Source organism: Amycolatopsis sp. cmx-4-61, from assembly GCF_046548775.1.
In the GTDB taxonomy this organism is placed as follows: Bacteria; Actinomycetota; Actinomycetes; order Mycobacteriales; family Pseudonocardiaceae; genus Amycolatopsis.
Genome location: NZ_JAEBEI010000005.1, coordinates 167970 through 280780, shown reverse-complemented (window position 1 = coordinate 280780; position 112811 = coordinate 167970). Strand labels below are relative to the sequence as shown.

Annotated in this window: 100 protein-coding genes and 1 pseudogene (2 of these 101 cut by a window edge); 56 read left to right on the top strand and 45 right to left on the bottom strand. The window is 72.1% G+C overall.

Features of this window, described 5'->3' with window-relative positions:
- Positions 1–610, top strand: partial view of a peptidoglycan recognition family protein gene (locus ACLJOU_RS18240; protein WP_410568825.1) — the 3' portion only. The gene continues 50 nt to the left of window position 1, outside the view; the window shows 610 of its 660 coding nt (coding positions 51–660); its start codon lies off the left edge, out of view; it ends in the stop codon at positions 608–610.
- An 80-nt stretch (positions 611–690) separates the two neighbouring features.
- Here ACLJOU_RS18240 and ACLJOU_RS18235 read toward each other — a convergent pair whose 3' ends face one another.
- Positions 691–1962 carry a hypothetical protein gene (locus tag ACLJOU_RS18235; RefSeq protein WP_410568823.1) on the bottom strand — a complete coding sequence of 424 codons (1272 nt, stop codon included), beginning with the start codon at positions 1960–1962 and terminating at the stop codon, positions 691–693.
- 127 nt (positions 1963–2089) lie between these two features.
- Positions 2090–3448, bottom strand: a complete 1359-nt coding sequence (locus ACLJOU_RS18230) for a glutamine synthetase (RefSeq protein WP_410568821.1) — start codon at positions 3446–3448, stop codon at positions 2090–2092.
- Between the two features lie 57 nt (positions 3449–3505).
- Between ACLJOU_RS18230 and ACLJOU_RS18225 the strand changes: the two genes are divergently transcribed.
- From ACLJOU_RS18225 to lgt, 4 genes are read left to right on the top strand one after another with little or no spacing between them, the layout of a single operon-like run.
- The gene (locus ACLJOU_RS18225; protein WP_410568819.1) at positions 3506–4939 is read left to right on the top strand and encodes an APC family permease; all 1434 of its coding nucleotides are present in this window, start codon (positions 3506–3508) and stop codon (positions 4937–4939) included.
- Positions 4936–6060 (top strand): amidohydrolase family protein, encoded by a 1125-nt coding sequence (locus tag ACLJOU_RS18220; protein ID WP_410568817.1) that lies wholly within the window; start codon positions 4936–4938, stop codon positions 6058–6060. The genes ACLJOU_RS18225 and ACLJOU_RS18220 overlap by 4 nt, the downstream gene beginning before the upstream one ends.
- Entirely contained in the window at positions 6057–7226 is a 1170-nt protein-coding gene (locus ACLJOU_RS18215) for a M20 metallopeptidase family protein (RefSeq protein ID WP_410568815.1), read from the top strand. Before ACLJOU_RS18220 ends, ACLJOU_RS18215 begins: the two co-directional genes overlap by 4 nt.
- An 18-nt stretch (positions 7227–7244) precedes the next feature.
- Entirely contained in the window at positions 7245–8252 is a 1008-nt protein-coding gene (gene lgt / locus ACLJOU_RS18210; RefSeq protein ID WP_410568813.1) for a prolipoprotein diacylglyceryl transferase, read from the top strand.
- Between the two features lie 187 nt (positions 8253–8439).
- Here the strand turns inward: lgt and ACLJOU_RS18205 are convergent, their stop codons facing one another.
- Positions 8440–9225 carry an SDR family oxidoreductase gene (locus ACLJOU_RS18205; protein WP_410568812.1) on the bottom strand — a complete coding sequence of 262 codons (786 nt, stop codon included), beginning with the start codon at positions 9223–9225 and terminating at the stop codon, positions 8440–8442.
- Positions 9226–9525: 300 nt separating this feature from the next.
- Here ACLJOU_RS18205 and gltB point away from each other — a divergent pair, with 300 nt between their 5' ends.
- The 4 genes from gltB to ACLJOU_RS18185 all read left to right on the top strand — a co-directional run bounded on the left by gltB (position 9526) and on the right by ACLJOU_RS18185 (position 16958).
- Complete coding sequence (gltB, locus tag ACLJOU_RS18200; protein ID WP_410568811.1) at positions 9526–14079, top strand: glutamate synthase large subunit; 4554 nt, start codon at positions 9526–9528, stop codon at positions 14077–14079.
- Complete coding sequence (locus ACLJOU_RS18195; RefSeq protein WP_410568810.1) at positions 14072–15580, top strand: glutamate synthase subunit beta; 1509 nt, start codon at positions 14072–14074, stop codon at positions 15578–15580. The genes gltB and ACLJOU_RS18195 overlap by 8 nt, the downstream gene beginning before the upstream one ends.
- Positions 15581–15729: 149 nt before the next feature.
- A complete protein-coding gene (locus ACLJOU_RS18190; RefSeq protein WP_410568808.1) occupies positions 15730–16617 on the top strand; it encodes a trypsin-like serine peptidase in 888 nt (295 codons plus the stop codon).
- 29 nt (positions 16618–16646) lie between these two features.
- Positions 16647–16958: a hypothetical protein gene (locus tag ACLJOU_RS18185; protein ID WP_410568806.1), complete on the top strand. Its 312-nt coding sequence runs from the start codon at positions 16647–16649 to the stop codon at positions 16956–16958.
- A gap of 10 nt (positions 16959–16968) precedes the next feature.
- On the opposite strand, the gene ACLJOU_RS18180 is transcribed toward ACLJOU_RS18185, so the two are convergent.
- Entirely contained in the window at positions 16969–17565 is a 597-nt protein-coding gene (locus ACLJOU_RS18180) for a phosphatase PAP2 family protein (protein WP_410568804.1), read from the bottom strand.
- 24 nt (positions 17566–17589) lie between these two features.
- On the opposite strand from ACLJOU_RS18180, the gene ACLJOU_RS18175 reads away from it, so the two are divergent.
- Positions 17590–18981 carry a class II 3-deoxy-7-phosphoheptulonate synthase gene (locus tag ACLJOU_RS18175; protein WP_410568802.1) on the top strand — a complete coding sequence of 464 codons (1392 nt, stop codon included), beginning with the start codon at positions 17590–17592 and terminating at the stop codon, positions 18979–18981.
- A gap of 188 nt (positions 18982–19169) precedes the next feature.
- Here the strand turns inward: ACLJOU_RS18175 and ACLJOU_RS18170 are convergent, their stop codons facing one another.
- The 5 genes from ACLJOU_RS18170 to pknB form a co-directional block, all read right to left on the bottom strand.
- Positions 19170–20486, bottom strand: coding sequence for a wax ester/triacylglycerol synthase family O-acyltransferase (locus tag ACLJOU_RS18170; protein WP_410568800.1), 1317 nt, complete (start codon positions 20484–20486; stop codon positions 19170–19172).
- A gap of 186 nt (positions 20487–20672) precedes the next feature.
- Positions 20673–21377: a hypothetical protein gene (locus ACLJOU_RS18165; RefSeq protein WP_410568798.1), complete on the bottom strand. Its 705-nt coding sequence runs from the start codon at positions 21375–21377 to the stop codon at positions 20673–20675.
- Positions 21378–21511: 134 nt separating this feature from the next.
- Positions 21512–23020 (bottom strand): SPFH domain-containing protein, encoded by a 1509-nt coding sequence (locus ACLJOU_RS18160; RefSeq protein ID WP_410568796.1) that lies wholly within the window; start codon positions 23018–23020, stop codon positions 21512–21514.
- Between the two features lie 113 nt (positions 23021–23133).
- Complete coding sequence (locus ACLJOU_RS18155) at positions 23134–23343, bottom strand: hypothetical protein (protein WP_410568794.1); 210 nt, start codon at positions 23341–23343, stop codon at positions 23134–23136.
- The gene (gene pknB / locus ACLJOU_RS18150) at positions 23340–25379 is read right to left on the bottom strand and encodes a Stk1 family PASTA domain-containing Ser/Thr kinase (protein ID WP_410568792.1); all 2040 of its coding nucleotides are present in this window, start codon (positions 25377–25379) and stop codon (positions 23340–23342) included. Before pknB ends, ACLJOU_RS18155 begins: the two co-directional genes overlap by 4 nt.
- Before the next feature lie 103 nt (positions 25380–25482).
- Here pknB and ACLJOU_RS18145 point away from each other — a divergent pair, with 103 nt between their 5' ends.
- The 4 genes and pseudogenes from ACLJOU_RS18145 to ACLJOU_RS18130 all read left to right on the top strand — a co-directional run bounded on the left by ACLJOU_RS18145 (position 25483) and on the right by ACLJOU_RS18130 (position 27932).
- Positions 25483–25851 (top strand): Rv2175c family DNA-binding protein, encoded by a 369-nt coding sequence (locus tag ACLJOU_RS18145; RefSeq protein WP_410568791.1) that lies wholly within the window; start codon positions 25483–25485, stop codon positions 25849–25851.
- Positions 25852–26320: 469 nt separating this feature from the next.
- Positions 26321–26731: a hypothetical protein gene (locus ACLJOU_RS18140; RefSeq protein WP_410568789.1), complete on the top strand. Its 411-nt coding sequence runs from the start codon at positions 26321–26323 to the stop codon at positions 26729–26731.
- A gap of 238 nt (positions 26732–26969) precedes the next feature.
- A pseudogene (locus tag ACLJOU_RS18135) lies at positions 26970–27493 on the top strand (CGNR zinc finger domain-containing protein).
- 25 nt (positions 27494–27518) lie between these two features.
- Entirely contained in the window at positions 27519–27932 is a 414-nt protein-coding gene (locus ACLJOU_RS18130) for a hypothetical protein (RefSeq protein WP_410568788.1), read from the top strand.
- Positions 27933–27978: 46 nt separating this feature from the next.
- Here the strand turns inward: ACLJOU_RS18130 and ACLJOU_RS18125 are convergent, their stop codons facing one another.
- Genes ACLJOU_RS18125 through merB form a run of 5 tightly spaced genes read right to left on the bottom strand, consistent with a single transcriptional unit; the run spans position 27979 to position 33002 of the window.
- Positions 27979–28758: an LLM class F420-dependent oxidoreductase gene (locus ACLJOU_RS18125; RefSeq protein ID WP_410568786.1), complete on the bottom strand. Its 780-nt coding sequence runs from the start codon at positions 28756–28758 to the stop codon at positions 27979–27981.
- Positions 28755–29681, bottom strand: coding sequence for a phytoene/squalene synthase family protein (locus ACLJOU_RS18120; RefSeq protein WP_410568784.1), 927 nt, complete (start codon positions 29679–29681; stop codon positions 28755–28757). The genes ACLJOU_RS18125 and ACLJOU_RS18120 overlap by 4 nt, the downstream gene beginning before the upstream one ends.
- On the bottom strand, positions 29678–31159 hold the full coding sequence (gene crtI / locus ACLJOU_RS18115; protein WP_410568782.1) for a phytoene desaturase family protein: 1482 nt from the start codon (positions 31157–31159) through the stop codon (positions 29678–29680). The genes ACLJOU_RS18120 and crtI overlap by 4 nt, the downstream gene beginning before the upstream one ends.
- A 1-nt stretch (position 31160) precedes the next feature.
- Positions 31161–32252, bottom strand: coding sequence for a polyprenyl synthetase family protein (locus ACLJOU_RS18110; RefSeq protein ID WP_410568780.1), 1092 nt, complete (start codon positions 32250–32252; stop codon positions 31161–31163).
- Between the two features lie 60 nt (positions 32253–32312).
- Entirely contained in the window at positions 32313–33002 is a 690-nt protein-coding gene (merB, locus tag ACLJOU_RS18105; protein ID WP_410568778.1) for an organomercurial lyase, read from the bottom strand.
- A 95-nt stretch (positions 33003–33097) separates the two neighbouring features.
- Here merB and ACLJOU_RS18100 point away from each other — a divergent pair, with 95 nt between their 5' ends.
- Entirely contained in the window at positions 33098–33982 is an 885-nt protein-coding gene (locus tag ACLJOU_RS18100) for a methylenetetrahydrofolate reductase (protein WP_410568776.1), read from the top strand.
- 105 nt (positions 33983–34087) lie between these two features.
- The gene (locus tag ACLJOU_RS18095) at positions 34088–35770 is read left to right on the top strand and encodes a DUF885 domain-containing protein (RefSeq protein ID WP_410568774.1); all 1683 of its coding nucleotides are present in this window, start codon (positions 34088–34090) and stop codon (positions 35768–35770) included.
- A gap of 39 nt (positions 35771–35809) precedes the next feature.
- Here the strand turns inward: ACLJOU_RS18095 and ACLJOU_RS18090 are convergent, their stop codons facing one another.
- Positions 35810–36472, bottom strand: a complete 663-nt coding sequence (locus ACLJOU_RS18090) for a M15 family metallopeptidase (protein ID WP_410568772.1) — start codon at positions 36470–36472, stop codon at positions 35810–35812.
- Between the two features lie 227 nt (positions 36473–36699).
- Here ACLJOU_RS18090 and ACLJOU_RS18085 point away from each other — a divergent pair, with 227 nt between their 5' ends.
- Complete coding sequence (locus tag ACLJOU_RS18085) at positions 36700–37563, top strand: DMT family transporter (protein WP_410568770.1); 864 nt, start codon at positions 36700–36702, stop codon at positions 37561–37563.
- Between the two features lie 18 nt (positions 37564–37581).
- Here ACLJOU_RS18085 and ACLJOU_RS18080 read toward each other — a convergent pair whose 3' ends face one another.
- Positions 37582–38154: a GNAT family N-acetyltransferase gene (locus ACLJOU_RS18080; RefSeq protein WP_043783214.1), complete on the bottom strand. Its 573-nt coding sequence runs from the start codon at positions 38152–38154 to the stop codon at positions 37582–37584.
- Positions 38151–38663 carry a YbaK/EbsC family protein gene (locus tag ACLJOU_RS18075; RefSeq protein WP_410568768.1) on the bottom strand — a complete coding sequence of 171 codons (513 nt, stop codon included), beginning with the start codon at positions 38661–38663 and terminating at the stop codon, positions 38151–38153. Before ACLJOU_RS18075 ends, ACLJOU_RS18080 begins: the two co-directional genes overlap by 4 nt.
- Before the next feature lie 213 nt (positions 38664–38876).
- Here ACLJOU_RS18075 and ACLJOU_RS18070 point away from each other — a divergent pair, with 213 nt between their 5' ends.
- From ACLJOU_RS18070 to ACLJOU_RS18055, 4 genes are all read left to right on the top strand, one after another.
- Complete coding sequence (locus tag ACLJOU_RS18070) at positions 38877–39953, top strand: SAV_6107 family HEPN domain-containing protein (RefSeq protein WP_410568766.1); 1077 nt, start codon at positions 38877–38879, stop codon at positions 39951–39953.
- Positions 39943–40710 carry a maleylpyruvate isomerase family mycothiol-dependent enzyme gene (locus tag ACLJOU_RS18065; RefSeq protein WP_410568765.1) on the top strand — a complete coding sequence of 256 codons (768 nt, stop codon included), beginning with the start codon at positions 39943–39945 and terminating at the stop codon, positions 40708–40710. Before ACLJOU_RS18070 ends, ACLJOU_RS18065 begins: the two co-directional genes overlap by 11 nt.
- Positions 40711–40768: 58 nt before the next feature.
- Positions 40769–41500, top strand: a complete 732-nt coding sequence (locus tag ACLJOU_RS18060; RefSeq protein ID WP_410568763.1) for a VOC family protein — start codon at positions 40769–40771, stop codon at positions 41498–41500.
- Between the two features lie 148 nt (positions 41501–41648).
- Positions 41649–42710, top strand: a complete 1062-nt coding sequence (locus ACLJOU_RS18055; RefSeq protein WP_410568961.1) for a GNAT family N-acetyltransferase — start codon at positions 41649–41651, stop codon at positions 42708–42710.
- 3 nt (positions 42711–42713) lie between these two features.
- On the opposite strand, the gene def is transcribed toward ACLJOU_RS18055, so the two are convergent.
- From def to pdxA, 5 genes are all read right to left on the bottom strand, one after another.
- Positions 42714–43214 (bottom strand): peptide deformylase, encoded by a 501-nt coding sequence (def, locus tag ACLJOU_RS18050; protein WP_410568762.1) that lies wholly within the window; start codon positions 43212–43214, stop codon positions 42714–42716.
- 274 nt (positions 43215–43488) lie between these two features.
- On the bottom strand, positions 43489–48186 hold the full coding sequence (locus ACLJOU_RS18045) for a DEAD/DEAH box helicase (RefSeq protein WP_410568760.1): 4698 nt from the start codon (positions 48184–48186) through the stop codon (positions 43489–43491).
- Positions 48179–48967, bottom strand: coding sequence for a DeoR/GlpR family DNA-binding transcription regulator (locus tag ACLJOU_RS18040; RefSeq protein ID WP_410568759.1), 789 nt, complete (start codon positions 48965–48967; stop codon positions 48179–48181). The genes ACLJOU_RS18045 and ACLJOU_RS18040 overlap by 8 nt, the downstream gene beginning before the upstream one ends.
- Positions 48939–50216 (bottom strand): MFS transporter, encoded by a 1278-nt coding sequence (locus tag ACLJOU_RS18035; protein ID WP_410568757.1) that lies wholly within the window; start codon positions 50214–50216, stop codon positions 48939–48941. Before ACLJOU_RS18035 ends, ACLJOU_RS18040 begins: the two co-directional genes overlap by 29 nt.
- Positions 50213–51241, bottom strand: coding sequence for a 4-hydroxythreonine-4-phosphate dehydrogenase PdxA (gene pdxA, locus ACLJOU_RS18030; protein WP_410568755.1), 1029 nt, complete (start codon positions 51239–51241; stop codon positions 50213–50215). The genes ACLJOU_RS18035 and pdxA overlap by 4 nt, the downstream gene beginning before the upstream one ends.
- A 338-nt stretch (positions 51242–51579) precedes the next feature.
- Between pdxA and ACLJOU_RS18025 the strand changes: the two genes are divergently transcribed.
- The 4 genes from ACLJOU_RS18025 (at position 51580) to ACLJOU_RS18010 (ending at position 55681) form a co-directional block, all read left to right on the top strand.
- Positions 51580–53412 carry an Hsp70 family protein gene (locus ACLJOU_RS18025; protein ID WP_410568753.1) on the top strand — a complete coding sequence of 611 codons (1833 nt, stop codon included), beginning with the start codon at positions 51580–51582 and terminating at the stop codon, positions 53410–53412.
- A 45-nt stretch (positions 53413–53457) separates the two neighbouring features.
- Positions 53458–53652, top strand: coding sequence for a DUF3046 domain-containing protein (locus tag ACLJOU_RS18020; RefSeq protein WP_247062976.1), 195 nt, complete (start codon positions 53458–53460; stop codon positions 53650–53652).
- A gap of 237 nt (positions 53653–53889) precedes the next feature.
- Positions 53890–54936, top strand: coding sequence for a recombinase RecA (gene recA, locus ACLJOU_RS18015; RefSeq protein WP_410568750.1), 1047 nt, complete (start codon positions 53890–53892; stop codon positions 54934–54936).
- A gap of 217 nt (positions 54937–55153) precedes the next feature.
- Positions 55154–55681, top strand: a complete 528-nt coding sequence (locus tag ACLJOU_RS18010) for a regulatory protein RecX (RefSeq protein WP_206792461.1) — start codon at positions 55154–55156, stop codon at positions 55679–55681.
- A 197-nt stretch (positions 55682–55878) separates the two neighbouring features.
- Here ACLJOU_RS18010 and eda read toward each other — a convergent pair whose 3' ends face one another.
- Both eda and edd read right to left on the bottom strand, forming a co-directional pair.
- Positions 55879–56484: a bifunctional 4-hydroxy-2-oxoglutarate aldolase/2-dehydro-3-deoxy-phosphogluconate aldolase gene (eda, locus tag ACLJOU_RS18005; RefSeq protein WP_410568748.1), complete on the bottom strand. Its 606-nt coding sequence runs from the start codon at positions 56482–56484 to the stop codon at positions 55879–55881.
- Positions 56481–58370: a phosphogluconate dehydratase gene (gene edd, locus ACLJOU_RS18000; RefSeq protein WP_410568746.1), complete on the bottom strand. Its 1890-nt coding sequence runs from the start codon at positions 58368–58370 to the stop codon at positions 56481–56483. Before edd ends, eda begins: the two co-directional genes overlap by 4 nt.
- A gap of 246 nt (positions 58371–58616) precedes the next feature.
- On the opposite strand from edd, the gene ACLJOU_RS17995 reads away from it, so the two are divergent.
- The 4 genes from ACLJOU_RS17995 (at position 58617) to ACLJOU_RS17980 (ending at position 62456) form a co-directional block, all read left to right on the top strand.
- Positions 58617–58904 (top strand): hypothetical protein, encoded by a 288-nt coding sequence (locus ACLJOU_RS17995; RefSeq protein WP_043783673.1) that lies wholly within the window; start codon positions 58617–58619, stop codon positions 58902–58904.
- The gene (locus tag ACLJOU_RS17990; protein ID WP_410568744.1) at positions 58901–59725 is read left to right on the top strand and encodes a hypothetical protein; all 825 of its coding nucleotides are present in this window, start codon (positions 58901–58903) and stop codon (positions 59723–59725) included. Before ACLJOU_RS17995 ends, ACLJOU_RS17990 begins: the two co-directional genes overlap by 4 nt.
- Before the next feature lie 65 nt (positions 59726–59790).
- Positions 59791–61707, top strand: coding sequence for a fumarate reductase/succinate dehydrogenase flavoprotein subunit (locus ACLJOU_RS17985; protein WP_410568742.1), 1917 nt, complete (start codon positions 59791–59793; stop codon positions 61705–61707).
- Positions 61704–62456 carry a succinate dehydrogenase/fumarate reductase iron-sulfur subunit gene (locus tag ACLJOU_RS17980; protein WP_410568740.1) on the top strand — a complete coding sequence of 251 codons (753 nt, stop codon included), beginning with the start codon at positions 61704–61706 and terminating at the stop codon, positions 62454–62456. The genes ACLJOU_RS17985 and ACLJOU_RS17980 overlap by 4 nt, the downstream gene beginning before the upstream one ends.
- 59 nt (positions 62457–62515) lie before the next feature.
- On the opposite strand, the gene ACLJOU_RS17975 is transcribed toward ACLJOU_RS17980, so the two are convergent.
- Entirely contained in the window at positions 62516–64225 is a 1710-nt protein-coding gene (locus tag ACLJOU_RS17975) for a restriction endonuclease (RefSeq protein WP_410568738.1), read from the bottom strand.
- Positions 64226–64450: 225 nt separating this feature from the next.
- Here ACLJOU_RS17975 and ACLJOU_RS17970 point away from each other — a divergent pair, with 225 nt between their 5' ends.
- Positions 64451–64975, top strand: coding sequence for a GNAT family N-acetyltransferase (locus tag ACLJOU_RS17970; protein ID WP_410568736.1), 525 nt, complete (start codon positions 64451–64453; stop codon positions 64973–64975).
- Entirely contained in the window at positions 64972–66087 is a 1116-nt protein-coding gene (locus ACLJOU_RS17965) for an amidohydrolase family protein (protein WP_410568734.1), read from the top strand. The genes ACLJOU_RS17970 and ACLJOU_RS17965 overlap by 4 nt, the downstream gene beginning before the upstream one ends.
- On the opposite strand, the gene ACLJOU_RS17960 is transcribed toward ACLJOU_RS17965, so the two are convergent.
- Together ACLJOU_RS17960 and ACLJOU_RS17955 are read right to left on the bottom strand one after the other, a co-directional pair.
- Positions 66071–66187: a DUF397 domain-containing protein gene (locus tag ACLJOU_RS17960; RefSeq protein WP_410568732.1), complete on the bottom strand. Its 117-nt coding sequence runs from the start codon at positions 66185–66187 to the stop codon at positions 66071–66073. The genes ACLJOU_RS17965 and ACLJOU_RS17960 overlap by 17 nt on opposite strands.
- Before the next feature lie 69 nt (positions 66188–66256).
- Positions 66257–67108, bottom strand: a complete 852-nt coding sequence (locus ACLJOU_RS17955) for a helix-turn-helix domain-containing protein (RefSeq protein ID WP_410568730.1) — start codon at positions 67106–67108, stop codon at positions 66257–66259.
- Between the two features lie 170 nt (positions 67109–67278).
- Here ACLJOU_RS17955 and ACLJOU_RS17950 point away from each other — a divergent pair, with 170 nt between their 5' ends.
- Together ACLJOU_RS17950 and ACLJOU_RS17945 are read left to right on the top strand one after the other, a co-directional pair.
- Entirely contained in the window at positions 67279–68322 is a 1044-nt protein-coding gene (locus ACLJOU_RS17950) for a DUF4037 domain-containing protein (RefSeq protein ID WP_410568729.1), read from the top strand.
- Positions 68315–68989 (top strand): YoaK family protein, encoded by a 675-nt coding sequence (locus ACLJOU_RS17945; RefSeq protein ID WP_410568727.1) that lies wholly within the window; start codon positions 68315–68317, stop codon positions 68987–68989. Before ACLJOU_RS17950 ends, ACLJOU_RS17945 begins: the two co-directional genes overlap by 8 nt.
- Here ACLJOU_RS17945 and ACLJOU_RS17940 read toward each other — a convergent pair.
- The 6 genes from ACLJOU_RS17940 to ACLJOU_RS17915 all read right to left on the bottom strand — a co-directional run bounded on the left by ACLJOU_RS17940 (position 68976) and on the right by ACLJOU_RS17915 (position 73591).
- Positions 68976–69329, bottom strand: coding sequence for a DUF6204 family protein (locus ACLJOU_RS17940; protein ID WP_410568725.1), 354 nt, complete (start codon positions 69327–69329; stop codon positions 68976–68978). The genes ACLJOU_RS17945 and ACLJOU_RS17940 overlap by 14 nt on opposite strands.
- Before the next feature lie 63 nt (positions 69330–69392).
- Positions 69393–70130 carry an SDR family NAD(P)-dependent oxidoreductase gene (locus ACLJOU_RS17935; protein WP_410568723.1) on the bottom strand — a complete coding sequence of 246 codons (738 nt, stop codon included), beginning with the start codon at positions 70128–70130 and terminating at the stop codon, positions 69393–69395.
- Between the two features lie 75 nt (positions 70131–70205).
- On the bottom strand, positions 70206–71066 hold the full coding sequence (locus tag ACLJOU_RS17930; RefSeq protein WP_410568721.1) for an amino acid ABC transporter permease: 861 nt from the start codon (positions 71064–71066) through the stop codon (positions 70206–70208).
- A gap of 73 nt (positions 71067–71139) precedes the next feature.
- A complete protein-coding gene (locus ACLJOU_RS17925; protein ID WP_410568719.1) occupies positions 71140–71787 on the bottom strand; it encodes an amino acid ABC transporter permease in 648 nt (215 codons plus the stop codon).
- 92 nt (positions 71788–71879) lie between these two features.
- Positions 71880–72806, bottom strand: a complete 927-nt coding sequence (locus ACLJOU_RS17920) for a glutamate ABC transporter substrate-binding protein (protein ID WP_410568718.1) — start codon at positions 72804–72806, stop codon at positions 71880–71882.
- Positions 72807–72862: 56 nt separating this feature from the next.
- Positions 72863–73591, bottom strand: a complete 729-nt coding sequence (locus ACLJOU_RS17915) for an amino acid ABC transporter ATP-binding protein (protein ID WP_003054447.1) — start codon at positions 73589–73591, stop codon at positions 72863–72865.
- A gap of 280 nt (positions 73592–73871) precedes the next feature.
- On the opposite strand from ACLJOU_RS17915, the gene ACLJOU_RS17910 reads away from it, so the two are divergent.
- Positions 73872–74546, top strand: a complete 675-nt coding sequence (locus ACLJOU_RS17910) for a response regulator transcription factor (RefSeq protein WP_410568960.1) — start codon at positions 73872–73874, stop codon at positions 74544–74546.
- Between the two features lie 5 nt (positions 74547–74551).
- Positions 74552–75949, top strand: a complete 1398-nt coding sequence (locus ACLJOU_RS17905) for a sensor histidine kinase (RefSeq protein WP_410568716.1) — start codon at positions 74552–74554, stop codon at positions 75947–75949.
- A 17-nt stretch (positions 75950–75966) separates the two neighbouring features.
- Here the strand turns inward: ACLJOU_RS17905 and ACLJOU_RS17900 are convergent, their stop codons facing one another.
- The 3 genes from ACLJOU_RS17900 to ACLJOU_RS17890 are packed head-to-tail and all read right to left on the bottom strand — an operon-like array spanning position 75967 to position 77853.
- Complete coding sequence (locus tag ACLJOU_RS17900; RefSeq protein ID WP_410568714.1) at positions 75967–76893, bottom strand: TAXI family TRAP transporter solute-binding subunit; 927 nt, start codon at positions 76891–76893, stop codon at positions 75967–75969.
- A 37-nt stretch (positions 76894–76930) separates the two neighbouring features.
- The gene (locus ACLJOU_RS17895; protein ID WP_410568713.1) at positions 76931–77329 is read right to left on the bottom strand and encodes a hypothetical protein; all 399 of its coding nucleotides are present in this window, start codon (positions 77327–77329) and stop codon (positions 76931–76933) included.
- Between the two features lie 17 nt (positions 77330–77346).
- Positions 77347–77853: a DUF2231 domain-containing protein gene (locus ACLJOU_RS17890; protein WP_410568711.1), complete on the bottom strand. Its 507-nt coding sequence runs from the start codon at positions 77851–77853 to the stop codon at positions 77347–77349.
- 117 nt (positions 77854–77970) lie between these two features.
- On the opposite strand from ACLJOU_RS17890, the gene ACLJOU_RS17885 reads away from it, so the two are divergent.
- Positions 77971–78657: a helix-turn-helix transcriptional regulator gene (locus tag ACLJOU_RS17885; RefSeq protein WP_410568709.1), complete on the top strand. Its 687-nt coding sequence runs from the start codon at positions 77971–77973 to the stop codon at positions 78655–78657.
- Between the two features lies 1 nt (position 78658).
- Here ACLJOU_RS17885 and ACLJOU_RS17880 read toward each other — a convergent pair whose 3' ends face one another.
- Positions 78659–79564, bottom strand: a complete 906-nt coding sequence (locus ACLJOU_RS17880) for a 2-dehydropantoate 2-reductase (protein ID WP_410568707.1) — start codon at positions 79562–79564, stop codon at positions 78659–78661.
- A gap of 47 nt (positions 79565–79611) precedes the next feature.
- Between ACLJOU_RS17880 and ACLJOU_RS17875 the strand changes: the two genes are divergently transcribed.
- The 3 genes from ACLJOU_RS17875 to ACLJOU_RS17865 all read left to right on the top strand — a co-directional run bounded on the left by ACLJOU_RS17875 (position 79612) and on the right by ACLJOU_RS17865 (position 83567).
- Entirely contained in the window at positions 79612–80175 is a 564-nt protein-coding gene (locus ACLJOU_RS17875; protein ID WP_410568705.1) for a CGNR zinc finger domain-containing protein, read from the top strand.
- A 225-nt stretch (positions 80176–80400) separates the two neighbouring features.
- Positions 80401–82248, top strand: coding sequence for a phosphatase PAP2 family protein (locus ACLJOU_RS17870; protein ID WP_410568703.1), 1848 nt, complete (start codon positions 80401–80403; stop codon positions 82246–82248).
- The gene (locus ACLJOU_RS17865) at positions 82245–83567 is read left to right on the top strand and encodes a jacalin-like lectin (RefSeq protein WP_410568701.1); all 1323 of its coding nucleotides are present in this window, start codon (positions 82245–82247) and stop codon (positions 83565–83567) included. Before ACLJOU_RS17870 ends, ACLJOU_RS17865 begins: the two co-directional genes overlap by 4 nt.
- On the opposite strand, the gene ACLJOU_RS17860 is transcribed toward ACLJOU_RS17865, so the two are convergent.
- The gene (locus ACLJOU_RS17860; RefSeq protein ID WP_410568699.1) at positions 83552–84238 is read right to left on the bottom strand and encodes a protein kinase domain-containing protein; all 687 of its coding nucleotides are present in this window, start codon (positions 84236–84238) and stop codon (positions 83552–83554) included. The genes ACLJOU_RS17865 and ACLJOU_RS17860 overlap by 16 nt on opposite strands.
- A 203-nt stretch (positions 84239–84441) precedes the next feature.
- Here ACLJOU_RS17860 and ACLJOU_RS17855 point away from each other — a divergent pair, with 203 nt between their 5' ends.
- Both ACLJOU_RS17855 and ACLJOU_RS17850 read left to right on the top strand, forming a co-directional pair.
- Positions 84442–85878 carry an RICIN domain-containing protein gene (locus tag ACLJOU_RS17855; protein ID WP_410568697.1) on the top strand — a complete coding sequence of 479 codons (1437 nt, stop codon included), beginning with the start codon at positions 84442–84444 and terminating at the stop codon, positions 85876–85878.
- An 80-nt stretch (positions 85879–85958) separates the two neighbouring features.
- Positions 85959–87710: a cellulase family glycosylhydrolase gene (locus ACLJOU_RS17850; protein ID WP_410568695.1), complete on the top strand. Its 1752-nt coding sequence runs from the start codon at positions 85959–85961 to the stop codon at positions 87708–87710.
- Here ACLJOU_RS17850 and ACLJOU_RS17845 read toward each other — a convergent pair.
- Positions 87707–88381, bottom strand: a complete 675-nt coding sequence (locus tag ACLJOU_RS17845) for a TetR/AcrR family transcriptional regulator (protein WP_410568693.1) — start codon at positions 88379–88381, stop codon at positions 87707–87709. The genes ACLJOU_RS17850 and ACLJOU_RS17845 overlap by 4 nt on opposite strands.
- Before the next feature lie 83 nt (positions 88382–88464).
- Here ACLJOU_RS17845 and ACLJOU_RS17840 point away from each other — a divergent pair, with 83 nt between their 5' ends.
- Entirely contained in the window at positions 88465–89568 is a 1104-nt protein-coding gene (locus ACLJOU_RS17840; protein WP_410568692.1) for an FAD-dependent oxidoreductase, read from the top strand.
- On the opposite strand, the gene ACLJOU_RS17835 is transcribed toward ACLJOU_RS17840, so the two are convergent.
- Positions 89569–90270: a TetR/AcrR family transcriptional regulator gene (locus ACLJOU_RS17835; protein WP_410568690.1), complete on the bottom strand. Its 702-nt coding sequence runs from the start codon at positions 90268–90270 to the stop codon at positions 89569–89571. It abuts the gene before it with no gap.
- Positions 90271–90355: 85 nt separating this feature from the next.
- Between ACLJOU_RS17835 and ACLJOU_RS17830 the strand changes: the two genes are divergently transcribed.
- The 4 genes from ACLJOU_RS17830 to ACLJOU_RS17815 all read left to right on the top strand — a co-directional run bounded on the left by ACLJOU_RS17830 (position 90356) and on the right by ACLJOU_RS17815 (position 93955).
- Entirely contained in the window at positions 90356–91465 is a 1110-nt protein-coding gene (locus ACLJOU_RS17830; RefSeq protein WP_410568959.1) for an FAD-dependent oxidoreductase, read from the top strand.
- Positions 91466–91584: 119 nt separating this feature from the next.
- The gene (locus ACLJOU_RS17825) at positions 91585–91902 is read left to right on the top strand and encodes a hypothetical protein (RefSeq protein WP_410568688.1); all 318 of its coding nucleotides are present in this window, start codon (positions 91585–91587) and stop codon (positions 91900–91902) included.
- Positions 91903–91991: 89 nt separating this feature from the next.
- Positions 91992–93485, top strand: a complete 1494-nt coding sequence (gene miaB / locus ACLJOU_RS17820) for a tRNA (N6-isopentenyl adenosine(37)-C2)-methylthiotransferase MiaB (protein ID WP_410568686.1) — start codon at positions 91992–91994, stop codon at positions 93483–93485.
- Positions 93482–93955 carry a hypothetical protein gene (locus ACLJOU_RS17815; protein ID WP_410568684.1) on the top strand — a complete coding sequence of 158 codons (474 nt, stop codon included), beginning with the start codon at positions 93482–93484 and terminating at the stop codon, positions 93953–93955. The genes miaB and ACLJOU_RS17815 overlap by 4 nt, the downstream gene beginning before the upstream one ends.
- Positions 93956–93973: 18 nt before the next feature.
- Here the strand turns inward: ACLJOU_RS17815 and ACLJOU_RS17810 are convergent, their stop codons facing one another.
- Both ACLJOU_RS17810 and ACLJOU_RS17805 read right to left on the bottom strand, forming a co-directional pair.
- On the bottom strand, positions 93974–94420 hold the full coding sequence (locus ACLJOU_RS17810) for a hypothetical protein (RefSeq protein ID WP_410568682.1): 447 nt from the start codon (positions 94418–94420) through the stop codon (positions 93974–93976).
- A gap of 635 nt (positions 94421–95055) precedes the next feature.
- Entirely contained in the window at positions 95056–96369 is a 1314-nt protein-coding gene (locus ACLJOU_RS17805; RefSeq protein ID WP_410568681.1) for a DUF349 domain-containing protein, read from the bottom strand.
- Positions 96370–96587: 218 nt separating this feature from the next.
- Between ACLJOU_RS17805 and miaA the strand changes: the two genes are divergently transcribed.
- Together miaA and dapF are read left to right on the top strand one after the other, a co-directional pair.
- Complete coding sequence (gene miaA / locus ACLJOU_RS17800) at positions 96588–97499, top strand: tRNA (adenosine(37)-N6)-dimethylallyltransferase MiaA (protein ID WP_410568679.1); 912 nt, start codon at positions 96588–96590, stop codon at positions 97497–97499.
- Between the two features lie 10 nt (positions 97500–97509).
- The gene (gene dapF / locus ACLJOU_RS17795; RefSeq protein ID WP_410568677.1) at positions 97510–98337 is read left to right on the top strand and encodes a diaminopimelate epimerase; all 828 of its coding nucleotides are present in this window, start codon (positions 97510–97512) and stop codon (positions 98335–98337) included.
- Positions 98338–98356: 19 nt separating this feature from the next.
- On the opposite strand, the gene valS is transcribed toward dapF, so the two are convergent.
- The gene (valS, locus tag ACLJOU_RS17790; protein WP_410568675.1) at positions 98357–100870 is read right to left on the bottom strand and encodes a valine--tRNA ligase; all 2514 of its coding nucleotides are present in this window, start codon (positions 100868–100870) and stop codon (positions 98357–98359) included.
- Positions 100871–100879: 9 nt separating this feature from the next.
- The gene (locus tag ACLJOU_RS17785; RefSeq protein WP_410568674.1) at positions 100880–102133 is read right to left on the bottom strand and encodes an MFS transporter; all 1254 of its coding nucleotides are present in this window, start codon (positions 102131–102133) and stop codon (positions 100880–100882) included.
- A gap of 63 nt (positions 102134–102196) precedes the next feature.
- On the opposite strand from ACLJOU_RS17785, the gene ACLJOU_RS17780 reads away from it, so the two are divergent.
- Genes ACLJOU_RS17780 through ACLJOU_RS17770 form a run of 3 tightly spaced genes read left to right on the top strand, consistent with a single transcriptional unit; the run spans position 102197 to position 105252 of the window.
- A complete protein-coding gene (locus tag ACLJOU_RS17780; protein ID WP_410568672.1) occupies positions 102197–102700 on the top strand; it encodes an ArsR/SmtB family transcription factor in 504 nt (167 codons plus the stop codon).
- Between the two features lie 42 nt (positions 102701–102742).
- Positions 102743–104185, top strand: a complete 1443-nt coding sequence (hflX, locus tag ACLJOU_RS17775) for a GTPase HflX (RefSeq protein ID WP_410568670.1) — start codon at positions 102743–102745, stop codon at positions 104183–104185.
- Between the two features lie 53 nt (positions 104186–104238).
- Positions 104239–105252, top strand: a complete 1014-nt coding sequence (locus ACLJOU_RS17770) for a hypothetical protein (RefSeq protein WP_410568668.1) — start codon at positions 104239–104241, stop codon at positions 105250–105252.
- A 73-nt stretch (positions 105253–105325) separates the two neighbouring features.
- On the opposite strand, the gene lexA is transcribed toward ACLJOU_RS17770, so the two are convergent.
- The gene (lexA, locus tag ACLJOU_RS17765) at positions 105326–105985 is read right to left on the bottom strand and encodes a transcriptional repressor LexA (RefSeq protein ID WP_410568667.1); all 660 of its coding nucleotides are present in this window, start codon (positions 105983–105985) and stop codon (positions 105326–105328) included.
- Positions 105986–106344: 359 nt separating this feature from the next.
- On the opposite strand from lexA, the gene ACLJOU_RS17760 reads away from it, so the two are divergent.
- From ACLJOU_RS17760 to ACLJOU_RS17740, 5 genes are all read left to right on the top strand, one after another.
- Positions 106345–106818: a LysM peptidoglycan-binding domain-containing protein gene (locus ACLJOU_RS17760; protein ID WP_410568665.1), complete on the top strand. Its 474-nt coding sequence runs from the start codon at positions 106345–106347 to the stop codon at positions 106816–106818.
- A 279-nt stretch (positions 106819–107097) separates the two neighbouring features.
- Entirely contained in the window at positions 107098–107589 is a 492-nt protein-coding gene (gene nrdR, locus ACLJOU_RS17755) for a transcriptional regulator NrdR (RefSeq protein ID WP_410568663.1), read from the top strand.
- Between the two features lie 30 nt (positions 107590–107619).
- Complete coding sequence (locus ACLJOU_RS17750) at positions 107620–111507, top strand: vitamin B12-dependent ribonucleotide reductase (RefSeq protein WP_410568661.1); 3888 nt, start codon at positions 107620–107622, stop codon at positions 111505–111507.
- A 107-nt stretch (positions 111508–111614) separates the two neighbouring features.
- Positions 111615–112274 (top strand): hypothetical protein, encoded by a 660-nt coding sequence (locus ACLJOU_RS17745; protein WP_410568659.1) that lies wholly within the window; start codon positions 111615–111617, stop codon positions 112272–112274.
- A 64-nt stretch (positions 112275–112338) separates the two neighbouring features.
- Positions 112339–112811, top strand: the 5' portion of a protein-coding gene (locus ACLJOU_RS17740) for a ferritin-like domain-containing protein (protein WP_410568657.1). It continues 268 nt past the right edge of the window; 473 of the gene's 741 nt are visible here — the first part of the coding sequence; its start codon is at positions 112339–112341; the stop codon falls past the right edge of the window.

The following is a 112811-nucleotide window of genomic DNA, read 5'->3' as shown; positions in this document are numbered from 1 at the left end:
GCTCGCCGCCGCCGGGGCCGCCGGGCTCCTCCTCCCGCAAGCCGCCCGGGCTGCCGGGACCGCGCCGCGGATCTACAGCTGCGCCGAATGGGGGGCGCGGCCGCCCGCCGATGCGCTCACCACGCTCGACCACCCCGCGAACCGGGTGCTCATCCACCACATCGCGTGCCCCAACAGCACCGACTACTCCCTCGCGCACGCCTTCCAGGTCGCCCGCGACGACCAGCACGACCACATCGACAACAACGGCTGGTCCGACACCGGCCAGCACTTCACGGTCAGCCGCGGCGGCTACCGCCTCGAAGGCCGCCACGGCAGCCTCGACGCCCTCCGCGGCGGCACCACCATGATCCAGGGCGCCCACTGCCCGGGCCAGAACACCAACGCCATCGGCATCGAGAACGAAGGCACGTACACGAGCGTCGAGCCGCCGCAGGCGCAGTGGGCGTCGCTCGTCGTGTTCTGCGCCTACATCTGCCGCCAGTACGGCATCGGTGTCGAGGAGATCAAGGGCCACCGCGACTTCTACAACACCGAATGCCCCGGCGACCGCCTGTACGCGAAGCTGCCGCAGCTGCGCACGGAGGTCGCCAGGGCACTGGCGGGCTGAACGCGGCCGGCGGGGCGGGAAGTCCGGCGGAGTCGGTCGGCTGCCACCCAGCAGCGGCCACCGCCCCCTCCGCCGCGGCCTCAGCCGAGCGTGTCCAGCGTCCGCACGGCGTCCGAAGCCGCGGCCTGGTCCGCCGGGTCCGGCTCGGCCGCCGCGGCCGGGTGCCGGGAGGCCGCCGGGTGCGTGCACCCCAGCTGCTGCAACGATCCCTTCAGCCGATCCGTCAGGAACTTCAGCAAGCCCACCCCGTCATCCGGCGACGCCGCCGCCCGCAGCAACCGGCGGTCCGACGTCAGGCGGTCGAGCCCGGACGTCCGCAACGAACGGCAGTACGCCCGCGTGCTCGTCGAACGCCGGTCGAGGGGCGGCTGGTCGACCCCCGCGCGGTACAGGTTCGTCTTGGCCGCACTCGGTTTCCCGTCCACCAGCGTCATCGGGTCGCCCGGCGGCACCAGCGCCACCGGGGTCCGCTGACCCGCCGCCGCCTGCAGTTCGTTCAACGCCAGTGACGTCGTGGGCCGGCCGTCGTCCGTCAGGTCCGGGGCCGTGAACGGCGTGCAGCCCAGTGCCGGGTCCACGAACGCGTCGAGCAGGCGGTTGTCGCTGCCGTTCGCCAGCGTCACCGGCTTCCCCAGGTGTCGCGAGTTCGCCGCCGTGGCTTGCGCCGTCCGGCCGTCCCGCGTCGCGAGGTACGTCGTCGTCACGTTGTCGCTCTGGTCCTGGTCCACCAGCGAGAAGTCGCGCACCGACGGGCACGGCCGGCCGTCCTTCGCCCGGCCCAGCGGCGGGATCCACAGCTTGCCGGCCCGCACGGCGGTGTTCGCCGCGTCGAAGAAGGCCTGCGCGTTGCAGAAACCGACCTGGCCGAACAGCGAACCGCCGAGACCGTTGACGCACCGGCCCGCTCGGCCGCCGTCGAGGGTCAGCGTGTCGCCGTTGAACCCGAACCACAGGCCGACGACCGCGCCGCGCGGCAGCGCCGGGACGACCGGCGGCGCGGCCGGCGCCGACCCCGCGTCGACGACCAGCGGGTGGTACACCGACAGCTTGCCGGTCGCGGGGTCGAGGATCGTCGCCTCGGCGAACGCGCCCTGCGCGTCCACCGATTCGTGGCACGCGCCGTGCCGCGGGTCCGTCGCGCCGAGCTGGTACGGCGTCGCGAGACCGCGCGCCGACAATGGATCATCGGGCACCTTGACGGTGCACGCCGAATCGGGGATCGCGGGCGGCGGTGCCGGGGTGCGCGGTGCGGCCACCGCGATTCCGACCGCGCCCAGCGACGCCGCGGCCACCGCGACGGTCACCTTGAGCTTCCAGGGCCGTTGCCGGTGGCGGGGACGAGCTTCTGGCATGGATCGTGCCTTCTTTCGGCCTCCTCACCTCACCCGGCGCAGGACGCTAGCACAGATAACGGCCCGATCACAGGACGATTTCCGGCACGAAAACGGCATTCGCGGCAAAAGGTTCCGGAACGAAAGATCAATGGAGGTACCGCATCACGGCGCACAGCTCCTCCGGCGGCAGCGCGCCGAGCCGGTCGAGCTCGCCGCGGCGGACGTCCATCAGCGTCGTCGCCAGCTCCGCCCCGAACGCCGACGTCAACGCCGGGTCCGCCTCGAACGCCGCCACGGCCTCGGCCAGCGAAACCGGCAGCCGCTCGGCCGACGGGAGGGTCCCCGGGTCGACGTCGACCGGCTCCGGCAGGCTCTCCCGGCCCGCCACCCCGGCCAGGCCCGCGAAGATCAGCGCCGCCACCACCAGGTACGGGTTCGCCGTCAGGTCGAAGCACTTGACCTCGAAGTTCGCCGCCCGGTCCCGCTGCCCGGCCGGGCCCTGGACCAGCCGCAGCGGTGCCTCGCGGTTCTCCAGGCCCCACGCGCGGAACACCCCGGCCCAGTGGTGCGGTTCGAGCCGCAGGTAGCTGATGACCGAAGGCGCACCGATCGCCAGCAGCGCCGGCAGCCGCGAAAGGATGCCCGCGCCGAACGCCTCCGCCGTCTCGGTCAGCCCGAACCGCCGGTCGCCGCCGGCGCACAGGTTGCGGTCGCCGTCCCACAGGCTCAGGTGGACGTGCCCGCCGTTGCCGACGCCGTCCGGCGCGAACTTCGGCGTGAACGACGCCCGCAGCCCGTGCTGCTCGCTCACGGTCCGGATCGTCTCGCGCGTCAGCACCGCGACGTCCGCGGCGCGCACCGGGTCGCCCGCGGCCACCGAAACCTCGAACTGCCCGGCCGCGTACTCCGGGTGGATCTGTTCCACCGCAACGCCTTGCGCGGCGAGCGTGGACACCAGCGTGCGCAGGTACCGCGCCTGCGACGAAAGCCGCGCGTAGCCGTAGGCCGGGCCCGCGGTGGCCGAACGGGGATCGCCGGGCGCGTCGGCCGCCGTGACCACCCACTCGATCTCGAACGCCGTCCGCGCGTTGTAGCCGAGCTCCGCGAGCCGGGCCGTCGCGGCCGCCGCCAGCGCCCGCGCGTCCTGCGGGTGCGGCACGCCTTCCTGGTCGTACCGCCAGACCGGCGCCCACGCCCACCCGGGCTGCGCGGCCAGCGGCACGAGCGCGTCGAGGTCCGGGTGCAGCCGCAGGTCACCGACCGGCCCGCGCGAATGCGTGCCGTCCGCGATGTCGTCGGTGGCCAGGAAGAAGTCGAACGAGTTCGACGCGCCGACCCCCCACGCGGCCGCCGACCACAGCCGGTCCACCGGAACCGCCTTCACCCGCGCGATGCCGCTGTTGTCCACGAACGTCAGCGCCACGAGCTCCACCCCGGCCGCCCGCAGGCCGTCGGCGCGGAGAGCGCCCTGTTGCGCGAGTTCTGCCCGATCGAGCTGGCTCATCCTGCCCCCGTCGATGTTCACTTGAGTGCTTCTCGCTCGAGAAACGAGGTGAAGATCGTGTCAGACACCGCCGAAACCCGTCCAGGGCTGCGCCGCTCCCTCTCCGTCTGGCAGGCCGTCGGCCTGTCCGTGGCGTTGATGGCCCCGAGCATGGCCGCCAACATCAACCCGCAGCAGACCGCCGCGGCCGCCGGCCGCGCGGTGCCGCTCGCCTTCCTGCTCTCCGCGGTCGGCGTCCTGCTCGTCGCCTACGGCTTCGTCAAGCTCTGCCGGTACTACCAGCACGCGGGCTCGGTGTACGCCTTCGTCGGCGCCACCCTCGGCCCGCGCGCGGGCGTCGTCGCCGGTATCGGGCTCCTCGGCACGTACACGTTCTACGCCGTCGTCACCAGCTCGGCCGCGGGCACGCTGGCCACCGCTTTCCTGACCCAGACCGGGATCTGGCCGGATCCGCCGTCCTGGGGGCCGTTCGTGCCGACGGCCGTCGCGCTGGTCGGCGCCTGGCTGCTGGCCGTGCTGCCCGCCCGCCGCGGCACGAGCACCCTGCTCGCCGTCGAGGGGGCGACGATCGCGGTGATCCTGCTGGTCACCGTGGTGATTCTGGTCCGGCTCCTCGCGGGGAACGCCCCCGGCGGCGCGCGCTTCACGATGGGCGTCTTCGTGCCGGAGACCGGGCTGTCCGGCGTGTTCCTCGGCGCGGTCTTCGGCTTCCTGTCCTTCGCGGGGTTCGAAGCCGCCGCGACGCTCGGCGAGGAAACCCACGACCCGAAGCGCAACATCCCCCGCGCGATCCTCGGCACCGCGATCTTCGGTGGCGGCTACTTCGTGGTGGTCACGGCGGTGGAGATGATGGCGTTCCGCAGCGACGCCGGCGTGTTCCACGATTCGCCGTCGCTGCTCGGCGACCTCGGCAGCCGGTACGCGGGCGCCTGGGTCGGCGACGTCATCAGCGTCGGCGCCGCGATCAGCGCGTTCGGCTGCTGCCTGGCGTGCGTCGTCGGCGGCTCGCGGCTGCTCTACGCCCTGGGCCGCGACACGGTCGGCGGCCGTGGTCTCGGCCGCACGTCGAGCCGCGGGACGCCGGTGACCGCCGTGACGGCCGTGGCGGGCGCGGCGGCGCTGATCATCGTGGTGTGCGCGGTGTTCTTCGGCGCGACGGCGTCGGACACCTTCGCCTGGTCCGGCTCGATCGGCACGCTCATCCTCCTGATCAGCTACCTGCTCACGACGATCGGCGCGATCCGGCTGCTGTTCGTGAAGCGCCGGATGCGCGTGCCGGGGTGGCACCTCGTCTTCCCGATCGGCGCGCTCGTCGTGCTCGGGTACACGGTGTACGTCAACGTGGTCCCGTACCCGACCGAAGGCCCGGCGCGGTGGTTCCCGGTGGTGGCCGCGGCGGTGCTCGCGCTCGCGGTGCTCGCCGTGCTGTCCGCGCCCGGCTTCGCTCGTAGGGTGGGGGAGAGGCTGACGACTGGGGACGGAGGCGCATGACCGGGTTGCTCCCGTTCGTCGCGGACCTGCCGCTGGTGGACCACCACTGCCACGGTGTGGTCACCCGGGACGTCACCCGCGCGGGCTTCGAGGCGATGCTGACCGAGGCCGACGCGCGATCGCCGCTGGGTACGAGCCTGTTCGACTCGCTCATCGGGCTGGCCGTGCGCGAACGTTGTGCGCCCGTCCTGGATCTTCCGAAGCACGCACCGGCCGAGGTCTACCTCGAGCGCCGGGCCGCACTGGGCGCGGACGAGGTGGCCCGGCGGTTCCTCCGGGCGACCGGCACCACCGACTTCCTGCTGGACGGCGGGTTCCTGCCGGACTCCCTGACCACCACCGCCGAGTTCGCGGGGCTGGCGGACACGCGCGCGCACGACGTCGTCCGGCTGGAACAGGTCGCGGAGGCGGTGATCCGGGGGAGCACCGCGGCCGGGTTCGCCGCCGCGTTCGCCGACGAGCTGGGCCAACGCGCCGAAACAGCCGTCGGGCTCAAGTCGATCGCCGCCTACCGCGTCGGCCTCGAGCTGGCGGGGGAACGGCCCTCGCCGCCGGAAGTCGAAGCCGCCGCCGGGCGGTGGCTCGCCGCGGGCGGCGGGCGGCTGGCCGACGAGGTCCTGCACCGGCACCTCGTGTTCACCGGCCTCGACCTCGGCCTGCCGGTGCAGTTCCACGTCGGCTACGGCGACGCCGACGTCGACCTGCACCGGTGCGACCCGCTGCTGCTCACCGGGCTGCTGCGGGCCACCCGCGGCAGCGGTGTGCCGATCCTGCTGCTGCACAACTACCCGTTCCACCGCCACGCCGCGTACCTGGCGCAGGTCTTCGACCACGTGTTCGTCGACGCCGGCCTCATCACGCACAACGCGGGCTTCCGGGCGCCGGCCGTGCTGGCCGAGCTGCTGGAGCTCGCGCCGTTCGGGAAGGTGCTCTTCTCGACCGACGCTTTCGGCCTGGCCGAGCTGTACCACCTGGGCACGGCCCTGTTCCGGCAGGGTTTGTCGGATTTCGTGCGCGCGGCACTGGCCGCGGACGCGATGTCCGAACAGGACGCCGTCCGGCTGTGTGCTTTGGTGGGGCACGAGAACGCGAAGAGGATCTACCGCTTGGAGCACGTGTGAGTGATCTGTGGACCCGGTGGACGCAGGCGATCGCCGAAGAACTGCCCGCCGCCGTCGAGCTCCGGCACGCCGTGCACGCCGACCCCCGCGGGTCCGGCGACGAGGAGGACACCGCCCGCCTGGTGGCCGCCGCGCTCGGCGCCGGCGACGGCACCCGCGTCGCCAAGACCGGCCGGGCGATCCTCCTGCCCGGGGGAGCGGGCCCGGCCGTGGCGCTGCGGGCCGAGCTCGACGCCCTCCCGGTGCTGGAGGGCACCGGCGTGCCGTGGGCGTCGGGGAACGAGCTGATGCACGCCTGCGGCCACGACGTCCACCTCGCGGCGCTGGTCGCCGTCGCCCGCGCCGCGCAGCGCGTCGGCGTGCCGCGGCCGATCCTGGCGCTGCTGCAGCCGCGGGAGGAGACGTCCCCGCCCGGCGCGCTCGACGTCGTCGAGTCCGGGGTGCTGGCCGAACACCGCGTGGACACGGTGATCGGCGCGCACGTCCAGCCGCGGATCGCGCACGGCGTCGTCTCGGCGGTGCCGGGCCCGGTGAACGCCTCCACCGACGAGTTCGAGGTCACCATGCGCGGCCAGGGCGGCCACGCGGGCTACCCGCAGCTGCTGCGCGACCCGATCCTGGCGCTGTCGCAGCTGGTCGTGAGCCTGCAGCAGATCGCGTCACGCCGGATCGACCCGGTGTTCGGCGCGGTCTGCTCGATCGGGCGGATCCAGGGCGGCGCGGCGGCCAACGTCGTCCCGAACAGCGCGAGCGCGTTCGGCTCCCTGCGCCTGATGCGCACGAAGGACCGCGAGCGCGCCCTGGAGACGCTGGCCGACATCGTGCACGGCACCGCCCGGGCCCACGGCTGCACGGCGGAGCTGGAGATCAGCCCGTGCGAGCCGGTCCTGGACAACGACCCGGCGCTGGCCGCGGGCGCGCAGCAGTGGCTGCGGCACGCCGGCTTCGTCGTCGACGAGCAGTTCCGGTCCTTCGGTGCCGACGACTTCGCCCACTACTGCGGCGGCGGGACGCGCGGGCTCATGCTGTTCGTCGGCCTCGGCGACACGGCGGGGGTGCCGAGCCTGCACGACGAGCGGTTCCTCCCGCGTGACCAAGCCGTCACCCAGGTCGCGCACGCGCTGGTGGCGGGGTACCTGGCCGCCTTGGATGCTCCGGCGCCTTAGCGCTACGGTGGCCGCGTGATGAGCGCCTACCTCGCGACGTTCCCGAGCCCCGACCGTGGGGTGTGGCACCTGGGGCCGATCCCGATCCGTGCGTACGCCCTGTGCATCATCGCCGGCATCATCGTGGCGATCTGGTGGGGCGAGCGTCGCTGGGTCGCCCGCGGCGGCACCAAGGGCACGGTGATCGACGTCGCGGTGTTCGCGGTGCCGTTCGGCCTGGTCGGCGGCCGGTTGTACCACGTGATCACCGACCCCGAGCTGTACTTCACCGAGGGCCGCAACCCGTGGAACGCGTTCGCGATCTGGGACGGCGGCCTCGGCATCTGGGGCGCGATCGCCCTGGGCGCGGTGGGCGCGCTCATCGCCTGCCGCCGCAAGGGCATCCCGCTGCCGGCGATGGCGGACGCGGTCGCGCCGGGCATCGTCGTCGCGCAGGCGATCGGCCGCATCGGCAACTACTTCAACCAGGAGCTCTACGGCGCGCACACGGACCTGCCGTGGGGCATGGAGGTCTTCCAGCGCTTCAACCCGGAGGACCCCGACAACCTGCTGAACGGCGTCGCGACGGGGCACATCCCGCTGCCGGAGAGCCCGGTCCACCCGACGTTCCTGTACGAGCTGCTGTGGAACCTGCTGGTCGCGCTGCTGGTGGTCTGGGCGGACCGGCGCTTCAAGCTGGGCCACGGCCGGGCGTTCGCGCTGTACGTGGCGGGCTACACGGTCGGCCGCGGCTGGATCGAGATGATGCGGACCGACACGGCGAACCACATCCTCGGGCTGCGGGTGAACGTGTGGACGTCGATCCTGCTGTTCCTCGGGGCGGTGGCGTACTTCGTCGTCGCCGGACGGCGGGGGCCGCGGGAAGCGCCGGAGACCCTGGTGGGCAAGGACGCGGTGACACCGGAGGCCGCTCCGGAGGACAACGAGCCGGAGCACGCGAAGGTGGCGGCCGAGGCCCCGGCTCCCGCGGAAAAGCCCGCGGAAGACGCCCCGGCGGAGGAGCCGAAGAAGACCGAAGAGAGCTGAGCGCTTCCCGAAGGCCGCCGCCGGACACCAGGTGGCGGCCTTCGTCGTGCGCGGACTCGGGCGCCGCCCCCCGATCGCCACGCTACCGGACACCACCGACAGTTCCGGCCGGTCTCAAGCGCCCCAATGTGGCCTTCGGTGCGTCAGACGCACCCAAGGCCGCCTTGGGGCGCTCGGGTCCGGCGGGTCACAGGTCCGGGAGGCCCAGTTCGAGGTTCGGCGCCTGCAACCCGCCGTCGACCTCGAGGATCTTGCCCGTGATGTACCCGCCCGCGCGGGACGCCAGGAACACCACCGTCGCCGCGATGTCCTCCGCTTCGCCGATCTTCCGGAGCGGGGTCGCCCCTTCCATCTTCGCCTTCAGTTCCGGGTTGCCGACCACGATCTCCAGCGCCGACGTCGCCACCGAGCCCACCGAGATCGCGTTCACCCGGACCCGCGGGGCCAGGTCGGCCGCCGCCAAGCGCGTGTAGTGCGCCAGGGCCGCCTTCGCCGTCCCGTACGCCGCGAAGCCGCGACCCGAGACGCGGCCCATCACCGACGAGATGTTGACCACCGAGCCGCCCGTCTCCAGCAGGGCGGGCGCCGCCGCCACCGTCAACGCGTGGGCCGTCGCCACGTTGAAGCGGAACGCTTCCTCCATGAACTCGACGGAGCTCTCCAGCAACGGCCGCGGGTACGTGCCACCGACGTTGTTGACCACCAGGTCGAGCCGCCCGAACTCCGACACCGCCGTCGCCGCCAGTGCCGCGGCGGCCTCGGGCGCGGACAGGTCGACCGGCACCGGAACGGCCCGGCGGCCGAGCGCCGAGACGCGCGAAGCGACCTCGTCGAGCTGGGCGGAAGTCCGGGACGCGATCACGACGTCGGCGCCCGCTTCGGCGAGCGCCACGGCGGTGGCCGCGCCGATGCCGCGTCCGGCGCCGGTGACCACCGCGACCTGGTCGGTGAGCTTGAACCGATCGAGGATCATGCGGCGAAATGTAACACGTTCTAGTGATCGGGGACACAGTCGGCCGATCGCGTCACGCCGGTCTCGACCGGACTTTCCGGGCCGTATACTTAGCGGACCGAACTACCGGGAACCCATCAGGAACTACGTCGTTCCGCGCAGCCAGATCGTTACCGTCCGACGTCGTCCGGGGCGCGCTGAGATGCTGCTGCGGTGTTTCCCAGGTGTTAAAGTCGCGCTAACAAGCGGGCCATCGTCGTCCCGTGCGCTCCCCGGCCGGTAGCCCGGCCCCGCACGAACAAGACGACGAAGGAGGTCCCGTTGATCTTCTCCGCCATGCCCGGCAAGCAGGGTCTGTACGACCCGGAGACCGAGCAGGACTCCTGCGGTGTGGCCATGGTGGCCGACATCCGCGGGCGCCGTTCCCACGGCATCGTCACCGACGGCCTGGCCGCGCTGACCAACCTCGACCACCGCGGCGCCGCCGGCGCCGAACCCACCAGCGGCGACGGCGCCGGCATCCTGCTGCAGCTGCCCGACGCGCTGCTGCGTGCGGAAGCCGGTTTCGCGCTCCCCGAACCCGACGAGAACGGCCACCACACCTACGCCGCCGGCATCGCTTTCCTCCCCGACGACGCCGAGCAGCGCCGCAAGGCCGTCGAGCTGACCGAACGCATCGCCGTCGAAGAAGGCCTGGAGGTCCTCGGCTGGCGCGAGGTCCCGGTCGACGCCGACCGCGCCGACATCGGCCCGACCGCCCGCTCGGTCATGCCGCACTTCGCCATGCTGTTCGTCGCCGGTGACGGAAAAGCGGGCCTGCAGCTGGACAGGCTCGCCTTCTGCCTGCGCAAGCGCGTCGAGCACGAAAGCGTCACCGCCGGCTGCGGCACCTACTTCCCGTCCCTGTCCTCGCGGACGATCGTCTACAAGGGCATGGTGACGCCGGAGCAGCTGCCGGCGTTCTTCGGCGACCTGCGTGACGAGCGCCTGGAAAGCGCCATCGCGCTGGTGCACTCCCGCTTCTCCACCAACACCTTCCCGTCGTGGCCGCTGGCCCACCCGTTCCGGTTCGTCGCCCACAACGGGGAAATCAACACCATCCGGGGCAACCGCAACCGCATGCGGGCCCGCGAGGCGCTGCTGGAATCCGACGTCATCCCCGGCGACCTGAGCCGGCTGTTCCCGATCTGCTCGCCGGACGCCTCGGACTCGGCGTCCTTCGACGAGGTCCTGGAGCTGCTGCACCTTGGCGGCCGGTCGCTGCCGCACGCGGTGCTGATGATGATCCCGGAGGCGTGGGAGAACCACGCCACCATGAAGCCCGAGCGCCGCGCGTTCTACCAGTTCCACGCGAGTCTCATGGAGCCGTGGGACGGCCCGGCCTGCGTCACCTTCACCGACGGCAGCCTGGTCGGGGCGGTCCTGGACCGCAACGGCCTGCGTCCCGTGCGCTGGTGGCGCACGGCCGACGACCGCGTCGTCCTGGCCAGCGAGGCCGGTGTCCTGGACGTCGCTCCCCAGGACGTCGTCGCCAAGGGGCGGCTCAAGCCCGGCAAGATGTTCCTGGTCGACACCGAAGCCGGCCGGATCGTGGACGACGAAGAGGTCAAGTCCGCGCTCGCCGCCGAGCTGCCCTACGACTCGTGGCTGCACGCGGGCCTGCTCAAGATCGCCGAGCTGCCCGACCGCGACCACGTCGTGCAGAGCCACGACTCCGTGCTGCGCCGCCAGCTTTCCTTCGGCTACACCGAAGAAGAGCTCAAGATCCTGCTCGCACCGATGGCCGAGAAGGGCGCCGAGCCGATCGGCTCGATGGGGTCCGACACCCCGCCGGCGGTGCTGTCGAAGCGGTCGCGGCTGCTCTACGACTACTTCAAGCAGAACTTCGCCCAGGTGACCAACCCGCCGCTGGACGCCATCCGCGAGGAGCTCGTCACCTGCATGGCGCGGATCATGGGCCCGGAGCGCAACCTCCTGGCCCCCGGTCCGGCGTCGTGCCGGCACCTGAAGCTGCCGTACCCGGTCATCGACAACGACGAGCTCGCCAAGCTCATCCACATCAACGACGACGGCGACCTCCCCGGCTTCGCCTGCAGTGTCCTTTCCGGACTGTACGAAGTGGACGGCGGGGCCGAGGCGCTGGCGAGCGCGATCGAGCGCGTCCGGCGGGAGGCGTCCGAGGCGATCGCGGCCGGCGCGCGCACGCTCGTGCTGTCCGACCGCGACTCCGACCACCGGATGGCGCCAATCCCGTCGCTGCTGCTCGTGTCCGCGGTGCACCACCACCTGGTCCGCACCAAGGAACGCCTGCGCGTCGCGCTGGTCGTCGAATCCGGCGACGCGCGCGAGGTGCACCACATCGCGCTGCTGCTCGGCTACGGCGCCGCCGCGGTGAACCCGTACCTGGCCTTCGAAACCATCGAAGACATGATCGGCCAGGGCGCGGTCACCGGCATCGAGGCCGCCAAGGCGATCCGCAACTACGTGTACGCGCTGGTCAAGGGTGTCCTGAAGATCATGTCCAAGATGGGCATCTCGACGGTCGGCGCCTACACCGCCGCCCAGGTCTTCGAATCCCTCGGCCTGAGCCAGGACCTGCTCGACGAGTACTTCACCGGGACGTCGTCGAAGCTCGGCGGCGTCGGTCTCGAGGTGCTCGCCGAAGAGGTCGCGTCGCGCCACCGCCGTGCCTACCCGGACAACCCGACCGACCGCGTCCACCGTGGACTCGACACCGGCGGCGAATACGCCTACCGCCGCGAGGGCGAGCTGCACCTGTTCACGCCGGAGACGGTGTTCCTGCTGCAGCACGCGTCCAAGACCGGCCGCGACGAGGTCTACCGCAAATACACCGACGAGGTGCACCGCCTCTACCGCGAAGGCGGCACGCTGCGGGGGCTGTTCTCGTTCAAGGACGGCGTCCGCGAGCCGGTGCCGCTCGACGAGGTCGAGCCCGCCGAAGCGATCTTCAAGCGCTTCAACACCGGTGCGATGTCGTACGGCTCGATCTCGGCCGAGGCGCACGAGACCCTGGCCATCGCGATGAACCGCCTCGGCGGGAAGTCCAACACCGGTGAGGGCGGCGAAGACCCCGAGCGGCTCTACGACCCCGAGCGGCGCAGCGCGATCAAGCAGGTCGCTTCGGGCCGGTTCGGCGTCACGAGCGAATACCTCGTCAACGCCGACGACATCCAGATCAAGATGGCGCAGGGCGCGAAGCCGGGCGAAGGCGGCCAGCTGCCGCCGAACAAGGTGTACCCGTGGATCGCGCGCACCCGGCACTCCACGCCGGGCGTCGGCCTGATTTCGCCGCCGCCGCACCACGACATCTACTCCATCGAGGACCTGGCGCAGCTGATCCACGACCTCAAGAACGCCAACGAGCACGCCCGCATCCACGTGAAGCTGGTGTCCTCCTTGGGTGTCGGCACGGTCGCGGCCGGCGTCTCCAAGGCGCACGCGGACGTCGTGCTCATCTCCGGCCACGACGGCGGCACCGGCGCGTCCCCGATGAACTCGCTCAAGCACGCGGGCACGCCGTGGGAGATCGGTCTCGCCGAGACCCAGCAGACGTTGCTGCTCAACGGCTTGCGCGACCGGATCACCGTCCAGGTGGACGGCGCCATGAAGACCGGGCGGGACGTCGTCATCGCGGCGCTGCTCGGCGCCGAGGAGTACGGCTTCGCGACGGCCCCGCTCGTCGTCGCGGGCTGCATCATGATGCGCGTCTGCCACCTCGACACCTGCCCGGTCGGCGTCGCCACGCAGAGCCCGGAACTGCGCAAGCGCTACACCGGCCAGGTCGAGCACGTGGTGAACTTCTTCAAGTTCGTCGCCGAAGAAGTCCGGGAAACGCTGGCGGCGCTGGGCTTCCGCACGCTCGACGAGGCCATCGGCCACGCCGAGCTGCTGGACACCGACGAGGCCGTCGACCACTGGAAGGCGTCCGGGCTCGACCTGGCGCCGATCTTCGAGATGCCGCAGGAGACGCCGTACGGCGGCGCGAAGCGGCGCACCCGCGGCCAGGACCACGGTCTCGAGCACGCCCTGGACCGCACGCTGATCCAGCTCGCCGAGGCGGCGCTGGAAGACGCCCACCAGGTCAACATCGAGCTGCCGGTGCGGAACGTCAACCGGACCGTCGGCACGCTGCTCGGCTCGGAGATCACCCGCCGCTACGGCGGGGACGGCCTGCCCGAGGGCACGATCCACGTCACGCTCACCGGCTCGGCGGGCCAGTCGCTCGGCGCGTTCCTGCCGCGTGGCATCACCCTCGACATGGTCGGCGACGCGAACGACTACGTCGGCAAGGGCCTGTCCGGCGGCCGGATCGTCGTCCGCCCCGACCCGGCGGCGTCCTTCGCCGCCGAGGCGCAGACGATCGCGGGCAACACGATCGCCTACGGCGCCACCGGCGGCGAGATCTTCCTGCGCGGCCAGGTCGGCGAACGCTTCTGCGTCCGCAACTCCGGCGCCACGGTCGTCGCCGAGGGTGTCGGCGACCACGCCTTCGAGTACATGACCGGCGGCCGCGCGGTGGTGCTCGGCCCGACCGGGCGGAACCTCGCGGCCGGCATGTCCGGCGGCATCGCCTTCGTCCTCGACGTCGACGCGAAGAAGGTCAACCAGGACATGGTGGACCTGCTGCGCCCGACCGCCGACGACCTGGCGTGGCTGAAGAAGACCGTGCAACAGCACTACGATCTCACCCGCTCCGCGGTGGCGGCCTCGCTGCTCGGCGACTGGCCGCGCCGCTCGGCGGCGTTCACGAAGGTGATGCCGCGCGACTACCAGCGGGTCCTGGACGCGGCGAAGGCGGCACGGGCCGCCGGCCGCGACGTCGACGAGGCCATCATGGAGGCAGCTCGTGGCTGACCCGACCGGTTTCCTGAAGTACGACCGCGAAGAGCCGAAGAAGAAGTCCAAAGAGGAGCGGCTCGCCACCTGGGGCGAGGTCTACGCGGACGTCGACCCGGCCGAGCGCAACGAACAGGTGCGCAAGCAGGCGTCGCGCTGCATGGACTGCGGCATCCCGTTCTGCCACTCCGGCGGTTCCGGCTGCCCGCTGGGCAACCTGATCCCGGAGTGGAACGACCTGGTCCGCCGCGGCGACTGGGCCGCGGCGAGCGACCGGCTGCACGCGACCAACAACTTCCCCGAGTTCACCGGGAAGCTGTGCCCGGCGCCGTGCGAGGCGGGCTGCGTGCTGTCGATCTCGCCGCTGTCGGGCGGCCCGGTGTCGATCAAGCGCGTCGAGCAGACGATCGCCGACCAGTCCTGGGAAGCGGGCTACGTCCAGCCGCAGGTGTCCGAAGTGTCCAGTGGACGGCGGGTGGCGGTCGTGGGCTCCGGCCCCGCCGGGCTCGCCGCCGCGCAGCAGCTGACCCGCGCCGGGCACGAGGTCACGGTGTACGAGCGCGACGACCGCCTCGGCGGGCTGCTGCGCTACGGCATCCCCGAGTTCAAGATGGAGAAGAAGGTCCTCGACCGGCGCCTGGCGCAGCTGCGCAAGGAGGGCACCCGGTTCGTGACGGGCTGCGAAGTCGGCGTTGACCTCTCGGTGGAGGACTTGCGAGCGCAGTACGACGCGGTGGTGCTGGCGGTCGGCGCGCTGCGCGGCCGCGACGACACGACGACCCCGGGCCGCGAGCTGGCGGGCATCCACCTGGCGATGGAGCACCTCGTCCCGGCCAACAAGTACGTCGAGGGCGACGGCCCGCCGTCGATCGACGCGAAGGGCAAGCACGTCGTCATCATCGGCGGCGGCGACACGGGCGCGGACTCGTACGGCACGGCCACCCGCCAGGGCGCGCTGTCGGTGACGCAGCTCGACCAGTACCCGATGCCGCCGGCCACTCGCGACGACGAGCGCTCGCCCTGGCCGACGTGGCCGTACATCCTGCGCACGTACGCGGCGCACGAGGAGGCGGGCGAACGGAAGTTCGCGGTGGCGGTCAAGCGGTTCGTCGGTTCCGAAGAGGGCCGCGTGACGGCGGTGGAGCTGCAGCAGGTCCGGGTGCAGAAGGACCCGGCCACCGGCCGCCGCGAGGTCATCCCGGTGAACGACGAGGTCGAGACGCTCCCGGCGGATCTGGTCCTGCTGGCGATCGGCTTCGAGGGTGTCGAACGGATGCCGCTGCTGGACGGGCTCGGGCTGTCGCTGACCCGCCGCGGGACGCTGTCGTGCGGCGCGGACTGGCAGACGGAGACGCCGGGCGTGTTCGTCTGCGGCGACGCCCACCGCGGCGCGTCCCTGGTCGTGTGGGCGATCGCGGAGGGCCGTTCGGTGGCCAACGCGGTGGACACGTACCTGACGGGGGCGTCGGACCTGCCGGCCCCGGTCCACCCGACGGCGCTGCCCCTCGCCGTGGTCTGATCCACTCCGCCGGAAGCCCCCTCGCCGCTGGTGAGGGGGCTTTCGCGCGGTTACGCCGGACGGCGGCTGTGCGCTGCGTGGCGAGGCAATTACTTTCGAGTAGCTGTGTCGCCTTTGCGACGATTCACTTCTGCGGAAGGTGGGGCGTCTTGAAGCACACGAAACCCCGGGCCGCGGTGGTCACCGCCGTCCTCTCGCTCGCGTTCGCCCTGGTCGGCCCGCCCGCCCAGGCCGCTCCGAAACCCTTCTGGACGCCCGACGCCATGCGGGCGGCCGTTCCGATGGACTCCCTCGTGAAAGCGCCTCCCTTCACGCCGGAAGACGTGGCCAAGGGGCAGAGCGCGATCATCCGGAGCATCCCGAACGGCGGGGGCGCCTGGACCGGCGGCGGCAAGGTCACCCAGACCGCCGGGCGCGTGTTCTTCCTCTTCAACGGGCAGAAGGCGTCCTGCTCCGGGGACGCCGTCACGAGCACCAACGGCAGCGTCGTCGTCACCGCCGGGCACTGCGTGAAGTACCAGGGCACCTGGCACACGCAGTGGGTGTTCGTGCCGGGCTACGACAACGGCAACGCGCCGTACGGCCAGTGGACCGCGAAGACCACGCTCACGACTCCGCAGTGGGAAGCCGGCGAGGACATGAACTACGACGTCGGCATGGCCGTGGTCGACCCGCTGAACTCCCAGCGGCTCACCGACGTCGTCGGCGCGCAGGGCATCGCCTTCAACCAGCCGAAGAACCAGAACATGTACACCTTCGGCTACCCGGCCGCGGCGCCCTACGACGGCACGAAGCTGATCTACTGCAGCGGCAGCACGTTCACCGACTTCCTGCTGACCCAGGACCACGGCATGAACTGCAACATGACCGGTGGCTCCAGCGGCGGCCCGTGGTTCCTGTCGTTCAACGAGGGCACCGGCGCCGGCGTGCAGGCTTCGGTGAACAGCTTCGGCTACAACTTCCTGCCGGGCTACATGTTCGGCCCGTACTTCGGCACCGACGTGCAGAACCTGTACAACCGCGCGCAAGCCGCGTGACCGCCGGCCCGGGGACGGAGGGTGAACCGATGTCGAGAACGCTGTTCCTCGTCGTGACCGTACTGGCCGCGGTCCTGGTCGCGGCGCCTTCGGCGGCGGCCCGGTCGCCGTTCTGCATCCCGGAAAGCCTCTGGCTCTCCGGCCCGGGCGGGACCGCGACCTGCATGGCGGCGCCGAATCCGGCGATCACCCCGCCGTTCACCGCGTATTCCGAAAGCAACGGCAGCCAGGACGCGTGGTGTCTGTTTTCGCAGCCGAACTACACGGGTTTGCTGGTGCGGATCCCGGCGTTCTCGAGGGCCTCGGTGTGGTTGACGGTCGCCTCGGCGCGGCCCTGCTGAGGACCGCGGGTCAGGTCAGGGCGGTGAGCAGCGCCCAGTAGCCGCCCCCGCCGACGACCACGCCCATCAGCAGACCGGCCAGCACCTCCGGGGTGGTGTGGTCCCGCAGCGCGACGCGCGACCACGCCACCCAGGCGGCCGGGAGGGCCAGCAGGAGCCACCACGGGCCGTACGTGAGCGCCAGCACCACGACGGCGGCCCAGGCGACCGCGGCGTGCAGAGAGATCTTGAACTTCGCGCCGAACGTGATCGCCACGGCGACCACCAGGCTCGCCAGCATCGACGCCGCGAGGGCGACCAGCTGCGCCGGCGCGCCGCCGGCCAGCAGCACGGCGAAGCCGAGACCGAGCGACCCCCCGGCGACCAGCAGCGGGACCCGGCGCCCGGCCCGGTTCGTCACGTGGTGGCCGTCCCACTTGCCGCGCCTCGCCCCGCGGACGATCACCGCCATCGGGATCAGCGAACCGGTGACGGAGATCAGCAGTCCCCAGGCCAGGGCGGGGAGCGGCCGGTGACCGGTGGCGGCCCAGGCGACGGCGAGGGGCAGTGTGAGGACCCACACCCAGGGGGCCAGCAACTCGGTGGCTAACCGGGCGAAGCGCAGCACGGCGCGAACCTTATCCTGGACGACGTGAACTGGACTGTGGACGTCCCCGTCGACACACTGCCCGAGCTGCCGCCGCTGCCGCCCGAACTGCGGGGGCGGCTCGACCAGGCGCTGGCGCTCCCGGCCGCACAGCAGCCGGAGTGGCCCGACCCCGAGGCGACCCGGCGGGTCCGCGGCGTGCTGGAGAGCGTGCCGCCGATCACCGTCCCGGCCGAGATCGACCGGCTGAAGAGCCGGCTGGCCATGGTCGCCCGCGGCGAGGCCTTCCTCCTGCAGGGCGGCGACTGCGCGGAGACCTTCGAGTCCAACACCGAGCCGCACATCCGGGCCAACCTGCGCACGCTGCTGCAGATGGCCGTCGTGCTGACCTACGGCGCCAGCCTGCCGGTCGTCAAGGTCGGCCGCATCGCCGGCCAGTACGCGAAGCCGCGCTCGGCCGCGACGGACGCCCTCGGCCTGCCGGTGTACCGCGGCGACATCATCAACTCCCTGGTTGCCAAGCCCGAGCTGCGCGTGCCGGACCCCGGCCGGATGATCCGCGCCTACGCGAACGCGGGCGCGGCGATGAACCTGGTCCGCGCCCTCACCGCGGCCGGCATGGCCGACCTGCACCAGGTGCACGACTGGAACAAGGACTTCGTGTCGGCCTCCCCGGCGGCGCAGCGCTTCGAGTCGCTGGCCAACGAGATCGACCGCGGCCTGCGGTTCATGTCGGCCTGCGGCGTCACCGACACGTCCCTGCAGTCGACCGAGATCTTCGCGAGCCACGAAGCGCTGCTGCTCGACTACGAGCGTTCGATGCTGCGCCTGGACAACGCCGACGCGGCCAACCCGAAGCTCTACAACCTCTCGTCGCACTTCCTCTGGATCGGCGAGCGGACCCGCCAGCTGGACGGCGCGCACATCGCGTTCGCCGAGCTGCTGGCCAACCCGATCGGGTTGAAGATCGGCCCGACGACCACGCCTGAGCAGGCACTCGAGTACGTCGAACGGCTCGACCCGCGCAACGAACCGGGCCGGCTGACGCTCATCGCGCGGATGGGCAACGGCAAGGTCCGCGAGGTGCTGCCGTCGATCGTGGAGAAGGTCGAGGCGTCCGGGCACAAGGTCATCTGGCAGTGCGACCCGATGCACGGCAACACCCACGAGTCGTCGACCGGGTACAAGACCCGCCACTTCGACCGGATCGTCGACGAGGTCCAGGGCTTCTTCGAGGTGCACAACCAGCTGGGCACCTACCCGGGCGGCATCCACGTGGAGCTGACGGGCGAGGACGTCACCGAGTGCCTGGGCGGCGCCCAGGAGATCTCGGACGTCGACCTGTCGGGCCGCTACGAGACGGCCTGCGACCCGCGCCTGAACACGCAGCAGTCGCTGGAGCTGGCGTTCCTGGTCGCGGAGATGCTCCGCGGCTGACGCCCGGCCCCAAGCGCCCCAATGTGGCCTTCGGTGCGTTGAATCAGCACTGCGGCGCGGAGCGCCTCCGTTGAGGGTGGCGGTGGGGGCATGGGAGGCGCACCCAAGGCGGCCTTCGGTGCGTCAGACGCAACCAAGGCGGCCTTCGGTGCGTCAGACGCACCCAAGGCCGCCTTGGGGCGCTCGGGTCAGGAGGCGGCCAGCAGGCGGGACGCGGACTTCAGGACCGCGTCCCGCAGCGAGCCCACGTCCGGGACCGCCGCGCCGTTGACCTGCAGTCCGATGTGGACCGAATCCCGGTACGTCGCGACCGCGATGCCCACCGCGTGGCGCGGGGCCAGCGGCACGAACGGGTACACCTCCGCCAGCCGGGCGCCGTCCAGGGACAGCCGGGCCGGGGGCAGCGGGACCGTCGTGATCACCAGGTCGAACAGCAGCGGCGCGGCCTGGCCCGCCGTGCGCGTGCCCAGGCGGTGCAGCAGCGGCGGGACGCGGCCGGCCAGCAGCGGCAGCGCGCCGGCGCCGCGGCTCGGGCCCGCCGCCTTGTTGCGGTTCATCGCCCGGCGGACCACCCGCAGCCGCTCGACCGGGTCGTCCTCGCCGACCGGCAGGTCGCACAGGTAGCCCGACAGCTTGTTGCCGCCGGCCTGCGCACCGGCCCGGCCGCGCAGGCTCACCGGGATCAGCGCGCGCAGCGTGCGGCCGTCGGCGCGCTGCCCGCGGTTCACCAGCCACTCGCGCAGCGCGCCCGACAGCACCGCCAGCACGACGTCGTTGGTCGTGCCGCCGTGCGCGCGGCGCACCCGGCGCAGCTCGGTCAGCGGCAGCCGCGCGAACCCGAGGCGCCGCTCGGCCGACAGCGGCGCCGACACCGGCGACAGCGGCGGGCGCGCGGCCCGCACCACCGAGGACGCGATCCCGGCGGCCTCGTTCGCCTGGCCCCACACCGAGCCGAGCGCGTCCTTCACCGTGTCCAAAGTGGAGCGCGGAGCCGGGATCGGCCGGTCCGGCGCGGAGCGGCGTTCCGGCAGCCGGACGCCGTCGAGCAGCCCGGCCGCGACCGCGTACGCCCCGGCGCCGTCGGTCAGCGCGTGGTGCAGTTTCAGCAGGAGCGCGAACTTGCCGTCCGGCAGCCCGGTGACCAGCGTCAGGTCCCACAGCGGGCGGGACGTGTCGAGCGGCTCGGCGATCCACTGCGACGCGTACGCGGCCAGGGGGTCCGGCTCGTACAGCGGGCTCAACACGACGTGGTGAACGTGGTCGGCCGCCGCGAAACCCGGGTCGTGGGCCCAGCGGGCCGAGCCCGGCGGGAACAGTTCGGCGCGCGCCCGCTGGCGCAGCTTCGGCAGCCGGGCGGCCCGCCGCGCGAGCAACGCCGTCAGCGCGGCCGGGTCCACCGGGCCGCGGGCGGTGAAGGTGACCACCGCCCCCATGTGCATCGGGGTGGTTTCGCTTTCCAGGCACAGGAAAGCGACGTCGAGTGCGCTGAGCGGCGAGCCTGCCATGGGCGACCTTTCCGGGTTCACGGTGGGGCGCACGGCCTCGTGCGTCGGAAGGGAAGGAACCCACTGCACCAGCCCGACATGACGGCCGGGTGGTCGAAGTGTTTCCACGACGCTAACTACCCACCCCGTTCGTCCGTTCGAGACACCCTGCGCCACGGTGCCCCGGCTCACAGATCGAAAACGGGCTCATTCCCCTGGAGCATGCCCGGGTTCTTCCGCCCGGGCCACCGGCGTGCCCCAATCGGGGGTCAGCGCGACCTGCTTGCCGACGCGGCGCACCGGCAGGCCGTTCACCTGCCGTCTGCCGAGCCCCGGCCAGATCTCCGCGGCGTCCTTCGCCGCGGACCGGATCGCGCCGCCGTCGAGGGTCGTGCGGGTTTCCGGGATCTCCCGGTCCATCCACTGCACGACCAGCTTCAGCGGGCCGGCCGAGGGGAGCGGCCAGAGGAACACCTCGTGCTCGACGGCGAACCGCGTGCCGCCGACCGGCCGGGCCCGCAGCACGGGGGCGTCCGGTTCGGACGCGGACGGCACCGAGACCGTCTCGGAGCTCGCCCGGCTGCCGTCGGCGTAGAGCACGCCGATGAGCAGGCCGTTGTAGTCGGCTTTGCGCCGGTGGTCGATGAGGCCCTCGGCGGGGTCGTCGACCAGGCTGTCCCGGGAGTACACCGTGACGCGCAGGGTCAGCGCTTCCGGCCACACCTCGATGGTCCGCAGCGCGACCACCGTGCGTTCGGAGCGGCCCAGCGGCTGCGCCCACGGCAGCACGGCGGGGACGATGTGCTCGCGTGGGGGATCCGTCCAGTGCCGTCCGTTGAACGCGTAGAGCTCCTGTTCCGGGACGGGGAACAGGGGACGCTCGCGCGGACCGCCGGTGAAGAAGCTGCTCATCGGGCGGCCCGGGACACGCTGTCCGGCACCATGCGCCCACGGTAGGACAACCGACCGGGAATTTCCGCCCCCGATCGGGGGTACGGCCCCGGTGTTCCCGTGAGCCGGGACACCGGGGCCGTACCCAACGTGACCTACTGGTCGCTCAGCTTGAGCTCGCCGTTGCGCCGGGCGTGCTCGTCGAGCTCCTTCTCGGTCGGCTTGCCCATCGCGTCCATCAGCTGGCGGGCCAGCCCGAGACCGGTTCCGCCGAGCGACAGCGCCTTGGCGAACATGTCGGACATGCCGTCGGCGCCGTTGAGCACGACCATGTGGTCGACGTTGCCGAACGCGCTCGCGCCGGCCTCGACGATCTCCGGCCAGCGCTCGGCCAGCTGCTGCGCGACGACGGCCTCCTGGTTCTCCGCCAGGGCCGCGGCGCGCGCCTTGATCGCGTCCGCCTCGGCGAGACCCTTCGCGCGGGCCGCCTCGGCTTCGGCGAGGCCGCGCGCCTTCGCGGCTTCCGCCTCCGCCAGGCCACGGGCCTTGGCCGCGGCGGCCTCGGCCTCACCGGTCGCCCGGGTCGCGCCCGCCATCGCCTCGGCGCGGGCCTTGGTGGCCTGGGCCTCGGCCTCGGCGGCCGTCTTGACGCGGGTCGCGTCCGCCGCGGCCCGCAGCTCGGTCTCCTTCGCCTCGGCCTGGGCCTTGGCGATCGAGGCGTCACGGGCGGCGTCGGCCGTGGTCCGCGTGTCGTACGCCTTCGCGTCGGCCGGCTTGCGGACCTGCGACTGCAGCCGCTGCTCGGAAAGCGCGGCCTCCAGCTCGGCAGCCCGCGTCTCCTGGACGACGACCTCCTGGCGCGCGGTCGCCTCGGCCAGCGGCCCGGCCTGGCTGGCCCTGGCCCGTGCTTCGTCCACCTCGGCCTGGTAGCCGGCCTGGTGGATCTGGCTCTCGCGGACCGCCGCCGCCTTCTTCGCGGCGGCGATCTGCTCCGCCTCGGCGGCCTCCTGGTCGCGCTGCGCCTCGGCGATGCGCGCCGACGAGGCGACCGCGGCGGCGTGCGGCTTGCCGAGGTTGAGGATGTAGCCGGTCTCGTCGTCGATCTCCTGGATCTGCAGCGAGTCGACGATCAGCCCCAGCTTGATCATCTCGTTCGCCGAGGACTGCCGGACCTCCCCGGTCAGCGCCTCGCGGTTGTGGATCATGTCCTCGAGCGTCAGCCCGCCCACGATCGAGCGCAGGTGTCCGGAGAACAGCTCGTGGATCGTGTCGTTCATGCCCTTCTGCTGGTCCAGGAACCGGCGGGCGGCGTTGGCGATCGAGGCGTAGTCGTCCCCGACCTTGTAGATGACGACGGCCCGCACGGTGACCGGCAGCCCCTGCTTGGTGACGCAGGAGACCTGCAGGTTGACCCCGCGCGTGTCCAGCGACAGCCGCCGGGCGGTCTGGAACCCCGGGATGACGTTGACCCCGCGCCCGGTGATGATCTTGAAGCCCAGGCTGTCCGCGGTCTCGGCCCGGTCGACGCGGACCCCCAGCCCGGAGATGATCAGCGCTTCGTTCGGCTCGGCCACCTTGTACAGCAGCCGCAGAATGCCGAAGACGACGATCAGTACGGCGATGACGCCACCGGCCGAGACCAGCAGGATTTGCACGAGGCTCATGGCACCGTCCCCCTCGCTTTTCTGTTGTGGGTGTGTTGGTGCCTCTTCGACGCCACCGGCGGCCCGGGGGTTGCCGCCGGGGGAAGGAATTCCGTGCCCGGCCCGAAGCGCCGTCAGCGCGTCAGCGGTTGCCACCGTTCGACGTAAACCGTGCGCGGCGGCTCGAAGTCCACCACCAGCACCTGCGTGCCCGGCTTGAACGTCTCCTCCGGGTCCGCCGGGTACGCGTAGAACGCCTCCGTGCCGCCCCGGACGTTCAGGAGCACCTCGCCGATGAGGCCGGGGCCGATCGTGCCCGTCACGCGGCCTCGGCTGCCGATCATCCCCCGAAGCCCTTCAGCTTGACCTTCGACCCCTTCGCCACGAAGGAGCCCGGCTGCGGGTCCTGCTGGAACACGAAGTCGAACCCGCCACCGCCGTTGCCGCGGCCTCGGCCGCCGTCGCGGTCGGCCTTCAGCCCCGCCTGCTCCAGGAGCTTCTGGGCGTCTTCGAAGGACCGGAACCGGACGTCCGGCACCTGGACGGCGTTGTTGACGAACACGCCGATCCGCTTCGCCTTCGCCGGCGAGTTGGCCGGCGGGTCGGTGCGGGTGACGGCGCCCGCCGGGACGTCCTGCTTGAACTCCTCGCCGGCCTGGAACGGCTCGAACCCGGCCTGCTGCAGCGTCTGGAACGCCTCGTCCTTGGGCCGCCCGGTGACGTCCGGCACCGGCGGCAGCGGGATGGGGCCCTTCGACACGACGATCGTGACCTGGCCACCGATCGTCAGCTGGCTGCCCGCCGACGGCGACGTGCGGATGACCGCGCCCTGCGGAACCTCGGCGTCGAAGTCGTCGGCGCCGCGGACCGGGGTCAGCTGCGCCGCCTTGATCGCCTGCTCGGCGTCGGGCAGCGCGGTGCCCGGCCGGATGTCCGGCACCTGCGGGCGGCCCTTCGACAGCACCACCGACACGTTCGCGTTCGGCGACAGCGGCGTGCCCTCGGCCGGGTCGGCGCGCAGCACGGTGTTCGACGGCACCGTGTTGTCGTACTCCTGGCTGAACTGCGGGTTCAGCTTCACCGCCCGCAGCGCGTCACCGGCCGCGGCCTGGTTCAGCCCGACGAGCTTCGGCACCCGGGCGGTCTTGTCGCCGCCGGTGTCGGTGAGGATGAACGCGAACGCCCCGATCAGCCCGCCGAGCAGCAGCACCGCGGCGGCGATCACCAGGACCCGCTTGCGGTTGTCCCGCGGCGGCCGCTCCGGCTCGGGCCGGCTGCGGCGCCGCGGCGGCGTGGTCACCGGCGGGATCTGCGTGGTCAGCGGCGGCACCTGGGTGGTCATCGGCCCGGCGGCGTGGTGCAGCGCCCGCGTCGCGTTCGGCCGGTGCACCGGCATCGTCTTCCCGGTGTCGGGCACCTGCGGGATCCGCGGCAGCGTCCGCTCGGTGTCGGCGAGGTCGCCATGGCCGTGGGACACCGGGATCGGCACGCTCACCGGCAGCAGCCCCAGCCGGGCGCGCACCGCGGTCAGCTCGGTGAGGAACTCCCCGGCGTCGGCCGGGCGCAGCTGCGGGTCCCGCCGCGTCGCGCGCACGATCAGGTCGTCGAGCTCCGGCGGCAGGTCCGGGCGCAGCTCGCTCGGCCGCGGGACGTCGTCGTTCACGTGCCGGTAGGCCACCGAAATGGCCGTGTCACCCGTGTAGGGCACCCGGCCGGTCAGCATTTCGTACAGCAGGATCCCGGCCGAGTAGACGTCGCCGCGCGCGGACGCCGCACCGGTGGCGACCTGCTCGGGGGAGAGGTAGGCGACCGTCCCGAGGATGACGCTCGAACTCGTCGTGCCCGCGCTCGCCACGGCCCGCACCAGGCCGAAGTCCGCGACCTTCACCGCCCCGCCGGTCTGCTGCCCGACCCGGCCGATCAGCACGTTCTCCGGCTTGACGTCCCGGTGCACCAGCCCGGCCCGGTGCGCGGCGGCCAGCGCCGACAGCACGGGCTCGGCGACGCTCAGCGCCAGCGCGACGTCGAGTGAGCCGTGGTCGTCCAGCAGGTCGCGCAGCGTCCCGCCGTCGACCAGCTCCATCACCAGGAACGCCAGCCCCGACTCCGCACCCGGCGGCAGGTCGAACCCCTGGTCGTGCACCGCCACGACGTGCGGGTGGTGCAGCTGCGCCGCCGACTGCGCCTCCCGCACGAACCGCTCCACGAACGACCGGTCGTCGGCGAAGCGCGGATCCATGATCTTGATCGCGACCGGACGGTCCAGCCGGGTGTCCGTCCCCCGGTAGACGGAAGACATTCCGCCGTGGGCGAGCAGCCGGTCCACCCGGTAGCGCCGCTCCAAGAGCGTGCCGACCAGGCTGGGTTGGGTGCGTGTCACGAGTATGGATGGTACGGAACCGCGCACTCCTCGTGGAGGAGACCTGGCGGGTCACCCGTGCGCACTAGCGGATGCGGGGACCGAATGTGGCACAGTGTCACCTGTGAGTGGGATTCCTGTCGCCGAAGACATCCTCGACACCGCCATCGCGGTCCTCCCGTTGACGGAGGTGGCGACCGTCCTCGGGACTTCGACCAACAAGGTCCGGCAGATGCTGCGCGACGGGCAGCTCATCGCGCTCAAGCGCGGCGGTGAACTGTGCGTGCCCAGCGATTTCTTCGTCGCCGACGGCGTCGTCAAGGGCCTGACCGGGACGATAACCGTGCTCGCCGACTCCGGGTTCTCGCGGACCGAGATGCTGCGGTGGCTGTTCACCGCCGACGACACGCTGCCCGGGAGCACGCCCATCAACGCCCTGCGGACCAGCCACGGCACCGAGGTCAAGCGGCGCGCCCAGGCCATGGCGTTCTGACCGGCGTTCCGACCTGCGCAGACAGCTGAGCGCCGCGGCGATCTGCACGGCCGCCGCGGCACCGAGGCACGCCGGTAGCGACCACGCCGCCAGCGGACCGGCCAGCGCCGCCCCCGCGGCCAGCCCGGTGATCTTCACGCTCGCCGCGGTCGTGAACACCTGCGCGCGGACGTGCTCGGGCGCTTCGCGGTGGCGGATCGCGAACAACGCCGTGAGCTGCGGGCCTTCGGCGAATCCGGCCAGGACGGCCGCGAGGAGCACGCTGTGTCCGCTCGCGGCCGGCAGGCAGCTCGCGGCCAAGAGGAGTGCGCTCAGCCAGACCGTCCGGTCGGGCGCCCAGGGCAGCGGTTTCCTCGCGAGAACGGCGTTCGCCGCCAGCGACGCCACGGCCAGGACGGCCAGCAGCAGCGCGCCGTCCGCCGGGCCCCGCAGGTGCGCGGCGCCCAGCAGCGGGTAACAGACGGTGACCATGCCGATCCCCGTGCAGGAGATCGTCGAAGCGACGGTCGCGCGCCGCAGCGGCGCGTTGCGGACCAGCACCCCGAACCCGTCCCTCAGCCGGGTCTTCTTCGGGCTCCGCTTCGGCAGCATCGACGCCACCGGGACCGCCGCGGCGACGAGGACGACGGCGGTCACGAGCCCGGCCGGACCGCCGAGCAGCCCGGCCAGGCCGGGCCCGGCGAGCGCGGCGGCGGTGAACGTCATGGCGTCGAAGCGGCTCGCCCGCGGCAGCGCGGGCCCGGCGACCGCGGGCAGCTGCGCGGTCCAGCCGCCGGCGATGGCGGGGTTGAGCAGGCCGGCCGCGACGGCCACCGCGACGACGGCGGCGAGCGGCAGGCGCCCGAAAGCCGTGCTGACCAGGGCGAGCCCGCCCGCGTAGCCGCCGAGCGCGACGGCGAGCAGCCGTCCCGGGGCGGGACTGCGGTCCAGCAGCGCGCCGAACACCGGCCCGCCGGCGGCGGCCGCCGGTGAGCCCGGCGAGCAGCGCGGCGCCGGCGTGCGGGCCCGCGGTCATCCCGAGCAGCAGCAACGCGGGGCCGGACAGCTCGTCGCCGGTCCGGGCGAGCGTGGCCCCGACCAAGTAACGCCTTATCACGAGCAAGACGTTACAGTGGGGCATGGCCTTTCCGCACCGGGATTCCGTGCAGCGCGCGGTGGATCTGCTGGGTGTCCTGCTCGTACCGGCCCCGGACCCGGCTTCGGTGGCCCGGGTCCTGCGCGAGCACGGCGAACCGGAGGTGGCGCTTTCCCCGGACGACGTCTCGGAACTGCGCGCGGCGGCTGTTCCCTGCGAGAGGTGTTCGCGGCGCCGGACGTCGCTTCGGCGGCGTCGGTGCTCAACGCGTTGTTCGCGGCGTACGCACGTCCGCCGCGGCTGACCGACCACGAAGACGGCTACGGCTGGCACCTGCACATCGACGCGGCCGACGACGGCCCGTGGGGCGCGTGGCTGGTGACGTCGTCGGCGCTGGGACTGGCGTCCCTGCTGGCGGAGCGGCAGGACGTGCCGGGCGGCCTGTGCGCGTCACCGGCGTGCGGCAAGCCGTTCGCCCACACGGGCGGGGGCAGCCGGCGGAAGTTCTGCTCGCCCCGGTGCGCGACACGCGAACGCGTCGCCGCGCACCGGGCCATGCGCCACTGAGACCGGCGGTCAAGGGCCGCCCCACATGGCCGTGGATCACCGCCGGCGTGGCTGCGGCTGTCATCGTCGGCTCGATCTCGGTCGCCACGGAGCCGAAGCCGGCGTTGACGGCCGAGGCCACCTCGGTGGTGGACACCGAGCCCGTCCGGACGCGGCAGCCGCGAGCTCCGCCGCCCAGGCCGACCGCGAAGCGGAAGAGAGCCGTGCTTCGGAGTCCGCGCGCCAGTCGTCGGAAGCGGCGGCCCGTTCTTCCGCCGCCGCCGAGGCACAGCGCAAGGCCGACGAAGAGGCCGAGCGCAAGGCGAACCGGATCACCTACGGCGTCACCACGACCGGCTCCGGGATCTCGACGGTCACCTGCCGGATCGTCCGTGGCAACGGCAGCGTCGTCGCCGAGAACAGCAGCTCCGGACCGTACGCAGTCGTCAGCTGTGGCTGAGGAAGGCCCGTCCCGGTACTTCGGGACGAGCCTTCCTCAGCGGTCGTCAGCCCTGGTTCTTGTCGCGCCAGGCGATCCACGACTTGAGGGCGTCGAGGTCGTAGTCCGGGCCGCCCACGCCGACGGTGAACGTCGTGACGCCCAGCTCCAGGAGCTTCGGGCCCAGCTCGTCGGGCTCGCCCTGGACACCGCACGACCGCTCGATCTCGGCCGGGTCGCGGCCGACGTCCGCGCAGTGCTGGTCGAGGATCTTCACCTTGCGGGCGACGACCTCCGGGTCGCCGAAGCCGTGCCAGATGTCGCCGTGCCTGGCCACCAGTTTGAGCGTCTTCTTCTCGCCGCCGCCGCCGATCAGGACCGGGATCTTGCGGGTCGGGGCCGGGTTCAGCTTGCCGAGCCGGCTTTCGATGCGGGGGAGGGACTCGGCGAGGTCGTCGAGGCGGCCGCCGGCGGTGCCGAACTCGTAGCCGTACTCGTCGTAGTCCTTCTCGAACCAGCCGGAGCCGATGCCGAGGATGAGCCGGCCGCCGGAGATGTGGTCGACCGTGCGGGCCATGTCGGCCAGCAGCTCGGGGTTGCGGTAGCTGTTGCAGGTGACGAGCGCGCCGATCTCCACCCGGGACGTCGACTCCGCCCACGCGCCGAGCATCGTCCAGCACTCGAAGTGCTTGCCGTCGGGGTCGCCGTAGAGCGGGTAGAAGTGGTCCCAGTTGAAGACGATGTCGGCCCCGAGGTCCTCGGCGGCCGACGCGGTGCGCCGGATGCTGTCGTAGTCGGCGTGCTGCGGCTGGAGCTGCAGGCCGATCCGGATGCGTCGTTCGGTCATGATCGCAGCCTACGACCGCTATCGAACTTCTCGCGCGCCCAGACGGAGACCAAGGGGGGCAGCGCCACCACCAGCCTGCGCGACTTCGGCACCACCGCCCGCCGCGTCAGGATGTCGTAGTCCAGCGCGACGATCTCGTCCAGGATTCCTTCGTACAGCGTCAACGCCGTCCGCACACACGGCCGCGATTCCGGGCGCAGCTGCGCGACGCCCGCTTCGGCCCGCCGGTACACCGCCCGCGTCCGGGCGACGAAGTACGCCAGCGCCGCCCGGATCCGCGGGTCGGGCCGCCTCGCCTCGAGCAGCGCCCGCGAGACGCCGAAGGCGGCCAGTTCCGCCGTCGGCAGGTACAGCCGTCCGCGGTCCAGGTCCTCGCCGACGTCGCGCAGGAAGTTCGTCAGCTGGAACGCCTCCCCGAGCGCGATCGCCCCCGGCGCGGCGTCGGCGAGCGAGCCCACCGTGCCGAACACCGGCAGCATCTGCAGCCCGATCACCGCGGCCGAGCCGTACACGTACTCGTCCAGCTCGGCGAACGTCCGGTACTCGACCGGTGCGAGGTCCGCCCGCATCGACTTCAGGAACGCGTCGAACAGCTCCCGCGAAAGGCCGTGGCGCCGCACGGTGTCGGCCAGCGCCACCAGCACCGGCTCGTCCGGGGTACCGCCCGAGAACACGACGTCGACCAGCTCGCCGACCCGGTCGAGCGCAGCCGCGGGGTCGCTGCCCGGCGCCGGGTTGTCGACCAGCTCGTCCGCCATCCGCGCGAAGCCGTACAGCGTGTGGGCGGCGGGCCGGGCCCGGGGCGGCAGCAGCCGCGTCGCGAGGAAGAACGTGCGCCCGTAGTGGGCGTTGATGCGCCGGCATTCGGTGTACGCGGCCCGCAGCTCCGGCGCCAGGATGCCCGCCGCGTCGAGTTCGTTCACCGGCCGGTGATCCGGTCCGCCGCCAGGCGGCCGGAGATGAGCACCGGCGGGATGCCGACACCGGGGGTGGTGCCGCAGCCGGCCAGGACGACGTTGCCGGCCGCACGGACCAGGTTCGCCGGCCGGAACGGACCCGTCTGGGTGAACGTGTGCGCCAGCGAGAACGGCGTCCCGGCCGCGAGCCCGCGCGCCGCCCAGTCCGCCGGGGTGATCGTCTCGTCCACGGTGAACTCGCCGCCGAAGCCGGTCAGGCCGCGCGCTTCCAACGTCCGGAAAAGCTCTTCTCGGTACGGTCCCCGGACGCGGTCCCAGTCGATCGGCCCGCGCCGCAGGTTGGGCGCGGGCGCGAGCACCGAGACGATCTCGCCGCCGCGCCCGGCCAGTCCCGGGCTGGTCGCCGTCGGCCGGGTGACCAACAGCGACGGGTCGCTCATCAGCTTGCCCTCGCGGATGATCTCGGCGAACGTCCGCTCCCAGGCGCCGCCGAAGAAGATCGTGTGGTGGCCGAGGTCCCACTTCTCCGTGGTCCGCCCGTGCACCACCACGGCCGACGGCGAATACCGCAGCGGCACGACTCGCCGGGGCCGCGCCCCGATGAGCCGGTAGGCCGTGCCGAGTTCGGTGGCCAGCACCACGGCGTCGCACGCGATCCGCTCGCCCGAGCGCGTCCGGACCGCGCGGACCCGCGAATTCACCCGCTCGAGCCACGCGGCTTCGGTGCCGAACCGGACGTCCGCGCCCGCTCGCGCGGCCGCCCCGGTCATCGCCCGGCCGATTTCGCCCATCCCGCCTTCGGGGTAGTAGACGCCGCCGACGGTGTCCATGTACGCGATGACGCCGTACGCGCCGATCGCGCGGGCCGGGTCCAGACCGGCGTAGAGCGCCTGGAACGTGAAGAGCCGCCGGACCCGCTCGTCCCGCAGGTAGCGGGCGACGCGGGGGCCGAGCCTGCCGAACCCGCCCAGCGCGCCGAGCCGCGCCAGCTCGGGGCGGGCCAGGTCGAGCGGCGAGTCGAAGTTCGCCGCCAGGAAGTGGTCCTTCTGGACGGTGTACAACTCGGTCAGCCAGCGCCGCAGCGCCCGGTAGCCCGCCGCCTCACGGGCGCCGGCGAAGGCGTGGATCTCGGCCTCCATCGCGTCGCCGTCCGTGCGCAGGGCCAGCGAGCTGCCGTCGGCGAACCGCGCCCGGTACGCCGGGTCGAGCCGGGTCAGGCGCAGGTGCTTGGCCAGGGGCTCGCCGACCGCGGCGAACGCTTCTTCGAGCAGCTCCGGCATGGTGAGCACGCTCGCGCCGGTGTCCACGGCGTTGCCGTCGAAGCTCTGCTGCCCGGCGCGGCCGCCGGGGGTGTCCGCCTGTTCCAGCAGCGTGACCTGCCGTCCGGCGCCGAGCAGGTGCAGGGTCGCCGAAAGCCCGGCCAGCCCGGCCCCGATGACCACGACGTGGTCGGCCGCCCCGACGGACCTCCTGCGCGTGCGCACGTCAGTACGTCCGCTGGGTGGCCTTGACGACCAGCCCGGTCAGCGCCGCGGGTGCGGGCTCGGCCAGCTGCGCGCGGTCCAGCGCGGCCATCGCCGCCGTCGTCAGCTCGTCGATCCGGCGCTCGACCGCGTCGACCGCGCCGACCTGCTGCAACGCCATCCGGACGGTCTCGACGCCCTCGTCGGACAGGTCCGCGTCACCGATCGCGTCGGCGATCACGGTGGCCGCGGCCTGTTCGCCCTTCTCCGCCGCGAGCTGCAGGCCGAGCGCGACGAGCAGCGTGCGCTTGCCCTCGCGCAGGTCGTCGCCGGCGGGTTTGCCGGTGACCGACGGGTCGCCGAAGACGCCCAGCAGGTCGTCCCGCAGCTGGAAAGCCACGCCGACCTCGCCGCCGAACTCCAGCAGCGTGGCGATGAGTTCGGGAGACGCGCCGCCGAGCGCGGCGCCCAGGTGCAGCGGCCGCTGGACGGTGTAGGCGGCGGTCTTGAGCCGGTCGATCTTCAGGGCGGCCTCGACCGAGGCGTCGCCGGTGGCCTGCGTCCGGACGTCGAGGTACTGCCCGGCGAGCACCTCGGTGCGCATCGCCCGCCAGGCCGGCCGGGCCGCGGCCAGCGTTCCGGCGGGCAGGGGCGCGTCGGCGAACATGTCGTCGGCCCAGGCCAGCGCCAGGTCGCCGACCAGCACCGCGGTGGCCAGGCCGAACGTCGCCGGGGAGCCGAGCCAGCCGCGGTCGGCGTGCAGCTTCGCGCTCGCGATGTGCACGGTCGGGTGGCCGCGGCGGGAATCGGAGGAGTCGATGAGGTCGTCGTGGATCAGCGCGCACGCCTGGATCAGCTCCAGGCTGGAGACCGCCTGCAGGACGCCCTCGGCGTCCGGGCCGTCCGGGTCGCCGCCCGCGCCGCGCCAGCCCCACCAGGCGAACGTCGGGCGCAAGCGTTTGCCGCCGCCCAGCACGAACCCCCGCAGCGCGTCGATCCCGGCGGCCACGGTGGGTTCGGTACCGAGGATTTCGCGGCCCGCCCGATCGAGGAACCCGGCCAGCGCGCGCTCGACGCAGGCGGGCAGGTCACTGTCGGCGACGGGCGCGTTCATCCCGCCATCCTCGCCGAACCCGCGGGGGCCGGGGTGGCCGGGGCACCCGGATGTGGCGAATCAGACTCCGGCCGTGGCGGCCCAGAACGGTCCCGTCAAGCCCGCTTCGGCGAAGTAGGCGACGGCGTCGTGCGGTTCCCGCCGCCGGTAGCCGCGCTCCAGCCGGCCCGCGTACCAGCCGCGGGCCAGGCGCCAGAGGGTCACCAGGTCCAGCACGGCCCCCTTGGCCTGGCCGGTGCCCGCCAGCCAGGCGTCCACACAGGACTCACAGCAGAAGAGACGCTGGTTGGCGCACGTGTGCAGCACGTCGTCCCACATCCGGGCGGCGGGCACCAGGAAGTGCGCGACCTGCGTGCCCTCGGGCGGCTGCGCGCGGTCGACGACCAGCGCGTGCGGCTGCCCGCAGCCCGGGCAGCGGGTCGCGACGAGCACCTCCGGCTCGGCGTCCACCAGGTGGGGGATGGCGAACGAGTCCCACGCGCAGCCGCCCCACCACAGCGTGTGCGAGCCCATCACGGAGAAGCCGAGCGCCTTCGCGGCGAAGGGGTGGGCCAGCACGACGTGCTCGCACTCGTCGAGCACCAGGTGGTGGGCGTCGGCGAGGCGGTGGAGGGCCTGCTTCGCGACGGCTAGCGATCCGCCCGCGGCGTCGGCCAGCTCCGGCGCGGTGGGCGCCCGGCCGTGGCGGGCGAACGCGCGGTGGACCGCGAGGCGCACGTCCTCGTCCCAGCTCTCGTCGTCCTCTCGCACCGCCCCAGTCTAGGCCTGGAAGGTGACTCGAATGACGGTCTCGCGACGCGGACGGGGGCTCCCGGATGGCGGGCGGCGGCCCTTAACATGCGGGTATGACGTCGGTGATCGAGCGGTTGCGCGGAGACGGGCCGAAGTTCTCCATCGAGTTCTTCCCGCCCCGGGACACGGCGGACGAGGCCGTCCTCTGGAAGGCGATCCGGGAGCTCGAGCCGTACGACCCGGCGTACATGTCGATCACCTACGGGGCCGGCGGCTCCAGCCGCGACGGCACGATCCGCAGCATCGCCCGCGTCGCCACCGAGACGACGCTGGTGCCGATGGCGCACCTGACCGCGGTCAACCACTCCGTCGCCGAACTGCGCAACGTGATCGGCTGGTACGCCTCGGTCGGCGTCCGCAACATCCTCGCGCTGCGCGGCGACCCGCCGGGCGACGTCTACGGCGACTGGATCCCGCACCCCGAGGGCCTCACCTACGCCGAAGAGCTGGTCCAGCTGGTCCGCTCGCTGGGTGACTTCTGCATCGGCGTGTCGGCCTACACCTACGGCCACCCGCGCTCGGCCGACCTGGAGTCGGACACGAAGTACCTGGTCCGCAAGCTGCGGGCGGGCGCGGACTTCGCGATCGCGCAGCTGTTCCACGACCCCGAGGACTTCCTGCGGCTGCGCGACCGGGTCGCCGCGACCGGCTGCGACGTCCCCGTGCTGCCGGGCGTGATGCCGCTGACGACCATGCGGACCCTGCAGACGACGATCAAGCTGTCCTGCGCGCCCGCTCCCGGCCGGCTCCTGGACCGGCTCGAACCGCTGGCCGACGACCCTAAGGCGTTCCGCGCGGCGGGCATCGACGTCACCACCGAGCTGTGCGAGAAGCTGATCGCCGAGGGCGTGCCGAACCTGCACTTCTACACGTTCAACCGCTCGAAGGCGACGCGCGAGGTGATCGCCCGGCTGGGTCTCGTCCCGGCCCGTGCTTAAGTGCGGTGACAACCGGGGCTTTCGCCCCGGGCCGGGCTCCGCCACCCGGACCCCCGTACTGAAGTCCGTACCACCGGGTACGCGTGGCCCGGTAGCGTGCGGCGCATGGCTTCTACTGCTTCCGAAGGCGTGCACGAAATCTGCGACCGCTACGTCGACGACTACGTGGCCGCGGACCCGGTGGCGGCGACCGTCCACGGCGTCGCCGGCCACGATGACCGGCTGACCGACTACTCGGCGGACGGCTTCGCCGAGCGCGCCGGGCTGGCCGCGCGGGCGCACGCCGCCGTCACCGCCGCCGAGCCGCGGGACGCCGCCGAGCGGGCGGCGAAGGCCGTGTTCACCGAGCGCATCGGCCTGGAGCTGGAGATCCACGAGGCCGGCCTGGACGTGGCGAGCCTGAACGTCATCGCCAGCCCGGTGCAGGAACTGCGGATGGTGTTCGACCTGATGCCGCTGGAAACCGAGCAGGACTGGGCGGTGGTCTCGGCCCGGATCGGCGAGGTCCCGCGTGCACTGGCGAACGTCCGCAGCGGCCTGCTTTCGGCGGCCGACGCGGGGCACGTGTCGGCGCTGCGGCAGGTCGCGAAGGTCGCGGAACAGTGCGAGACGTGGGCGGGCCTGAAGGAGGAGACGGGCTTCTTCACCGAACTCGTGGGCGGTGCGCCGTCACCGTCGCTGAAGGCGGACCTCGAGCACCGCGCGCGGGCCGCGGAGGAGGCGTTCGCGGAGTTCGCGGGCTTCCTGCGGGCCGAACTGGCGCCGAAGGCCCCGGTCAAGGACGCCGTCGGCGAGGACGTCTACCGGCTGTGGTCGCGGTACTTCGTCGGCGCGGCACTGGACCTGCGGGAGGCCTACGAGTGGGGCTGGGCGGAGTTCGCCCGGATCGAGGCCGAGATGCGCGCGGTCGCGAACCGGATCAAGCCGGGCGCCTCGCCGGCCGAGGCCGCGGCGGCCCTGGACGCGGACCCGCGGTACCGCATCCACGGCCGCGCGCAGTTCGAAGCGTGGATGCAGCGCCTGTCCGACGACGCCCTGAAGTCGTTGCGCGGCAAGCACTTCGAGATTTCCGACCGGGTGATGGCGCTGGAGTGCAGGATCGCCCCGCCGGGCGGCGGCGTCGGCGCGTACTACACGGGCCCGAGCGAGGACTTCGCGCGTCCGGGCCGCATGTGGTGGTCCCTCCCGGCGGGCCGGGACGAGTTCAGCACCTGGCGCGAAACGAGCACGGTGTACCACGAGGGAGCACCGGGCCACCATCTCCAGATCGCGACGGCGGTGGACCAGTCGGCGGGGCTGAACAAGTACCAGCGGCTGCTGGCGTTCACGTCCGGCCACGCGGAGGGCTGGGCGCTGTACGCGGAGCGCCTGATGGAGGAACTCGGCTACCTGTCGGACGACGGAGACCTGCTGGGCATGCTGTCGGAGCAGCTCTTCCGCGCGGCCCGCGTGGTGGTGGACCTCGGCATGCACCTGGAGCTGCCGATCCCCGCCGGAACGGGCTTCCACGAAGGTGAACGCTGGACCCCGGACCTGGGCCTGGAGTTCATGCTGACCCGCACGATCACCGACCAGGCCCACATCCGCGACGAGATCGACCGCTACCTGGGCTGGCCGGGCCAGGCCCCGGCGTACAAGATCGGCGAGCGCCTCTGGCTGGCGGCCCGCTCGGAAGCCCGGTCCCGAGCGGGCGCGGGCTTCGACATCAAGCGGTTCCACACGGAGGCACTGAAGATGGGCGGGATGGGGCTGGACACCCTGCGGGAGCAGCTGTCCCACCTGGACTGAACCCCCGAGGGGTGGCTGCCCGGCCACCCCTCGGACGGGTCAGCGGACAGCGTCGTACGCGCACGTCCCGTAGCGGGCGCAGGCCGCTCCGGTGACCAGCGCCCAGTAGCGGTCTCCGAAAGACCAGTGCCACCACTCCGTCGGGTAGTTCACGAAGCCCGCGGTGGTCAGTGCCTGTCCGAGGAGCCGCCGATGGGTGCGCGCCTGTTCGCCGATCCCGTCGGCGTCGGTGTAGCAGGCGCCCTCGCTTTCCTCCGGAGTCGCGTTCACGGGGGTGCCCAGATCCAGTTCACGGCCTTCCGCGTCCGCGAGGGTCAGATCCACCGCCGCGCCCGCACTGTGCGGCGCGATTTCCGGTGGTGACACGAACCGGCTCGCGGCGGACCGGATCCGCTCGTCCGGCCAGGCCGGGTGCTCGGCGCGCAATGCCGCCGCGTAGTCCTCGAAGTAGCGGCGCTGCAGGCCGGGCGGACGGTAGCCCTCGATGACCAGCAACCGCAGGCCTTCCGGCAACTGCTCCTGTGCCTCGAGCAGCCGTTGCAGCACGTTCCTGCGCAGGTGGCGGAAAGCGGTGGAGCCGTCCTCCTTCCGTGAGTCCACCAGCAGCGAACCGTCCGTCCGGATGCCGGCCAGCGGCTCGCCGCACTCGCGGACGGGAACGGCCGCCACCCGGGGATCCGCCATCAGGATGATCTCGCTCATCCCGCGATGATCCCGCAACCGCGGCAACGGTAAACCCGATCGCGTCCCCGCGGTGCCTCCGCTAGGTTCCTCCCGTGCACCGGATCCTCTTCGTCACCCCACCGCCCCGCGCCTGAGCGGGGTGGTCCCTCGCCGCGTGGCCCACGCAGGCCCGCGGCTGATTCGTGGTGCGCACCGCCCCGCGTTCGTCGAAATCCCCTTCCTTCGACGCAGACGCAGGAGCGTTCATGTCCCTCGTCCTACCCGCGCGCGCCCGTGCTTCGGCCGCGCTCGTCCTCGCCGGTGTCCTCTGGGGCACCGGCGGCCTCGCCGGCTCGCTGCTCGGCAGGCTGGCCGGCCTCCACCCGCTCGCCGTCGCCGACTACCGGCTGCTCGTCGGCGGCGCCGTCGCGATCGTCCTCTCGAAAGGCGCCTTCCCGCGCACACCCGAAGCCGCCAAGCGCATCTTCGCCGTCGGCGGCCTGTTCGCGCTCTTCCAAGCCAGCTACTTCGCCGCCGTCGCGCTCAGCTCGGTGAGCGTCGCGACCATGACCACGATCGGCGCCGCACCCGTCGTCGTCACCCTCGCGTCGGTGCGGAAACTCCGTCGCTGGACGCTGGTCTCCGTGACGGGCTCCCTCGCCGGCCTGGCGCTGCTCCAGTGGTCACCGGGCGAAGCGATCTCGTTCGGCGGCCTCGGCTTCGCCCTGCTCGCGGCGGCCGGCTTCGCCACCCTCACGCTGGTCACCGCGAAGCCCGTCGACGGCCTGGACCCGCTGGCGACGACGGCGTTCGGCTGCCTCACCGGCGGCCTGCTGCTGCTCCCGGTGGCGAGCTGGTCCGGCATGGCGATCCCGCTGCACGCGGACGTCCTCGCCGTCGTCTGCTACCTCGGCGCGGTCCCGACCGCGGTCGCGTACGCCGCGTACCTGCGCGGGCTGGCGGACGCGCACCCGGTACTGGGGGCGCTGTCGGCGGTGCTCGAGCCGCTGACGGCCGCGGTGCTGTCCGCCGTGCTGCTGGGTGAACGGCTGAGCGGCACGGCTTGGTGCGGCGCCGCCGTGCTCGTCGGGGCGCTGGCCGTCGGGTACTGGCGGCCGGAACCGCGGTGAGGACCGCTGCCCCTCGGCTCAGCGCGGGTCGAGGGGCAGCGCCCGGCCCAGGATCGCGAACGGCCGCGGGTCACCCGCGAAGTGGTAGTCGCGCAGGACGTCGACGAAGCCCGTGCGGCGGTAGAGCTTCCACGCCCGGCTCGTGCCCTCCGGCGTCGACAGCAGCACGTTCGCGCTCGGGACGCCTTCCAGCAGGCTGCGCAGCAGGTCCTCGCCGATCTGGTGGCCCTGGTTCTCCGGCCGGACGTGGATCTCGGTCAGCTCGAAGTAGTCCGACAGCCAGCGGTCGGCCTCGGCGGCCCCGGACCGGCGGCTCAGGCCGTGCCGCACCTGCTCGTGCCACCACTGCCCGGCCCGGCCGCGGTAGCCGTAGGCCACGCCGAGCAGGACGTCGTCGGCGTCGAGCGCGGCCATGCAGCGCCAGCCCTCACGCAGCGCGTGCGTGAGCCACATCGGCGCGCGCTGCTCGGCGGTGCCCGCCGGGTACCGCATCGCCCGGACGTAGATGTCGAGCGCCTCGGGCAGGCGGGCGCGGAACTCGTCCGCGGAGAGCTGGACGTACCGGGAGCAGCCGGCGGGCATCGCGGTCACGGCTGTCCATCTTCCTCCGCGCCGCCGAGCGCGCCCGGGGTGCCCCCGGTCAAGGCCACCAGGTCGGCGAACGTCGTCGGGTAGACGGCTTTCGGGTGCCCGGCGGCGGCCCAGACGACGGCGTGGTCGCGCAGCGCGGTGTCGACGAGCGTCGGCAGCGGCGACGGGTGCCCGGTGGGCGCGACGCCGCCGATCGGCTGCCCGGTGTGCGCCCGCACGAAATCGGCGTCGGCCTTGCCGATTTCGCCCCCGGCCAGCCGGGCGAGCGTGCCCGGATCGGCGCGGTGGACCCCCGAGGTCAGGGCGAGGAGCGCGGTTTTGTCGGACCCCAGGCGGAAGATGAGGCTGTTGGCGATGGCCCCGACGGGCACGCCGAGCGCCTCGGCCGCCTGGGCGGCGGTCCGGACCTCGGCGGGCAGGACACGGATGCCCTCGGCGGCGCCGCGCTGCCCGGCTTCGGCCAGCGCGGCCGCCACCTTGGCGACGGCGGGGTGCTCCAGCGAACTCATGAACCTATGACATCACGCCACCGACCTGGTGTCCCGCACCACGCCCACCCGGGGTTGAGCGCGCACCGGGTCCGGGGTTACTCTGGAAATCGTTCGAACAAGCGTTCGACATTCGGTGAGCGCGCACCGGTCGGGTGCCCGGTACCGGGACGGGGGAAGCGTCTCGGCACCGGGCCCTCGATCGGGCTCACCCCGCGCAGGAGGAGGGTCGTCATGTCCGTCAAGGTCGTGTCCCCCACGGATCCCCGGCAGCCCGAGCTGCCGATGTCGCTGCGCCCGCAGGAGGCGCCGGCCACCCCGTCCCGCGGGCGGTCCCGCCAGTGCCTGTCGCCGTCGCCGCCGGATTCCCGGCAGCCGCAGCTGCCGATCCCCCTGTGCCCCTCGACGGCGGCGGTCGAGTCCCGGCGCGGCGCCGTGGTTCCGGAGCGGACGCGCGCAGAGGAGGGAACCGCCGGGGCCGAGCTGCCGATCCCGGAGCAGGAGCGGCCGCGAATGGCCCGCCCGCGCGCGGCTGCCGGCGTGGAGTCCGGGCAGCTGGAGCTGTCGGCGCCGGAGCAGCCGCAGTCTTCGGCGGACCCGACGCCTGAGCTGCCCATGTCGCTCGGCGCGCCTGCCGCTGACTTGTCGGAATCGGTGTCGGAGCAGCTCCGGCTCTCCGAGGTGTCGCCGGTGCACTCCGGCTCGCCGGTTTCCGCGGAGTCGGCGCCGGAGATGCCTATGTCGCCTCGCGCGCCCGCTGCTGACTTGCCGGAGCTGGCGTCCGAGCAGCCGCAGTCCGCGGCAGTGGACTCCGGCGTGCCGGTTTCCGCGGCCCCGGCTCCGGAGGTGCCCCTGCCGCCCGCCACCGGCGCGGAGCCCGACCAGTCGCAGCTGCCCATGTCGCTGCGGCCGCCCGCCTCCCCGGCCGCCGCCGGGCTGCTCGCCCAGGCGCGTCGCGGGCTCGCCGAAGCCGTTCAGGAAACCCGGCCCGCCGAGCGCTTCATCGGTGCCTACCTCGCCGCCCTGCGGGGGGCGGCCGCCGTGCTCGCCGCGCGGGGGCGGCCGCACCGGGGGCGTGCCCGGCCCGCCAGCACCTGGGTGCTGCTCGACTCCGTGGCCCCCGAGCTGCGGGAGTGGTCCGCGTTCTTCGCCAGCAACTCGGCCACGCGCGCCGCCGCGCAGGCCGGGATCACCGGGAAGGTCACCGCCGAGTCGGCCGCCGGGCTGGTGCGGGCCGCCACGCCGTTCCTCGAACTCGTCCGCCGTCTCGTGCACGGCCTGCCGATCACCGGGGAAGCCCATGTCGCGTGAGCACGGCCCGGTCGACCAGGGGCGGGTGCTCACGGCGTTGGGAATCGAAGGCAGGCTGCTGGCCGAGGCCGTGCACGCGGCGCCCACCGAAGCGCCGGTGCCCGCCTGCCCCGGCTGGTCGCTCGGCGAGGTCGCCCGGCACGTCGGGAGCCTCTACCGGATGGTCCGGCGCCGGCTGACCGACGGCCGCAGCCCCGAAGACTGGCCGCGCGACCCCGAGCCCGGCCAGAGCCTGCAGGGCTTCCTGGAGACGGGCCTCACCGAACTGCTCGACGAGCTCGCCGCGCACGACCCGGAGGAACGCGCCGACACGTGGTGGCCGGCCGACCGGACGTACGGGTTCTGGCGCCGCCGGATGCTGCACGAAACGGTCATCCACCGGGTGGACGTCGAACAGGCGGCGGGCACCGAGCCGCGCGGCATCCCCGACGACGTCGCGATCGACGGCATCGACGAGGTCCTGACCCTGTGGTTCGGGCAGAAGCTGCCGATGCTCGGCCTGACCGGCACGAAGACGGGCTCGGTCGGCGTCCGGGCCGGCGCGCACAGCTGGATCGCCCGGGCCGGACCCGTCACCACGGAAGCCTGGCGCTGTTCGGCCGAAGAGGCCGGGGCCGCGGACGACGTCGTCACGGCCCCGCCCGCGCAGCTCTACCTGTGGCTCTGGGGCCGGGCGTCCCTGACCGCGGTGACCGTGCGGGGCGTCCACGACCAGGCGGCCCAGCTCTGGGCACTGCTGCGGCTCGCGACCCGATGACCCGGCCGGTGGGGAAGCCGAACCGGAACTGTCGGGGGTGGCGGTTAGCCTGCGGCGCATGAGCACGCGCCTGGTGAACCTGGTGATCGACGCAGCGCGGCCGGAAGTCCTCGCGGACTTCTGGGCCGCGCTGCTCGGCTGGCACGTCGCCGTCGAGGAGCCCGGCGAGGTCGACGTCCGGGCCCCGGAGAACGACGGCTGGGACCTCGACCTCGTCTTCGTGCCGGTACCCGAGCCCAAGGAGGTCAAGAACCGCATCCACCTGGACCTGGCGAGCACGACACGGGCGCACCAGGACGAGCTGGTGGCGCGCGCCCTCGAGCTGGGCGGCCGCCGGGCCGACCTGGGCCAGGGTGACGTGCCCTGGGTGGTGCTCGCGGACCCGGAAGGCAACGAGTTCTGCGTCCTCGAACCCCGCGAGCGGTACGCGGGCAGTGGCGCGGTCGCGTCGATCGTGGTCGACGCGCACGCCCCCGGGCCGCTGGCGGAATTCTGGGCGGGGATCACCGGCTGGCCGGTCCAGGCCCGCGACGGCGACGCCCTCGTGGGATTGTGCGCGCCGTCCGGCCGGGGACCGTGGCTGGAGTTCCTGCGCAACGACGACGTCAAGCGGGTCAAGAACCGCGTCCACCTGGACATTGCACCCCCGGCGGACACCGAGCACGCAGCGGCGGTGACGCAGGTCATCGCGGCCGGCGCGGCGCCGGCGGACCTGGGCGGTCCGTCACTGCCCTGGCGGGTGCTGACCGATCCGGAGGGCAACGAGTTCTGCGTGCTCACTCCACGCTGAGCTGCTCCGCCCGGGTCGCGGCGCCGATCGGTCCGAGTGTTTCACCGGCGTTGCCGCGGCGCGTCGAACGCTGACCTGCGCGAAACACCGGCGTCCTGGGGAGGCAACAACCCCGGGGGACCGTGGGGGCATGGAGACTTCCGAAGCGTTGCCCCAGCCGGGCCGGACGGCCGTCGTCGAAGAGCCGGCGGCGCCGTCGGCGTGGCGGGTGCGGATCCGGATGCACGACCACCCGGGCACCCTCGCCCGCATCGCCATCCGGCTCGCCGACCTCGAGTGCAACATCCTCGGCCTGGCCGTGCTGCCGGTGCCCGGTGGCGTGCTCGACGAGATCGTGCTGCGTCCGGCGACCGGCCTGCCCCGGCGGCACCTGATCGACGCCATCCGCGCCGAGGGCTGCGAGTGCACGGCGATCATCGACGCCGACGTCCACGAGCTGGTCGACCCGTCGGCGTCGACGCTGCTCGCGGCCCGCCGCGCGGTCGACGACCCGGACAGGCTGGCCGAAGTGCTGAAGGACGTGCTGGCCGCGGACGTCGTCACGCTCGTCCCCGCCGTCGAGGCCAACCGGGCGCGCACGGAGAGCGGGCACCGCGCGGTGTTCGCGCTGGCCGGCGGCGCTGCGCTGGTGGCGCGCCGCCGGTGGGCGCCGTTCGTGCAGCTGGAGCTGACCCGAGCCGAAGCGCTCGTGACGCTGCTCGCGGCGGCGGCCCGCAACGCGGCCGGCCCGGTGGTCCTCGACCGCCCGGACGGCGCGGCGATCGTCCTGCGCAAGGGCGTCCCCGGCGACGCCGACGCGGTGGCCGAGCTGCACCGCCGCTGCTCGATGGCGACGCTGTTCCGGCGGTACCACACGGGAGTCCGGACGGTTCCGCGCCGCCGCCTGCACCGGCTGCTGGTGCCCCCGCGCGGCACGAGCGTGCTCGCCGTCTTCGGCCGCGAGGTGATCGGCCTGGCCCAGCTGATCCCCCTGACGACGGGCGGCGCCGAGATTTCCCTGCTGGTGGAGGACGACTGGCAGCAGCAGGGAATCGGCACGGCCCTGCTGGCGAGACTGGCGGTGCTGGCGGAGGCCCAGGGCATCACCGAGCTGTCGGCGGACTGCCTGGCCGGCGACGACATAATGCCCCGCACGGCGGCCCGCGCCGGCCTGCGCACGGAACGCAGCATCGAGGACGGCGCCCGGCTCAGGCTGTTCCTGCCGGCCTGAGCGTCAGCGCTTCCAGAACCAGTCTTTGTCGCGCGCTTCGCGCAGAGCGGTCTTCTTGCGCTCGGCGGTGAGCCGGTCGAGGTAGAGGACGCCGTCGAGGTGATCGGTCTCGTGCTGCAGGCATTGCGCCAGCACGTCTTCCCCTTCGACCTCGATCGGCTCGTTGTGGACGTCGACGCCGCGGACCTTCGCGTGCTTCGCCCGTTTGGTGGGGAACCACAACTCCGGCACGGACAGGCAGCCTTCGTCGATCTCGTGCGTTTCTTCGGACAGCTCGACGATCTCGGGGTTGATGACGTACCCGGTCAGCCCGGCAACGTCATAGCTGAAGACGCGAAGCCCGACGCCGATCTGCGGCGCGGCCAGCCCGGCCCGCCCGGCGGGCTTGACGGAGTCGACCAGATCCCGCACGAGCGCCTCGAGCTTCTCGTCGAACACGGTGACCGGATCGCAGACGGACTTGAGGATCGGATCACCGAAATAGCGCAGTTCGCGCATCGCCATGAGCAGAACATCCTTCGTGCGTGTCGGACTGGCAGCTTAGGCCAGCCCGCACCGGCGCCGTAGGCGAATGGCCAACCCGGCCGCACCGGCTCGGACGGGTTGGTGCTTGGGCGGCGCGAGCTGGGGCGGCTCAGCCCGGGCGGGCACGGGTGTTGCCGCAGCGGGTCGGCTCTGTCGGCTGGGTGGGCCAAGGCGAGGCGGTGCCAGAGAACTACCCGGCGGGCCATTCGGAATCCTGGCGAGGAAGTTCCCCGCTCTCCCTCGGGGCGACCTCTCAGGCTCGCAGGCGCAGGCCGGAGGGGGTGGCGCGGAAGCCGGCCTCCTGCAGGACCTCCGCCAGCTCCGAGGTCAGCGCCTGCTCGCCGTCGGCGCGTTGGACCGACAGCTGGCCCAGCCAGCCCTCGCGGACCGCTGCCGACAGGGCCTGGGCCGCCTCCGACAGTGCCTGGCGCTCCTCGGTGAAGCTCAGCAGGGAACGGCCTCCTCGCTCCACGTACAGTGCCGGAACTCCGTCGACCAGGACCGCCAGTGCGCCGGCCTTGCGGGCGGGGCGGTGCTTCGTGTCGCCCGTCGCCGCCGGCCAGGGGAGGGCCGCGCCGTACGGTTGGGCCGGGTCCGCGGCCGCCAGGACCACCGGGCGGCCCGGTGCCGGACGGCCCGGGCCCGACAGCGCGCGCAGGCGGTCCACCGCGCCCTTCGCCGCGAACTGGGCCGCGCCCAGGCCCTCCACCACGTAACCGCGGATCACCTGGCCCGTGTCCTCCATGCCGCGGAGCACCTTGTAGATCCCGGAGAACCCGCCCGTGACGCGTTCGGTGTCCAGCGCGCCGCGGGTCAGGACGCCGTGGCGCTCCAGGAAAGCCTCCGTCCGCGCGTGCGCGCGGCGGGTCGCGTCGGTTTCGCGGGGCGGGGTCAGGGCCCACCGCCCGGCGACCGTCGGCGGCCCGGACCGCGACGGCATCTGCGGCCGGCCCGCCCGCAGCCGCGCGTACCGGCCGCGGGGCGCCTGGCGGCGGGGCTTGTGGGCGCCGTGCCCGGCGACCTGGGCCCGCAACGGCCCCAGCGTGTCGCCCGTGACCAGCCCCGCCCAGACCAGGTCCCACAGCGCCGCCACGACTTCGGCGTCGTTCGGAGCCTTGTCCACCAGCACGGTCGCGCGGTCCACCAGCTGGCGGAAGAACAGCGCCCCGCCCTCCAAAGTGGACACGATCGCGTCGTGCAGCGGGCCGGTCGGGATGTCCTCGACGACCTCCGGCAGCAGCAGGTCGGCGACGTCGGTGGGGGCGAGGGCGATCCAGCCGTCGCCACCGGAGAGCGCGCCGCAGCCCGCCCACGTGACCTCTCCGGCCGTCGTCAGCTCGTCCAGCAGCGCGGGCGAGTAGCCCGGCAGCCGGCCGGGCAGGATGAGCGACTCCACCGCGCTCGCCGGCAACGGTGCCCCGGCGAGCTGCTCCACCACCGACAGCACGTCGTCCGCCGTCGGGGCCGCCCGGACGCGGCCGCCGAACCCGTGCCACGCGGGCAGGAACCGGCCCAGCGCCGCCGGCTCGACCGGCTCGACCTCGGCTCGCAGCTTCGCCAGCGACGCCCGACGCAGCCGCCGCAGCACGGCCGCATCGCAGTACTCGACGCCGACGCCGTGGCTGTCCGGATGCCCGACCGGGCTCAGCTCGCCCCGCACCAGGCGGCCTTCCCCGGTCATCCGGTCGAGCACCCCGGTGACGACCGCCGTCCCCAGTCCGAACCGCGCGGCCGCGTCCGCCGCGGCGAACGGGCCGCGGCCCCGGGCGTAGCGCGACAGCAGATCGCCGAGCGGATCCGCCACCGGTTCGGTGAACGCTTCGGGCACGCCGACCGGCAGGGCGGTGCCCAGCGCGTCACGTACCCGGCCGGCGTCCTCGATGGCCAGGAACCGTTCCGAGCCGCCGATCCGCACCCGGATCGCCCGCCGCGCGGCTTCCAGCTCGGTGAGCCAGCCGGCCTGGATGCCGCGTTCCGCGGCCTCCTCGACGGTCAGGTCGCCGAGGAACCGCAGCAGGTCGGCGGCGTCCTCGGCCGAGCGCGCGTGCCTCTCCGGCTCGAGCCGCTGCAGCGACCGTTGCACCTCGACGACGGCTTCGGGGTCCAGCAGTTCCCGGATCGCCTCGGTGCCCAGCAGCTCGGCCAGCAGCGCCGAGTCCAGGGACAGGGCCGCCGCCCGCCGCTCGGCCAGCGGTGCGTCGGTCTCGTACAGGAACATCCCGACGTAGCCGAAGAGCAGGCTGCGCGCGAACGGCGACGCGGCCGGCGTTTCGACCTCCACCAGCCGGACCTTGCGGGACCGGACGTCGGCCATCAGCTCGCGCAGGCCACTGACGTCGTAGACATCCTGCAGGACCTCCCGCATCGCCTCCAGCACGACCGGGAACCGCTCGTACTTCGCCGCGACCGAAAGCAGCTGCGACGCGCGCTGCCGCTGCTGCCACAGCGGGGTCCGGCGCCGCGGGTCCCGGCGGGGCAGCAGCAACGACCGTGCCGCGCACTCCCGGAACCGGGCTGCGAAGACGGCCGAACCACCGACCTCGGCGACGATCAGCTGCTCGACCTCCTCGGGATCCAGCAGCACGTCGTCCGCGCCGATGGTGACCTCGCCGCCGTCGGCGTCCAGCGCGTCCGGCAGCCGCAGGACGATGCCGTCGTCGGAGTGCGCCACCTGCGCGTCCACCCCGCGGTTCTCCCGCAGCCGCGCGGCGATCGCCAGTGCCCACGGCGCGTTCACCTGGGCGCCGAACGGCGAGTGCACGACGATCCGCCAGTCGCCGAGTTCGTCGCGGTAGCGCTCCAGCAGGATCGTCCGGTCGTTCGGGACGTGCCGGGTGGCCGCCTTCTGCTCGGTCAGGTAGGCGAGGAGGTTGTCACACGCCCGCTCGTCGAGCCCCGCCGCCTCGGCGCGTTCGCGCGCCTTCGTATCGTCCGAAGTGGACAGTTCGCGGACGAACTTGCCCAGTGCCCGGCCGAGTTCCAGCGGGCGGCCCGGGGCGTCACCCTTCCAGAACGGCATCCGCGCCGGCTCGCCCGGCGCCGGCACCACGATGACGCGGTCGTGCGTGATGTCGGTGATCCGCCACGAGGACGTGCCCAGCAGGATGGTGTCGCCGACGCGCGATTCGTAGACCATTTCCTCGTCGAACTCGCCGACGCGCGACCCCGGCTTGTCGTCCCCGCCCGGCGTCATGACGGTGAACAGGCCGCGGTCGGGGATGGTGCCGCCCGACGTGACGGCCAGCCGCTGCGCGCCGGGCCGCCCGCGCAGCTCGCCGGCGATGCGGTCCCAGGTGATCCGCGCCCGCAGTTCGCCGAACTCCTCGCTCGGGTAGCGGCCGGCGAGCATGTCGAGCACCGCGTGCAGGGCGTCGTCCGGCAGCGCGGCGAAGGGGGCCGCCCGCCGGACCAGCGACGCCAGGTCCGGCACCGTCCACGGTTCCAGCGCCACCATGGCGACGACGTGCTGCGCCAGCACGTCCAGCGGGTTGCGCGGGTAGCGGACGGCCTCGATCGCGCCGCTCGCCATCCGCTCCGCGACGACCGCGCAGGAGACGAGGTCGCCCCGGAACTTGGGGAACATCACCCCGGACGACACCGCGCCGACCTGGTGACCCGCCCGGCCGACGCGCTGCAGCCCGGACGCCACCGTCGGCGGCGCCTCGATCTGCACCACCAGGTCGACCGCGCCCATGTCGATGCCCAGCTCCAGCGAAGACGTCGCCACCACGCACGGCAGCTGCCCGGACTTCAGCGCCTCTTCGACGTGCGTGCGCTGCTCCCGCGACATCGACCCGTGGTGGGCCCGGGCGATCACCGGGGGCGCGCCGGTGCTCACCCCGGACTGCCCGACGGCCTCCGCCGGGAACGCGTCGGCCGGGGTGAGCTCGGTCTGCTCGGCGGCCAGCTCGTTCAGCCGGGCGGTGAGCCGCTCGGTGAGCCGGCGCGAGTTGGCGAAGACGATGGTCGAGCGGTGCGCGCGGATCAGGCTCAGCACCCGCTCCTCGACCGCCGGCCAGATCGACGGCCGCTGCACGGGATTGCCGGCCATCTCCTCCATCGTGCCCAGGCCGCCCGGCGCGATGTCCCCGGGCGGGAACGCCTCGGTCATCGACTCCAGCGACTCAAGCGACTCCGGCGACCCCAGTGACTCGAGCGCGTCGAGCGGGCTCGGCGCCGGCCCGCCGCGCGGTGCGTCGAGGTTGCCCATGTCCTCGACCGGGACCTCGACGCGGACCTCGATGGTCTTCGCCAGCTTCGGCTGGACCACGCGCACCGGACGGCCGCCGGCCAGGAACGCGCTCACCTCGTCGACCGGGCGGACCGTCGCCGACAGGCCGATCCGCTGCGCCGGCTTCGGCAGCAGCGCGTCCAGCCGCTCCAGCGACAGTGCGAGGTGCGCGCCGCGCTTGCCGCCGGCGACCGCGTGCACCTCGTCGACGATCACGGTCTCGACGCCGCGCAGCGACTCCCGCGCCGACGAAGTGAGGATGAGGAACAGCGACTCCGGCGTGGTCACCAGCACGTCCGGCGGGGTCTTGGCGAACGTGCGGCGCTCGGCCGCGGTCGTGTCGCCGGTGCGCATGCCGACCTCGATGCCGGGCACCGGCAGCCCGAGCCGGCGGCTGGCCTGCGAGATGCCGGCGAGCGGGGCCCGCAGGTTCCGCTGGACGTCGACCGCCAGCGCCTTCAGCGGCGAGACGTAGAGGATCCGGCAGCGCTTCGTCGCTTCCGCCGGCGGGGGCTCCACCGAGAGCCTGTCCAGCGCCCAGAGGAACGCCGACAGCGTCTTGCCGGACCCGGTGGGCGCGACGACGAGGGCGTGCTCACCCGCGTGCGCGGCCCGCCAGGCCCCTTCCTGCGCCGCGGTGGGCGCGGCGAAGGCCCCCGCGAACCAATCCCGGGTCGCGGGGGAGAAGAGGTCGAGAACGTCAGCTGCCACGTCATTCATGATGCGCGGCACCACCGACAATTTCCGGCGCGCCGGCGACGATCACGCTCTGGGCGAACTGCGGGAACGCCACATCCACCCGCGGCTCGTCGGTGATCAGCCGGTGTTCGCGGTCGAGCGGCGTCCAGTAGGAAAAGGGGGCCTGGTCCAGCTTGGAGTGGTCGGCCAGCACGTACGCCTCGCCGCCCGCGTGCAGCATCGCGTGCTTGACCACCGACTGCTCCAGTGACGAGCAGCACAGCCCCCGGCCGGCGACCACGCCGTCCGCGCCCAAGAACACCCGGTCGGGTGAGATGTGCCGCAGCTGCGCCAGCACGCTCTCGCCGAGGATCGCTTCGCCGGCGTGCCGCAGGCGGCCGCCGAGGACGACCAGGTCGATCCCCGCGAAGCCGGCGAGCTCGCGGATCGCGTCCACCCCGTTCGTGACCACGGTCAGCCCTTCGCGGTGGGCGAGGTGGCGGGCGAGCCTGCCGGTGGTCGTGCCCGCGTCGAGCAGCACCACGTCGCCGTCTCGGACGAGCGCGGCGGCCTGCCGGGCGATGGCGTCCTTGGCCGCGCCGTGCTCCCGCTCCTTCTCGCGGGGGCTGCGCTCGGTGTCGAGCGCGCCGCCGTAGGTGCGGACGACGTGCCCGGCTCCGGCGAGCGAGGCGAGGTCGCGGCGGATCGTCGACTCGGAAACACCGAACTCCCGGGCCAGCTCCGCGATGCCGCCCGAGCCGTCACGGACGGCCTCGAGCAGCATCGCGCGCCGGTCACGGGTGCCTGGTCGCGGCTGGGACATGGGCCGACCCTTCCACAGTCGCGGGTTTCAGCCCGAAGAACGCGAGCCCGGCGGCCACGGCGAGGAACGCGGCCAGCACGACGAACCCGGTGGTCGCCGTGCCGGTGACGTCGGTGAGCCAGCCGACCAGGTAGGGGCCGGCGAACCCGCCGAGGTTGCCCAGTGCGTTGATCAGGCCCATCGCCACGGCGACCACCTCGATGCCGAGGATCCGGCTGGGGATGGCCCAGAACGGCCCGTACGGCATGTAGACGCCGGTCGCCACGACGCACAGCAGCACCAGTTGCACGGCCGCCGGCCAGTGCCCGAGGTTGCCGAGCAGCAGCCCGGCGATCGCGACGAGCAGCGGCACGGTGACCGCGAGCCGCCGGTTGCCGGTGCGGTCGGACCAGTGCGCGCAGGCGACCATGCCGGCCAGCGCCAGCACGTACGGCACCGCCGACAGGAAGCCGACGGCGGTGGCCGAGCCGCCGGTCATCGTCTTCACCACCGAGGGCAGCCACAGGGAGAAGCCGTAGAAGCCGGTGATCCAGAAGAAGTAGACACCGACCAGCAGCAGCACCCGGCGGTCGGCCAGCGCCTGCCGGTATCCCCGCTTCGCGAACGCCGGTTTCGCGTCCTCCTCGGCCTTCAACGTGGTTTCGAGGTACTCGCGTTCCGCCGGGGAGATCCACCGGGCCCGCGCCGGCCGGTCGGCCGCCGCGAACCACCAGACGACCGCCCACACCAGCGGCGGCAGGCCCTGCAGGACGAACACCCAGCGCCACGACATGTGATCGAGCATGAAGCCGGACAGCGGCGACATGAGGATCGCCGAGATCGGCAGGCACGTCATCCACAGCGCGTTCGCCCGCGCCCGTTCCGCCTGGGGGAACCAGGACGCCAGCAGGATGAGCACCGCGGGCCACACCCCGCCCTCGAACAGCCCGAGCAGGAGCCGGGCCAGGTACAGCTGGGTCTCGTTCCGGACGAGCCCGCACAGCACCGCCGCGACCGCCCAGGCGAGCATCAGCAGCAGCACGGTCTTGCGGGCGCTCCACTTCGCCGCCAGCACCGCCGCCGGGATCTGCAGCACGAGGTAGCCGACGAAGAAGATGCCGCTCGCCAGCCCCTTGGCGCTGCCGGACAACGGGAAGTCGTCGCCGATGTAGGGCAGGATCACCGCGACGTTCGTGCGGTCGAGGTAGGCCAGCATGTACATGACCACCGCGACGGGGATGACGTACGCCCAGCGCTTGCGGGGGATCACCGGAGGCTCGGCGGGTAGATGGCGGGCAGTTTCCGGGCGTACGGCGCCAGGGTGGCCGCGGCCTTGAACGCCGCCCGCATGGTGCCGTGCGAAGCCCGGCCGGTGCCGGCGATGTCGAACGCCGTGCCGTGGTCGACCGACGTGCGCAGGATCGGCAGGCCGACCGTCACCGACACCGTGCCGTCGAAGTCGTACGTCTTCGACGCGATGTGCCCCTGGTCGTGGTAGAGCGACAGCACGCCGTCGAACTGGCCCTGGATCCCCATGTGGAACACGGAATCCGCGGGAATCGGGCCGACCACGTCGAGCCCGGCCACCCGCGCGGCGGCGACCGCGGGGGCGATCGCGATGATCTCTTCGTCGCCGAACTTGCCGTTCTCCCCGCCGTGCGGGTTCAGCGCCGCCACCGCCAGTCTCGGCTTCTCCGTGCCGAAGACCTGCAGCGCCGTGTAGGCCTCGCTGATCGCGTGTTCGATGTTCTCCCGGGTGATGTGGTTGATCGCTTCGCGCAGCGAAAGGTGGCGCGTGGCGAAGAAGATCTTGAGCCCGGAGACCCAGAACATCGTGTTGAACCGGGTGGACCCGGTCAGCTCGCCGAGCATCTCGGTGTGCCCGAGGTGCTGCGAGCCCGCCGCCCAGATGGCCTCCTTGTTGATCGGCGCGGTCACGACCGCGTCGACTTCGCCGGCCAGCGCGAGCCGGGTGGCGACCTCGATCGCGCCGACCGCCGCCGCGCCCGCGGTCGCGTTCACCTCGCCCCACGGCAGGTCCTCGGTAACCACGCCGAGGTTGAGCACGTCGATCACGCCGGTGGTGAAGCGCGCGTCGGCGACCGTGGCGATCGGGTTGATCTCCAGGTGCAGGCCGAGGTGCCGGACCAGGCGTTCCAGCACGATCGCGTCGCCGACCGCCACGCCGTGCGCCAGCTGGAGTGCTTCGGGCTCGGCGAGGGTCTTCAGGGTGATCTCCGGGCCGATGCCCACGGGGTCGCCGAGGGTGACGGCGAGGACGGGGAGGTCGCTCACGAGTTCTTCCTTCCGTGGCCGGGTGGCCGGGTGGTCGCGGAGTTCCGGGCGGACGAGCGGGGGTGCTCGCCTGCCCGCAACACGGTGCTCCCGCCCCGAAAGTTCGCCCGCCCGCAGCGGTGTGTGAAGGCGAGCTGTGCCGGGTATTCGCGTTCCTCATCGCTCCGATTATGCGCAGTTCGATCAACTTCAATGACCGAACTGTGCAACTATCGTGCACCTTGATCACCACCCGCGTCAAGGCGCAGTGACTTTCCCGGGTCCGCACGCACGGTGACCGCGCGCATGGCAGCATCACCGCGGGCGCCGTCGGGCGTGTTTTCGCGAAGGGGAGTGCTGTGCGGATCCTGTCGGTGGACCTCGGGACGTCCAACACCGTCGCCGTGCTTTCGGCGCACGGCAGGCCGCCCCGGGTCGTCGAGGTGGACGGCTCGGCCAACATGCCGTCGGCGGTGTTCGCCACCGAAGAAGGCACGCTCATGGTCGGCCGCGACGCCGAGCGCCGCGCCCGCCTCGACCCGACGCGCTTCGAGCCGAACCCCAAGCGCCGCATCGACGAGCAGACCCTGCTGCTCGGCACCGACGTCGTCCCGGTCGCCGACGCGCTGGCCGCCATCCTGCGCCGCGTGCTCGAGGAGACCTCGCGCCAGCTCGGCGGCGAGCAGCCCGACGAGGTCCGGCTGACCCACCCCGCGCAGTGGGGGCAGACGCGCCGGAACGTGCTGGTGGCCGCCGCCCGGCTCGCCGGCATGGGGCCGAACATCCTGCTGGTGCCCGAGCCGGTCGCCGCCGCCGCGCACTTCGCGTCCTTCCCCGGCAAGTCGCTCGCCCCCGGCCAGGCGCTCGCCGTCTACGACCTCGGCGCGGGTACCTTCGACGTCGCGGTCGTCGGCGCCACGCAGAACGGGTTCACCGTGCTCGCCGAGGACGGCCTGCCCGACCTCGGCGGCCTCGACGTCGACCAGGCGCTGATGGTGCACGTCGGGCGCGAGGTTTCGCACTCCGACCCGCAGCGCTGGCAGCGGCTGCTGCGGCCGGAGTCCACGGCTGACCGGCGCACCCGGCGCGCGCTGCAGGAGGACGTCAAGGCGGCCAAGGAGGCGCTGTCGCGGCACCCGCAGACCGAGGTGCCGATGCCCGAGCCGTTCAAGGACGTCCTCGTCACCCGCGGTGAGCTGGAAGGCCTGGTCCGGCCGGCGATGCTGCGCAGCGTCGAACTGCTGTCGCGGACGCTGCGGTCGTCGGGGCTGACCCCGGACCGGCTGGCCGGCATCTACCTCGTCGGCGGGTCGAGCAGGCTGCCGCTGGTCGGGACGATGATCGCGGAGAAGCTCGGCGTCGTGCCGGGCAGCCTCGACCAGCCGGAAACGGCCGTCGCGCTGGGTGCGCAGCACGTGGCCCGTGACGGGCTGGCCGTGCGCACGCAGAACGTCGAGGGGGCGGTGGCCGCGGGTGCGCCGCCGCACCGGCCGCAGTACGCGCCGCCGCCTCCGCCGCCGTCTCCGCAGTACTACGGGAACTTCCCGCCGAGCGGCCCGCAGCCGGTGCCGTCGAACTTCCCCGCGTACACGCCGGAGCAGGCCGAGCCGAAGCGCGGGAAGAAGAAGCTGCTCATCGGCATCGCCGTCGCGGTCGTCGTGGTGCTCGCCGCGGGGCTGACCTTCTTCCTCACGTCGTCGTCCGCCGTGCCGACCTACACGGCGGACCAGTGCAAGACGCCGGGGCAGGCCGACGACAAGGGCTTCACCGGCTGCCTGCGCCAGCTCGCCGGGAAGATCGCCGACACCGGCGACTGCAAGCCCGGCATGGGCAACGGCCCGGCGGCGCCCGCGCAGAGCCTGGGGGCTTCGTCGACCTGCTCCGCGCCGGGCCGGGCGGGCACGCAGGTGACGTACGTCCACGGCGACAGCGCCGAGGCGCTCAAGCAGTACACCGACGGCCTGCTCGCCTCGGCCGGCGGCGACCGCACCGAGGCCGACTGGGGCGGCAACGGGCTCAAGGGGCACTACTCCTCGGCCGCGGGGAAGACGTCGGCGGTGCTCGTGTTCACCGTGTCGGACCGGCCGCTGGCGGGGTTCATCTACCAGCTGAACACCAGCGAGCAGGCGGCGGCGACCACGCCGGGGACGCTGGCCGACTACTTCGAGGCGAGTGTGCAGCCGGGTCGGTAGACGGCGCGAACGGGCCGTTCGCGCCCTGCGGTTAAAGTAGGTCCGATGCGGATCACGGTTTTCCGGCGGCTGATGGCCGACGAGTTCGGCCCCGGGCGGGCGCAGGTGCTGGCCAGGGACCACGTCCTGAGCGCCCTCGGCGGGCGCACCGTCGACCAGGCGCTGACCGCGGGAATCCCGGCCAAGGAGATCTGGCGCGAGGTCTGCGACGCCTTCGACGTCCCCGCCGAACGGCGCTGACCTGGGCGGATACGCGCGGGTCCTGACCCGGGCGGGCGAAAACCCTACCGCAAGGGTGTGTCGCTGCCGACCTCGAACAGGTGTTCGTCTAAGGTGTTGTCCACATCGGGTCCAGCGATCCACAGATTGGGCGCCGCGCCTGGAATTGTCGGTCCCCGCCGCTAGCGTCGGACCGGACAGCTGAAGAACCGACACAGAGAGCCCTCGACGGGGCTCCGACCAGCGAGGTGGACTTCCATGCCTGCAGCACCCGACAAGGACAAGGCGCTCGAGCTCGCGCTCGCGCAGATCGACAAGCAGTACGGCAAGGGCTCGGTCATGCGCCTCGGCGAGGACACCCGGCCGCCCATCGCCGTGATCCCCACCGGGTCGATCGCCCTCGACGTCGCGCTCGGCATCGGCGGCCTGCCCCGCGGCCGGGTCGTCGAGATCTACGGCCCGGAATCCTCCGGTAAGACGACGGTCGCCCTGCACGCGGTGGCGAACGCGCAGCGCGCCGGCGGCATCGCGGCCTTCATCGACGCGGAGCACGCCCTCGACCCGGAGTACGCGAAGAACCTCGGCGTCGACACCGACGCGCTGCTCGTCTCCCAGCCGGACACCGGTGAGCAGGCGCTGGAGATCGCGGACATGCTGATCCGCTCCGGCGCGCTCGACATCCTCGTCATCGACTCCGTCGCCGCGCTCGTGCCGCGCGCCGAAATCGAGGGCGAGATGGGTGACTCGCACGTCGGTCTCCAGGCCCGCCTGATGAGCCAGGCGCTGCGGAAGATCACCGGTGCGCTGTCCAACTCGGGCACCACGGCGATCTTCATCAACCAGCTCCGCGAGAAGGTCGGCGTCATGTTCGGCTCCCCGGAGACGACGACCGGTGGCAAGGCGCTGAAGTTCTACGCGTCGGTCCGCCTGGACGTGCGCCGCATCGAGACGATGAAGGACGGCGGCGAGGCGGTCGGCAACCGGACCCGCGTCAAGGTCGTCAAGAACAAGGTGGCCCCGCCCTTCAAGCAGGCCGAGTTCGACATCCTGTACGGCCAGGGCATCTCCCGCGAGGGTTCGCTCATCGACATGGGTGTCGACCAGTCCATCCTGCGCAAGTCCGGTGCCTGGTACACCTACGAGGGCGACCAGCTCGGCCAGGGCAAGGAAAACGCCCGCCGGTTCCTGCGCGACAACCCGGACATCGCCAACGAGATCGAGAAGCGGATCAAGGAGAAGCTCGGCATCGGCCCGCAGCTCGACGCGGAAGCCGTCGAAGCGGTCCCGGCGCCGGTCGACTTCTGATCGGGGTGGGGTGCGGGATTGGGTGAGGTGTGCTCGCGGGACGCGCTCGCCCTTATCCCTTCGCCGTGTTCTCCGGGGTCGAACCCCCGGAAACCCCACCAGGGGGCCAGGCCCCCTGGACCCCCGGCCGGGGTTGCGGTGGGTGGTGACCTGCGGCTGGGGTGCGTGATCCGGTTGTGACGAACGAGGAGTGATCCAGGTGGCGAGGGCGCCGAAGGTGCCGCCGGCCGAGCTTCCTCCCGAGGAGCGGTACAAGAAGGCCAAGGAGATCTGCTTCGACCTCCTGGCCGCCCGGCCGCGCACCCAGGAAGAGCTGCGGCAGGCGCTGCACCGCAAGGGGTTCGACGAGGAGACCAGCGAGGCCCTGCTCGGCAAGCTCGACCGGGCGGGGTTGGTCAACGACGCGGAGTTCGCGGAGCTGTGGGTGAAATCCCGGCACGCGAACCAGGGCCTGTCCCGCACCGCGCTGGTGGCCGAGCTGCGGCGCAAGGGTGTCGACGGCGAGGTTGCCGCGCAGGCGGCCGGCGAGGTCGACCGCGAGTCCGAGGAGCAGATGGCCAGGGAACTGGTCCGCAAGCGCCTCGGCTCGCTCGGCAACGTCGACGAACAGACCGCCCTGCGGCGGCTGCTGGGCTTCCTCGCACGCAAGGGCTACCCGCAAGGCCTGGCCTACACCGTGATCAGGGAGGAACTCCGCGCGTACGGTGCGGAGTCCACCCTGCTCGACGACGCCGTCATCGACTGACGGCCCTCGGCGGTCCGGCCCGGCAAGCGCCGGGTGACGGTGCGCTGTGCCAGACAGGTTCCGGAGCCGGCCCGGCGCGCACGCCACATGGTCCACAATGGACTCCGTCGACGGCCGGGGTCACGCGGTAGCGGCTCGAAGCACCGTTCCGGCTCACTGGAACGGTGCTCCCGGGAAGCCGACCCCGATCGGCTCCGCTACAGCGTCGCGGCTTCCGCGGCCAGCTTCTCGATCGTGGCGGGGTCGAGCGAGGCCGTCAGCCACGAGCCGCCGATGCAGCCGACGTTCGGCAGCGCCAAGTAGGACGGCGCCGAGGCCACGGTGATCCCGCCGGTGGGGCAGAACCGCAGAGAAGGCAACGGACCCGCGATCGACTTCAGGAACGCGACGCCGCCGGACGCCTCCGCCGGGAAGAACTTCAGTGCCGTCAAGCCGCGCTCGGCCAGCCGCATCGCCTCCGACACCGTGCTCGCGCCGGGCAGGAACGGCAGGCCGGTCTCGAAGCACGCGTCGATGACCGCGTCCGTGCTGCCTGGCGTCACGAGGAACTTGGCGCCCGCGTCGGCGGCCTGCTTCGCCTGGTCCGGCGAGGTCACGGTGCCGGCGCCGATGACGATGTCCGGCACTTCGGCCGCGACGCGCTCGATCGCCGACAGCGCCGCGGGGGTGCGCAGGGTCAGCTCGATGACCCCGATCCCGCCGGCGAGCAGGGCCCGGGCCGTGGGCACCGCGTCGGCGGCGTCGTCGATCACCACGACGGGCATCACGGGGGACAGCTCGAGCAGGTCCTGACCGGTGGTCACTGACCGACCTCCTGGGTTGCGTAAGCGGGCATTCCGAAGTGCTCCGGCGTCAAGCCGCCGAACACCGAAGCGCCCTGGTCGGCGGGGCCGACCGCCCGGCGCAACGCGGCGAACAGCTCTCGGCCGGTGCCGGTCCAGGATGCTTCGGACGGCGGCGAGTCCACAAGCGCACGGCGGGCGAGTTCTTCGTCACCGACGAGCACGTCGAGGCTGCCCGCGGACGCGTCCAGCCGGATGACGTCGCCGTCGGCGATGCGCGCGATCGGGCCGCCCGCCGCGGCTTCCGGCGTCACCTGGATCGCGGCCGGGATCTTGCCCGACGCCCCCGACATCCGGCCGTCGGTGAGCAACGCCACGGCGTGCCCGCGGTCCATCAACACACCAAGAGCCGGGGTCAGGCCGTGCAGCTCCGGCATGCCGTTGGCCCGCGGGCCCTGCTGCCGGATCACCACGACGACGTCGCGGTCCAGTTCGCCGGCCTCGAACGCGGCCGTGAAGTCCTCCTGCGTGGTGAACACCCGTGCCGGCGCCTGGACGACGCGATGCTCGGGCGCCACCGCGGACACCTTCACCACCGCGCGGCCGAGGTTCCCCTTGACCATCCGCAAGCCGCCGTCCGCGGCGAAGGGTCGCCAGGCCGGGCGCAGGACCTCTTCGTCGAGGCTGCGGGTGGGCACGTCCCGCCAGACCAGCTCGCCGTCGGACAGGATCGGTTCGGCGCGGTAGCGGTGCAGCCCGAGCCCGGCCACCGTGTGGACGTCTTCGTGCAGCAAGCCGGCGTCGAGCAGGGTCCCGACCAGGAACTGGATGCCGCCGGCGGCGTGGAAGTGGTTGATGTCGGCGCTGCCGTTCGGGTACACCCGCGCCAGCAGCGGCACGACGGCCGAGAGGTCGGAGAAGTCGTCCCAGGTCAGCTGGATGCCCGCGGCCGCGGCGATGGCGACCAGGTGCATCGTGTGGTTGGTCGACCCGCCGGTGGCGAGCAGCGCGATGACGCCGTTGACGAACGCCTTCTCGTCGAGGATCCGCGCGACCGGCGTGTACTCCTCGCCGCGCGAAATCGCCACGACGCGCCGCCCGGCCTCTTCGGTCAGCGCGCGGCGCAACGAAGAACCCGGCTGGACGAAGCTGGCGCCGGGCAGGTGCAGGCCCATCACCTCGACGACCATCTGGTTCGAGTTGGCCGTGCCGTAGAAGGTGCAGGTGCCGGCCGAGTGGTAGGACGCCGCTTCGGCGTCGAGGAGGTCTTCGCGGGTGGCCAGGCCCTCGGCGTAGAGCTGCCGGACGCGCGCCTTCTCCTTGTTCGGCAGCCCGGAGTTCATCGGCCCCGCGGGAACCAGCACGGCCGGCAGGTGCCCGAACGAGAGGGCGCCGATCAGCAGGCCCGGCACGATCTTGTCGCAGACGCCCAGCAGCAGCGACGCGTCGAACATGTCGTGCGACAGCGCGATCGCCGTCGACATCGCGATGACCTCGCGGCTGAACAGCGACAGCTCCATGCCCGCGCGGCCCTGCGTGATGCCGTCGCACATCGCGGGCACGCCGCCGGCGAACTGGGCGACACCCCCGGCGGAGCGCACGGACTTCTTCAGCCACGCCGGGTACTCCTGCATCGGCTGGTGCGCCGAAAGCAGGTCGTTGTACGACGACACGATCGCGACGCCGGGAGCGCGCACGGCTCGCAGCGCCTCCTTGTCGACGCCGTCCATCGCGGCGAAGCCGTGGGCGAGGTTGCTGCAGGCGAGGCCGCGGCGCACCGGGCCTTCGGCATAGGCTGCGGCCGTGCGGTCGAGGTAGGCGGTTCGGGTGGCGGCGCTGCGCGCGGCGATCCGCGCGGTGACTTCGGCGACGACCGGGTGCAGCGAGGTGGCAGGGGCGGGGCTCATGTCCGGCTCCGGATCACTGGGTGGGGTGGTCCGCGGGACGGCAGCGCTGACGCCTCTGGGTCGTGACACTGGCCACACTACCTCGGGAAAACGCCGAATCAAAATCGATTCAGAAGATCGACCCGCGTGACCCCGATCACCCTCGGAACCGTTAGTGTGCTAGTTGTCACACTGCACGACGCGCGGCAGTGCCTTCGAAGGTTGCCTTCGCCGGTTCCCTGCCAGCCCCACCACACGGGAGGCATGATGTCCACCTCCGAGATCGCCGAGCTGCGGCGAACCATCGGCCAGCTCCGGCAGTGCGTCGGCGCACTGCGCTCTCGCTACGGCGACGCGTCGGCGGTGCGCCGGCTCGCCAACGACGTCGAGCGCCTCGACATCGACATCGCGGACCTCGACGGCGTGCCGCTCGCGGTGCCCGCCCAGGCGAAGGCCGCCGAACGCGTCCCCGTCCCCGACACCCCCTACGACCCGGCGCTGTGGCACGGCGCCGATGACGAAGGCGTCGGCGGCTACAAGCGCGACCAGCGGTGAGCGCTCCCGCTGACAACGGCGTCGGCACCGGCGTCCGGGCCCCGAAGCGGGCCCGGATCGCCGAGCGCACCCTCCGCACGGACCGGTGGTGGCTCCAGCCGCTGCTGACCGTGCTCGGACTGTCGGCGTTCCTCGTCTACGCGACGATCCGGTCGTTCGTGCGCACCGCCTACTGGGTGCCCGACTACCACTACCTGACGCCGTTCTACTCGCCGTGCCTGTCCACCTCCTGCGTCGAAGGCTCGAGCCACTTCGGCCACTGGTTCGGCGACCTGCCCGGATTCATCCCGCTCGGCTTCGTGGTGCTGCCGTTCCTGCTCGGGTTCCGCCTGACCTGCTACTACTACCGCAAGGCGTACTACCGGTCGGTGTGGTTCTCCCCGCCCGCCTGCGCCGTCGCGGAACCGCACACCAAGTACACCGGCGAGACGCGGCTGCCGCTGATCATCCAGAACGTCCACCGCTACTTCTTCTACGTCGCGCTGATCGTCTCGCTCATCAACACCTACGACGCGATCACGGCGTTCCATGGCAAGACCGGCGGCTTCGGGTTCGGGCTGGGCAACCTCATCCTGCTCGCCAACGTGATCCTGCTCTGGGCGTACACGCTTTCCTGCCACTCCTGCCGGCACGTGACCGGCGGCCGGCTGAAGCACTTCTCCAAGCACCCGGTGCGCTACTGGATCTGGACGCAGGTCACGAAGCTCAACACCCGCCACATGACGCTGGCCTGGACGACGCTCGGCACGCTGGTGCTGACCGACTTCTACGTCATGCTCGTGGCGAGCGGCGCGATCTCGGACCTGAGATTCGTCAACTAGCGCACCTTCTCCCAGCAGTGTTCCCGAAAACCTGACGTCCCCCAGTTCCGAGGTGGAATTCCTTCATGACCGAGGTCGAACGGCACAGCTACGACGTGGTGGTGATCGGTGCCGGTGGCGCCGGTCTGCGCGCCGTGATCGAAGCCCGCGAACGCGGTTTCCGCGTCGCGGTCGTGTGCAAGTCCCTGTTCGGCAAGGCGCACACGGTGATGGCCGAGGGCGGGTGCGCGGCGTCGATGGGCAACGCGAACTCGAACGACAACTGGCAGGTCCACTTCCGCGACACCATGCGCGGCGGGAAGTTCCTCAACAACTGGCGGATGGCCGAGCTGCACGCCAAGGAGGCACCGGACCGCGTCTGGGAGCTCGAGACCTACGGCGCGCTCTTCGACCGCACCGCCGACGGCCGGATCAGCCAGCGCAACTTCGGCGGGCACACGTACCCGCGGCTGGCGCACGTCGGTGACCGCACCGGGCTGGAGCTCATCCGCACGATGCAGCAGAAGATCGTTTCGCTGCAGCAGGAGGACTTCGCCGAGACCGGGGACTACGAGGCGAAGATCAAGGTCTTCGCCGAGTGCACGGTCACCGAGCTGCTCACCACCGAGGGCCGGATCGCCGGCGCGTTCGGCTACTGGCGCGAGAGCGGGCGGTTCATCCTCTTCGAGGCGCCCGCGGTCGTGCTCGCCACCGGCGGCATCGGCAAGTCGTTCAAGGTGACGTCGAACTCGTGGGAGTACACCGGGGACGGCCACGCGCTGGCCCTGCGGGCGGGCGCGAAGCTGATCAACATGGAGTTCGTCCAGTTCCACCCGACCGGGATGGTCTGGCCGCCGAGCGTCAAGGGCATCCTCGTCACCGAGGGCGTGCGCGGCGACGGCGGCGTCCTGAAGAACTCCGACGGCAAGCGGTTCATGTTCGAGTACGTGCCCGACGTCTTCAAGGGGCAGTACGCCGAAAGCGAAGAGGAAGCCGACCGCTGGTACGCCGACGCGGACAACAACCGGCGCACGCCGGACCTGCTGCCCCGCGACGAGGTGGCCCGCGCGATCAACTCCGAGGTCAAGGAGGGGCGCGGCTCTCCGCACGGCGGCGTCTTCCTCGACATCGCCAGCCGGCTGCCGGCCGAGGAGATCCGCCGGCGGCTGCCGTCGATGTACCACCAGTTCAAGGAGCTGGCGGACGTCGACATCACCGCGGAGCCGATGGAGGTGGGCCCGACCTGCCACTACGTCATGGGCGGCATCGAGGTCGACCCGGACACGGCGGCGGCGAGCGTGCCCGGCCTGTTCGCGGCCGGCGAGTGCTCGGGCGGCATGCACGGCTCCAACCGGCTCGGCGGCAACTCGCTGTCCGACCTGCTGGTGTTCGGCCGGCGGGCCGGGCTCGGCGCGGCCGAGTACGTGCTGGGCCTCGAGGGCAGGCCGGTGGTGCAGGAGTCCGATGTGGACGCCGCGGCGACGATGGCGCTCGCGCCGTTCGACCCGCCCGCCGGTGCTTCGGCGGAGAACCCGTACACCCTGCACACCGAACTCCAGCAGTCGATGAACGACCTGGTCGGCATCATCCGCAAGGCGGGCGAGATCGAGCAGGCGCTGGTGAAGCTGGCCGAGCTGCGGCAGCGGATCCTGCGCGTCACCGTCGAGGGGCACCGGCAGTTCAACCCCGGCTGGCACCTCGCGATCGACCTGCGCAACATGCTGATGGTCAGCGAGTGCGTCGCGAAGGCGGCGCTGACGCGGACCGAAAGCCGCGGCGGGCACACGCGCGACGACTTCCCGAGCATGGAAGCCGACTGGCGCAACAAGCTCCTCGTATGCTCGGCCACCCCGGGCGACAATCCGGTGGTGCCGGACATCGACGTCGAGGTCAAGGCGCAGGAACCGCTGCGGCAGGACCTGCTGGAGCTGTTCGAATTCGGCGAACTCGGGAAGTACTACACCGACGCGGAGCTCGAGACCCACCCGGGGAGCAAGGCATGAGTTACAAGGCGAGTTTCCGGGTCTGGCGCGGCGACGCCGGCGGCGGCGAGCTGCAGGACTTCACGGTGGAGGTGAACGAGGGCGAGGTCGTCCTCGACATCATCCACCGGCTGCAAGCGACCCAGGCCGCGGACCTCGCCGTGCGCTGGAACTGCAAGGCGGGCAAGTGCGGCTCGTGCTCGGCGGAGATCAACGGCCGCCCGCGCCTGCTGTGCATGACGCGGATGTCGACGTTCACCGAGGACGAGGTGATCACGGTGACGCCGATGCGGACGTTCCCGGTGATCCGCGACCTCGTCACCGACGTGTCGTTCAACTACACGAAGGCGCGCGAAATCCCGTCGTTCACGCCGCCGGCGGACCTGAAGCCGGGCGAGTACCGGATGCAGCAGGTCGACGTCGAGCGGTCGCAGGAGTTCCGCAAGTGCATCGAGTGCTTCCTGTGCCAGAACACCTGCCACGTGGTGCGTGACCACGAGGAGAACAAGGAAGCCTTCGCCGGGCCGCGGTACCTGATGCGGATCGCGGAGCTGGAGATGCACCCGCTGGACGTCGCCGACCGCCGTGACGCGGCCCAGGACGAGCACGGGCTCGGGTACTGCAACATCACGAAGTGCTGTTCCGAGGTGTGCCCGGAGGGCATCCACATCACGGACAACGCGCTGATCCCGATGAAGGAGCGCGTCGCGGACCGCAAGTACGACCCGATCGTGTGGCTGGGCAACAAGCTCTTCCGCCGGGACAAGTAGGGCTTTCTCCTCGACGCTCGCGAACCGGCTTCGGGCCGGTTCGCGAGCGTCTTTTTGCGCTATGCCTCCGGCGGCACGATCTTCGCTTCCATGCCCGCGTGCTCGGTCAAAAGGTAGAGCAGGTTCGAACCGTCGATGAGCTCGAGCGGCTTCCCGGCGGCGAAGTCGTAGCTCGCCGGACCGTAACCGGATGTCGTCACGAGGATGCCTTTGGACGCACCCTCGTTCTGCATTGTCCCGAAAAGGTCGCGAACGGCCGACACATCGACGGTGTTGCGGTACCGCTTGGCCTGGATCACCACCTTTCCGCCGAAGATGGGCCGCGGATCGAACGCGACGCAGTCGACGCCGCCATCCCGCGACGGGCGGGTCTGCTTGGTGTCGAGTCCCATTCTGCTGAACAAGTTCTGGATGAGGGCTTCGAACTCGCTGGGGGTCAGCTCCATGAGGTTCGGTCGCTGGTCGAGGCCCGATAGGACATCGGTTTCTTCGATGAACCGCTTGTCGACCATGTCGAACTCCAGCACCGGGCGCACCGGGGCCAGGTCGCTCGGCCGCTTGGACACCGAGGCGTTCAGCCGTTCCAGGCAGGCAAGCGGCTCCACGAGGGCCAAGTCGAGATCGGCGAACACCTCGCGGGTGGTACGGACAGTGACCAGGCACGGTCGCACCTCCTTGCCCGTCCCGGGGTCGGTGGTGGTGACCATGCCGTTGAAGACGACGGTGTCCACGAGCCCGGCTCGGTCGGCCTCGAAGATTTCGTGAAGGGTGCGAAGGGCGATCTGGGCGACCACGGAACCGTACAGCGCCTTGATTTCACGGACCGGCCGTGCGGTCGAAGTCACCTCGTCCTTGGACTTGACGTACTTGTACTCGCGCACAGCCGGAACGCAAGTGAGATTCGGAAGTTCGTACTCCACGACGAGCTGAGTGGATTCGGGGATGTAGGCGAGCCGGTACTGCTGGGGGAACTTCTCCGGGTAGTCGGAATTGGCCAGGACCAGCGTGAAGTACTCGAGAACTGCCTGAGGTTCACGCCGGGCGAAGGCAGCCGCCAGGGCGGCCACGTCCGCGTTGTGTGCTGCGACTTCGCTTTCCCGTTCCGCACATTGTTCGTCGTAGGCGGCCTTGGCCTTCTTCAATGCCTCGCCGCGCGCATGCTCGGCCTGCTGGTGTTTACGTGCTGCAGCGGCGTTGCGCTGCTGTACGGCGCCCAGCTCTTGATGCCAGGCAGCATGGGCGTGAGAGAACTTTTGCTGGGCCGCAAGGACATCCCGATCGTACTTGCCCTTGCCGAAGACCTTGGCCATTCCGGTAGGTGGTGGCGGGGCGAACTGGTCGAAGGAAGGTTCTTGACGTGCACTCTCGAGCCGCGGTGGCGGTGTGGCGCGTCCGACGGCTCCCGGTGCGAACGGTGGGTGCTCAGCGGTGCGCTTCAGCGATTCGAGGTCGATGAAGTCGTCTACTTCGAGTGTCGCGGAGAGGAGCTGTTCCAGCTCTGCCACCTCGGCTTCGAGGTCGGCGTTCTGGCTGGTCACCCGCGCCTGCTGGAGTTCGAGGTGGGCTTGCTTCTGCTGCTTGATGGCGTCGGCTCGCGCCCGGGCATCGGCCTTTGCATGCTGTTCGGCCAATCGCAAAGCCACGGTCTGGGTGCGGAGAGCTTCCCGCTCCGCCCGTTGTGCATCCCGCTGGGCTTGCGCTTGCTGGCGTGCGTAGGTTGCCGCCGCCCGCTGCCTCTCCCGCTGGCGACGGGCTGCGTCCCGCTGCATTTGAACGAGAATCCCGGTACGCCGTGCCATCGGTGCTCCGTCCCCTTCAGGTCGCTGATCGGTCGGCGCGAACTGGCTTCGGACATGGCTGGAAGGACAGTGCGCCGACGTGGTTGTTGATCGCTGGCCGAAGAAAAACTGATACGTCTTGTGATCGTTCCGTTACGGGCGCGGGGCGAGGTGCGGCCGGTTTCGGCTTCGTGCGGTGCACGGCAGTATGGCGGTATGGAGATCGAGGTGCTGCCGCCGTCCGCAGGTGCCGCGGTGATCGAACGGGTCGCCGAGCTGGTCAACGAGGTCTACGCCGAAGCCGAGAAGGGGCTCTGGGTCGGCAGCACCGACCGGACGTCCGCCGACGAGGTGGCGGGCTTCGTGCGGGACGGGGAGATCGCCGTCGCCTTCGTGGACGGGGAGATTGCCGGGTCGGTGCGGATCCAGCGGCTCGACGACGTGACCGGGGAGTTCGGCATGCTCGCCGCCGATCCGGCGCGGCGGGGGCTCGGGGTCGGGCGGGAGCTCGTGCGGTTCGCCGAGCGGACGAGCCGGGCTGCCGGGTGCCGGGAGATGCAGCTCGAACTGCTGGTGCCGCGGGACTGGACGCATCCGGCGAAGCAGTTCCTGGCCGAGTGGTACGGCCGGCTCGGTTACCGCGTGACGCACCGCGCCGACCTCGCTCAGGACTACCCGCACCTCGCGCCCTCGCTGGCCACGCCGTGCGACTTCCTGATCTACCGCAAGGATCTCGGGTGACGGTGCTCGTCGGGGCGCGCGTGTTCGACCCCGAGACCGGGGAAAGCACCCGCGCGGACGTCCGGTTGGCCGGCTCACGCATCGCCGAGGTCGGCCTGGGGCTCGACGGCGAGCGCGTCGACTGCTCGGGCGGGCTGCTGATTCCCGGGCTCATCGACTGCCACGTGCACGTGGCCTTCCCGCGGCCCGAGCCGTTGCCGCGCAGTGCGCGCATTCTCGAGGCCGTGCCGGTGTTGCGGCGGCTGCTGGCGCGCGGGGTCACCACCGTCCGGGACGCCTGGGGCGCCGACGCCGGGTTCAAGCACGCCCTGCGTGCAGGGTGGATCGCCGGGCCCGATCTGCTGGTCAGCCTGCGTCAGCTCGGCCCGACCGGCGGGCTCGGCGACGACTGGGAGCCGCCCGCGGGCGCCGTCGACCACTTCGGGGACCCGTCGCTGCCCGACCCGCTGTTCGACGGGCCGGACGCGGCGCGCGCGGCCGTCCGCCGGATGGTGCGGGCGGGCGCCGACTGGGTCAAGGTCGGCGCGAACGGGGCGATGCGGGCCGTGCGCTCGGGCGCGGACGTGCGCCCCACCGACGACGAGCTCGCCGCGCTGGTCGACGAAGCCCGCCGCTGTGGCCGGGACGTCCTGGCCCACGCGCACACGGCGGAAGCCGTTGTCTCGGCCGCCGGCGCCGGGGCGCGCAGCATCGAGCACGGCACCTTCCTCGACGACTCCGCAGTCGCCGCCCTGGCCGGCGCTTGGTACGTGCCGACGCTCTCGCCGATCAGCGACAGCGAGTTCGCCGAGACGCATCGCCGTTCGCTGCGCCTCGCGGCCGAAGCGGGCGTGCGCATTGCCGCGGGCTCGGACCTCGCCCCGCGTCCCCATGTCGACTTGACGACCGAACTGCGGCTGCTGGCCGAGGTGCTCGGCGAGGCGGCCGCCCTGAAGGCGGCCACCTCCGAGGCGGCCCGGTTGCTCCGCTTCGACGGCGACCGCGGCCGCATCGAGCCGGGGTTGCGCGCCGACCTGGTGCTGCTGGACGGCACGGATCTCGACGTGACCGACCTGCCCGGGCGGACCCGGGCGGTGTGGCACGACGGGAAAGCCGTCAGCGCAGTGAACTGAGCAGCGCGTTCCACGCGGGGTGGGCGACGGTCACGTGCCCGGCGGTGGGCGCCTTCGAGTCGCGGACCGCGGTGCCCTTCGGGGTCAGGGCCACTTCCACGCAGGTCTGGTGTTCCTGGCCTTCACTGTGGCTGCTCTTGAACCAAGTCCGCTGTCGGCCCACCCTCGATCACTCCCTCAGGCGTTCGTACTCGTCCGCGAACCGGACGAGCCACTCACGCGATTGTCCCTCGGGAAGGGCCACTTGTTCCAGGCGTGTGACGAGAAGGTAGAACGCTTCCACCGCGACGCGCTCGTCCACGAACAATCCGGCGGTGAAGGTCTCCTCGTAGACCACCGGTGCGTGTTCGGGGAATTCCATGATCGTGAAGGTCGTGCTCAACACGCGGAACGTGGGGTCGGACTCCGGCACCACCCGGATGACGCAGTGCGGGAGGTTGGTGGCCAGCACGAGGTTCTGCAGCTGTTCGTGCATGAGCGCCGGATCGCCCACGACCGAGCGCAAAGCGCGCTCGTGTACGAAAAAGGTGGAGATGGGCGGGTGGGGGCGCTGCAGTAGCTGCTGCCGGTCCACGCGGGCCCGCGTGAGCATGCCGAGCCGATCGGCGGTGTAGCGCCCGGTGAGCTCGAAACAGGTGCGGACGTACTCCTCGGTCTGCAGCATCCCGGGGATGGCGGCCGGGCTGTAGTAGATGATCGATCGCGCGAGGTTTTCCTGGATGATCAGCGATTTCATCGGGTCGACGAGCTTGTCGAAGTAGGGCCGCACCCAGTACAGGTCACTGGGCGGCTCGGCCAGCTCGAGGAGCCGCGCGCGTTCGGCGGCCTTGGTGCCGCAGTGGGCGAGGTAGATCGCGGCGTCGATCGGCGAGATGCGGCGGCCGTTCTCCCAAGCCGACACCTTCGACGCCGACCAGTCCGCGCGGCGGGCCAGCTCGCGCAGGGTCAGCCGTTTCAGCTCGCGCTGGCTCTTGAGTTCGTAGGCCATTTCCCGCGTGCGCACCGTGCTCTTTTCGGTCATGGCAGGGACGGTAGAGGGGACCTCCGACAAAACGGCGTGCGCCGCGCGCGGATTCACCGCAAGGAGGTCGGTGTTTCGCCTGTGTGACAACGAAAAGCGGTCGCGAAGCGCTGCGAAGCTGCTTCGCAAAATGAAGCGCGCTTCGCGCCTTCGCGCGACACAATGGGCCCATGGAATTCACTCCAGGAATCGAACTGTCCCGGCGGTTCCACGCCGAAGCGGTCCGCCCGATCCTGCGGCGGGCGTTCCCGCGCATCCGGTACACCGCCGCGCTCATCGGGTACGGCTCCGAGGTGCTGGGCTTCGATTCGCCCCGCTCCACCGACCACAACTGGGGGCCGCGGCTGCTGCTGTTCCCCGACGGCGACGCAGCCGGGCTCCCCGGCCTGCTCGCCGACCACCTGCCCCGCACCTTCCTCGGGTACTCGACGCACTTCGTCACCGACGACGAGGGCACCCGGCTCCTCGCCCCGGCGTCCGGCCGGGTCGACCACGGCGTCGTCGTCGCCGGGCTCGACGAGTGGGTCCGCGGAACGCTCGGGTTCGACCCGCGCCGGCCGGCGCGGGCCGACTGGCTCGCGACCCCCACGCAGGTCTTCGCCGAATTCACCGGCGGCGCGGTGTTCCACGACGACCTCGGGCTCGAAACCCTGCGGCAGCACGTCGCCTGGTACCCGGACGACGTCTGGCGGTACGTCCTGGCCTGCCAATGGCAGCGGATCGGCCAGGAGGAGGCCTTCGTCGGGCGGTGCGGCGAGGCCGGGGACGAACTGGGGTCCGCGGTCGTCGCCGCGCGGCTCGTCCGAGACCTGATGCGGCTGTGCCTGCTCATGGCGCGCCGGTACCCGCCGTACAGCAAGTGGCTCGGCAGCGCCTTCGCCCGGCTGCCCGCGGCCGCGCGGCTCACCCCGCACCTCACCGCCGCGCTGGCCGCGACCACCTGGCACGAACGCGAGCGGCACCTCGTGGCCGCCTACGAGCGCGTCGCCGGACTGCACAACGCCCTCGGCCTGACCGGCCCGGTGGAGCCGCGGACCAGCGGCTACCACGACCGGCCGTACCAGGTGATCCACGCCGGCCGCTTCGTGACGGCGCTGCTCGCGGGGACGCGGCCGGCCGCCCTGACCGGGGCGATCGACCAGTTCGTGGACAACACCGACGCGCTCGGGGACCGCGCGTTCACGCGCCGGGTGGTTGACTGCCCGCATGGCTGAACCGAAACCGCGGGACCTGGCCGCGCTGCTGCTGACGCTGACCGTCGTCACCGGGGTGGTCGACGCCGTCAGCTTCCTCGGGCTGGGCCGGGTGTTCGTGGCCAACATGACCGGGAACGTCGTGTTCCTCGGGTTCGCCGCGGCGGGGGAGACGACGCTGTCGGTGGTCGCCTCGCTGACCGCGGTCCTGGCGTTTCTGGCCGGCGCGCTCGCCGGTGGCCGGCTGGCCCGTCGCGGGGACGACTACGACACCCTCCGGCAGGCCACCGCGGCGCAGGCGGCGCTGATTGCCGTCGCCGTCGTGCTGTCGGCGACGCTCGGCAGTTCCACGCGGCTGGGCAGCGAACTGCTGATCGTCGCGCTCGGGCTGGCGATGGGCCTGCAGAACGCGGCCGTCCGCCGGATCGGGGCGCCCGATCTGACGACCACCGTGCTGACGATGACGCTGACCGGCTTCGCCGCCGACTCGAAGGCCGCCGGCGGGCCGGGTGCGCACCCGCTGCGGAAGATCGCCGCGGTGGGGGCGATGCTCGCCGGCGCTTTCGTGGGCGGACTGCTTCAGCTGCACGTGGCGATGTGGGTCGCGCTCGGCCTGGCTCTCGTGCTGGTCCTGGGGGTGCTGACGGTGCTGCAGTTCGGCCGGCGGACGGCCGTCAGCGGCGGTTGACCTTGATGTCGTCCATGCAGGTCGAGCTGACCGTGAGGTCGCGGTACGGGTACCCCTCGCGGTCCAGCAGCTCCATCGCCATCAGCTCGGCGTGGTCGTGCGCCCGCGCAGTGGCGTCCTCGCCCGCCGCGACGTCGACAGCGACGTCGACAGCGACGTCGACGGTGACGGCGATGCGGAAGCTGAAGCCGCCCAGGTGCTTGCTGTAGGTGAGCGCTCCGCGTTCGCTGAACGACAGGTCGGCGAGGCTCTCGTCGCTCGCGTTGGCCCGCAGCTTTTCGCGGACGGCTTCGGCGGGCCGGTCGAACTTGCCCCGGACGAGGACGCGGTAGGTCGGCATGGGGGCGAGGGTAGCGAGGCCGCGGCGGGCGGCGGAACGCATTTTCCGCGGCCGGAGGGAGGCTCAGCCGAGCGAGCGGCCGCCGTCCACCAGGAGGCGCTGGCCGGTGATGAACCCCGCCTCCTCCGACGCGAAGAAGCTCACCGCCGCCGCCACGTCTTCCGGGGTTCCCAGGTGGCCGGCCGGGACCGAGGCCTGATAGGCCGAGCGCTCGGCGGGCGGCACCGATGCGTGCCGCTCCACCGGGATGAACCCCGGGGCCACCGTGTTGACCGTGATGCCGTCCGGGGCCAGCTCGCGCGCCCAGGCGCGGGCCAGGCCGATCTGGGCGCTCTTGGCCGTCGCGTACGCCGAGCGGCCCGGTGGCGGGCGGTCCGCCACCTCCGAGTCGATGTGCACGATGCGGCCGTGGCCGCGGGCGCGCATGCCCGGCACCACCGCGTGGCCCAGCAGCACCGGCGAGCGCACGAAGAAGTCCAGCTGGGCCAGGTGATCCGGCCAGTCCACCCCGGCCAGCGGCGCCTCCGGCTGCGGGCCCGTCGCGTTCAGCACCAGCACCGCGATCGGGCCGAGCACCGCCGTCGCCGCGTCGACCAGCTCGCCGACCTGGCGCCGGTCCGTCACGTCCGCCGCGAACGCCGCCGCGCGGCCGCCTTCGGCGAGGATGCTCTCCGCGGCCGTCTTCAGGTCGGCGTCGTCGTGGCGGCCGTTGACCGCGACGGCGAACCCGTCCCTGGCCAGCCGGCGCGCGATCACGCGGCCGAGACCCCGGGAACTGCCGGTCACCAGTGCCACACCCATGCGCCCGACGCTAGGGGACGCCCCGGGACACGACAAGGCCCCCGGGACGCGTCCCGGGGGCCTCGAACGGGTGACTCAGGCGGGCGCGGCCGCGAGGTCCTCGGTCACGACGGGCCCGGTCGTCACGACCTTCTTGTTGCGGCGGTTGCGCCGCTCCAGGAACGTCGCCAGCGCCGTCAGCAGCAGGCACATCACGACGTAGATGGCGGTCGCCACGATCGTCGACGGGACGATCGGCCGCCCGAACGAGCCCTGCGAGCCGATGTAGCGGGCGTAGTACAGCAGCTCCTGGTAGGTGATGATGAACCCGAGCGCGGTGTCCTTCAGCAGCACGACCAGCTGGCTGATGATCGTCGGCAGCATCGCCCGGATCGCCTGCGGCAGCAGCACCAGGAACATCACCTGCGTCTTGCGCATGCCCAGCGCGTACGCGGCTTCGCTCTGCCCCTTCGGCAGCGACTGGATGCCCGCCCGGAACACCTCCGCCAGCACCGAGCCGTTGTACAGCGTCAGGCCGAGGACCACGCCGAGGAACGGCGTCGTCGGCACGCCCGCGGTCGGCAGGCCGAAGTAGAACAGGAACATCAGGATCAGGGCGGGGATGGCGCGGAAGAACTCGACGACGAAACCGGCGATCCGGCGGATCCACACGTGGTCCGACAGCCGGCCGGCCGCGAAGACCGCGCCGAAGACCAGCGCGAGCACCGCCGCGGCGGCGAACGCCTCGAGCGTCGACAGCACCGCGTTGCCCAGGTCGCGCTGCACCTGCGCGTACTGCAGCCACTCCCACTTGCGGGCGGTGAACTGGCCGCTGTCGTAGAAGCGCCACCCGATGTAGGCGACGAAGGCGACGACCACGAGCGTGCCGATCACGGCGTAGCTGCGGTACCGCAGCCGCGCCTTCGGCCCCGGGACGTCGAACAGGACGTTGCTCATGCGCACACCTCGCTGACGCTCGCTACGGCCTGAGCCGCAGGCGCAGTGTTGAACGATTCGCTCGCAAGCTCCCTCATCGGGCCACGCTCCAGCGCTTCTCCAGGCTGCGTTGGACGATCGACAGCACGGCGACCAGGATGATGAAACCGAGGGCGACCCACAGCAGGCCGACCAGCTGGTTCTCGCCGCGTTCGGACAGGTACGAGCGGATCGCGCCGGCCTCCGCGACGGAGAAACCGGCCGCGATCGTGGTGTTCTTCAGCAGCGCGATCAGGGTGCTGATCAGCGGCGGCACGACCGAGCGCAGCGCCTGCGGCAGCACGATCTGGCCGAGGATCTGGCCGAAGGTCAGCCCGAGCGCGCGGCCCGCCTCGGCCTGGCCGACCGGCACGGTGTTGATGCCCGAGCGCACGACCTCGCAGATGAACGCCGAGGTGTACACGGTCAGGGCGGTCACGGCGGCCGGGAAGTAGTCGAGCTTGACGATGTCCAGCAGCGGGTAGGCGAACACGAAGAACGCGAACACCAGGGTGAGCGGCGTGTTCCGGGCGATCGTCACGTACGCCGTGCCGACGGCGCGGAAGACGGGGACCGGGCTCACCCGCAGCATCGCCAGGATCGTGCCCCAGATCAGGCTGCCGACGGCGGCGAGCACGAACAGTTCGATCGTGCGGAGGAAGAACGGACCGAACAGGTCCAGGTTGTTGAGCAGGACGTCCATGGAGCCTTCCCCGCGTCCGGTTGCCAAGGGTGGTCGGTGGATGAACGGAGCCGGTGGACCGGGCGTACCCGATCCACCGGCCCCGTGTCACGTCAGTACCGCTCGAGGGTCGGGACCTTGGCCTCCGAGCCCGACTTGCCGAGGGTGGCGTCGTAGATCTTCTTCCAGGTGCCGTCGTCCAGCGCCTTCTGGAGGATGTCGTTGACCTTGTCGCGCAGCACCTTGTCGTCCTTGTTGAGGCCGATGCCGTACTTCTCGGTCGAGAAGGTCTTGCCGACGACCTTCAGGTTGTCCGGGTCCTGCGAGGCGTAGCCCTTCAGGATCGCGTCGTCGGTCGTGACCGCGTCGACGTCCTTCGACAGCAGCTTCTCGACGCACTGCGAGTACTTCTGGAACTCGACGATGTTGTTCGGCTCGGTCAGGTTCTGCTGCCGGACCTTCTGGATCGGGGTCGAGCCGGTGACCGAGCAGACCTTCTTGCCCTTGAGGGTCTCCGGGCCGGTGATCGAGCTGTCGTCCTTGCGCACCAGCAGGTCCTGCCCGGCGATGAAGTACGGGCCGGCGAAGGAGACGGTCGCCTTGCGCTTGTCGGTGATCGAGTAGGTGCCGACGTAGTAGTTCACGTCGCCGTTCGCGATCGTCTGCTCACGGGCACCCGAGTCGACCGTGCGGAAGGTGATCTTCTCCGGGTCGAAGCCGAGGCCGGCCGAGACGAGCTTCGCGATCTCGATGTCGAAGCCGCCGAACTTGCCGGTCGTCGGGTCCTTCTGGCCCAGGCCGGGCTGGTCGTCCTTGGCGCCGACGGTGAGCGCGCCCGCCGCCTTCATCTTGGCGAACACCGGCGAACCCTGCAGGTCGACGCCGGACGCGACCGGGTAGCTCAGCGCCGCGGGCGCGTTCGAGCCGCTCTGGCCGCCCGAACCCGGCGAGGTCGGCGTGCCTTCCTTGCCGCAGGCGGTCAGCGTGGTCAGCGCCAGCCCACCGGCGAGCAGTCCCACCGCGAGGGTGCGGATCCTCATGTGAATCTCTCCTGTAGTCGTCACCCGGACGCCGACGGCGCCGCGGAACGTTGTTCTCAGTGGGTCAGGATCTTGCCGAGGAAGTCCTTCGCGCGCTCGCTCTTCGGCGCGGTGAAGAACTCTTCGGGCGTCGTGTCCTCGACGATTTCGCCGTCGGCCATGAAGATCACCCGATCGGCTGCCCGCCGGGCGAAGCCCATCTCGTGGGTGACGACGAGCATCGTCATGCCGTCCTTGGCCAGGCCCGTCATGACGTCGAGGACCTCCTGGACCATCTCCGGGTCCAGCGCCGAGGTCGGCTCGTCGAACAGCATGACCTTGGGCCGCATCGCCAGCGCCCGCGCGATGGCGACGCGCTGCTGCTGGCCGCCGGAAAGCTGCGCCGGGTACTTGTCCGCCTGGTTGGCGATGCCGACGCGCTCCAGCAGCTCCATCGCCGTCTTGCGCGCTTCGGCCTGCGAGGTCTTGCGGACCTTCACCGGCGCGAGCATGACGTTCTCGACGATGGTCTTGTGCGCGAACAGGTTGAACGACTGGAACACCATGCCGACGTCGGCCCGCAGCGCGGCCAGTGCCTTGCCCTCGGCGGGCAGCGGGACGCCGTCGACGGCGATCTCGCCCGAGTTGATCGGCTCCAGCCGGTTGATCGCCCGGCACAGGGTCGACTTGCCCGAACCGGACGGGCCCAGCACCACGACGACCTGGCCGCGAGGCACCTCGAGCGTGATCTCCCTGAGCACGTGCAGGTCGCCGAAGTACTTGTTCACGGCGGACGCCTTGATCATCGGCGCCGCCACCTCCGCGGTCATCTGGCCTCCCGGGTCGTTCGTGCAAATCGGGCATGGGTCACCACGCGATGGCGAGAACCTACCGTTGCTGCACCGGCTGGCAAGGCCGCTTGAGCAATACTTAGGGTTTCAACTGAGTATCGATGTCCGTTTCGGTGGGTGTCCACCGGAGGTCACCGGGAGTGACCGTCCGGGTGGCCGGTGCGGGTGCCGCCCGGAGGTCCTAGAGTTCCCGTCACCGGCCGGGTGGGGCAGGTCATCCATGGGAGGCGGACGGGTGCGGGTGCTGCTGGTGGAGGACGACGACCGGGTCGCGGGCGCGCTCATCCCGGCGCTGACCCGCCGCGGCCTGGCGATCGCCCGGCTCGCCACCGGCGCCGGCGTGCTCGACCGGGTGCACGAGGTCGACGTCATCCTGCTCGACCTCGGCCTGCCGGACATCGACGGCGTGACGCTGTGCCGCCAGATCCGCGCGGTCAGCGACGTCGCGATCATCGTCGTCTCGGCACGCGGTGAGGTCGACGACCGGATCCAGGGCCTGCGCGCGGGCGCCGACGACTACCTCGTCAAGCCCTACGACGTCGAGGAGCTGCTCGCGCGGGTCGAGGCCGTGCGCCGCCGCCGCGGCGAGCACACGACGACCGAACCGGTGGTGATCCGGGTCGGGGACGTCACCGTCGACCTGTCCCGGCACGAGGTGCTGGTCGACGGCAGGACGGTCGCGCTGTCCCGCAAGGAGTTCCAGGTGCTGGCGCTGGTGGCGGGCGCGCGTGGCGCGGTCTGCTCGCGCGAGCACGTGCTCACCGAGGTGTGGGGCCACCGCGGCCCGGCGGAGAGCCGTTCGCTCGACGTCCACGTCGCCACGCTGCGGACGAAGCTCGGCCGTCCGTCGCTGATCGAGACCGTCCGCGGGGTCGGGTACCGGCTCGGCGGCCAGGTCGCCCGGAGCTGAGGGGCGTGCGCGTCCGGCTGCAGGGCATCGTGCTGACGCTGGTGGCGTTGCTGGTGTTCGGCCTGGGCATCCCGCTGGCCCGGAGCATCGCCGCGGGCGCGCAGCAGGACCTGTTCCTCGACCGGCTGACCGACACCGCGCGGTTCGCGTCGTTGGCGCAGCGTCCGCTGCTGGACAACAAGCCGTCGCTGATCATCCCCGATCTGACCCGCTACAACGAGGTGTACGGCGTCCAGGTGGCGGTCGTCGACCAGGACGGCAAGCTGTTCGCCTCCTCGCTGGGGGGATCCGCCGCGCGGATCGACCTGAAGGCCGACCGGGTCAGCGGGCCGGTCCGCGAAGCGCTCGCCGGCCGCCGCTCCCAGCCCGCGGGGGTGCTGATGCCGTGGGATTCGACGCCGCTGGTGCTCGCCGAACCGGTGCTCGCCGACGGCGAGGTGCACGGCGCGGTGCTCACCGTGTCCGACACCGGTGCCGAGCGCGCGGACGTGCTGTGGTGGTGGCTGCTGCTCGCCGCGGGCGGGATCCTCGCCTTCACGCTCGCGCTGGCCGTGGCGATCCCGGTGGTCCGGTGGATCCTGCGGCCGGTGCACCGGCTCGACGACGCGACCGGCGCGCTGGTGGCGTCGGTGCTCAGCGGCCGGGAGGCCGAGCCGGTGGGGGAGAGCGGCGGGCCGCCGGAGCTGCGGCAGCTCGGCCGGTCCTTCGACCGGATGGCGTCGAGCGTGTCGGGCGCGCTGGCGGCGCAACGCGCGTTCGTCGCCGACGCGTCCCACCAGCTGCGGAATCCGCTGACCGCGTTGAAGATCCGGCTCGGCAACCTCGAAGGCCACGTCGACGACGAGCCGGCGGCCGCGGACCTGGACGCGGCGCGCGTCGACGCGGGGCGGCTGCACCAGATCCTGGACGGGCTGCTGACGATGGCCCGTGCCGAGGCCTCGGGCGGCGAGCTGGACCCGGTGGTGCTGGACGAGGCCGTGGCCGAGCGGGTCGAGGACTGGTCGGTGGTCGGCGAAGCCCGCGACGTGCGGCTGATCGTGGAGACCTCCGGCGAGGGCCTGCGCGTGTGCATGCCGCCGCGCGGCGCGGAGACGATCCTGGACGCCCTGCTGGACAACGCGCTGAAGTTCACCGCGGCGGGCACGGAGATCCGGATCGCGGTGACGCGGGAAGGCGACCGGGTGCGGTTGTCGGTGCGCGACCACGGACCGGGGCTGCGGCCGGACGAGCTCGACCGCGCGCTGGACCGGTTCTGGCGCAGTCCCGCGCACCAGAACGTGCCCGGGTCGGGGCTGGGGCTGGCGATCGTGAGCGAAATCGTCGCGCATTCCGACGGGCAGCTGGAGCTGGAGCTGCCCGAGGGCGGCGGGCTGCGGGTCTCGATGGTGTTCCCGGTGGCCTGACCTCCGGGACCGCCCACCTAGGTCTTCTGGGCCCGGTAGTACCGCAGCGCGCCGGGGTGCAGGGGGATCGGCTGGGTCTCGATGCCCGGGTGGACGTCGATCGACAGCGCGGCCGGGTTGGCGTCCGCGAGCTGGGAGCGGGCGTCGAACAGGCCGCGGACCAGGGCCTCCGCCACGTCGTCGGGCATGGTCTTCGGGACCACGAGGAAGTTCGGCACCACCAGCGTCGTCACCGGCAGGGGCTGGTCGTACGTGGTCGCCGGGATGGTCGCCGTTCCGTAGACCTGGCTCAGGGCCTGCATCTTCGGCATCAGGTCGGCGATGTCGAGCAGGCGCAGGGAGCCCTTGTCGTTGTAGCCCACCAGCTTCGGCGTCGGCAGCCCGCCGGACCAGAAGAACGCGTCGACCTCGCCGTTCAGCAGGGCCTTCACCGAGTCGTCGAGGCCGTGGGCGACCGTTTGGACCTGCCGGGTCAGACCGGCCACCGCGAGCAGCTGGTCGGCGATGTACTCGACACCCGACGCCGGCGAGCCGATCGCGATCCGGTGCCCGGCCAGCTGCGACACCGACCGGATGTCGGAGTCGGTGCGGACCACGATGTGCAGGTAGTCGTCGTGGATCCGGGCGAGCGCGGCCAGGCCGGGGCGCTTCTTGTACCGGTCGGCGGCGACGTCGGCGGCGACGAACGCGACGTCGGCCTGGCCGGCCAGGACCTTGTCGACGTTGTCGGGCGAGCCCTGGGTCTGCAGCACCTGCGGCCGGTCGATGTCCAGGCCGGCCTGCCAGGCGGTGGCGAGGGTCTGGGCGAGCGTGTCGTAGACGCCACCGGAGTTGCCCGCGGCGATCCGCAGTTTCAGGTGGCCGAACCCGGCCGTGCAGGCGCTGAGCACCAGCAGCAGGGCGGCCGCCAGCGCGAGCGCGCGCGTCCGCCTGCTGCTGGTCACGGGCTGATCGTGCCAGACTCCGCGGCCGGTGGGCAGGTCAGCTGCCGACGCCGAGGGCCGCCAGCAGCACGAGGACCACCGTGGCGACGGCGAACACCCCGTGCGCTCCCACCACGACGACGGGGAAGTGCTGCTCCGGCACCGCTTCGTCACGGGCGCGGCGGCCGGGGAGCCACCGGGCGAGCATGGTGAACCCCAGCAGCGCCACCGGGACGAGCAGGACGAATGCGATCCACGCCAGTGCCGTGCCGCCGGCGAAGAGGTACACGATCCACAGGATCAGCCCGGCCGCCGCGAGGGCGAAGTGCCCGAAGACCAGCCCGGGGGAGAAGCGGCTGTGCCGCGAGCGCGTCCCGCCCTTGGCGATCCAGGTGCCCAGCAGGACGAAGCCACCCACGGCGGTGACCAGCCAGGCGATCAGTGCGGCGATGTCCATGACCGGCTCCTCCGGGATCAGTGGGTGTAGCCCTCGGCCTGCGTGGATTCGGTGGCGACGCGGACGCCGTAGCGGTAGGCGAGCTTCCCGCCCAGGTAGCCGGACACCCCGAGCGCCAGCAGGGCCGCGGCCGACAGCACGAGCGGCCCCGCACCGACCGGCCCCTCGTCGGTCGTGCGGCGCCAGAAGAACCCCACGACGTAGGCGGCGGTCACCGCCAGGTTGAGGCTCATGTGCGTCAGGCCCGTGCGGAACGCCCGGGTGCCGCGGGGGATCGCCAGCAGGTCCAGCGCGCCGACCAGGGCGGCGGCGAGCGCCCCGATGACACCGATCGCGATCAGCCAGAGCGAACCGCGGGCCAGGAAACCCGGGTCGTCGACGATCAGCGACCCGATGTCGAACACCAGGCTGGACACCCAGGCGCCGATCGGGACGGTGACCAGTATCGGATGGAACGGGTGCCCGTACGGGCCGGCCAGCACCGCGCTGACCGGCTGCTTCGACTGCTCGACGTGCTGCGACATGGCGACTCCCTTTTTCGCCAACGAAGTTTGGTCTTATTGCCGGGCGGGGTCAAGTCGACCTGGTGAGCATGACCCGATCGGAGTTACGGACAACAAATTCGGTGTTAGCCTGCGGAGGTGGAGCCGATCACCGCGCTGGCCGTGCTGGACGACCCGTCGCGGCGCGGCATGTACGCGCACATCCGCCGGGTGCGGCGCCCGGTCACCCGCGACGAGGCCGCCGAGGCGGTCGGGATCTCGCGCAAGCTCGCGGCCTTCCACCTCGACAAACTCGTCGCCGCCGGGCTGCTGCGGACGCGTTACGAGTTCGTCGGCGGCGTCCGCAAGGTCGGGCGGGCCCCCAAGGTGTACGAGCCCTCCGGCGCCGAGGTGCGGGTCAGCGTCCCGCCGCGCCACCACGACGTCCTGGCCGGGATCCTGCTGGACGCCGTCCTCGAGGAACGCGCCGGCGAGACGGCCCGCGACGCCGCCCTGCGCGCCGCGCACCGGCACGGGCACGAACTCGGCGCCGCCGAACGCGCCCGGGCCCGGCCCGGGCGCCTGGGCGCCGAGCGGGCGCTGACGCTGGCCTCGGCGCTGGTCGAGCGCCACGGCTTCGAGCCGGATCGCGAGACCCCGGCCTGCCTGCGGCTGCGCAACTGCCCGTTCCACCCGCTGGCCGCGCGGGCCCCCGAGCTGGTCTGCGGGATCAACCGGGCCTTCCTCGACGGCGTGCTCGACGGCCTGCAGGCGGCCACGGTCGAAGCCGTCCTCGATCCCCGGGCGGGCGAATGCTGCGTGGAGCTCCGGCCCGCCACGCCGTAGCTCAGCGGTCTTCGCGCAGCCGCAGGACCGCGTGGAGGACGTCGTTGACCGGCGTCGGGATGCCGCTCTCCCGGCCGAGCCGCACCACGGACCCGGTCCAGGCGTCCAATTCGGACGGTCGGGCCGCCGCGATGTCGCGCTGCAGCGACGTCGTGCCTTCGGCGGGCTGCCGGTCGACGAAGGCCAGGGTGGCGGGGACGATGTCGGCGGGCAGGTCGACGCCGGACGCGCGGGCCAGCTGTTCGATCTCCGTCATGGCCGCCTCCAGCGTCCGCCGGGTCTCCGGGTGTCCGCGCAGCTCGCCAAAGGTGGCGCCGGTGACCGCGCCGAGGCCGCCGATCGGGGTGATGAACAGGAACTTCGCCCACAGTTCGGCCCAGATGTCGGCCGGGGGCGTGGTGGGGATGCCGGCGGTGGCGAACGCGGCGCGGATCCGCTCGGCCCGTTCGCTCGGCCGGTTGTCCCACTCGGCGAAGTCGAGCGAGCCCGCGCCGCCGACGTGCCGGATCGTGCCCGGCCCGGCGAGCGCGGCGATCACCTTCGCCACGCCGGGCAGGACGGCGTCCTCGCCCAGCGTCCGGGCCACCTGCGCGGGCGCGTCGACGCCGTTCTGCAGCGTCAGCACCGCGTCCGTCCCGGCCGGGACCGCGGCCACGGCGGCGTCGAGCTGCCAGGTTTTGACCGCCAGCAGGACGGCGTCGGGCGTGCCGAGCTGCGCCGGGTCGCCGGTCGCGTGGACGGGCCGGGTCGCGGCTTCCCCGTCCGGCCCCAGCACGGTCAGGCCGCGTTCGCGCAACGCCGCCAGGTGTTCGCCGCGGGCCAGGAAGGAGACGTCGTGTCCGGCGGCGGCGAGCCGGGCCCCGAAGAACCCGCCCAGGCCGCCCGCGCCGATGATCGCGAATTTCACCCGCCCTACGTTACCGGTTGAAGCGGTAACCGGATAGTCTTCCCGAGGTGGGAGACAAGCAGGGGTTCCGCTTCCACGGCGGGCGGCCTTCGGTGAACTTCACGGCCACCGTCGGCGAGCGGTGGCGCGACGGCGGGTTCGAGCGCCTGCCCGACCCCGCGGCGCTCGGCCGCTGGTGCACCGAAGCGGGCCTGACGCCGGCCGATCCGGCGTGCACGGCGGCCGACCTCGTGGCGGCGCGCGAACTGCGCGAAGCCGTCTACCGGCTGATGCTCGGCCGGCTGTCCGGCACCGCCGCCGCGGACGAGGACGTCGCCACGGTGAACCGGTGGGCGGCGCACCCACCGCCCGTCACCGCCCTGCGCGTCACTTCGGCCGGTCTGCGGGCAGAGCGAGTTCCGGCGACCGTGCCGTCCTTGCTCGGCCTGATCGCCGCGGACGCCGTCGCCGTGCTCGGCGGCGGCGACGCGGCCCGGTTGCGCGAGTGCGCCAACCCCGAGTGCTCGCTGCTGTTCCTCGACACGTCACGGGCGGGTGCGCGCCGCTGGTGCTCGATGGCGGCGTGCGGCAGCCGCGACAAGATGCAGCGCTACCGGGCCGGCGACCGGTAGCGCCGCGCGGACCGGACACCGCAGCGCGCCCGGCCGCGGAAGTCCGGATCGAGTGAATTCGTCGAATTCACAACACCCCCGAAAAAGATCAGGTTACTGCGCGGCGAATTACTCCGGACGCTCCTTGACCCCGCTCGGCGAGGGCGCTGATCATTCCCGCAGCGAATTCCTCCGCGCGCTTTTCCCGGCCCGTCGCCACACGCGCACCCTCCCCAGGAGAACGAGTTGACCCTTGCGCCCTTGGACCGGCGGACCTTCCTGCGCTGGTCCGCGCTCGTCCCCGCCGTCGCCGCCGTGCCCGCCGGGCTGGGCGTGCCCGCGTGGGCGGACGAGGCGGCGTTCGTCGACGCCTACCGCACGAACGTCTCGGCGAACCGCACCCCGGAGACCAACGCCGTCGTCCGGATCCTGACCGGCATGCAGCGGCTCTGGCGCACCGGGTCCACATGGGACAGTGGGACCGTGCTCGACGCGGCGGTGCTGCGGGCGAACGTCCGGCACTGCGTCGCCGTCACCCGGGCCCGGACCGACGACGAAGCCCGCCGCGCCTTCGTCTTCGACCGCCAGCACCAGTCGTACGCCGCCATCGGCGGCCTCGGCCCGCTCGCCGAGCTCTACCGCAGCGGCGCCCAAGCCGTCACGAGCATCACCTCCGCGCCCGACGGCACACCGCCGGCGAAGGTCGACGACACGATCCCGGCGGACGCACCGGCGGGCTCGGCCCTCGGCGCCGGTTCGCACGACTCCGCCCTCGGCCTGGTCGCCCGGCTCGTGGACACCGTCCGCGGCAACTTCGCCTCGGGCAACCCGAGCAAGTACGCCTACCAGTACCCGCGGCCCTGGCGGCTGACCGCCGACAGCCGGGTCGTCCCGACCGGCGAAACCGACGCGCTCGGGTTCCCGGTCTACCGCTCGGACGTGGTCGTCGCGCCGCAGCTGCTGCGGCAGCGCAGCACCAGCCCGGTCGACGACGCCGGGTTCCCCAGCGGCCACACCAACGCCTTCCACCTGGCCTGCCTCGCGCTGGCCTACGCGGTCCCCGAGCGGTTCCAGGAACTGGTGGCCCGGGCCCACGACCTGGCCGACACGCGGATCGTCGCCGGGATGCACTCGCCGGTGGACGTGATCGGCGGCCGCATCATGGCCACCGCCCTCACCGCCGCGACGCTCGCGGACCCCGAGAACGCGGCCCTCAAGGCGGGCGCGCGCGACCAGGCGCTGAAGTACTTCACCGCGAAGACCGGCACTACGGCGGACACGCTCTTCGCCCGGGCGCACACCGGTGCCGACGAGTACGGCGACCGCCGCGCCAACGCCGCGATGGTCGCGCACCGCGCGACCTACGGCCTGCCGCACCGGGCCACGCGCGCCGAGATGCGCGTCCCGAAGGGCGCCGAGGTCCTCCTGGAGACGCGCTTGCCCTACCTCGACGCGGCCCAGCGGCGGGAAGTCCTGCGCACGACGGCGTTCCCGGCCGGGCACCCGCTGCTCGACGGCCCGGAACAGTGGGGACGGCTCAACCTCTTCGCCGCGGCCGACGGCTACGGCGCGTTCGACACGAGCGTCCGCGTCACGATGGACGCCACGCGCGGCGGCTTCGGCGCGAACGACAGCTGGCGCAACGACATCGGCGGGGACGGCGGGCTCGTCAAGGCGGGCACCGGGACGCTGGCGCTCGCCGGCGCCAACAGCTACCGCGGCGGCACCCGCGTCGAGGCGGGCACGCTGGTGGCGGCGACGCCGGGCGCGCTGGGCACCGGGGACGTCGAGCTCGCCGGCGGTGTGCTGCGCGCGTCGGGCCTGCGGACCGGCGGCTACCACCAGACCGGCGGCACGCTGTCCGTCGCCGCCGAACCGGCGCTGCTGGTGTGCGGCGAGGCCACGCTCGAGCGCGGCAGCGTCCTCGAGCTCCGGCTGCCCGGCGCCTGCCCGGCGCACGAGGTCGACGTGCTGCGCGCGCGGCGGCTGCGCGGCCGGTTCTCCGCCCTGCGAGCCGACCGCCCGGGGTACCGGGTGGTTCCGCGGTACACGCCCACCGGTTTGTCCGTCCGAATCCTGCGGGAGTTCTCGTGAAGAAACCCCTCGCCGTGCTGGCGCTCGCCGTCGCGGTGTCCACAGTGGTCGCCCCGGCCGCGCACGCCGCCGACGGCGGCAGCTTCTCGGTCCTGAGCTACAACGTCGCCGGCCTGCCCGAGGGCATCTCGAGCGCGCCGACACCGCGTGACCCCGCGACGACGGCGATCGGGCAGCGGCTCGGCCCCTACGACGTCGTGCACGTCGAGGAGGACTTCAACTACCACGCGAAGCTCTACGCCGCCGACACCCACCCGTACCGCACGCCGACCAGCGGCGGCGCGGGGATCGGCAGCGGGCTCAACACGCTGTCTTCGCTGCCGTACGACACCGACGACTTCGAGCGCGTCCGCTGGACGTCCTGCCAGCTGGACTCCGGTGACTGCCTGACCCCGAAGGGCTTCACCTTCATGCGGGTGCGGCTGGCCGAGGGCGTGTACGTCGACTTCTACAACGCGCACACCAACGCCGGGACGAACGACGGCGACGAGGCTTCGCGCGCGGCGGACCTGGCGCAGCTGACCGAGTTCATCCGCGCGCACTCGGCGGGCAACGCGGTGGTCGTCATGGGCGACACGAACACGCGCTACACCCGCGCGGCCGACACGATCGCCGGGTTCGCCTCCGACAACGGCCTGACCGACGCGTGGGTGAAGCTCGTGCGCGGCGGGGTCGCGCCGGCCCCGGGCAGCCCGGCGCTGGTGTGCGACGAGCAGGCGGTCACCAACGACTGCGAGGTCGTCGACAAGGTGCTCTACCGCAGCAGCAAGCTCGTCTCGCTCGAGGCGACGCTGTACAACAACGAGCACGCGAAGTTCCTCGACGACGCGGGCAGGATGCTGTCCGACCACGACCCGGTCACCGTGCGGTTCAGCTGGACGCGCAACCCGGCGCTGCAGCTGTCGGACCAGTTCGGCGGCCCGCACGGCGACTACTTCACCGACGTCCCCGCGGTTCCGGCGGGCGCCCGGGTGCGGACGTGGTCGCTGCGCAGCGGCAACCGCGTCGACCAGGTCGGGGTGACGCTTGAGAACGGCACGACGCTGACCCACGGCGGCACGGGCGGCACGGCAGCGTCGCTCACCCTCGGCACCGGCGAGTACGTCACGACGGCGACCCTGTGCCAGGGCAAGTACGGCGGCACCACCCGGATTTTCTCGGCGCGCTTCACCACCAACCTCGGCCGGGTGCTCGCCGGCGGCTCGGCGACCGGCGACTGCGTGACCCGCACGGCCCCGGACGGCTGGCAGCTCGCCGGGTTCCACGGGCGGACCGGCGACGCGGTCGACAAGGTGGGCTTCGTCTACACACAGCGGTAATCGGCGGCCATCCCCCGAGGCGCCCCGCGGTCCGGTCCCGGACGGCGGGGCGTCACGCTGTCCAGGAGTTCCTCGGCGGCGGCCATGGTGGGCCGGGCCGCCGGGTCGGGGTGCAGCAGCCGCAGCACGGCCTCGGTGAGCGGATGGCGCTGCTCGCCGCCGAGTGCGGCGTAGAGGGTGGCGCCGAGGGAGTAGACCTCCGCCGGGAAGTCGGGGAAGCCGCCGTCGAGCACCTCGGGGGCGAGGTACGCGCGGGCGGTGCGCCCGCCGCCCGCGAGCCCGGCGTGTCCCTCGGCGGAGATGACGACGTGCCCCGGATCGACGGCGGCGTGCAGGACGCCTTCGTCGTGCGCGGCGGCCAGGGCCGCGGCCAGCTGGGCGCCGAACCGCGCGACGAGCCCGGGGGCGAGCGCGCCCTGCTCGCCGAGCAGCTCGGCGAGCGTGCGCGCCCCCGGGTACTCGAGCACGAGGTAGGTGGTGCTGTCCTCGTCGACGACGTCGCAGATGGCCGCCCGCGGCGTGGGGATGGCGGGCGCGGGCTCGTCGAACAGGGGCTTCACGGCGACGATCCGGTCGAGCCGTTCGTCCTGCGCGTGCCAGACGGCCGCGTCCCGCCCGGCGGGGCCGAGCAGCCGGTACCGGTCCCCGATCAGTGTGCCTTCGCGCGTCACGTCGTCGTCCCTCCGCGTCGTCCACCGTCCTGCCGGGGAATACGGCGGAAATGCGGATCCGGTTCGCTTGATCGACTCGATTTCCCCCGGCCGGGTGGACGGCCCCGCCCGGCGATCGGACCTTGACACGGTGTGGCGCAGGTCACCTACACTGGGTGTGTTAACGCTAACAAAGGGTCCCCGCCTGCGCGAGGAGAATCGCGATGCCGCAACGACGTGGCTTCACCCTGGCCCTGCTGGTGCTCGTCCTCGCGTTCGCCGGGACACCCGCCGCGCACGCCGCGCCGGTGACGGTGTCCAACGGGAGCCAGTTCACCGACGCGTCCGGTGCCCTGGTGCACGCCCACGGTGGCGGCCTGCTCAAGGTGGGGGCGTACTACTACTGGTTCGGCGAAAACCGCAACGCCGACGACACCTTCCGCGCGGTCTCGGTCTACCGCTCCACCGACCTGAAGACGTGGGAGTACCGCAACGACGTGCTGACGCAGGCGTCGGCGGCCGAGCTGGGCCGGGCGAAGATCGAACGGCCGAAGGTCCTCTACAACAGCTCGACCGGGCAGTACGTGCTGTGGATGCACAAGGAGAACGGCGACGACTACAGCGAAGCGCGCGCGGCCGTGGCGACGTCGTCCACTGTGGACGGGACGTACGCCTACCGCGGCAGCTTCCGCCCGCTCGGTGTCCACATGTCGCGTGACCTGACGCTGTTCGAGGACGACGACGGAACCGCGTACATGGCGTCGGCGGCCCGCGAGAACGCCGACCTCAACGTCTACCGGCTCACCGCCGACTACACCGGCGTGTCGGCGCTGGTGCGGACGCTGTGGCCCGGCTCGTACCGCGAGGCGCCGGCGATGTTCAAGCGCAACGGCGTCTACTTCCTGCTCACCTCGGCCGCCACGGGCTGGCAGCCGAACCAGCAGAAGTACGCCACCGCCACGAGCGTCACGGGGGCGTGGAGCGGGCTGGCGAACGTCGGGGACGCCACCGGGTACGGCAGCCAGACCGCGTATGTGCTTCCCGTGCAGGGTTCGCAGGCGACCTCGTACCTCTACCTGGGCGACCGCTGGGCGGGGGCCTGGAACCGGCCGGTCAACGAGTCCCGGTACGTGTGGCTGCCGCTCGGGTTCCCCAGCGCCACCGGGCTTTCCCTGAACTGGTACCCGAAGGTCACCGTCGACACGGCGACCGGCGTGGTCGCCGGGGTCGGGACCGGCAGCGCGTACGAATCGCTCGTCGCCCGGCACAGCGGCAAGTGTGCGGACATTCCGGGTTCGTCCCGCAGCGACGGTGTGGCGCTGACGCAGTACACGTGCAACGGCGGCGGGAACCAGCAGTGGAGCGAGGTCGACCTCGGCAACGGGTACGTGAACCTGATCGCCCGCCACAGCGGCAAGTGCCTCGACATCGCGGACGCCTCGACGGCCGACGGCGCGGCGGCGGTGCAGTGGACGTGCACCGGCGGCACGAACCAGCAGTGGCAGGCCCAGGACGCCGGCGGCGGGTACGTCCGGATCGTGGCCCGGCACAGCGGAAAGTGCCTCGACGTCGTCTCCGCGTCGACGGCCGACGGGGCCGCCGTCAAGCAGTACCCGTGTACCGGGGTGACGAACCAGCAGTGGCTCCGGCGAGCGGCCTGAACAGCTCCGTTCGGCCCTTGACGGCCCGGAAGGGGCTCGCTAGTTTTTTGCGAAACTCCTTCATGTTTGGGGCCGCCATCATGCGCATGCTCGTGGCTTTGCTCACCGCCGTGGCGCTGACTTCCGGCGTCGTCGCCTCCGCTGTCGCCGAAGACGTTCCCGCGCACCGGTTGACCGTGCGCGGCTCGGCTTTCGCCGACGAGTACGGCCGTGAGGTGGTCCTGCGCGGCTTCGACGTTTCGGGGGAGACGAAGCTGGCGGAAAACGGTTTCCTGCCGTTCGCGAACGCGGCGGACGCCCGCCGCTCGGCGCAGGCGATGCGGGCGCTCACCGGCGCGAACGCCGTGCGGTTCCCGATCGCGTGGGCCGGCACGCAGCCCGTGCGCGGGCCGGTGGACACGCGGTACCTGGCCGCGCTGACCGAGCAGCTGAAGGCGTTCCTGGACGAGGGGTTCACCGTCCTGCCCGACTTCCACCAGGACCTGTTCTCCCGCTACCTGTTCGACCGCGGCAGCTGGTACACCGGCGACGGCGCCCCGAAGTGGGTCGTCGACCTCGGCGGCTATCCCGCGGAGAGCTGCGGCATCTGCGCCCACTGGGGCCAGAACATCACCCAGAACGGCGCGGTCCAGGACGCCACGAAGGACTTCTGGCACAACGCCCGCGGCGTCCAGGACGAGTTCGTCGGCCAGGCCGGGCAGACGATGACCTACCTGCGGACGAACCTGAGTGCCGCCCAGTTCGCGGGCATCGCCGGGATGGACCCGTACAACGAACCCTTCGCCGGGCGGTACGACCAGGGCCAGGACAGCAAGGCGTGGGAGCAGAACGTGCTCTGGCCGTTCTTCCAGCGGTTCCGCGCCGCGATGGATTCGGCGGGCTGGCAGGACAAGCCCGCGTTCGTCGAGCCGAACATGTTCTGGAACGCCAACATCTCGTTCCAGCTGCACCCCGGCGGGTTCCAGGACACCGGCGTCATGGGCCCGCGGTACGTGTTCAACACGCACTTCTACGACCAGCTGGCCCAGTCCGGCGTGTTCATGCCGGGCAAAGCGGGCGACGGCCAGTACAGCGCGGACTTCGGCACGGTCCGCGACCGCGCGGCGGCCTTGGGCACGACGGCGATCGTCACCGAGTTCGGCCACCCGATGACGGGCTACACCTCGGACAAGACGCCGACGGTGGACAAGGCGATGTACCAGGCGCTGGATTCCCGGGTGGCCGGGGCGAACTGGTGGAGCCGGCCGGCGCAGTCGGGCCCGGTGCTCTCGGCGACGCAGTGGCAGTGGGATACCTACAGCGGCCGCCACCACGAGCTGATGAACGACAACCCGGACAAGATCAAGACGGACGGCGACGCCTGGAACGGCGAAGACTTCTCCGCGGCCCGCACGGCGGACGACGGCACGGTCCGGCTCCGCCAGGACGCCCGGCTGCTCGACCGCCTCTACCCGGCGGCCGTCGCCGGGCACACGCTGGCGTTCACCTACGAGGACCGTTCGCGCGACGGCAGCCAGACGCTGAGCTGGAACCGGATCCCGTCGACGATGCCGGCGACGGCGGCGCTGACCGGCATCGGGCGCTACGGCGTCCTGGTGTGGCAGGGGACCGACGCGGGCGCGCCGACCGAACTGCACGTCCCGGCGGGGATGACCCCGACGGTGGTCACGGACCTGGCCTCGGCGGCCGGGGTGGGCGACCGCCTGCGCCTGCCGGCGACCCCGGGTCTGCACTATGCCCTGATCGCGGAGCCGGCGGCGGCACCCACCGCGGCCCAGCTGGCGGCGGTCCGCGCGGAACTCGCGGCGTGGGCGCCGGCGGCGGCCCGCTAGCGCAGGGTCGCGATCCCGGCCAGGAAGAGGTCCACGCCGGCGAGGAACTGCGCCCGGTCGTCGTGCTCGCGCAGGTGCGCCGCGGCTTTGTGCACGAACGGGTACTCGGCCGGGTCGAGTGCTGCCCACCGTGCCGAAACGGAGGCGAGGAACGCCGAGCGGTCCGCCGCTTCGGAGGTGAGCAGCCGGGCGTTCGCGGCGTTCTGCCCGGCCACGCCGAGGACGTAGTTCACCAGCGCGCCCGCCGCGTCGAACAGCGCCCGCTCGGGCACGTCGAGCGCCTCCAGCAAGGCGCCGATGCGCTCGTAGATCTCCAGCAGCGCGGGCCGCCACGGCTCCCGGGACAGCTGCGCGCCCACCCACGGGTGCTCATCGATCGCGTCGAACAGGCCCAGTGCCACCGTGCGCAGCGCTTCCCGCGGCTCGGCGTCGCCGCTCACGCCGCCCACGCCGCCCACGCCGCCCACGACGCGCGCGACGACGTCGTCGGTCGCCGCCGCGAGGAGGTCGCTCTTGTTCGCGACGTGGTGGTAGATCGCGCCGTAGCCGGTGGACAGGCGCGCGGTGAGCGCGCGGAACGTCAGCGCCGCCTCGCCGCCGTCGTCCAGGATCGCGGCCGCCGCCCGGACGATCACCTCCTTGGACAGCCCGTCCGTGCGCCGTTTCGCCATGCGGCGATCATCGCATGGTTGGAACGTCGATCCAAACTCGTGCTAGCGTGGTGATTGGAACGACGATCCAACCGGAGGTAATCATGACTGTCACGATCATCGGAGCCGGCCTCGGCGGCCTCGTCCTGGCCCGTGTCCTGCACCGGCACGGCATCCCGGCCGAGGTCTACGAGGCCGAAGCCTCGCCCACCGCGCGCCGCCAGGGCGGCATGCTCGACATCCACCCGTGGAACGGCCAGCAGGCCCTGGCCGCGGCCGGCCTGCTCGAGGGGTTCCGGGAGCTCGTCCTGCCGGGCCGCGAGTCGACCCGCGTCGTCGGCCGCGACGGCACCGTGCTGCTCGACCAGCCCGACGACGGCACCGGCGAACGGCCCGAAGTGCAACGCGGCGAACTGCGGCAGCTGCTGCTCGACTCGCTGCCGCCCGGCACCGTCCACTGGGGACACAAGGTGACCGCGGTGCGCGCGCTCGGCGACGGCGCCCACGAGGTCACCCTGGCCTCCGGCGCCACCTTCGTGACCGGCTTGCTGGTCGGGGCGGACGGCGCGTGGTCGAAGGTCCGGCCGCTGCTTTCGGCCGCCACCCCGGAGTACGTCGGCGTGTCGGTCGTCGAGACGTTCCTCTTCGACGGCGACAACCGCCACCCCGCCGCCGCGAAGGCGGTCGGCGCCGGAGCGCTCTACGCGCTGGCGCCGGGCAAGGGGCTCGTCGCGCACCGCGAGGGCGGCGGAACCCTGCACACGTACGCGCAGCTGTTCAAGCCCCAGGACTGGCTCGCCGACGCCGATGCCGCCACGGTGACGGCCGAGACCGCCGCGGAGTTCGACGGCTGGGCCCCCGAATTGACCGCCCTGATCACCGAAAGCGACACCCCGCCGGTGCTGCGCCGCCTCGGCACCCTGCCGGCCGGGCACCGCTGGGACCGCGTGCCGGGGGTGACCCTGCTCGGCGACGCCGCCCACCTGATGCCGCCGAACGGCGAGGGCGCCAACCTGGCCATGCTGGACGGCGCCGAACTCGGCCAGGCCCTCGCCGCCCACCCCGGCGACGTCGAGACGGCGCTGGCCGAGTACGAAGAGGCGATGTTCGCGCGCGCGGCCGCCGAAGCAGCGGACGAGGACATCTACGCGATCATGTTCGGCGAGGACGCGCCGCACGGCATGGTCGCGCTGCTCACGGGGGAGTAACTAGCCGGTGCCGGTCCCGGTGCCGGTTCCGATGCCGGCCCCGATGCCGTCGAGCAGGAAGCCGAGGCCGATGCGGAAGGTCTCGTCGGCGTCGTGGTGGGCGGCGTCGTGGATCACCTTCTCCAGCGCCGGGAACCGCCCGGTGGCGAACATCCGCATCAGGTAGGGCCCCAGGGCGGCCTGCCACTGCCGCTCGTCCATCCCGCTGTTGCGTTCGGCCCGCCGCTCGGCGATCTCGCGGCGGACCGCGCCGATCACGTAGGCGTCGACGGCGGTGACCATCGGCATCACCACGTCCACGTCGACGCCGTCCAGCGCCGCCAGCACCGCTTCGCCCCTGGCCAGGGCGTTCGGGCCGAGCTGGGGCCGGCCGCCGATCAGGTCGGCGAACCACTCGTGCCGGTGCACGGCCTGCCGGGTGGCCTCGGCCGCCGAGGTCAGCACTTCCCGCCAGCTTTTCCCAGTGGGCCGGATCTCGGCGTGGACGGCGTCGACCATCAGGTCGAGCAGCTCGTCCTTGGTGTCGATGTAGCCGTAGAGCCGCATCGGCCCGACGTCCAGCGCGGCGGCGATCTTGCGCAGGGACACGGCTTCGAGGCCGGCTTCGTCGGCCAGTTCGACGGCTGTCCGGACGATCAGGTCCCGGCTCAGCGGCGCCGGCGCCGGTCGGTTCGCCGGTTCCGGCCGCTCCCACACCAACATGGGGGTGACAATACATCGGCTCCCGCGATACAGTGTATCGAGACGTACGGCGTATCGGAGGGGGATCACGGACATGGACATAGACATGGACATCGCCATCGTGGGCGCCGGCATGGGCGGGCTGGCGCTCGCCCGCGTGCTGCACGTGCGGGGCATCGAGGCGGTCGTGTACGAGCGCGACGCTTCCCGCGGCGCCCGCCGCCAGGGCGGCATGCTCGACATCCATTCCGGGCAGCGGGCGTTGCGCGAGGCCGGGCTGCTCGAGCAGTTCCTGGCGGTCGCGCGTCGCGAAGGGCAGGACATGCGCCTCCTGGAACCGGACGGCACCCTGCTGCTCCAGGAGGACACGCCCGAGGACGCCCCGATGGCGCGGCCGGAGATCGACCGCACGGACCTGCGCAGCCTGCTGCTGGACTCGCTCCCGGAGCAAGCGGTGCGCTGGGGCCACGCGTTCGACCACGCCGAGGACGGCGTCCTGCACTTCGCCGACGGCAGCAGCGCGCGGTACGACCTGCTGGTCGGCGCGGACGGCGCGAACTCCCGGGTCCGCCCGCTGGTCACCGACGCCCGCCCGCGGCACCTCGGCCAGAACGCCGTCGAGCTCGCGATCCCGGACATCGACCGCCGGCACCCCGCCCTCGCGGCCATGGTGGGCCGCGGCAACTACTGGGTGTTCGGCGAGGGCAGGTCCCTGGCGGCCCAGCGCAACGGCGACGGCAGCGTCCGCCTCGGCGTCAGCTTCTACAACACGGGTGAGAACTGGTTCACCGAGAACGGGTTCCGCTTCGACGACCCACCGGCGGTCCGCGCCCGCCTGACCGAGCTCCTGGCGGGCTGGGACCCGCGCATCACGGCCCTGATAACAGCGGCCGACGACACGATCACCCCCCGCGCCCTGACGGCGCTCCCGGTCGGCTTGACCTGGCCCGCGAACCCGACGATCACCCTGGTCGGCGACGCGGCGCACTTGATGCCCCCGGTGGGCGAGGGCGCGAACATGGCCATGCTGGACGGCGCGGTCCTGGGGCTGGCACTGGCGGCCCACCCGCACGACCCCGGCGCGGCGGTGGCGGAGTACGAAAAGGAGATGTTCGAGCGAACCAGCGCGGCGGCGCGCATGTCGGCGGACATGCAGGAGCTGCTGATGTCCCCGGACGCGAGCCGTCGGTTGCTCGAGTTCTTCACGTCGCATTGAAGGTGGGATCTTTGTATCGCCCTGAGGACATCCACTTGGGCGACGTGCGTGTTCACGCGCGTCGGGAGCAGGGTCGCTTCTTTCGCGGTGGGTCTTACGACCCCCATGAGGCCGCATCCATGATCGCTTTGGAGGCGATGCTCGCAGGCGCCCAGGACGTGCGCGTCAGCGTGATCGGAGGGTGGATTCGCGTCTGCGCCGATGTCGATTGGCTGCACGGAATCGAGGCGGAAGCGTTCAGCGGGTTCGCGCCGTTCGAGCCGGGTCCGCCGAACGGTGTCACTTCGGAGTTCTTCCCCGTCGTGTTTTCGACTTCCGTGGTCACGGCAACGCGCTCCGAAGTCCGGATCCTCAAAGGTGACTCCGCAGGACCACTCGACGGTCTGGACGGCGATTGGGAGCGCGTGGTCGCTTTCGAGGTGGCAACGGATCGGTGAGCCGTTTTCGGCGAACCGGCCGCCGCCGGGACGAACGAGCAGGTGGGCGGCGGCTTCGGCCGGTCAGCCCGGGGCTACCCTGGAAGCCGATGACCGAGAACAAGGCACCCAGGGCGTACCAGATCCGCACCTTCGGCTGCCAGATGAACGTGCACGACTCCGAGCGGCTCGCCGGGCAGCTCGAGGACGCCGGCTACGTCCCGGCCACCGCCGGGGCCGAGCCCGACCTGATCGTGTTCAACACCTGCGCCGTCCGGGAGAACGCGGACAACAAGCTGTACGGCACCCTCGGGCACCTGCGCCCCGACAAGGTCGCGAATCCCGACCTGCAGATCGCCGTCGGCGGGTGCCTCGCGCAGAAGGACCGCGGGGAGATCGTCAAGCGGGCGCCGTGGGTCGACGTCGTGTTCGGCACCCACAACATCGGGTCGCTGCCGACGCTGCTGGAGCGCGCCCGGCACAACGCCGCGGCCGAGGTCGAGATCCTCGAATCGCTCGAGACCTTCCCCTCGACGCTGCCCGCGCGCCGCGAATCGTCCTACGCGAGCTGGGTGTCCGTTTCGGTCGGCTGCAACAACACCTGCACCTTCTGCATCGTCCCCGCCCTGCGCGGCAAGGAACGCGACCGGCGGCCCGGCGAAATCCTGGCCGAGGTCGAGGCGCTCGTCGCCGAGGGCGTGCTCGAAGTCACCCTGCTCGGCCAGAACGTCAACTCCTACGGCGTCGAATTCGGCGACCGGCTGGCGTTCGGCAAGCTGCTGCGCGCGTGCGGCACGATCGACGGCCTCGAGCGCGTCCGGTTCACTTCGCCGCACCCGGCCGCGTTCACCTCCGACGTGATCGACGCCATGGCCGCGACGCCGAACGTCTGCCACCAGCTGCACATGCCGCTGCAGTCCGGGTCCGACCGGGTGCTGCGCGAGATGAAGCGGTCCTACCGCTCGGCGCGCTTCCTGAATATCCTCGACGAGGTCCGCGCGGCCATGCCGGACGCGGCGATCACCACCGACATCATCGTCGGCTTCCCCGGCGAGACCGAAGAGGACTTCCAGGCGACCCTGGACGTCGTGGCGCAGGCCCGCTTCGCCAGCGCGTTCACCTTCCAGTACTCGAAACGGCCCGGCACGCCGGCCGCGACGATGGCGGGGCAGCTGCCCAAGGAGGTCGTGCAGGAGCGCTACGACCGGCTGGTCGAGCTGCAGAACGCGATCTCCTGGGCGGAGAACAAGAAGCTCGTCGGCCGCCGCGTCGAACTGCTCGTCGCCGCGGGCGAAGGCCGCAAGGACGCCGAGACGCAGCGGATGAGCGGCCGCGCCCGCGACGGGCGGCTGGTGCACTTCACCCCGGCCGGCGCCCACGTCGACCGCGCGGTGCGTCCCGGCGACGTCGTCGAAACGGTCGTCACCTACGCCGCCCCGCACCACCTGGTGGCCGACGGCGACCTGCTGTCCCACCGGCGGACGCGGGCGGGCGACAACGCGGAGGCCGGCCTGCGGCCGAAGACGAGCGGCGTCACGCTGGGTCTGCCGGGCTTCGGAGCTCCGGCCGCTCAGCCCGAACCGGTGAGTGGGTGTGCGCTGTGACCGAGCCCAGGGGCAACGGCGAACTCGCCGGCCTGGCGGCCGAAATCGACGAGGCGGGCTCGCGGGTGTCCCGCACGGTGGAGCTGGGCCGCCGCGGGTTCACCATCGCGGTGTTCACGTTCGTGCTGCTGATCTGCCAGATCCTCCCGTGGGTCGGCGACAAGGCGGGCTGGCAGGTCCTGGCCGGCGAGGGCGGCGGCATCCCCCAGCTGTTCGCCGCGACGTCGACCGGGGTGGGCATCCTGGCCTCGGCACTGGCCCTGGTGACGCGGCGCTGGTGGCTGGCCTGGGTCTGCGCGGCGGGCGGCTGGTTCGCTTCGGTGGACGGCCTGCTGTCGATCTGGTCGCAGCAGTCCTCCCACGCGCCGGGCTCCGCGGGCGGCGGTCCCGGGTTCGGCATGGTGATCGCCTTCATCGCGATGATCTGCCTCGCCGTCCAGTGGATGCGGACGGCGTTCTCGCGTTCTTGAGACCGGCGGGGACCGGGTTCAGCCGACGTGCAGGGTGAGGGTGCCCGCCGAGTACGCGGCGGCGTAGAGGGCGGTCTCGGGGTGGTAGAGCCGCAGCGAGACGGTGGCGCTCACGCTGAAGCTGAGGCGGACGGAGAACCCGCCGTTCGGCCGGCAGGTGGTGTCGGCGATGTTCACCCAGGCACCGGCCTGCAGCTGCTGCACGATGACGGCCTCGAGGGACCCTTCACTACGGGGCGCGTCGACCACCTTGAGGTTGCCCTTGAGGTCGACCTTCTCGTTGACCTTGACGTGGTCTTTCCCGAGCTTCCCCTCGACCTTCACCTTCCCCTTGCCGGCTTCGACGGCGGAGGAGAGCGGAGCGGCCCCGGCGGGCGCGGCGACCGCGGGAGCGAGCCCGACGAGGGCGATGCCGATGGCGAGAGCGGAAAGAATCCTGCTGGCGCTGTGGGGTGTCCTGATCATGACCAGAGTGCAGCACCGCGCGCGGCCCGCAGCGCGCGGTAACCCCCGGTCGGGGCGCTGACCGAACCCCTTCGAGTGGGCCGGCTTGCGCAAGACCGGGCGCCCGCAGAGCCCGCCCGCAGAGCCCGCCCGCAGAGCCCGCCCGCAGAGCCCGCCCGCAGAGCCCGCCCGCAGAGCCCGCCCGCAGAGCCCGCCCGCAGAGCCCGCCCGCAGAGCCCGCCCTCCCTGGGGGCTGCCCCCGCTTCCAGCCTATCGCCGGCCACCGACAGAACCCCGCCGAAACCGCACCCGACCGCCTCACCCATCCACATCACAACGCCTCTGTGGACAACACGGCAAAGCCCTCTTCACCAGCCGAAAGCTGGTGAAGAGGGCTCCCACGCAAAGCACCCTCGGCGCTCCGCGACAGCCTTGGCGGTCAGCGGCAACCTCGGCGGTCTGCGACAGCCGCCTCAGCGGTCGGCGGCATCCTGGGCGGTCTGCGACAGCCGCCTCGGCGGTCGGCGGCGTCCTGGGCGGTCTGCGACAGCCGCCTCGGCGGTCGGCGGCGCCCTGGGCGGTCTGCGACAGCCGCCTCAGCGGTCAGCAGCACCCTCGGCGGTCGGCGACAGCCGCCTCAGCGGTCAGCGGCACCCTCAGCGATCAGCGACAGCCGCCTCGGCGGCGTGCAGCCACTCGCGCCACTGGGCCGCCTGCTCGTCCGCCTTCTTCGCGCGCCGCTCGTCTCCCGCCGCGCGGGCCTTGGCCGCCTGGGACTCGAACTGCTCCACCCGCTCGCGGAACTGGGCCGCGCGGGCCTGGGCCTCCGGGTCCGTCCGGCGCCAGCGGCTGTCCTCCGCCGACTTGACCGCGTCCTGGACCGCCTTCAGCCTTCCGTCCAGCTCGCGGATGCGCTCGCGGGGGACCTTGCCGATCTCGTCCCACTGCTCCTGGATGCGCCGCAGGGCGCTCTTCGCCGCCTCGAGGTTCGCCGAGGCGTCGATCTTCTCCGCCTCGATCAGCAGTTCCTCCTTGCGCGCGGCGTTCGCGGAGAACTCCGCGTCACGCTCGGAGAACACCGCCGACCGGCGGGCGAAGAACTTGTCCTGCGCCGCCCGGAACCGCTGCCACAGCGCCTCGTCGCTGTCCTTCGGCGCGCGGCCGGCCGCCTTCCACTCGGTCATCAGGTCCTTGTAGCGGCCCGCCGTCTCGCCCCAGTCCTCGGACTCGCTGATGGCCTCCGCCTCGGCGATGAGCTCTTCCTTGCGCTGCTTGGCCGACGCGCGCTGCTTGTCCAGCTCGGCGAAGTGCGAGCCGCGCCGCCGGTTGAACCCCTCGCGGGCCTTCGAGAACCGCTTCCACAGCTCGTCGTCGGTCTTGCGGTCGACGCCCTTGACCGTCTTCCACTCGTCCAGGATCGCGCGCAGGCGGTCGCCCGCCGCCTTCCACTGGGTCGAGTCGGCCGCGATCTTCTCGGCTTCCTCGGCGAGTTCCTGCTTGCGGGCGACGGCCGCCGCGCGGGCTTCCTCGCGCTCCGCCTTCGCGCTGGCCAGGGCCTTCTCGGCGTGCGCGATGACGTACTCCAGCCGCGCGGCGAGCGCGGCCAGGTCGCCGACCACCGCCGCCTCGGCCAGCCCGTCCCGGATCTGGGTGGCGTTCGACAGCGCGTGCTTCGGGTCGCCGGCCCCGGAGATCAGCCGCGTCTCCAGCAGCTCGACCTCGGTGCGCAGGTCGTCGAACCGGCGTGCGTAGTGCACCAGGCCCTCGTCGGGGCTGCCTGCCTGCCAGACGCCGACGGCCCGCTCGCCCTCGGCGGTGACGACGTAGACGGTGCCCTCCTCGTCGATCCGGCCCCAGGTCGACGGGGTGGGTTCGGCGGGCGGCACGGGCGGGGCGGCGTGCCCGGCGTGCAGCGCGTGCGGCACCGGGTGCGGGGCCGGGGTACCGGTGGAAGTGTTCTCCTGGGCCATCGCAGGCTCCTTATCGCCTGTACGCCCGCTCGCGCGGGCGCCCCGCCGTTCGGGCGGGGCCGGGTAATGCGGTCGTCACGGGCCGTGCTCGGATGCTACGGCCTCACGCGGCATTCAAGCAGCTCAGCGCGCACCGTGGTACTGGATGGGCCACTCGAAGCACGTGATCCTACTTCCGGTGGACGCTCTGCATCGGCCCGCCGGTATTGTCAGCCGCCGTGAACAGCCCCGTCGTCCCGCTCGCGGTGGTCGGGCCGACGGCCACCGGCAAGACCGCGCTGGCCGTGGAGCTGGCCCGCGAACTCGGCGGCGAAGTCGTCAACGCCGACGCGATGCAGCTCTACCGGGGCATGGACATCGGCACCGCCAAGGCCACCGCGGCCGAGCGCCGCGGGGTGCCACACCACCTGCTCGACGTCCTGGACGTGACCGAGACGGCGTCCGTCGCGGCCTACCAGCGGCACGCGCGGGCCGAGATCGAGCGGCTGCTGGCCGGCGGCAGGGTGCCGGTGCTGGCCGGCGGGTCCGGCCTCTACGTCCAGGCCGTGCTCGACGACCTGCGGTTCCCCGGCACCGACCCGGCCGTCCGGGCCCGGCTCGACGCGGAAGCCGAGGAACTCGGCACGCCCGCGTTGTACACCCGGCTGGGTGAACGCGATCCCGTTGCCGCCGCCAAGATCCTGCCGACCAACACCCGCCGGATCGTGCGCGCCCTCGAAGTCATCGAGATCACCGGTGAGCCGTTCTCGGCGAACCTGCCCGAGCCCGGCCCGGCCCGCTACGGCACGGTCGTCATCGGCATCGACCGGGACGCCGGCGAGCTCGACGAGCGCGTGAACGAGCGCGTCGAGCGCATGTTCCGGGCCGGGCTGGTCGACGAAGTGCGCGAACTGGAAAAGCGCGGCCTGCGCGAGGGGAAGACGGCGTCGCGGGCGCTCGGGTACCAGCAGGTGCTGGCGGAGCTGGACGGCGAAGGCGACTTCGCGGCGGCCGCCGCGGCAACGGCGCAGGCCACCCGGCGCTTCGTCCGCAAGCAGCGCTCCTGGTTCCGGCGCGACCAGCGGATCCACTGGTTCGACGGCGCCGATCCGGAGCTGGCCGCGCGCGTCCTGGATACCCTGGGCCGGTAATCTTGACGCCATGGGCGGAATCGAGTTCCTCAAGGGGCACGGCACGCAGAACGACTTCGTGCTGCTCCCCGATCCGGCGGCCCGCCTCGAGCTGACCGAAGCCAGGGTCGCCGCGTTGTGCGACCGCCGGCGCGGCCTCGGGGCCGACGGCGTGCTGCGCGTCGTCCGCGCCGCCGCGCTCGACCGGCCGTCCGCGGGCGAGTGGTTCATGGACTACCGCAACGCCGACGGGTCGATCGCCGAGATGTGCGGCAACGGCGTGCGTGTGTTCGCCCGGTACCTGGTCGACGCGGGCCTGGCCGCCGAGGGCGAGTTCGTCGTCGGCACCCGCGCGGGCGACCGCCCGGTCGTGGTGCACCCGGACCGCTCGGTCACCGTCCACATGGGACCGGCGACGATCACGGGGACGTCGGTCACGGTGGTGGCCGGCCGCCCGTTCTCCGGCGTGGCGGTCGACGTCGGCAACCCGCACCTGGTGTCGCTGCTCGACGACGACGTGGCGGAGCTCGACCTGCGCGAGCAGCCCGACTTCGACCACGACGTCTTCCCGCACGGGGTCAACCTCGAGTTCGTCAACCGCCTCGGCGAGGGCGCGTTGCGGATGCGCGTGCACGAGCGCGGGGTGGGGGAGACCCGCGCCTGCGGCACCGGCACGGTCGCGGCGGTGGCGGCGGCGTTCCACCTGGCCGGCACCGACACGGGCGCGTCCGCGGTCGACATCCCGGGCGGCCGCGTCGAGGTGACGGTCTCCCGAGGCGCGTCCACGCTGTCCGGGCCCGCCGAGATCGTCGCCCGCGGCGAGCTCGACGAAGGCTGGTGGACCGCCGCCGGTTCCTGACCGGGGCGGTCCACCTCCGTCAGACCGTCGCGTGGAGGGCGAAGTCGCCTTCGTGGGTCGTGACGTCCGAGATCGCCCCCGCGGTGCGGATGTCCGGCTCGATCTCCCCGAACCGCGCCAGCACGTCCGCCGGGCCGGTCACCGCGAGGCGCTCCACCGCCGTGCGCATCGACACCTTCGCGTCGGTCTTCGCGCGGCGCACCGCCGCGATCACCTGGCTCGCGAGCGCCAGCAGCTCCGGGTCACCGCCGGACTCCGCGGCCGAAGGCCAGCCCGCCCGGTGCACCGAACCGGGACGCCACCACGACCAGACTTCCTCGGTCGCGAACGGCAGGAACGGCGCGAACAGCCGCAGCAGCGCCGAGAGCGCCGTCACGAGCGCCGCCCGTGCGGACTGGGCCGCTTCCGGCCCCCGGTCCCCGTACGCGCGGCCCTTCACCAGCTCGACGTAGTCGTCGCAGAACGTCCAGAAGAACGTCTCCGTCACCTGCAGCGCCCGCGCGTAGTCCAGCGCTTCCAGCGCCGCCGTCGCCTGCTCGGTGACGACGGCCAGCGACGCGAGCAGGGCCCGGTCCAGCGGCTCGGTGGCCACCGCGTCCGGGGCGGGCACGCCGAGGCCGAGCACGAACCGGCTCGCGTTGAGCAGCTTCGTCGCCAGCCGGCGGCCGACCTTCATCTGGCCTTCGTCCACCGCCGTGTCGACGCCCGGGCGCGCACTCGCCGCCCAGTACCGGACGGCGTCCGAGCCGAAGCGCTCCAGCAGGTCCACCGGGGTGATCACGTTGCCGACCGACTTCGACATCTTCTTGCGGTCCGGGTCGAGCACCCAGCCCGCGATCGATGCCGCCCGCCACGGCAGCACGCCGTGCTCCAGTTCCGCGCGCACCGCGGTCGAAAACAGCCAGGTGCGGATGATCTCGTGCGCCTGCGGCCGCAGGTCCATCGGGAAGACGCGGGAGAACAGGTCGTCGTCGAGGCTCCACCGGCCGACGATCTGCGGCGTGAGCGACGACGTCGCCCAGGTGTCCATCACGTCGGGGTCGGCGGCGAACCCGCCCGGCACGCCGCGCTGCTGTTCGGTGAACCCCGGCGGGACGTCGCTGCTCGGGTCCACCGGCAGGGTGGCCGGCAGCAGGCGCGCGTCGTAGTCGGGCTCGCCGTGCTCGTCGAGCCGGTACCACAGCGGGATCGGCACGCCGAAGAACCGCTGCCGGCTGATCAGCCAGTCCCCGGCCAGGTTCTCCACCCACGACGAGTACCGGACGCGCATGTGCTTCGGCACCCAGTCCAGCTCTTCACCACGGGCGAGCATCTTCTCCTGGAAGGCGGCGTCGGTCCCGCCGTTGCGCAGGTACCACTGCCGGCTGGCCACGATCTCCAGCGGCCTGTCGCCCTTTTCGTAGAACTTCACCGCATGCGTGATCGGCCGCGGTTCCCCCTGCAGGGCGCCGCTTTCGCGCAGCAGCCGGACCAGGATCTCGCGTCCCGTGTGGACGGTCTTGCCGACCAGTGGCGCGTAGGCCTCCGGCGGCACCCCGGGCGGCGCGTCCGGCAGGAACCGGCCGTCGCGGCCCAGCACCACCCGGGTGGCCAGCCGCAGCTCCCGCCACCACGTGACGTCGGTGGTGTCGCCGAACGTGCACACCATCGCGATGCCGCGGCCCTTCTCCGGATCCGCCAGGTGGTGCGCCACGACGGGCACCTCGACGCCGAACACCGGCGTCCGCACGGTCTGCCCGAACAGCGGCCGGAAGCGCTCGTCGTCGGGGTGCGCCACCAGCGCGACGCACGCGGGCAGCAGCTCCGGGCGGGTCGTCGCGATCACGACGTCGGCGCCGTCCGGCCCGGTGAACGCGAGGTCGTGGAACGCACCCGGACGTTCGCGGTCCTCCAGCTCGGCCTGCGCGACGGCGGTGCGGAACGAGACGTCCCAGAGCGTCGGCGCTTCGGCCTGGTAGGCCTCACCGCGCTCGAGGTTGCGCAGGAACGCGCGCTGCGAAATCAGCCGCGACTCGTGCCCGATCGTCTGGTAGGTCATCGTCCAGTCGACCGAGAGCCCGAGCTGCCGCCACAGCTGTTCGAAGGCCTGTTCGTCGGTCTCGGTCAGCTTTTCGCACAGCTCGACGAAGTTGCGCCGCGAAATCGCGACGACGTCTTTGCCCGGCTTCTCCGGTGGCCGGAAATCCGGGTCGTAGGGCAGCGCGGGCTCACAGCGGACGCCGAAGTGGTTCTGCACCCGGCGTTCGGTCGGCAGGCCGTTGTCGTCCCAGCCCATCGGGTAGAACACCTCGAGCCCGCGCATCCGCTTGAACCGCGCGACGACATCGGTCTGGGTGAAGGAGAAGACGTGCCCGATGTGCAGCGACCCGCTGACCGTCGGCGGGGGCGTGTCGATCGAATAGATCTCGTCCCGGGTCTTCGTCCGGTCGAAGCGGTAGGCACCCGTGGTCTCCCATACGGGTACCCACTTGGCCTCCAGACCGTCGACACCGACCTTGTCCGGGACTCGCGGGCGTTCGTATGGGGTACTCATGAAGCAACCTTAGGGGGCGCCGGAACCGGTTTTCGCCTCGGTCGGCAGGTCGCGCATGCGCCGCAACGGCGACCAGAGCACCCAGACCACCGCGGCGGTCTCGCCGGCCACCGCCGCCCAGATCGCGCCGGTCAGGCCGAGCCACTCGCCGAGGCCGCCGCCCAGCAGGCCGCCGAGCGGCATCGTGCCCCAGACGACGCACCGCACGCTCGCGTTCATCCGGCCGAGCAGGCGGTCGGGGCAGATCGCCTGCCGGTACGACACCTGCGCGACGTTGTAGACGATGATCCCGAAGCCGGCGGCGGCTTCGCCCAGCACGGCGAGGCCGAACCGCCAGTCCGGCGCGGTGAGCGGGAGCAGCAGGTGACCGGGCAGGGTGAACAGCGGCACCAGCCAGATCGCCCGCGCCTGGCCGATGCGGCGGGTCAGCGCGCCCGAACCGAGCGCGCCGAGGATCCCGCCCGCGCCGCCGGCCGCCAGCAGCACGCCGATCGCGGCCGGCGGGAGGCCCGCGACCCGCGTCAGGAACAGCACCTGCACGGCCGCGAGCGCCGCGTTGAAGAAGTTCGCGGTCGCGGTCGTGCCGACGATGGCGCGCAACGGGCGGTCGGAGAAGACGAACCGCAGCCCTTCGGCGATCTGCGGGAGCAGCCTGGGGTGGCTGCCGCGGTCCGGCGCGGGTTCCTGCGTCCGGATGCGCAGCAGGCACAGCGCCGAGGTGAGGAAGCCGAGGCTGGTGACGAGCACGGTGTTGGCCGCGGTCACCAGCTGGACCAGCACGCCGGCGGCGCTCGGCCCGGCGATCTGCGCGGTCGACTGGACGGCCTGCAGCTTCGTGTTGCCTTCCAGGAGGTGTTCCCGGCCGACGAGCGACGGCAGGTACGACTGGTAGGCGATGTCGAAGAACACCGTCGCCATGCCGGTGAACAGCACGACCACCAGCAGCTGTGCGAACGTCAGCACCCCGGCCCACCAGGCGAGCGGTACGGTCAGCAGCAGCGCGAAGCGGGTGAAGTCGGCGGTGAGCATGACGCGGCGGCGGCTCAGCCGGTCCACCCAGACCCCGGCCGGCAGCCCGATCAGCAGGAACGCGGCCGTCTCGGCCGCGGTCAGCAGCCCCATCTCGAACGGCGTGGCGGCCAGCGTCACGGCCGCGAGGAGCGGGATGGCGGTGTTGCCGACGAACGTGCCGAACTGGCTGGCCGTGTCGCCGGCCCACAGTCGTCGGAAGTCCGCGTGGCGGAAGAGTGACCCCCTGTGCATGGTCCCCGAGTGTGGCCCGAGTGATTGGAAAGTGTCAATCACTGTTCGCTCTAGGCTGTGTGCGTGTCCCCTGAGCAACGACGTGCCGCCACCGAAGCCGAGGCCGCCGCGCTGGCCTCCGGAATACGGCTGCGCATCATCCGGTTGACCTTCTCGGAGGCGCTGACGAACAAGGAGCTGGCGAGGCGGCTGGGCCGGGACCCCGCGACGACGCTGCACCACGTGCGCAAGCTCGTCGAGACCGGCTTCCTCGCCGCGCAGCCCCCGCGCCGCGGGGCCCGGGGTGCCCGGGAAATTCCGTATCTTTCGACGGGGCTTTCGTGGACACTCGACTCATGCGGTGACAAGGGCGTGGAACAGGCGGTGCTCGAGGCCTATCTGGCCGAGATCGCCGAGACCGGATTCGAGGGCGTGCACCAGTCGCGCCTGGTCGTCCAGGTGGCCCCCGAGGAGCGGGCGGAGCTGGAAACACGGCTCAACGCCCTGCTCGAGGAATTCCGCGCGCGCCCGCGCCGTCCCGGCGCCGAGCGCACCGCGATCTACCTCGCCACTTATCCCAGCACGTAAAAGTTCGGTTCCCGCGGCGAATCGTGGGAACATGGAGGCACGATGACAGAACTGACACACACCGAAGACCACGACGACGACCTGTACGACCCGTCGACCGGCGAGATGGAACTCGAGGACCGCGCGTCGCTGCGCCGGGTCAGGGGACTGTCCACGGAGCTGGACGACGTCACCGAGGTCGAGTACCGGCAACTGCGGCTCGAGCGCGTCGTGCTGGTCGGCGTGTGGACCGAGGGCACGGCCCTGCAGTCCGAGGCGTCGCTGGCCGAGCTGGCGCGCCTGGCCGAGACGGCGGGCTCGGAGGTCCTCGAAGGCCTCATCCAGCGGCGGACCAAGCCGGACCCGGCCACCTACATCGGCTCGGGCAAGGTGCGGGAGCTACGCGACATCGTCGGCTCCACCGGTGCCGACACCGTGATCTGCGACGGCGAGCTCTCGCCGAGCCAGCTGCGGCAGCTCGAGGAGAAGGTGAAGGTCAAGGTCATCGACCGGACCGCCCTGATCCTCGACATCTTCGCCCAGCACGCCCGGTCCAAGGAGGGCAAGGCGCAGGTCGAGCTGGCCCAGCTGCAGTACCTGATCCCGCGGCTGCGCGGGTGGGGTACGTCGCTGTCCCGGCAGGCCGGTGGCCGCGCCGGCGGCGCGAACGGCGGCGTGGGCCTGCGCGGTCCCGGTGAGACCAAGCTCGAGACCGACCGGCGGCGGATTAACAAGCGCGTGGCGAAGCTGCGCCGGGAGATCGCGGCCATGGACACCATCCGCGAGACCAAGCGCGGGCGGCGGCTGGCCAACGAGGTGCCCAGCGTGGCGATCGTCGGCTACACCAACGCCGGCAAGTCGAGCCTGCTCAACGCGCTGACCGGGGCCGGGGTGCTGGTGGAGGACGCGCTGTTCGCCACCCTCGACCCGACCACCCGGCGCGCGCAGACGCCGGACGGCCGCGGCTACACGCTGACCGACACCGTCGGGTTCGTGCGGCACCTGCCGCACCAGCTGGTGGACGCGTTCCGCTCGACGCTCGAGGAGGCCGCGGACGCGGACCTGCTCGTGCACGTGGTGGACGGGTCCGACCCGGCGCCCGAAGAGCAGGTCAGCGCGGTGCGTGAGGTGCTCGCCGAGATCACCCGCAAGCGCCAGGAGCCGCTCCCGCCGGAGCTGCTCGTGATCAACAAGACCGACGCGTCCGACGAGGTCAGCCTGGCCCGGCTGCGGCACGCGCTGGCCGGTTCGGTCCAGGTTTCGGCCCGCACCGGGGCCGGCATCGCGGAGCTCGTCGAGGTGATCGCCGAGCGCCTGCCGCGCCCGGAGGTCACGGTCGACGTCCTGGTGCCCTACTCGCGCGGCGAGCTCGTCGCGCGGGCGCACGCGGACGGCGAAGTCCTCGAGGAGGAGCACGCCGAGGAGGGCACGCGCCTGCTGGTGCGGGTCCGCCCGGACCTCGCGGCGGCCTTGCGCGAGTACGAGACCAACTCGACCGGGGCCTGACACGTCTCCGTAGTGTGCGATCCACGGGGGTCGCACACTACGGAGGTGGCTGGGTGCGCTGGATGGTCGCGGTCGCGGCGGTGTCCGTGGGGGTGCTCGCCGCTCCTGTGCCCGCTTCGGCGGCACCGGCGCCGGAGCCGTTGTGCACGGTGAAGGACTCCCGGATCGGCGAGCTGTCCGGCCTGGTCTCCGACGGCACGCAGCTGTACGCGATCAACGACGGCGGCAGCAAGGTCCAGGTGTTCGTGCTCGGCCGGGACTGCAAGGTGCAGAAAGTCCTGACCGAAAAGACCGACCCCTTCGACGTCGAGGACCTGGCCCGGACGTCCGACGGCCGCTTGTGGCTGTCCGACACGGGTGACAACAAGAAGGGCCGGCTGACGGTCGCCCTGCTGGAGATGACTCCCGAGGGCAAGGTCACGCTGCACCGGCTCACCTACCCGGACGGCCAGCACGACACCGAAGCGCTGATCATGGACAAGGCGGGCACGCCGTACCTGATCACCAAGGACGTCCTCGGCGAGGCCCGCGTGTACCGGCCTTCGGGGCCACTGGCGAGCCCGGGACCGACCCCGCTGGAAAAGGTCGGCACGGTGAAGATCGCCACGACGGACACCCAGGGCGGCCCGGTCGGTTCGATCGGTTCGGTCCTGGTCACGGGCGGCGCTTCGATGGCCGACGGCAGCGTGATCGCGTTGCGGACGTACACGGACGCCTATGTGTACGCGGCTCCGGACGGCGACGTGCTTGCCGCGTTGCAGCGCAACCCCGTGCGGATCCCGCTGCCGGGGGAGAAGCAGGGCGAGGCGATCGCGTTCGACCCCGACGGAACGCTGCTCTCCGGCAGCGAAGGTGTGGGCCAGCCCCTCCGCGCGGTGCGGGGCGCGGCGGCACTGGCCGCGCAGTCCGGCGCACCGGCGGAGGGGACGACCTCGACGAACGCGTCGTCCGGCTCGGCGGGGGACGGGGCCGGGCTCCCCGTCCTGCCTGCCGCCGGGATCACGCTCGCGGTGGTCGGCCTCGGCTGGTTCGGCTTCCGCAAGCTGCGTCGCCGGGCCCGCCGCTGACCTCCGGCTCCCCACGGCCGAAGATCATCCGATCCGGTGAAGATTTCCGGGCCGTGCGAAAGCCCGGGATCTCCTAGAGGCGGCGCAGAACGGCCACGACCTTGCCGAGCACCGTGGCGTCGTCGCCGGGGATCGGGTCGTACGCCTCGTTGTGCGGCATCAGCCAGATGTGGCCGTCCTTGCGCTTGAAGGTCTTGACCGTGGCCTCGCCGTCGATCATCGCCGCGACGATCTCGCCGTTGTCCGCGTCCGGCTGCTGGCGGACCACGACCCAGTCGCCGTCGGTGATGGCCGCGTCGACCATCGAGTCGCCGGTGACCTTCAGCAGGAACAGCTCGCCCTCGCCGACGATCTCCCGCGGCAGCGGGAAGACGTCCTCGATGGCCTGCTCGGCCAGCACCGGGCCACCGGCGGCGATCCGGCCGACCAGCGGCACGTACGCCGCCTTCGGCATGACCGGCTGCTGGTCCATCTCGATGCCCATGGGGTTGTCGTCGGTCGCCGAAAGGACGCCGACCGCGCGCGGCCGGTTCGCGTCCCGGCGCAGGTAGCCCTTGCGCTGCAGCGCGCGCAGCTGGTGGGAGACCGACGACGTCGACGTCAGCCCGACCGCCTCGCCGATTTCCCGGACGCTCGGCGGGTAGCCGAACCGGCTCACCCACGAGCGGATCACGTCGAGGACCTGCTGCTGGCGGACGGTGAGGGTCTCGTCCACGTCGTACACCTCGGGCATGGTGTGCACCTTGCCCGAGCCGCCGGGGGACCCACTGGTCCTGCCCGCCTTGTTCTCCTTCGCCACTGCGTCGCCTCCCAGACGTTCGCTGCACGTATCTGCGCGCCGGCCGCCGCCCGCCGGGTGCGGGCAGGCTCGCCGGCGGCATCTGCCCGGCAGATGCCCTGGTCACCGACGTTAGCCCCCGGGCACGGCGATTTCAAACATCTGTTCGATCGACACGCCGTGTCCGCTCGATTTTGTCGGTGGCAGGTGGTAGACCTTCGCACGGGCGTTCGATAGAACGCCTGTTCGACCTTGATCCACGGGCCGGTCCCGGCCCCGGAAACGGGCGGACACAGGGTTTCGAGGAGGTTCGGATGTCCATTCTGGCCGAACGCGGACACGTTCGCCCGGCGACCCCGGTCCCGGCGCCCCTCCGTCCCGTGCGCGTTCTGCGCGGGCGCCGCGGCGAGGTGCCCCGCCCGCCGACGCGCGCGCGGGTCGTGGCGGGCCGCCGCCCGGCCGGCGCTCCCTGTGCGGCGCCGCGGCGGGTGCCGGTGCGGTGGCCGTGGCTCGCCGGGCTCGCCGTCGCGAGCTGCCTGATGATCACCGGTTTGGGTTTTCTGGGAAGCGGGTCGTCCGGTGCCGCGGTGCCCGCGCGGACCGCGACGGTGTCCGTCGGCCAGGGCGACACGCTGTCGTCGCTGGCCGCCCGCTTCGCGCCGGACAGTGAGCCTGGCGCGGTTGTCGCCAAGATCAAGGAACTGAATCGCCTGGACGGGGCCGTGCTGGTGCCGGGGCTGCCGCTCACGGTCCCGGTCGCCGACTCGGTCGCCGTCGCCGCACCCTGATCCGCGGGCGCCGTCAACCGCACACACCCGGGCGAGGATCGCGCCTGGCGTGCCGCTTGCGCGCGCACCGCTCGAGTTCTACCCTTCGCCGCTATATGTAGTAGTTACACCGCTGTAGTTGGTCCACAGGTTGGGGTAGGCTGGACAGCAGTTGTCCACAGCTGGTCGGCTCTTACCCACCGGATGTCCACAAAACGATCACCAGGTGCGCCGGAATGCGTGGGTGGCCGCGGGGACGTCGACCGGGGCGGCCGGCGCGGAGGGGAAGGTGATCGGCGGATGAGGTGCCCGTTCTGCCGGCATGCGGACTCTCGGGTCGTCGATTCCCGAGAGGTGGATGAAGGCCAGGCGATCCGCAGGCGGCGCTCGTGCGCGTCGTGCGGACGGCGGTTCACGACGTCGGAGACGATGGTGCTCGCCGTCGTCAAGCGGTCCGGGGTCACCGAACAGTTCAGCCGGGACAAGGTGGTGAGCGGCGTCCGCCGCGCCTGCCAGGGCCGGCCGGTCGACGACGACGCGCTGCAGCAGCTCGCGCAGCGCGTGGAGGAGTCGATCCGCTCCGCCGGGCTGGCGGAGATCCCGAGTCACGAGGTCGGCCTGGCCATCCTGGGCCCGCTGCGTGAACTCGACGGGGTCGCCTACCTCCGGTTCGCCAGTGTCTACCGCTCCTTCTCCTCGGTCGAAGACTTCGAGAAGGAGATCGCCGACCTGCGTGAGGCCATGGCGGGTGCTGCTGCCCAGGAGAGCGATCAGCGCGAAGACGGCGACTGAGCCGTCCCGCTGCGGGAGAGGGTTCAACCGATGACCGAAACCGTGGGAACGGGGGCCCGCGCGGCCGCCGGCAAGAAGAGCAAGGCCGCCGGCGGGCTGAGCGTGCAGCGCGTGTTCACGACCGAGGGGCAGCACCCGTACGACCAGGTCACCTGGGAGCAGCGGGACGTCGTCATGACGAACTGGCGCGACGGCTCGGTCAACTTCGAGCAGCGCGGCGTGGAGTTCCCCGACTTCTGGTCGGTCAACGCCACCAACATCGTCACCAGCAAGTACTTCCGCGGCGCCGTCGGCAGCCCGCAGCGCGAGCGCAGCCTCAAGCAGCTCATCGACCGGGTCGTGCACACCTACGTCAAGGCCGCGCGCGACCACGGCTACTTCGCCACGCCGCAGGACCTCGAGATCTTCGAGCACGAACTCACCTGGATGCTGCTGCACCAGGTCTTCAGCTTCAACTCCCCGGTCTGGTTCAACGTCGGCACGCCGTCGAAGCAGCAGGTCTCGGCCTGCCAGCCGTACGACGCACTGGTGAGCACCCCCGGCGGTGCCGTCCCGATCGGCCGCTTCGTCGAGCTGGACGCCGTGGGTGCCAAGGTCTACGACGCGAACGGGCTGACCAAGGTCGTCGCCACTAAGGCGAACGGGATCAAGGAAGTCCTGCGGGTCACGACGAAGTCGGGTCACGTCCTCGACGTCACGGCCGATCACCTCGTGTGGCGGGCCAGTGCGGGTGGCGGGAAGTTCGTGCCCGCCGGCGAGCTGCGGGTGGGAGACCAGCTCGAATGGCACCGTCGCAGCGCGTTCGGCGAGGAAGAGATCCGGGAAGCCGACATCGCCGAAGCCGCGCTGGCGGGCTGGCTGCAGTCGGACGGCTTCGTCGGTCAGTACGACGGGACGAACCGTTCGCTCACCATCGAAGCGATCACCGTGAACGACGCCGAGCTGGCCTGGGTGCGGACAGCGCTCGATCGTGTCTTCCCGGACGTTCACCGCCACGAACGTGCCGTCGAAACCCAGGACGAGACCCTCGACTGCCGCCGAACCCGGCTCCACGGCAACGTGCTGGAGAACTTCGTCGACGCCTGGGGCTTGCGTGCTCGCGGCATCGACATGGAGGTACCGGAGTTCCTGTACACAGCGCCGCTTCCGGTGGTGGCCGCGTACCTGCGGAGCATCTTCCAGGCCGAGGGCTATGTCTCCGCGCGGGAGCGGTCCACTTTGGTCGCCCTGGACATGATCGGCGAGAACCTGGTCCGTGGTCTCCAGCAGCTGCTGGCCCGGTTCGGCATCTTCGCCCGGGTGGGCCGCAAGGAGGAAAAGCGGCCGGACCGGCACGACCTCTGGGGCATCCGTATCCAGAACGCCGGTGATCGGCGGATCTTCGCGGACGAAATCGGCTTCATCGATCCGGTGAAGACCGCGAAGCTCGAGGCGTCCTTCGAAAAGCCCGGCCTGCCTGCTCACGAGCGGAAGCGGCTGGAGATCGCCGGGATCGAGAGCCGGGGCGAAATGCCGGTCTACGACATCCAGACGGAATCCGGCGAGTACCTTTCCGGAAATCTCCGGGTTCACAACTGCTTCATCCTCGCCGTCGACGACACGATGGAGTCGATCCTCAACTGGTACCGCGAGGAGGGCCTGATCTTCAAGGGCGGCTCCGGCGCCGGCCTCAACCTCTCCCGCATCCGCTCCTCGAAGGAACTGCTCACCTCGGGCGGCACCGCGTCCGGGCCGGTCTCGTTCATGCGCGGTGCCGACGCGTCCGCGGGCACCATCAAGTCCGGCGGCGCGACCCGGCGCGCGGCGAAGATGGTCGTGCTCGACGTCGACCACCCCGACATCGAGGAGTTCATCCAGACCAAGGCCCGCGAAGAGGAGAAGATCAAGGTCCTCCGCGACGCCGGGTTCGACATGGACCTCTCCGGCGCGGACATCTCCTCGGTGCAGTACCAGAACGCGAACAACTCGGTCCGCGTGTCCGACGAGTTCATGCAGGCGGTCGAGAACGGCACCGACTTCGGCCTGCGCGCCCGGCTCACCGGCGAGGTCATCGACCGCACCGACGCGAAGAAGCTGTTCCGCACGATGGCCCAGGCCGCGTGGGAGTGCGCCGACCCCGGCATCCAGTACGACGGCACGATCAACGACTGGCACACCTGCCCGGAGTCGGGCCGGATCACCGCGTCGAACCCGTGCAGCGAGTACATGCACCTCGACAACTCGAGCTGCAACCTCGCCTCGCTGAACCTCCTCAAGTTCGTCACGCCCGAGGGCACGTTCGACGCGCCGCTGTTCGCCCGCGCCGTCGAGTTCGTCATCACGGCGATGGACGTCTCCATCTGCTTCGCGGACTTCCCGACCGAGCCGATCGCCGACACCACGCGGAAGTTCCGCCAGCTCGGCATCGGCTACGCCAACCTGGGCGCGCTGCTGATGGCGCTCGGCCACGCGTACGACTCCGACGGCGGCCGCGCGCTCGCGGCGGCGATCACGTCGCTGATGACGGGCGTGTCGTACCGGCGCTCGGCGGAGCTGGCCCAGGTCGTCGGCGCGTACGAGGGCTATGCGCGCAACGCCGAAGCGCACCAGCGCGTGATGCGCAAGCACGCGGCGGCGAACGAGCTGGTCCGCACCTACCACTCGAACGACGCCGCGGTCCGCGCGCTGGCGACGCAGGAGTGGCAGCGGGGCATCGAAATCGGCACGAAGCACGGCTGGCGCAACGCGCAGGCGTCGGTGCTCGCGCCCACCGGCACCATCGGCTTCATGATGGACTGCGACACGACCGGGATCGAGCCGGACTTCTCGCTGGTGAAGTTCAAGAAGCTCGTCGGCGGCGGCTCGATGCAGATCGTCAACCAGACGGTCCCGCGCGCGCTGGAGGCGCTGGGCTACCCGACCGAGCAGGTCGAGGCCATCGTCGAGTACGTGGCGCAGCACGGCCACGTCGTCGACGCGCCGGGGCTGCGTCCCGAGCACTACGAGGTGTTCGACTGCGCGGTCGGCGAGCGCTCGATCGCGCCGATGGGGCACGTCCGGATGATGGCCGCGGTGCAGCCGTTCCTCTCCGGCGCGATCTCGAAGACGGTCAACATGCCGGAGTCGGCGACGGTCGAAGAGGTCGAGGAGATCTATTTCCAGGGCTGGAAGCTCGGCCTGAAGGCGCTGGCCATCTACCGCGACAACTGCAAGGTCGGCCAGCCGCTGTCGACGGCGAAGAAGTCTTCGGAGGTGGCTTCCGCCGAGCCGGAGAAGGTCGTCGAGTACCGGCCGGTCCGCAAGCGCCTGCCGAAGAAGCGCCCGAGCCAGACGGTCTCGTTCACGGTCGGCGGCGCGGAGGGCTACCTGACGGCGGGCTCGTACCCGGACGACGGCCTCGGCGAAATCTTCGTCAAGCTGGGCAAGCAGGGCTCGACGCTGGCCGGCGTGATGGACGCGTTCTCGATGTCCATTTCGGTCGGCCTCCAGCACGGCATCCCGCTGGAGTTCTACGTCTCGAAGTTCTGCAACCTGCGCTTCGAGCCGGCGGGCATGACGGACGACCCGGACATCCGCATCGCGACGAGCGTGATGGACTACCTGTTCCGCCGGCTGGCCCTGGACTACCTGCCGTACGAGAAGCGCTCGCAGCTGGGCATCCTGTCGGCGGACGAGCGTTCGGCCGAGGTGGAGGCCGCCTACGGCGCCCCGAAGGTCGACCTCGAAGCCCTGCAGTCCACTGTGGACGCGTCACCGGAGCCGCACGTGACGGAGCCGGAGCACCCGCACCGTGAAGCCCAGACGACGACGGAGCTGATGGAGCTCCGCCTCGGCAAGGCGGCAGATGCCCCGCTCTGCATGACGTGCGGAACGAAGATGCGCCCGGCGGGTTCGTGCTACGCCTGCGAAGGCTGCGGCGCGACTTCGGGTTGTAGCTGACGGTTCCCGGCCGGACCGGGCGGCTTTCCGCCCGGTCCGGCCGGCGAAATTCGATGGTGTTTCCGGCCCCTCGGTGCCTATCGTGCCGCCGAGGGGAGGGGCATCGGATGCAGCTGAAGGGCCGGGAGTGGCGGACGCTGGTGAGCACCGCCCGCCTGGACGGCCGCGACCACCGGGTCATCCGTCCGGCGCGCCCGATCGCCCATGCCGCGCTGCACGAGCGGCGCTGCGGGGCTCAGTTGTCGGTCGACCGGGCCGCGGCGGTGGACCTCGCGTGCGCGTGGTGGCTAGCGGCGAGATCGCCGCACAGCATCGTCCACCTGCCGCTGCGGGCGAGCACGCCGGGCTGCGCCGACGAGTCCGGCGGGCGGTCGCTCGATCTGGTGCTGCTGCACCACAGCCTCGGCTTTCCGGTGTCCCGCTGGAAGCGGCTGCGCGCTCGGCTGTCCCCGCCCGTACCGCACAAGGTGACGCTGCCGCCGCGGGCTTTCCCGGCGGTGGACCACACCCCGCGTCGGCACCGGGAATTCCGCGATCACCTCCGCTGGCGGATCGCCGCGGACACCCTGTTCCTCACCGGCAGCCGGCCCGCGTACGGATTCGAGGGCGAGGCGGTGCGGTCCCTGGCCGAAGACAGCCCCGCGCACCTGGCCGAAGAGCCCGGTGCGCACTGCTGCGCGGAGATCGCCATCGGGCCATGGAGCCCGTACCCGCGCCGGAACCCGATGGCGCTGCTGCACGTCGAGTGCTGCCCCCGGCACTGGTGAGCCTTCACCGGATCTCCACGGAAACCGCCCCTCGGGTCCACAACTCCCCGGCATCATCGACCCGATGACGTACGCACACTGGCTCCACGACTTCGAAACCGAGGCCGAACGCCGCAGGCAGCGCGCGGATCCGCCGTGGGAACGGGGCGCGAACCTCCACCCTGACGTCGCGAAGAGCGTTCAACGGTTCCAAATCGGCGAAGCCGGTGACGGCGCCAACCTCATCGCCAAGGCCGCCGGGGACGGCACCTACCTCGCCGCCGTGCGGCTCTTCGTCGCCGAAGAGCAGAACCATGCCCGGATGCTGGCCGAACTACTGGCCGCGGCCGGGGTGGGCACCCTCGGGCGGCACTGGACCGACACCGTGTTCGTCCGGCTGCGGCGGGCGCTCGGGCTGCGGCTGGAGCTGATGGTGCTGCTCATCGCCGAGGTCGTCGCGCTGCGGTACTACCGGGCTCTGCGGGACGGGGCAGGCGATCCGCTGGCCGCCCAGGTCGCCGCGCGGATCCTCGCCGACGAGGAGCGGCACGTGCCGTT

What these genes read in the sequence shown, in the direction of transcription:
- ACLJOU_RS18235 (WP_410568823.1), bottom strand. Translation starts at nt 1,962, where the DNA reads ATGCCAGAAGCTCGTCCCCGCCACCGGCAACGGCCCTGGAAGCTCAAG.
- ACLJOU_RS18230 (WP_410568821.1), bottom strand. Translation starts at nt 3,448, where the DNA reads ATGAGCCAGCTCGATCGGGCAGAACTCGCGCAACAGGGCGCTCTCCGC.
- ACLJOU_RS18220 (WP_410568817.1), top strand. Translation starts at nt 4,936, where the DNA reads ATGACCGGGTTGCTCCCGTTCGTCGCGGACCTGCCGCTGGTGGACCAC.
- lgt (WP_410568813.1), top strand. Translation starts at nt 7,245, where the DNA reads ATGAGCGCCTACCTCGCGACGTTCCCGAGCCCCGACCGTGGGGTGTGG.
- ACLJOU_RS18205 (WP_410568812.1), bottom strand. Translation starts at nt 9,225, where the DNA reads ATGATCCTCGATCGGTTCAAGCTCACCGACCAGGTCGCGGTGGTCACC.
- ACLJOU_RS18185 (WP_410568806.1), top strand. Translation starts at nt 16,647, where the DNA reads ATGTCGAGAACGCTGTTCCTCGTCGTGACCGTACTGGCCGCGGTCCTG.
- ACLJOU_RS18170 (WP_410568800.1), bottom strand. Translation starts at nt 20,486, where the DNA reads ATGGCAGGCTCGCCGCTCAGCGCACTCGACGTCGCTTTCCTGTGCCTG.
- ACLJOU_RS18165 (WP_410568798.1), bottom strand. Translation starts at nt 21,377, where the DNA reads ATGAGCAGCTTCTTCACCGGCGGTCCGCGCGAGCGTCCCCTGTTCCCC.
- ACLJOU_RS18160 (WP_410568796.1), bottom strand. Translation starts at nt 23,020, where the DNA reads ATGAGCCTCGTGCAAATCCTGCTGGTCTCGGCCGGTGGCGTCATCGCC.
- ACLJOU_RS18155 (WP_410568794.1), bottom strand. Translation starts at nt 23,343, where the DNA reads ATGATCGGCAGCCGAGGCCGCGTGACGGGCACGATCGGCCCCGGCCTC.
- ACLJOU_RS18140 (WP_410568789.1), top strand. Translation starts at nt 26,321, where the DNA reads ATGCCGATCCCCGTGCAGGAGATCGTCGAAGCGACGGTCGCGCGCCGC.
- ACLJOU_RS18130 (WP_410568788.1), top strand. Translation starts at nt 27,519, where the DNA reads ATGGCCGTGGATCACCGCCGGCGTGGCTGCGGCTGTCATCGTCGGCTC.
- ACLJOU_RS18125 (WP_410568786.1), bottom strand. Translation starts at nt 28,758, where the DNA reads ATGACCGAACGACGCATCCGGATCGGCCTGCAGCTCCAGCCGCAGCAC.
- ACLJOU_RS18110 (WP_410568780.1), bottom strand. Translation starts at nt 32,252, where the DNA reads ATGAACGCGCCCGTCGCCGACAGTGACCTGCCCGCCTGCGTCGAGCGC.
- ACLJOU_RS18100 (WP_410568776.1), top strand. Translation starts at nt 33,098, where the DNA reads ATGACGTCGGTGATCGAGCGGTTGCGCGGAGACGGGCCGAAGTTCTCC.
- ACLJOU_RS18095 (WP_410568774.1), top strand. Translation starts at nt 34,088, where the DNA reads ATGGCTTCTACTGCTTCCGAAGGCGTGCACGAAATCTGCGACCGCTAC.
- ACLJOU_RS18090 (WP_410568772.1), bottom strand. Translation starts at nt 36,472, where the DNA reads ATGAGCGAGATCATCCTGATGGCGGATCCCCGGGTGGCGGCCGTTCCC.
- ACLJOU_RS18085 (WP_410568770.1), top strand. Translation starts at nt 36,700, where the DNA reads ATGTCCCTCGTCCTACCCGCGCGCGCCCGTGCTTCGGCCGCGCTCGTC.
- ACLJOU_RS18075 (WP_410568768.1), bottom strand. Translation starts at nt 38,663, where the DNA reads ATGAGTTCGCTGGAGCACCCCGCCGTCGCCAAGGTGGCGGCCGCGCTG.
- ACLJOU_RS18070 (WP_410568766.1), top strand. Translation starts at nt 38,877, where the DNA reads ATGTCCGTCAAGGTCGTGTCCCCCACGGATCCCCGGCAGCCCGAGCTG.
- ACLJOU_RS18065 (WP_410568765.1), top strand. Translation starts at nt 39,943, where the DNA reads ATGTCGCGTGAGCACGGCCCGGTCGACCAGGGGCGGGTGCTCACGGCG.
- ACLJOU_RS18060 (WP_410568763.1), top strand. Translation starts at nt 40,769, where the DNA reads ATGAGCACGCGCCTGGTGAACCTGGTGATCGACGCAGCGCGGCCGGAA.
- def (WP_410568762.1), bottom strand. Translation starts at nt 43,214, where the DNA reads ATGGCGATGCGCGAACTGCGCTATTTCGGTGATCCGATCCTCAAGTCC.
- ACLJOU_RS18045 (WP_410568760.1), bottom strand. Translation starts at nt 48,186, where the DNA reads ATGAATGACGTGGCAGCTGACGTTCTCGACCTCTTCTCCCCCGCGACC.
- ACLJOU_RS18040 (WP_410568759.1), bottom strand. Translation starts at nt 48,967, where the DNA reads ATGTCCCAGCCGCGACCAGGCACCCGTGACCGGCGCGCGATGCTGCTC.
- ACLJOU_RS18020 (WP_247062976.1), top strand. Translation starts at nt 53,458, where the DNA reads ATGCGGATCACGGTTTTCCGGCGGCTGATGGCCGACGAGTTCGGCCCC.
- recA (WP_410568750.1), top strand. Translation starts at nt 53,890, where the DNA reads ATGCCTGCAGCACCCGACAAGGACAAGGCGCTCGAGCTCGCGCTCGCG.
- edd (WP_410568746.1), bottom strand. Translation starts at nt 58,370, where the DNA reads ATGAGCCCCGCCCCTGCCACCTCGCTGCACCCGGTCGTCGCCGAAGTC.
- ACLJOU_RS17995 (WP_043783673.1), top strand. Translation starts at nt 58,617, where the DNA reads ATGTCCACCTCCGAGATCGCCGAGCTGCGGCGAACCATCGGCCAGCTC.
- ACLJOU_RS17985 (WP_410568742.1), top strand. Translation starts at nt 59,791, where the DNA reads ATGACCGAGGTCGAACGGCACAGCTACGACGTGGTGGTGATCGGTGCC.
- ACLJOU_RS17980 (WP_410568740.1), top strand. Translation starts at nt 61,704, where the DNA reads ATGAGTTACAAGGCGAGTTTCCGGGTCTGGCGCGGCGACGCCGGCGGC.
- ACLJOU_RS17975 (WP_410568738.1), bottom strand. Translation starts at nt 64,225, where the DNA reads ATGCAGCGGGACGCAGCCCGTCGCCAGCGGGAGAGGCAGCGGGCGGCG.
- ACLJOU_RS17970 (WP_410568736.1), top strand. Translation starts at nt 64,451, where the DNA reads ATGGAGATCGAGGTGCTGCCGCCGTCCGCAGGTGCCGCGGTGATCGAA.
- ACLJOU_RS17955 (WP_410568730.1), bottom strand. Translation starts at nt 67,108, where the DNA reads ATGACCGAAAAGAGCACGGTGCGCACGCGGGAAATGGCCTACGAACTC.
- ACLJOU_RS17950 (WP_410568729.1), top strand. Translation starts at nt 67,279, where the DNA reads ATGGAATTCACTCCAGGAATCGAACTGTCCCGGCGGTTCCACGCCGAA.
- ACLJOU_RS17945 (WP_410568727.1), top strand. Translation starts at nt 68,315, where the DNA reads ATGGCTGAACCGAAACCGCGGGACCTGGCCGCGCTGCTGCTGACGCTG.
- ACLJOU_RS17940 (WP_410568725.1), bottom strand. Translation starts at nt 69,329, where the DNA reads ATGCCGACCTACCGCGTCCTCGTCCGGGGCAAGTTCGACCGGCCCGCC.
- ACLJOU_RS17935 (WP_410568723.1), bottom strand. Translation starts at nt 70,130, where the DNA reads ATGGGTGTGGCACTGGTGACCGGCAGTTCCCGGGGTCTCGGCCGCGTG.
- ACLJOU_RS17930 (WP_410568721.1), bottom strand. Translation starts at nt 71,066, where the DNA reads ATGAGCAACGTCCTGTTCGACGTCCCGGGGCCGAAGGCGCGGCTGCGG.
- ACLJOU_RS17925 (WP_410568719.1), bottom strand. Translation starts at nt 71,787, where the DNA reads ATGGACGTCCTGCTCAACAACCTGGACCTGTTCGGTCCGTTCTTCCTC.
- ACLJOU_RS17920 (WP_410568718.1), bottom strand. Translation starts at nt 72,806, where the DNA reads ATGAGGATCCGCACCCTCGCGGTGGGACTGCTCGCCGGTGGGCTGGCG.
- ACLJOU_RS17915 (WP_003054447.1), bottom strand. Translation starts at nt 73,591, where the DNA reads ATGATCAAGGCGTCCGCCGTGAACAAGTACTTCGGCGACCTGCACGTG.
- ACLJOU_RS17895 (WP_410568713.1), bottom strand. Translation starts at nt 77,329, where the DNA reads ATGGACATCGCCGCACTGATCGCCTGGCTGGTCACCGCCGTGGGTGGC.
- ACLJOU_RS17890 (WP_410568711.1), bottom strand. Translation starts at nt 77,853, where the DNA reads ATGTCGCAGCACGTCGAGCAGTCGAAGCAGCCGGTCAGCGCGGTGCTG.
- ACLJOU_RS17855 (WP_410568697.1), top strand. Translation starts at nt 84,442, where the DNA reads ATGCCGCAACGACGTGGCTTCACCCTGGCCCTGCTGGTGCTCGTCCTC.
- ACLJOU_RS17850 (WP_410568695.1), top strand. Translation starts at nt 85,959, where the DNA reads ATGCGCATGCTCGTGGCTTTGCTCACCGCCGTGGCGCTGACTTCCGGC.
- ACLJOU_RS17845 (WP_410568693.1), bottom strand. Translation starts at nt 88,381, where the DNA reads ATGGCGAAACGGCGCACGGACGGGCTGTCCAAGGAGGTGATCGTCCGG.
- ACLJOU_RS17840 (WP_410568692.1), top strand. Translation starts at nt 88,465, where the DNA reads ATGACTGTCACGATCATCGGAGCCGGCCTCGGCGGCCTCGTCCTGGCC.
- ACLJOU_RS17835 (WP_410568690.1), bottom strand. Translation starts at nt 90,270, where the DNA reads ATGTTGGTGTGGGAGCGGCCGGAACCGGCGAACCGACCGGCGCCGGCG.
- ACLJOU_RS17830 (WP_410568959.1), top strand. Translation starts at nt 90,356, where the DNA reads ATGGACATCGCCATCGTGGGCGCCGGCATGGGCGGGCTGGCGCTCGCC.
- ACLJOU_RS17825 (WP_410568688.1), top strand. Translation starts at nt 91,585, where the DNA reads ATGATCGCTTTGGAGGCGATGCTCGCAGGCGCCCAGGACGTGCGCGTC.
- miaB (WP_410568686.1), top strand. Translation starts at nt 91,992, where the DNA reads ATGACCGAGAACAAGGCACCCAGGGCGTACCAGATCCGCACCTTCGGC.
- ACLJOU_RS17810 (WP_410568682.1), bottom strand. Translation starts at nt 94,420, where the DNA reads ATGATCAGGACACCCCACAGCGCCAGCAGGATTCTTTCCGCTCTCGCC.
- ACLJOU_RS17805 (WP_410568681.1), bottom strand. Translation starts at nt 96,369, where the DNA reads ATGGCCCAGGAGAACACTTCCACCGGTACCCCGGCCCCGCACCCGGTG.
- dapF (WP_410568677.1), top strand. Translation starts at nt 97,510, where the DNA reads ATGGGCGGAATCGAGTTCCTCAAGGGGCACGGCACGCAGAACGACTTC.
- valS (WP_410568675.1), bottom strand. Translation starts at nt 100,870, where the DNA reads ATGAGTACCCCATACGAACGCCCGCGAGTCCCGGACAAGGTCGGTGTC.
- ACLJOU_RS17785 (WP_410568674.1), bottom strand. Translation starts at nt 102,133, where the DNA reads ATGCACAGGGGGTCACTCTTCCGCCACGCGGACTTCCGACGACTGTGG.
- hflX (WP_410568670.1), top strand. Translation starts at nt 102,743, where the DNA reads ATGACAGAACTGACACACACCGAAGACCACGACGACGACCTGTACGAC.
- lexA (WP_410568667.1), bottom strand. Translation starts at nt 105,985, where the DNA reads ATGCCCGAGGTGTACGACGTGGACGAGACCCTCACCGTCCGCCAGCAG.
- ACLJOU_RS17760 (WP_410568665.1), top strand. Translation starts at nt 106,345, where the DNA reads ATGTCCATTCTGGCCGAACGCGGACACGTTCGCCCGGCGACCCCGGTC.
- nrdR (WP_410568663.1), top strand. Translation starts at nt 107,098, where the DNA reads ATGAGGTGCCCGTTCTGCCGGCATGCGGACTCTCGGGTCGTCGATTCC.
- ACLJOU_RS17750 (WP_410568661.1), top strand. Translation starts at nt 107,620, where the DNA reads ATGACCGAAACCGTGGGAACGGGGGCCCGCGCGGCCGCCGGCAAGAAG.
- ACLJOU_RS17745 (WP_410568659.1), top strand. Translation starts at nt 111,615, where the DNA reads ATGCAGCTGAAGGGCCGGGAGTGGCGGACGCTGGTGAGCACCGCCCGC.